At 45.3% G+C, this 115,343-nt stretch carries 84 protein-coding genes and 3 pseudogenes (1 of these 87 cut by a window edge); 18 read left to right on the forward strand and 69 right to left on the reverse strand.

What is annotated here, in order from left to right:
• Window positions 1–2,021 (reverse strand): collagen-like triple helix repeat-containing protein (locus tag BUA17_RS06870; RefSeq protein ID WP_211754043.1); only part of this gene is annotated, 2,021 nt, incomplete at its 3' end.
• A gap of 684 nt (window positions 2,022–2,705) precedes the next feature.
• Window positions 2,706–2,987 (reverse strand): stalk domain-containing protein, encoded by a 282-nt coding sequence (locus BUA17_RS06875; RefSeq protein ID WP_072733028.1) that lies wholly within the window; start codon window positions 2,985–2,987, stop codon window positions 2,706–2,708.
• A gap of 1,232 nt (window positions 2,988–4,219) precedes the next feature.
• Here BUA17_RS06875 and BUA17_RS06885 point away from each other — a divergent pair.
• A complete protein-coding gene (locus BUA17_RS06885) occupies window positions 4,220–5,488 on the forward strand; it encodes a glucuronoarabinoxylan endo-1,4-beta-xylanase XynC (RefSeq protein ID WP_072733029.1) in 1,269 nt (422 codons plus the stop codon).
• Between the two features lie 260 nt (window positions 5,489–5,748).
• Here BUA17_RS06885 and BUA17_RS06890 read toward each other — a convergent pair whose 3' ends face one another.
• The 12 genes and pseudogenes from BUA17_RS06890 to BUA17_RS06945 all read right to left on the reverse strand — a co-directional run bounded on the left by BUA17_RS06890 (window position 5,749) and on the right by BUA17_RS06945 (window position 22,579).
• The gene (locus BUA17_RS06890; RefSeq protein WP_348537062.1) at window positions 5,749–6,522 is read right to left on the reverse strand and encodes an alpha/beta hydrolase; all 774 of its coding nucleotides are present in this window, start codon (window positions 6,520–6,522) and stop codon (window positions 5,749–5,751) included.
• A gap of 52 nt (window positions 6,523–6,574) precedes the next feature.
• Window positions 6,575–7,861, reverse strand: coding sequence for a GDSL-type esterase/lipase family protein (locus tag BUA17_RS06895; protein WP_072733030.1), 1,287 nt, complete (start codon window positions 7,859–7,861; stop codon window positions 6,575–6,577).
• 136 nt (window positions 7,862–7,997) lie between these two features.
• On the reverse strand, window positions 7,998–9,698 hold the full coding sequence (locus BUA17_RS06900; RefSeq protein ID WP_244552086.1) for an RICIN domain-containing protein: 1,701 nt from the start codon (window positions 9,696–9,698) through the stop codon (window positions 7,998–8,000).
• Window positions 9,699–9,803: 105 nt separating this feature from the next.
• Complete coding sequence (locus BUA17_RS06905) at window positions 9,804–10,748, reverse strand: carbohydrate ABC transporter permease (protein ID WP_139295621.1); 945 nt, start codon at window positions 10,746–10,748, stop codon at window positions 9,804–9,806.
• A gap of 17 nt (window positions 10,749–10,765) precedes the next feature.
• Entirely contained in the window at window positions 10,766–11,668 is a 903-nt protein-coding gene (locus BUA17_RS06910; protein ID WP_072733032.1) for a carbohydrate ABC transporter permease, read from the reverse strand.
• Window positions 11,665–14,235, reverse strand: a complete 2,571-nt coding sequence (locus tag BUA17_RS06915) for a DUF5696 domain-containing protein (protein WP_072733033.1) — start codon at window positions 14,233–14,235, stop codon at window positions 11,665–11,667. Before BUA17_RS06915 ends, BUA17_RS06910 begins: the two co-directional genes overlap by 4 nt.
• A 15-nt stretch (window positions 14,236–14,250) precedes the next feature.
• Complete coding sequence (locus tag BUA17_RS06920; protein ID WP_072733035.1) at window positions 14,251–14,886, reverse strand: Yip1 family protein; 636 nt, start codon at window positions 14,884–14,886, stop codon at window positions 14,251–14,253.
• Window positions 14,870–16,333 carry an NHL repeat-containing protein gene (locus BUA17_RS06925; protein ID WP_083584603.1) on the reverse strand — a complete coding sequence of 488 codons (1,464 nt, stop codon included), beginning with the start codon at window positions 16,331–16,333 and terminating at the stop codon, window positions 14,870–14,872. Before BUA17_RS06925 ends, BUA17_RS06920 begins: the two co-directional genes overlap by 17 nt.
• A 15-nt stretch (window positions 16,334–16,348) precedes the next feature.
• Window positions 16,349–17,224, reverse strand: a pseudogene (locus tag BUA17_RS06930) (carbohydrate ABC transporter permease).
• Window position 17,225: 1 nt separating this feature from the next.
• Window positions 17,226–18,182 carry a carbohydrate ABC transporter permease gene (locus tag BUA17_RS06935; RefSeq protein ID WP_072733036.1) on the reverse strand — a complete coding sequence of 319 codons (957 nt, stop codon included), beginning with the start codon at window positions 18,180–18,182 and terminating at the stop codon, window positions 17,226–17,228.
• Window positions 18,183–18,201: 19 nt separating this feature from the next.
• Complete coding sequence (locus BUA17_RS06940) at window positions 18,202–21,093, reverse strand: extracellular solute-binding protein (protein ID WP_072733037.1); 2,892 nt, start codon at window positions 21,091–21,093, stop codon at window positions 18,202–18,204.
• Between the two features lie 103 nt (window positions 21,094–21,196).
• Window positions 21,197–22,579 carry an extracellular solute-binding protein gene (locus BUA17_RS06945; RefSeq protein WP_072733039.1) on the reverse strand — a complete coding sequence of 461 codons (1,383 nt, stop codon included), beginning with the start codon at window positions 22,577–22,579 and terminating at the stop codon, window positions 21,197–21,199.
• 303 nt (window positions 22,580–22,882) lie between these two features.
• On the opposite strand from BUA17_RS06945, the gene BUA17_RS06950 reads away from it, so the two are divergent.
• Window positions 22,883–23,650: a helix-turn-helix domain-containing protein gene (locus BUA17_RS06950; RefSeq protein WP_063567962.1), complete on the forward strand. Its 768-nt coding sequence runs from the start codon at window positions 22,883–22,885 to the stop codon at window positions 23,648–23,650.
• A gap of 100 nt (window positions 23,651–23,750) precedes the next feature.
• On the opposite strand, the gene BUA17_RS06955 is transcribed toward BUA17_RS06950, so the two are convergent.
• The 5 genes from BUA17_RS06955 to BUA17_RS06975 all read right to left on the reverse strand — a co-directional run bounded on the left by BUA17_RS06955 (window position 23,751) and on the right by BUA17_RS06975 (window position 32,144).
• Window positions 23,751–25,382 (reverse strand): response regulator, encoded by a 1,632-nt coding sequence (locus BUA17_RS06955; RefSeq protein WP_072733041.1) that lies wholly within the window; start codon window positions 25,380–25,382, stop codon window positions 23,751–23,753.
• The gene (locus BUA17_RS06960; RefSeq protein ID WP_139295622.1) at window positions 25,367–27,124 is read right to left on the reverse strand and encodes a sensor histidine kinase; all 1,758 of its coding nucleotides are present in this window, start codon (window positions 27,122–27,124) and stop codon (window positions 25,367–25,369) included. The genes BUA17_RS06955 and BUA17_RS06960 overlap by 16 nt, the downstream gene beginning before the upstream one ends.
• A gap of 75 nt (window positions 27,125–27,199) precedes the next feature.
• The gene (locus tag BUA17_RS06965) at window positions 27,200–28,879 is read right to left on the reverse strand and encodes an extracellular solute-binding protein (RefSeq protein WP_244552087.1); all 1,680 of its coding nucleotides are present in this window, start codon (window positions 28,877–28,879) and stop codon (window positions 27,200–27,202) included.
• Window positions 28,880–28,980: 101 nt separating this feature from the next.
• Entirely contained in the window at window positions 28,981–30,540 is a 1,560-nt protein-coding gene (locus tag BUA17_RS06970) for a glycoside hydrolase family 43 protein (protein WP_072733042.1), read from the reverse strand.
• Window positions 30,541–30,617: 77 nt separating this feature from the next.
• Complete coding sequence (locus BUA17_RS06975; RefSeq protein WP_063567959.1) at window positions 30,618–32,144, reverse strand: glycoside hydrolase family 43 protein; 1,527 nt, start codon at window positions 32,142–32,144, stop codon at window positions 30,618–30,620.
• Between the two features lie 197 nt (window positions 32,145–32,341).
• Here BUA17_RS06975 and BUA17_RS06980 point away from each other — a divergent pair, with 197 nt between their 5' ends.
• Window positions 32,342–33,250, forward strand: coding sequence for an AraC family transcriptional regulator (locus BUA17_RS06980; protein ID WP_072733043.1), 909 nt, complete (start codon window positions 32,342–32,344; stop codon window positions 33,248–33,250).
• Window positions 33,251–33,568: 318 nt separating this feature from the next.
• Here BUA17_RS06980 and BUA17_RS06985 read toward each other — a convergent pair whose 3' ends face one another.
• The 6 genes from BUA17_RS06985 to BUA17_RS07010 all read right to left on the reverse strand — a co-directional run bounded on the left by BUA17_RS06985 (window position 33,569) and on the right by BUA17_RS07010 (window position 41,224).
• Window positions 33,569–35,293 (reverse strand): ABC transporter ATP-binding protein, encoded by a 1,725-nt coding sequence (locus tag BUA17_RS06985; RefSeq protein ID WP_063567957.1) that lies wholly within the window; start codon window positions 35,291–35,293, stop codon window positions 33,569–33,571.
• Window positions 35,290–36,147, reverse strand: coding sequence for an ABC transporter ATP-binding protein (locus BUA17_RS06990; RefSeq protein WP_072733044.1), 858 nt, complete (start codon window positions 36,145–36,147; stop codon window positions 35,290–35,292). The genes BUA17_RS06985 and BUA17_RS06990 overlap by 4 nt, the downstream gene beginning before the upstream one ends.
• Before the next feature lie 9 nt (window positions 36,148–36,156).
• On the reverse strand, window positions 36,157–37,170 hold the full coding sequence (locus tag BUA17_RS06995; protein ID WP_072733045.1) for a FecCD family ABC transporter permease: 1,014 nt from the start codon (window positions 37,168–37,170) through the stop codon (window positions 36,157–36,159).
• Window positions 37,167–38,192: a FecCD family ABC transporter permease gene (locus BUA17_RS07000; RefSeq protein WP_063568420.1), complete on the reverse strand. Its 1,026-nt coding sequence runs from the start codon at window positions 38,190–38,192 to the stop codon at window positions 37,167–37,169. Before BUA17_RS07000 ends, BUA17_RS06995 begins: the two co-directional genes overlap by 4 nt.
• Before the next feature lie 74 nt (window positions 38,193–38,266).
• A complete protein-coding gene (locus tag BUA17_RS07005; RefSeq protein WP_072733047.1) occupies window positions 38,267–40,237 on the reverse strand; it encodes an AraC family transcriptional regulator in 1,971 nt (656 codons plus the stop codon).
• Between the two features lie 375 nt (window positions 40,238–40,612).
• Window positions 40,613–41,224, reverse strand: coding sequence for a TetR/AcrR family transcriptional regulator (locus tag BUA17_RS07010; RefSeq protein ID WP_072733048.1), 612 nt, complete (start codon window positions 41,222–41,224; stop codon window positions 40,613–40,615).
• Window positions 41,225–41,561: 337 nt separating this feature from the next.
• Between BUA17_RS07010 and BUA17_RS07015 the strand changes: the two genes are divergently transcribed.
• Window positions 41,562–42,494, forward strand: coding sequence for an alpha/beta hydrolase family protein (locus BUA17_RS07015; RefSeq protein WP_072733049.1), 933 nt, complete (start codon window positions 41,562–41,564; stop codon window positions 42,492–42,494).
• Window positions 42,495–43,473: 979 nt separating this feature from the next.
• On the opposite strand, the gene BUA17_RS07025 is transcribed toward BUA17_RS07015, so the two are convergent.
• Window positions 43,474–44,358 carry a LysR family transcriptional regulator gene (locus tag BUA17_RS07025; RefSeq protein ID WP_063563777.1) on the reverse strand — a complete coding sequence of 295 codons (885 nt, stop codon included), beginning with the start codon at window positions 44,356–44,358 and terminating at the stop codon, window positions 43,474–43,476.
• Window positions 44,359–44,522: 164 nt separating this feature from the next.
• On the opposite strand from BUA17_RS07025, the gene BUA17_RS07030 reads away from it, so the two are divergent.
• A complete protein-coding gene (locus tag BUA17_RS07030) occupies window positions 44,523–45,575 on the forward strand; it encodes an SDR family oxidoreductase (RefSeq protein ID WP_072733050.1) in 1,053 nt (350 codons plus the stop codon).
• A gap of 457 nt (window positions 45,576–46,032) precedes the next feature.
• On the opposite strand, the gene BUA17_RS07035 is transcribed toward BUA17_RS07030, so the two are convergent.
• The 3 genes from BUA17_RS07035 to BUA17_RS07045 are packed head-to-tail and all read right to left on the reverse strand — an operon-like array spanning window position 46,033 to window position 52,270.
• Window positions 46,033–50,475 (reverse strand): carbohydrate binding domain-containing protein, encoded by a 4,443-nt coding sequence (locus tag BUA17_RS07035; protein ID WP_072733051.1) that lies wholly within the window; start codon window positions 50,473–50,475, stop codon window positions 46,033–46,035.
• 40 nt (window positions 50,476–50,515) lie between these two features.
• The gene (locus tag BUA17_RS07040) at window positions 50,516–51,394 is read right to left on the reverse strand and encodes a carbohydrate ABC transporter permease (protein WP_063563774.1); all 879 of its coding nucleotides are present in this window, start codon (window positions 51,392–51,394) and stop codon (window positions 50,516–50,518) included.
• A gap of 15 nt (window positions 51,395–51,409) precedes the next feature.
• Window positions 51,410–52,270, reverse strand: coding sequence for an ABC transporter permease (locus BUA17_RS07045; RefSeq protein ID WP_063563969.1), 861 nt, complete (start codon window positions 52,268–52,270; stop codon window positions 51,410–51,412).
• Between the two features lie 236 nt (window positions 52,271–52,506).
• Between BUA17_RS07045 and BUA17_RS07050 the strand changes: the two genes are divergently transcribed.
• Window positions 52,507–54,216, forward strand: a complete 1,710-nt coding sequence (locus BUA17_RS07050; protein ID WP_072733052.1) for a sensor histidine kinase — start codon at window positions 52,507–52,509, stop codon at window positions 54,214–54,216.
• A 9-nt stretch (window positions 54,217–54,225) separates the two neighbouring features.
• On the forward strand, window positions 54,226–55,866 hold the full coding sequence (locus BUA17_RS07055) for a response regulator (protein ID WP_072733053.1): 1,641 nt from the start codon (window positions 54,226–54,228) through the stop codon (window positions 55,864–55,866).
• A gap of 141 nt (window positions 55,867–56,007) precedes the next feature.
• Here BUA17_RS07055 and BUA17_RS07060 read toward each other — a convergent pair whose 3' ends face one another.
• The 3 genes and pseudogenes from BUA17_RS07060 to BUA17_RS07070 form a co-directional block, all read right to left on the reverse strand.
• Window positions 56,008–57,696, reverse strand: coding sequence for an extracellular solute-binding protein (locus BUA17_RS07060; protein ID WP_083584605.1), 1,689 nt, complete (start codon window positions 57,694–57,696; stop codon window positions 56,008–56,010).
• A 200-nt stretch (window positions 57,697–57,896) separates the two neighbouring features.
• Window positions 57,897–58,610, reverse strand: a complete 714-nt coding sequence (locus BUA17_RS07065) for a beta-glucanase (RefSeq protein WP_063563771.1) — start codon at window positions 58,608–58,610, stop codon at window positions 57,897–57,899.
• Between the two features lie 268 nt (window positions 58,611–58,878).
• A pseudogene (locus BUA17_RS07070) lies at window positions 58,879–59,400 on the reverse strand (CocE/NonD family hydrolase C-terminal non-catalytic domain-containing protein); the annotation flags it as partial.
• Between the two features lie 263 nt (window positions 59,401–59,663).
• Here BUA17_RS07070 and BUA17_RS31565 point away from each other — a divergent pair.
• On the forward strand, window positions 59,664–59,945 hold the full coding sequence (locus BUA17_RS31565) for a TetR-like C-terminal domain-containing protein (RefSeq protein WP_244552088.1): 282 nt from the start codon (window positions 59,664–59,666) through the stop codon (window positions 59,943–59,945).
• Between the two features lie 354 nt (window positions 59,946–60,299).
• On the opposite strand, the gene BUA17_RS07080 is transcribed toward BUA17_RS31565, so the two are convergent.
• Window positions 60,300–61,133, reverse strand: a complete 834-nt coding sequence (locus BUA17_RS07080) for an alpha/beta fold hydrolase (RefSeq protein WP_072733055.1) — start codon at window positions 61,131–61,133, stop codon at window positions 60,300–60,302.
• A 108-nt stretch (window positions 61,134–61,241) separates the two neighbouring features.
• On the opposite strand from BUA17_RS07080, the gene BUA17_RS07085 reads away from it, so the two are divergent.
• A complete protein-coding gene (locus tag BUA17_RS07085) occupies window positions 61,242–61,799 on the forward strand; it encodes a TetR/AcrR family transcriptional regulator (protein ID WP_072733056.1) in 558 nt (185 codons plus the stop codon).
• Between the two features lie 313 nt (window positions 61,800–62,112).
• Here the strand turns inward: BUA17_RS07085 and BUA17_RS07090 are convergent, their stop codons facing one another.
• From BUA17_RS07090 to BUA17_RS07195, 22 genes are all read right to left on the reverse strand, one after another.
• Complete coding sequence (locus tag BUA17_RS07090; RefSeq protein ID WP_072733057.1) at window positions 62,113–63,852, reverse strand: ABC-F family ATP-binding cassette domain-containing protein; 1,740 nt, start codon at window positions 63,850–63,852, stop codon at window positions 62,113–62,115.
• A 291-nt stretch (window positions 63,853–64,143) separates the two neighbouring features.
• Window positions 64,144–64,353: a hypothetical protein gene (locus BUA17_RS07095; protein ID WP_063563765.1), complete on the reverse strand. Its 210-nt coding sequence runs from the start codon at window positions 64,351–64,353 to the stop codon at window positions 64,144–64,146.
• Between the two features lie 177 nt (window positions 64,354–64,530).
• Window positions 64,531–65,313 (reverse strand): SDR family NAD(P)-dependent oxidoreductase, encoded by a 783-nt coding sequence (locus tag BUA17_RS07100; protein ID WP_072733058.1) that lies wholly within the window; start codon window positions 65,311–65,313, stop codon window positions 64,531–64,533.
• Between the two features lie 93 nt (window positions 65,314–65,406).
• Window positions 65,407–65,982 carry a dihydrofolate reductase family protein gene (locus BUA17_RS07105; protein ID WP_072733059.1) on the reverse strand — a complete coding sequence of 192 codons (576 nt, stop codon included), beginning with the start codon at window positions 65,980–65,982 and terminating at the stop codon, window positions 65,407–65,409.
• A gap of 333 nt (window positions 65,983–66,315) precedes the next feature.
• Window positions 66,316–66,963 carry a hypothetical protein gene (locus BUA17_RS07110; RefSeq protein WP_072733060.1) on the reverse strand — a complete coding sequence of 216 codons (648 nt, stop codon included), beginning with the start codon at window positions 66,961–66,963 and terminating at the stop codon, window positions 66,316–66,318.
• Between the two features lie 473 nt (window positions 66,964–67,436).
• Window positions 67,437–68,717 (reverse strand): glycoside hydrolase family 125 protein, encoded by a 1,281-nt coding sequence (locus tag BUA17_RS07115; protein ID WP_090950513.1) that lies wholly within the window; start codon window positions 68,715–68,717, stop codon window positions 67,437–67,439.
• 152 nt (window positions 68,718–68,869) lie between these two features.
• Window positions 68,870–70,498, reverse strand: a complete 1,629-nt coding sequence (locus BUA17_RS07120) for an alpha-amylase family protein (protein WP_090806720.1) — start codon at window positions 70,496–70,498, stop codon at window positions 68,870–68,872.
• Window positions 70,499–70,506: 8 nt separating this feature from the next.
• Window positions 70,507–71,334 carry a carbohydrate ABC transporter permease gene (locus BUA17_RS07125; RefSeq protein WP_063563760.1) on the reverse strand — a complete coding sequence of 276 codons (828 nt, stop codon included), beginning with the start codon at window positions 71,332–71,334 and terminating at the stop codon, window positions 70,507–70,509.
• Window positions 71,334–72,221 carry a carbohydrate ABC transporter permease gene (locus tag BUA17_RS07130; protein ID WP_063563759.1) on the reverse strand — a complete coding sequence of 296 codons (888 nt, stop codon included), beginning with the start codon at window positions 72,219–72,221 and terminating at the stop codon, window positions 71,334–71,336. Before BUA17_RS07130 ends, BUA17_RS07125 begins: the two co-directional genes overlap by 1 nt.
• Before the next feature lie 105 nt (window positions 72,222–72,326).
• A complete protein-coding gene (locus BUA17_RS07135; protein WP_063563758.1) occupies window positions 72,327–73,619 on the reverse strand; it encodes an ABC transporter substrate-binding protein in 1,293 nt (430 codons plus the stop codon).
• Between the two features lie 123 nt (window positions 73,620–73,742).
• The gene (locus tag BUA17_RS07140; protein ID WP_072733063.1) at window positions 73,743–75,251 is read right to left on the reverse strand and encodes a response regulator transcription factor; all 1,509 of its coding nucleotides are present in this window, start codon (window positions 75,249–75,251) and stop codon (window positions 73,743–73,745) included.
• Window positions 75,232–77,004 carry a cache domain-containing sensor histidine kinase gene (locus BUA17_RS07145; protein ID WP_072733064.1) on the reverse strand — a complete coding sequence of 591 codons (1,773 nt, stop codon included), beginning with the start codon at window positions 77,002–77,004 and terminating at the stop codon, window positions 75,232–75,234. The genes BUA17_RS07140 and BUA17_RS07145 overlap by 20 nt, the downstream gene beginning before the upstream one ends.
• Before the next feature lie 246 nt (window positions 77,005–77,250).
• The gene (locus BUA17_RS07150) at window positions 77,251–79,371 is read right to left on the reverse strand and encodes a galactose-binding domain-containing protein (protein ID WP_244552089.1); all 2,121 of its coding nucleotides are present in this window, start codon (window positions 79,369–79,371) and stop codon (window positions 77,251–77,253) included.
• Window positions 79,372–79,626: 255 nt separating this feature from the next.
• Window positions 79,627–82,680: a glycosyl hydrolase gene (locus BUA17_RS07155; protein ID WP_072733065.1), complete on the reverse strand. Its 3,054-nt coding sequence runs from the start codon at window positions 82,678–82,680 to the stop codon at window positions 79,627–79,629.
• Window positions 82,681–82,697: 17 nt separating this feature from the next.
• Window positions 82,698–83,699 (reverse strand): glycoside hydrolase family 130 protein, encoded by a 1,002-nt coding sequence (locus BUA17_RS07160; protein WP_072733066.1) that lies wholly within the window; start codon window positions 83,697–83,699, stop codon window positions 82,698–82,700.
• Window positions 83,700–83,731: 32 nt separating this feature from the next.
• Window positions 83,732–84,559 (reverse strand): carbohydrate ABC transporter permease, encoded by an 828-nt coding sequence (locus BUA17_RS07165; protein WP_063563753.1) that lies wholly within the window; start codon window positions 84,557–84,559, stop codon window positions 83,732–83,734.
• A 13-nt stretch (window positions 84,560–84,572) separates the two neighbouring features.
• Window positions 84,573–85,475 carry a carbohydrate ABC transporter permease gene (locus BUA17_RS07170; RefSeq protein ID WP_063563752.1) on the reverse strand — a complete coding sequence of 301 codons (903 nt, stop codon included), beginning with the start codon at window positions 85,473–85,475 and terminating at the stop codon, window positions 84,573–84,575.
• A 79-nt stretch (window positions 85,476–85,554) separates the two neighbouring features.
• Window positions 85,555–86,919: an ABC transporter substrate-binding protein gene (locus BUA17_RS07175; protein WP_072733067.1), complete on the reverse strand. Its 1,365-nt coding sequence runs from the start codon at window positions 86,917–86,919 to the stop codon at window positions 85,555–85,557.
• A 171-nt stretch (window positions 86,920–87,090) separates the two neighbouring features.
• The gene (locus tag BUA17_RS07180; protein ID WP_072733069.1) at window positions 87,091–88,749 is read right to left on the reverse strand and encodes a response regulator; all 1,659 of its coding nucleotides are present in this window, start codon (window positions 88,747–88,749) and stop codon (window positions 87,091–87,093) included.
• Complete coding sequence (locus BUA17_RS07185) at window positions 88,746–90,269, reverse strand: sensor histidine kinase (protein ID WP_083584660.1); 1,524 nt, start codon at window positions 90,267–90,269, stop codon at window positions 88,746–88,748. Before BUA17_RS07185 ends, BUA17_RS07180 begins: the two co-directional genes overlap by 4 nt.
• 771 nt (window positions 90,270–91,040) lie before the next feature.
• Window positions 91,041–91,352 (reverse strand): hypothetical protein, encoded by a 312-nt coding sequence (locus tag BUA17_RS07190; RefSeq protein WP_063563748.1) that lies wholly within the window; start codon window positions 91,350–91,352, stop codon window positions 91,041–91,043.
• Between the two features lie 128 nt (window positions 91,353–91,480).
• Entirely contained in the window at window positions 91,481–92,983 is a 1,503-nt protein-coding gene (locus BUA17_RS07195) for an alpha/beta hydrolase family protein (RefSeq protein WP_072733072.1), read from the reverse strand.
• Between the two features lie 1,080 nt (window positions 92,984–94,063).
• On the opposite strand from BUA17_RS07195, the gene BUA17_RS07205 reads away from it, so the two are divergent.
• Window positions 94,064–95,362, forward strand: a complete 1,299-nt coding sequence (locus tag BUA17_RS07205) for a hypothetical protein (RefSeq protein ID WP_063563745.1) — start codon at window positions 94,064–94,066, stop codon at window positions 95,360–95,362.
• Between the two features lie 240 nt (window positions 95,363–95,602).
• Here the strand turns inward: BUA17_RS07205 and BUA17_RS07210 are convergent, their stop codons facing one another.
• On the reverse strand, window positions 95,603–96,076 hold the full coding sequence (locus tag BUA17_RS07210; RefSeq protein ID WP_072733517.1) for an HIT family protein: 474 nt from the start codon (window positions 96,074–96,076) through the stop codon (window positions 95,603–95,605).
• Between the two features lie 320 nt (window positions 96,077–96,396).
• On the opposite strand from BUA17_RS07210, the gene BUA17_RS07215 reads away from it, so the two are divergent.
• From BUA17_RS07215 to BUA17_RS07235, 5 genes are all read left to right on the forward strand, one after another.
• Entirely contained in the window at window positions 96,397–96,900 is a 504-nt protein-coding gene (locus tag BUA17_RS07215) for a DedA family protein (protein ID WP_063563743.1), read from the forward strand.
• A gap of 45 nt (window positions 96,901–96,945) precedes the next feature.
• Window positions 96,946–97,512 (forward strand): class I SAM-dependent methyltransferase, encoded by a 567-nt coding sequence (locus BUA17_RS07220; protein ID WP_072733075.1) that lies wholly within the window; start codon window positions 96,946–96,948, stop codon window positions 97,510–97,512.
• An 88-nt stretch (window positions 97,513–97,600) separates the two neighbouring features.
• Window positions 97,601–98,281 carry a response regulator transcription factor gene (locus BUA17_RS07225; protein ID WP_079693707.1) on the forward strand — a complete coding sequence of 227 codons (681 nt, stop codon included), beginning with the start codon at window positions 97,601–97,603 and terminating at the stop codon, window positions 98,279–98,281.
• Window positions 98,268–99,374 (forward strand): sensor histidine kinase, encoded by a 1,107-nt coding sequence (locus BUA17_RS07230; RefSeq protein WP_072733077.1) that lies wholly within the window; start codon window positions 98,268–98,270, stop codon window positions 99,372–99,374. Before BUA17_RS07225 ends, BUA17_RS07230 begins: the two co-directional genes overlap by 14 nt.
• Window positions 99,375–99,409: 35 nt before the next feature.
• The gene (locus BUA17_RS07235) at window positions 99,410–100,006 is read left to right on the forward strand and encodes a class I SAM-dependent methyltransferase (protein ID WP_072733079.1); all 597 of its coding nucleotides are present in this window, start codon (window positions 99,410–99,412) and stop codon (window positions 100,004–100,006) included.
• A gap of 218 nt (window positions 100,007–100,224) precedes the next feature.
• Here the strand turns inward: BUA17_RS07235 and BUA17_RS07240 are convergent, their stop codons facing one another.
• The 6 genes and pseudogenes from BUA17_RS07240 to BUA17_RS07265 form a co-directional block, all read right to left on the reverse strand.
• Window positions 100,225–101,256 (reverse strand): phosphotransferase, encoded by a 1,032-nt coding sequence (locus BUA17_RS07240; protein ID WP_072733081.1) that lies wholly within the window; start codon window positions 101,254–101,256, stop codon window positions 100,225–100,227.
• 104 nt (window positions 101,257–101,360) lie between these two features.
• Window positions 101,361–104,576 (reverse strand): MMPL family transporter, encoded by a 3,216-nt coding sequence (locus tag BUA17_RS07245; protein WP_072733082.1) that lies wholly within the window; start codon window positions 104,574–104,576, stop codon window positions 101,361–101,363.
• A gap of 70 nt (window positions 104,577–104,646) precedes the next feature.
• Complete coding sequence (locus tag BUA17_RS07250; RefSeq protein ID WP_083584608.1) at window positions 104,647–106,209, reverse strand: MFS transporter; 1,563 nt, start codon at window positions 106,207–106,209, stop codon at window positions 104,647–104,649.
• A 267-nt stretch (window positions 106,210–106,476) separates the two neighbouring features.
• The gene (locus BUA17_RS07255; RefSeq protein ID WP_064637734.1) at window positions 106,477–106,806 is read right to left on the reverse strand and encodes an ArsR/SmtB family transcription factor; all 330 of its coding nucleotides are present in this window, start codon (window positions 106,804–106,806) and stop codon (window positions 106,477–106,479) included.
• Window positions 106,807–106,971: 165 nt separating this feature from the next.
• Complete coding sequence (locus BUA17_RS07260; RefSeq protein WP_083584609.1) at window positions 106,972–107,436, reverse strand: GNAT family N-acetyltransferase; 465 nt, start codon at window positions 107,434–107,436, stop codon at window positions 106,972–106,974.
• A gap of 66 nt (window positions 107,437–107,502) precedes the next feature.
• Window positions 107,503–107,685: pseudogene (locus BUA17_RS07265) on the reverse strand (3-hydroxyacyl-[acyl-carrier-protein] dehydratase FabZ); the annotation flags it as partial.
• Between the two features lie 398 nt (window positions 107,686–108,083).
• On the opposite strand from BUA17_RS07265, the gene BUA17_RS07270 reads away from it, so the two are divergent.
• Window positions 108,084–108,359 carry a hypothetical protein gene (locus BUA17_RS07270; protein WP_063563735.1) on the forward strand — a complete coding sequence of 92 codons (276 nt, stop codon included), beginning with the start codon at window positions 108,084–108,086 and terminating at the stop codon, window positions 108,357–108,359.
• Window positions 108,360–108,804: 445 nt separating this feature from the next.
• Here BUA17_RS07270 and BUA17_RS07275 read toward each other — a convergent pair whose 3' ends face one another.
• Window positions 108,805–109,227 (reverse strand): MarR family winged helix-turn-helix transcriptional regulator, encoded by a 423-nt coding sequence (locus tag BUA17_RS07275; protein WP_063563734.1) that lies wholly within the window; start codon window positions 109,225–109,227, stop codon window positions 108,805–108,807.
• Window positions 109,228–109,370: 143 nt separating this feature from the next.
• Between BUA17_RS07275 and BUA17_RS07280 the strand changes: the two genes are divergently transcribed.
• Window positions 109,371–110,855 carry an MFS transporter gene (locus BUA17_RS07280; RefSeq protein ID WP_275078607.1) on the forward strand — a complete coding sequence of 495 codons (1,485 nt, stop codon included), beginning with the start codon at window positions 109,371–109,373 and terminating at the stop codon, window positions 110,853–110,855.
• Window positions 110,856–111,403: 548 nt separating this feature from the next.
• Here BUA17_RS07280 and BUA17_RS07285 read toward each other — a convergent pair.
• The 3 genes from BUA17_RS07285 to BUA17_RS30585 form a co-directional block, all read right to left on the reverse strand.
• Window positions 111,404–112,375: an aldo/keto reductase gene (locus tag BUA17_RS07285; protein WP_064637728.1), complete on the reverse strand. Its 972-nt coding sequence runs from the start codon at window positions 112,373–112,375 to the stop codon at window positions 111,404–111,406.
• A gap of 65 nt (window positions 112,376–112,440) precedes the next feature.
• Window positions 112,441–112,572: a hypothetical protein gene (locus BUA17_RS31820; protein WP_256336254.1), complete on the reverse strand. Its 132-nt coding sequence runs from the start codon at window positions 112,570–112,572 to the stop codon at window positions 112,441–112,443.
• Complete coding sequence (locus BUA17_RS30585) at window positions 112,560–112,880, reverse strand: SDR family NAD(P)-dependent oxidoreductase (RefSeq protein ID WP_348537067.1); 321 nt, start codon at window positions 112,878–112,880, stop codon at window positions 112,560–112,562. Before BUA17_RS30585 ends, BUA17_RS31820 begins: the two co-directional genes overlap by 13 nt.
• Window positions 112,881–113,093: 213 nt before the next feature.
• Here BUA17_RS30585 and BUA17_RS07300 point away from each other — a divergent pair, with 213 nt between their 5' ends.
• Complete coding sequence (locus tag BUA17_RS07300; protein WP_063563732.1) at window positions 113,094–113,564, forward strand: MarR family winged helix-turn-helix transcriptional regulator; 471 nt, start codon at window positions 113,094–113,096, stop codon at window positions 113,562–113,564.
• Between the two features lie 244 nt (window positions 113,565–113,808).
• On the opposite strand, the gene BUA17_RS07305 is transcribed toward BUA17_RS07300, so the two are convergent.
• The 3 genes from BUA17_RS07305 to BUA17_RS07315 all read right to left on the reverse strand — a co-directional run.
• Window positions 113,809–114,108 carry an immunity 53 family protein gene (locus BUA17_RS07305; protein ID WP_244552090.1) on the reverse strand — a complete coding sequence of 100 codons (300 nt, stop codon included), beginning with the start codon at window positions 114,106–114,108 and terminating at the stop codon, window positions 113,809–113,811.
• A 30-nt stretch (window positions 114,109–114,138) separates the two neighbouring features.
• Entirely contained in the window at window positions 114,139–115,224 is a 1,086-nt protein-coding gene (locus BUA17_RS07310) for a protein kinase (RefSeq protein ID WP_063563730.1), read from the reverse strand.
• 73 nt (window positions 115,225–115,297) lie between these two features.
• A protein-coding gene (locus tag BUA17_RS07315) for a hypothetical protein (protein ID WP_139295623.1) crosses the window boundary here: on the reverse strand, window positions 115,298–115,343 show its 3' end. The gene runs 467 nt beyond the window's last position; the window shows 46 of its 513 coding nt (coding positions 468–513); its start codon lies off the right edge, out of view; the stop codon is at window positions 115,298–115,300.

The raw sequence follows: 115,343 nt of genomic DNA on the forward strand, positions 1-115,343 counted from the left end.
CCAGTAGCTCCAGTCGTTCCTGTTCCCGTGGCACCAGTCACACCGGTTACACCTGTAGATCCTATTGCGCCCGTTATACCCGTGGTTCCGGTCGCACCCGTGCTGCCTACAGACCCTGTAGAACCTGTTACTCCTGTTGTTCCCGTTGTTCCCGTTATTCCAGGATCGCCCGTTGTACCCGTTAAACCCGTCGCGCCGGTGGCTCCTGTTACACCTGTTGATCCCGTAACTCCTGTAACTCCTGTTACCCCGGTGGCTCCTGTTGCGCCGGTTACACCTGTAGATCCTGTTGTTCCCGTTATTCCAGGATCGCCCGTCGTACCCGTTAAACCCGTCGCGCCGGTAGCTCCGATTCCCGTTGCGCCTGTCGCACCAGTTACACCTGTAGATCCTGTTGCTCCAGTCGTTCCTGTTCCCGTTGCACCTGTGACACCGGTTATTCCAGTAGAGCCCGTCGCTCCCGTTGCGCCTGTCGTTCCGGTTACACCCGTAGATCCTGTTGCACCAGTAGCTCCTGTTCCGCTGGCTCCGGTGGCTCCGATTCCCGTTGCGCCTGTCGCACCAGTTATACCTGTAGATCCTATTGCGCCCGTTGTACCTGTGGTTCCAGTCGCACCCGTGCTGCCTACAGACCCTGTAGCACCTGTTGCTCCGGTTCCACCGGTATCTCCTGTTGTTCCCGTTATTCCAGGATCGCCCGTCGTACCCGTTAAACCCGTCGCGCCGGTGGCTCCAGTCATCCCTGTTCCCGTTACGCCGGTGTCTCCTGTTACACCTGTTGATCCCGTAACTCCTGTAACTCCAGTGGCGCCTGTTGCGCCGGTTACCCCAGTTGAACCCATCGCGCCGGTGACTCCAGTTGTTCCTGTTCCGGTGTCTCCTGTCGCACCAGTTACACCTGTAGATCCTATTGCGCCCGTTATACCTGTCGCACCCGTGCTGCCTACAGACCCTGTAGCACCTGTTATTCCGGTTCCACCGGTATCTCCTGTTGTTCCCGTTATTCCAGGATCGCCCGTCGTACCCGTTAAACCTGTCGCACCGGTTACTCCAGTAATCCCCGTTACACCAGTGGCTCCAGTAGCCCCTGTTCCCGCTGATCCTGTGACACCGGTTACTCCACTAGAGCCCGTCGCTCCCGTGGATCCGGTTGCGCCTGTTGCGCCGGTTACCCCAGTTGTTCCTGTTCCGGTGGCTCCGGTGGCTCCGATTCCCATTGCGCCTGTCGCACCAGTTAGACCTATAGATCCTGTTGAGCCCGTTGTACCTGTGGTTCCGGTCGCACCCGTGCTGCCTACAGAACCTGTAGCACCTGTTACTCCGGTTCCACCGGTATCTCCTGTTGTTCCCGTTATTCCAGGATCCCCCGTTGTACCCGTCGCTCCGGTGACTCCAGTCGTTCCAGTTCCCGTTACGCCGGTGTCTCCTGTTACTCCTGCGCTTCCGATAGCTCCGGTGGCCCCTGTAATCCCAGTCACACCTGTGGTACCTGTAACTCCTGTTACCCCAGTTGCACCTGTCGGACCAGTTGCGCCAGTCGAACCCGTCGATCCAGTCGTTCCTATTCCTGTTGCACCTGATGCACCAGTGACTCCCGTTGAGCCTGTAGCCCCTGTCAATCCACTGACTCCTGTAGCTCCCGTTGTCCCGGTTGTTCCTATGATCCCATTGGCTCCTAACAACTCTGATGATACGATACGGTGAGGCGTTACAAGCTGTCCTGAAGAATTTTTTCCCCAAACTGAAATTTCTATCTGCTGTTCTGCTAAACCACTTGTTGTAAAGACAAATTCAAATACATCCAGATCCGCAAAATAATCTTTCCTTATTGCTTGATTTGGATTTACACTAATTAATTCGAGTACATATTCCGTTCTAGTCCCGTTTAGGTAATAACCCTGAATCAAGATAATTGCATTAGTGGCCACATTTCTATTATCAATATTGATGGTCAGCTGTTGTGTTGGTCTTACACCATTGACCGGATTATTCTCAATCGGTCCAGTTGATAAAATAGTCATTATTCCCTCCCCTTTGTACGTTTTTTAGAAACAGGAGAGATATCTACATTCCTTATATACTAATACTTCTCTGACTCCTATAGACCGACAATTTTAATTGCCTGGTCTTCCTTTTCCCTGTGCCACATATTTTTGTCCATACATGGTATACTTTTATTTTTCAAGAGTGTGAACAGTTGAAGACAGTTCCACTTATAAATTTTCTCCTGCGACATTCAAAATGCTCAATTTATTCATCCGACTCTTTGTTTATTTTTATAAACCACCAAGCGTCATTTGAAGATAACCAAAGTAGGGATGAACGCGATGGATATTAGATATTAAAGTAATCTGCCTGTTAGTTTAACTTCACCCTCGATTTGCGCATCTACTTTAATTTCTCATTCTATATATGGAATGGCAGGTAAAATAGTTAAAACCAGTGACATGTCATTGTTTGTTACGGAGCTACAATCCCCCATGACTCATAGTAATGATACGAAAAAGGAATCCATTTCTCTTTGGACTTTTTCATTTTAGCCTCAATAGTTCCAGTTCTATAGGAATAATCTCCGGTCTGCCATTCAACAGAATATTTAACTTTGAATTTATCGATCCCTTCCCAAGTTAGCGCTCCAGCAACTGCACCATGAGCTTTCTCAATTAGCTCAGTACGCTCTTTTTTATTACCAAAGAAATTATCGTTTAATTCACGAAGTTGAACATAAACTCTCTTCCGTCTAAAATCTTGACATAGGGACCAACTTTATCAACTAGCTGATCCCCGTATTGCTGAATGGAAGCTGTCTTTGTTTTTTGATTCCAACAGATCTTAGCTCCTAGCTGCTCGCCAGTTTTACGGGTGGGCAAGTATACTCTGTTATCAAGCATTTTGCCATCGAAAGTAACATTATTATTTGCATGAGCAGTGATTGGGATCAAGAATAGGGCAATTGATACAATCCCAGAAATAAATCTGTTTTTCATGTTGTTTCCTCCAAAAAAAGATACGATGAAAATAAATAATTCTTAAATTAGATACTATAAATGCCCAATTTGTTTCGATATTATTAAGTTATCATGCACATGAATAAAACCTCCTATTAGAACAATTTTCTAGTTTGCTTCTAATAGGAGGTTTAGACATATCTATAGAATACTCAGCACGTCAGTTGAATAAAAGCAGCCGATTACATTTGATCGGCTGCTTTCTTGGTTTTATTAAACTAACGTTACCCGTTAGTTTAATCATATACATGCAATCTCAACTACCTGTGTACGGATTATTATTTACATACCCGAAAAACGTCATCTTTCCATTCTCGTTTTCAGCAATACTGTATGGTTGCATTTGGTCACAATATCTGCGTACAAATAAGCCTTCGCCAACTGGATAAATCTCAATATGAAGATTTCCGACGAATCTCGTAAACTATAATTTTCCGTTCCTCATGTTTTGTTGGATATTCTACATTAATATGATAAATTAACCATCGGTTAATAGATCGAATTCAATTTTTAATATTCTATTGACTCTCCCCGTTCAAGACAGAACATTTCCAGCATATTCAGAGCATGAAGCTCAACGTCCACCAAATTTTTACGAGGCAAACATTTGGCCCCCCAAGTGCTTTCCTTTTTTTCTTAACGTTAGCAAAACATTCAGCCTGTGCTTGCTTAATGGAATTACTTTCCTCTTCCGTAAGCCAGCTAAGTATCTGTAGCACAAAATCCATAACAAGCTGCCCGATCCCCTCGAACTCCTGGTACTTCCACTGCCATCAAGCCAGAATGGATATGTTTAGCTGTAGCTTCACGATGAACACACCAGCTCAGCCAAATAGCCCCCGGCCTTATCCTTAAAAAATCGTCGTACAGATTACGCTTCGCATCACATAAGTTGCCCTTGACTCGACTGTATGGACGTAACTTCTTTTGTGAAATGAACAAAATTATGAATTCATCAGTTATCAGATAGCGACTCATGCTACGGCCGTGAGTCTCTTACATGCACAAAAAACTGGAATCTGTCCGGTTTAAATCCCTTATATATTCCCGTAGAATTAAATTCACAACAATACAAAAATATATAAATTATCCCATATATTTATATATTTTTGTATGAAAGAGGGTGATACAAGAAAATTATTTGCCCAAAATAAGATCTAGGCTTTCTTATTCAGGTTGATAAAATTTCGTTTTAGAGGAGAGTGTACGTTTTGTTATTCAAATTGAAGAAGTCAATTAGTGTTCTTTTGGCCCTCCTGACTGCCCTCCCGCTGATATTAACTCCAATTCAGGCTTCGGCTGCCAGCGATGTTACTGTAAACTTGTCTTCTCAAAAGCAGCTTATCAAGGGATTTGGGGGAATTAATCATCCGGCCTGGATAGGAGATTTGACACCATCGCAAAGAGATACAGCATTTGGTAATGGACAAAATCAGCTGGGTTTTTCAATTTTGCGTGTCTATATTGATGATAATAAAAACAATTGGTATAAAGAATTGCCTACCGCAAAACGAGCGATTGAACAAGGGGCAATCGTCTTTGCGTCACCATGGAATCCTCCAAGTGATATGGTGGAGACATTCAATCGTAATGGGGACACCACGGCCAAGCGACTTAAATACGATAAATATGCTGCGTATTCACAGCATCTTAATGAATTTGTTTCTTACATGAAATCCAACGGTGTTAATCTCTATGCAATCTCCGTACAAAATGAACCGGATTATGCGCATGATTGGACGTGGTGGACGCCTCAGGAGATGCTTCGATTCATGAAAGATTATGCAGGCTCCATTACAGGAGCGAAAGTAATGGCGCCAGAATCCTTCTCCTACCTAAAAGAAATGTCAGATCCCATACTGAATGATCCTCAAGCTTTAGCAAACATGGACATTTTGGGTGCACATACGTATGGTACACAGTTTAACAATTTCCCTTACCCACTTTTTAAACAAAAAGGTGCTGGAAAGGAACTTTGGATGTCGGAGGTATATTACCCTAATAGTAACGCGAACTCAGCAGATAATTGGCCAGAGGCGCTGGATGTCTCCTATCACATCCATAATGCCATGGTAGAGGCAGATTTCCAGGCTTATGTATGGTGGTATATTCGTAGACAGTACGGTCCCATGAAAGAAGATGGCACCATAAGCAAACGTGGATATAACATGGCGCATTTTTCCAAGTTTGTTCGACCAGGCTTTGTAAGAGTTGAGGCGACGAAAAATCCGGATACCCAGACGTTTATCTCTGCTTACAAAGGAGACAACAAGGTGGTTATCGTAGCAATTAACCGAGGTACTTCCGCCGTAAACCAAAAATTTGTATTGCAGAACGGGAACGCCTCAACCGTATCTTCCTGGATTACGGACAGCACTAGAAATCTGGCAACCGGCTCTTCGATAAACGTCACTGGCAATTCCTTTACTGCTCAACTTCCTGCCCAGAGTGTTACCACATTCACAGCTCCATTAAAATAGTAACATGTCCGATCGCCCCACACTTTTCCTTGCATAAATGTTGATGTCCTCATATTAAAATCGTACAGCAAATAAACGAAAAACCCTTGAGACAACTTCCAATGATATTCAATGGGAGTTGTCTTCATATGAATGGTCAAAACCAAAACAAAAAAACAAAAGCGCTCCCCTGTCTAAAACACAATAGGAGTGCTCTTGTCTTTTTGTTCTTGTCTATTTCTTGAACATGAGCTCGTTATAGGCTTTTCTTTAAAATCCTGTTAATATTGAAAAATTAATTTGGAATATTGATACAGATCGTTCTTCCATACAGGCCAATCATGTCCACCGCTTTCCTCATACCAAATATGAGGTACTTCGTGTTGTGTCAAATAACCGTGCAACTGTTCGCTGATTTGCTTGAGGTTATCTTGGTCACCGCAGGACAACCAGAGCAAACGGAGAAGCGATGACGCTTCTGATGGATTCGGGAGGAGCAGCTCCGGGGCTTTGGTGTTTGGAGCTGCGGAGAACGCACCGATCCAGGCAAAATGGTTCAGATTGTTCAATCCGATATTTAAAGACTGGCCTCCGCCCATGGACAAACCTGCAATTGCCCGGTTCTCCCTTTTCGTCCGTACATGGTAATTCGATTCAATAAAAGGAATTAAATCGTGAAGTAAATCGGATTCAAACGTCTCGAATGCTTTTATTTTCTCAGGATCAAACATATCTCCCTCAGCCCTGTCGTTTGGCATTGCGCGACCATTAGGAAACACGACAATCATCGGCTCAAGCTTTTTATCGTCGTACAGATTATCGAGAATCACTTGTGGATTGGCATGATTATGCCACTCGGCTTCGTCTCCACCGATCCCATGCAAAAGGTAGAGGACGTTATACGTATACTCAATGGAATATCCGGGTGGAGTATACACCATTGTTTTGCGCGAGTTCCCAACGGTTGCCGAGAAATATTCCACCATTTCCATGTTGCCGTGTAGTATGTTTTCCCTGTACTGGTCATACCCTTCTGGTGCTGTAGTTATCATCATATTCTCCCCTTCCAACATGCTTCTTTTGTTGCTGCTAAACAGGATGTTGTGACTAATCAACATAACCAAATCCCAGAATCGTAAATCGTTTGCCCTCGTGGCCTTCAGCCATCTCAATCTCCACCGTGTGCTCTCTGGAATGCTTTTCATCGTACAGGATTACGGCATGGCAGTGTGTCCAGTTCACTTGATGTGGATCGGCTGTCTTCATCAGTGTTCCGTCCACTCTAATATTCGCGGTTCCAAAATCCGCCCTTCCGGAATCCTTGAACACCAGAATAAGGCGCTTGCTCCGGAGGATCAGCTTAAAGCTGTCTTTACCCGCTACGTTCTGCCCCGTATGCATCCAGTTATTAGGAAATAGCGGTGTACCGTGTGCATGATCATCCATCTCTGTCAGTTGCAGATCGGTATCCGTCTCCCGAAACCCACCCTCCTCAATCCGGGCGATCCTGTCGCCATTCAGACGGTCAAGCAGCTTCGTGTCAACAAAGGCATTTCCGAGCAGCGGTGGCTTTTCATTCGCGTTATCTTCCTCGTCCGGGGCGGATCGATCCGTTACGTCGAACAACCAGCCCAGACAGTCGGCCATAATATGATGTCCGGCATTGGTCGGATGGTAGATGTCTTGGAAAAATTGCTTTTTGGTAATGACATTGCCCTGTTCCTTCGTCCACTGGAATTGCTCCACCACAGCATCTTTTACACTCACCATAGGCAGATCATAATGCCAGCCAACAGGAGTCAGGCGATCCTGAAGATTCCAGTCATTCTCAAACACACTGAACAGCAGAATGACGGCTGGTTTGTTGTTAGCGCCAAGTGCCTTGAGCACCAGGCTCTCGTAACAAATGCCTTGGGTCTCATCGTCTGCATCATTGACGGCAAACTCCACAATGACAATATCAGGCTGGACTGTCCCGTCCCGCAGCACATCCCGATCATAGCGGACAATGCCCAGCTGTGAGGGCGTGCCGCCTACGCCTGCCTTGATCAGACGAATCGGACTGTCATCCGATGGAGCGAACATATGCTTGAAAATTTCATGCGCGCGATAGGCGTAACAATTCAGATGAAGAGGAACGGCGCCTGCGCCGTGGGTAATCGACCCGCCAATGTAAGCGATGGTGACCGGCTCGCCGCGTTTTGCTTTTTCAATAGCAGCCTTCAATCTAGTGTTGTTTCCTTTGTTCAATAGAGATTTACCAATCATGTCACGATAAGCCTGTGACTCGGGATCAACCGGCGGCTCATTCCCAGCTTCAGCAACCCCAACAGGGTCACACGGTGCCGTCGGACCTTCCTTTTCATTTGCCGAATCCGCTGAATTGTTGAGCATGGACATCCGTCATCCTTTCCATCAACAAAGGTTTTAATTGGGTCACTGAAGCGTTTTATGAAGCACGCTAATAAACTTCAGGTATACTCCAAAAGCCTTGCTTAAATTTGCTAAGCCGGGCTTTTGGAGATACATCTTAATTGTTAACTGCGACAAATTTCCATTGCTGATTGGTTGCGTTTATAAAACCGTTTTGCTGTAATTTGGCACCGTCTGCCGTTGAGGAGCCTGCGACCTCTATGGCCTTATTGCTGTTGACGTTTATAATACTCCAATAGCCATTGCCCAGATCGTTGATTTTAAAATGCTGCGCGGTGGTATTCAAATTGTTCATGAGTTGTACTGCCTCTCCGTTGTTACTTGTCCCATTACGAATGTCGATGACCTTATCGGGCGAATTTACACTCGTCAAACTGTAAATTCCACTAGCAATCTGGGTCAGGACCCACTTTTGAGGGTTGCCGCCCAGATCAGACCATTGCTGAAGCTGCAAATTGTTCTCATTTACCCCACCCGGGACATCTATAACTTTGCCCGAATGTCTAGCCACGATCTTGTAGGTTGCCCCCGGCGTCAATCCCGTTGATGGAGTGCCACCGTTCGGGTAAGACTGTGCGCGTTCATAGAACCAATCGAACAGAAAACGTCCCATCGCGCTCCGTGAAGCATCACCGTCCCATTTCAGGCCTGCCGTCGGATCGGCAAAGGAGCTTCGTTCCCCGGCATCCAAAATGAAGCCGTTCATATGTGCTGCAATGCTGACATTGCCTGCCGCGTTGAAAATGGTCTTCGTATTGTTGCCAAAACCTTCATTACTGCCGTTGAACAGATTCCAGTATTCGGAATCGCCCGGCTTCGTTTTGAACCACGTGACTTCGGTGATGTTAATCGGATATTTATCAGCCGCAGCCTTCACATTCGTATTCCACTGATCTTGCAGAATCGACATGTTGTCATGCGCTCCGTACCCCGGATACCAGTGAACGGCATAACCGTAATTGTTCAAAGGGTCTGTTAAGGGATGGCTTGCTGTCAGACTATAGAATTGGTTGTACCCCAAACCAGCGGCCCAGATAACATTATCCGCGCCTTGGCTGCGGATGGTTGAGATGATGGAGTTCTGGAAATTGCGCAGATCATTCCAGTGATCCACAAAGTCGTTCTCGCCGTTGTAGCCGCCCCAATGACCGTTAGCATACGATTTAACCGGCTCATTGATTAGCTCAAAGTGTACGTTGTCTGCGCTTTTAATTTCCGGGCGAGAAGCGAGATAACCCCAGATTTGATTGAACTTTTGCAGATTGGCTGTGGTCGTAGCTTGATCATCCTTCAATGTGAAGTCAAGTCCGAGTGTAACATAAACACCCTTTGTTTTTGCATATTGGATATAAGGGATAATGACGTTCTGCGTTACAGTTTGTACACCAGCAAAATTATAAGTGCCTGCTGCTACGTCTCCCATGTCCTCGCGGTCAATGAACAGACGAATCTGATTCATATTCCAGCCGTGGCTGCTTCCGTATTTAGGACTTGTACTTGTAAATGTATCGGTAATTTCTTTCAGATAAGCCAATGTAGCGGCATGGCGGTTGTTGCCGTTTCGACTAAGATAATAATTGCTGTTCTGGTAGGTCCAGTAGGCTCCTGAGGGCTGATGCCAGCCACTCATTACGACGGGTTGGTTACTGCTGTTCACTAGATTTTTCCCACTGACGTGAAGCTTGCCCATGGGCATGCCAACCCACGCGTCCGCGCGACCCGATCCGAGTGGCGTGATGGACAGCAGCAAAGCCAGAATGAGCATAAATTTACAGTAATTCAACATCTTCTTCAACATAATCCCTCCTGAGCTTAAATGGTGAAACGTGAAAACAGACGGCATCACCTCCTTTTCAAGACTGTATTGGGTCTGGCCTTTAAAGCCCCTCCCGATTGAGAAGCATCATCCAACGATGCCCGTGCGTTCAACACTCTCCACGAAATAACGCTGTACAAACAGGTAGATGATGATCAAAGGCAAGATGGCCAGTAAAATCCCGGTATCCTGTATCATGCTTAGATAGAAAGGATCGGCTTTGGATGCACCATCGCTTACCTGCTGGGCCAGATTATACGGTAGGGAGGACAGCTGGGTGGACATCACTTTGCTGGACGTCAGATAGGTTGTCGTATAGAAGCTGTCATTCCATTGCCACACGAAGGAAAATAACAGCACCGTAACAATCGACGGTATCGCATTGGGCAGCATGATGCGTGTAAAAGTGCGGCTGATGCCAGCACCATCAACGTAAGCCGCTTCCTCTACTTCCTTGGGAATACCTCTGAAAAACTGGCGGAAGATAAAAATATACAGCCCTGCCTTGAGCGAATTGGCCGTTATGGCAGTCAGAATAAACGGCCAGTACGTATTCAGCAGATTTACGGGTTTGCCAGCGATCAGCGTCATCAGTCCCATCAGATCAAAGCTCTTCAAGTTCAGGTACACCGGAATAAGAATGGTGGTTGGCGGAACCAGAATAGTCAAGATGACTCCGGCAAACAACAGATTGCTTCCTTTGAATTTCAAGCGGGCAAACCCATATCCGGCGAGCGCGCAGGAAAGCGTCGTCAAAATGGTCGTTGTTGCAGACAGTGCAAACGTATTGAGCAGCGTGGCCCAATAATCTATGACACGAATGGCCTGCTTGAAATTGTCGATGGAGAAATTTTGCGGAATCCAGACCACGACGGCCGAATACAGGTCGCTCTTATCCTTGATGGACGTCGATATTTTCTGGAAGATCGGGAACAGGATCACGAAGGAGAGCCCGGTAATCAGCGTGAACCGCACAACGGACCACAGCCAGCTTTTCCACTGCTCAAGTGAAAACAGCCTTGATATCATCAATCTGAACAACCTCCTTTCTAATCTTGATAGAAGACACGTTTGGAGAAAATAAGCGATACGATGATCAGAATGACGGCAATCGCCACGAAGTAGACCCACGCCATAGCTGAGCTCAGTCCAAAATCAAATTTGACAAAGCCAGTATCACGAATGAGCGAAGTCATGGCATTGTTGGCAAAGGAATCGACAATGGTATAGATCACGTTAACGAAAATAAGCGGGCTGACCATGGGGAACGTAATTTTCCAAAAGGCTTCATACCCCGTAGCCCCTTCCATTTTGGATGCCTCGTACAGCTGGGGCGATATGGTTTGGATGCCTGCCAAAAAGATAAGAATCTGCACGCCTGATTGACTGACGATCTGATAAATGCGATCTACGGCGCTGCTCAGATACATGACAACCCACTCGCTCAGCCCCGCGTCCAGCATCAGGTTTTCGATCTCAAATGTGCCCAAGGCACTGCCACCCATACTGCTCTGGTTAACGGCCTCGATCAGACTGGTGCTTTCCAGCGCCATGATGACGCCTGATGCCAAAATCACCGGCAGGAAAAATATAGAACGCGCTATGGCCCGCCCCGGAAACTTCTGATTAAGAATGACGGCAAGGAACAGGCTGAATATGACGATGAGCGGCACATTGACGAATACTTCTGTTATGGATCCAATCAGCGCCCGGTTGAAGCTGGTATTGACCGTCAGCGCCTGAATATAGTTGGCGAGACCTGTGAACTGGATAGATATGCCCTTCGCGTTCGCCTGGATTGAACTCAGGCTGTAGCGCAGGGAAGCCAGCAGCGGAACAAAGAAGAACAGGACAAAGCCGATAAGCCAGGGAAGCACATAGATCACTCCCCAGGCCGCCTTCTGCTGAGCATAGGTTCGACGTCCCCACTTTCCTTTTAGTAGCGCTTTCAGAGCTGCTCACCACCTGTCACGTAACTTTTGGCTTCTACGGTTCGGCCTGCTGCCTGCACGGGAAAGTCGTTATAATTCACCAGAGCGAAGCCTCCGTTTTCGTATGTCGTTTGAAATACCCCTTCAGCCAGCTTCTCGTGTGCGACCATGTTCAGCCCGGCGAATGGACGATTGGCCTGATTGACCTCTTCATACATCTCGGCTGCCAGGTCCATCCACTGCTCGTAATGGGCGGCGTACAGATCGTCGTAATCCGTTTCCTTCACGACATGGTTCGGCGCGTTGAACCATGTGAAGTAGGGGCTTGCTCCATACTCAACAAGCTTCAGCACATATTGTCTCGCATCGGTATACGTTGACAGATTGTAGGCTGCTCCGGTGTAGCTGATGCCACCGTGAACAACCAGTTGGAAGAACGGAATCTCTTCATCCTCCAGCTTGAAGTGGCTGCTGGACATCGGCGCATCCGTCAACCCCGTCACATATGGCAGCGCATAAGCATTCCCACCCTCCGCCACAAGGGGCATCCCCTGCTGTGTAATTTGCTTCAATGCCTCCGTGACAGCAACTTGCGCTCCGGTTCGGTCCAGCAGTTTTTTCGGATTCATATCGCTATTCAGCTGCTCGGCCAGATCACGCATAGACAAGCCGCCTGTCTCATATGGCTGGAGTGATTTCAGCATGTCTTCGGTCACATCACCCAGCAGGTTTGGAGAAAGGATATATGCCGGTTGTCGATCCCGGTCACGCCGCTGTGTTGCCGGGTCCATCGGATATAGAACCGCTGGCTCCTGCGTAAGCGTTCGGGAAGCTTCCGAGGAAGGCTTAAACCCGCTCTTCGCATGCACATTTAAGACCGCTACATCAGGATAAAAGCCGATCCCGGCCTCACGGATATAGTCGCTAAATGCCTGCATGCCTTTACGCCCTCCCACCGCCCCGTCCACCTTGATGGAATCCGGCAGCCGATGAAGGAGTCCTCCGTTGAACCAGCCCGCGTAGCGCACCTGAATGTTGGATACGTGTTTTTCTTTGAGCTCGGACAAGATGTGCTGCGCCTCTTCAAACGTGGTCAACGCCTCATTCGATTCGTAAGGTATACCCAGCATGTGTTTTTGGGTGGTCATACTGCCGACAAGCTTCAGGTAAAATGGAATGCCTTTTTCTCCCTCAGCCGCTTGCTTCGCCGGAAGGCCGGCCGTCCGGGTTAAATAATCCCGGTACAGAGAGGCAAGACCGGAATAGGACGCATCCTCTGCTCCGGCAAAGGCGTAACGAACGACAAAATCGGATGCCGTCGGCTTCTTCTGGAACTTGGGCAGTGTCCGTACCATGTCGCTCGCCTGAAGCGTCACATCACTTTTGTTCACAACGTAAAAGCTTGGATACACATTGTTGTAGCTATTCAGCTTTCCGCTGATATCCGCATTAACAACGGCTGTAGCCGCACCTTCCTCGATGATGCCCAGGAACGCACCGCCCGTGCGAATCAGTCCGAAGACCGGCAGCCTGGCCTTTTCCTCAGTCGAGTCCACTTCACGAAGCTTCATCGTCAGGTCCGGTCCATACACGTCCTGCTGATAGGCGGGATATTGAACCTTGCCATTGTTGAAATGAATGAGTGCTCCCGAACCGTCGGGTACAAACAGGGAACCTTCTTCGTCCGCTGCACCAGCACCGAAATAATCCAGCACCGATATGCTATTGATCGGATATTGCTCGGGAAAATGAATGCCGGATGCCGGCACGCGTACGACCAGTGTTTCGTCATCCAGCTCGTATTCGATGGATAACATAAACATGCGTGGTCCGCTTTTTTCCTGCTCGATGCCATGCTCGACATTGTCCAGTTCAAGGTCCTCTGGTGTGTAACCGGCTGTCTCAAAAGCCTTGAGGGCACGCGTTAGCTGAAGTCCCTGCATCGCCTTGTCGATTCGGACGTAGACGCCTTCGCCCTTGTCCTCGGCATAGCCGACCTTTAAGGCACGCTGCCCGGCCTTATCGAGCGCGGCAAGCAGCTTCTGCTCGAAGCGCTCCTTGCTGATTTTCACAGGCAAATCCTCTATGGAGCTCTCATTACTGCCAAACTGGTAGTTCACCCGAACGCCATTTGGCAATACTTCGTAGCTTATCTGCTGGTGGGCTACACTATCCGTATAGGAGTTAACCGAGCTGCTCTGTCCCTGACTGTTATAAAAGCTGAGCTTGGCCTGCGAAGACAGCAGGTCCTTGTTGATGCCCGCCGCAAGCGTATCCAATTTGCGCTCTTCCGGATTGCTGCGCCAGATCTGCCCGCTCTGCTTGTGAATCACCGCAATCTCGGCTGTCTCTTCCTGGATGAACAGCTGCAGCGCTTCATTCTGGGCAAGCCCGATCATGCCCGGAAGACGTGTATCGTTGAAGGATGAGGCCAGCTTCTCTCCGGGCGGCAGCGCAGGCACTTCCGCTTGTTCACCCGAGCTCGCAGACATCCTGGGTTCAAGCATGGAAGCGGGCTGACACCCGCCAAGAAGCAGGCCGAATACGAGCAGGATCGCGATCATTTTTTTAGCCACGTACAAATTCATCTCCATTCTCCTTCCTTAGCCCCGGAGTACAAGTTCCTGATAGATGGTGGCTGCAAAGGACACAATCTGCTGCACCAGACTGAAGAACAGCAGGCAGAGAAATGCCATGAAGGCCATGGCAACCAACGTCAGAAGCATGGTCAGCACCGTTTTGGCGGGTGAGTATTGATGCACCGTCATATTGCCGACAAATAACAGGTATACCGTCCAGGCCGTGGCAGCCATGTTAAAGAAATAATAAAAGGCGGTTTCCTGCCCGGAAATGATCAGGCTGAGCCAAATCCAAGGAAACTGAATCAAAATCAGCGGAACCAGTGCAAAACACGTGGACATGAAAATTTCCGAGAATTTGCCCTCTCCGTCCATAAGCGTGGTGAGCGACCAGTTCGCTGTACACCAGAACAGCACCGGAACAATGACATAGACCATTTCCAGCAGGCTGTTCAATCGTTTCGGGTTATTGAAATTAACCAGGAAGCCGCTGTATTGGGCCTGAAGGATCGTTGTTATTGTCAACAAACCCAAAATGACCAATGCGATCATCAGCGTTGTTCTCTGATTTCGCTCGTATTTCAGCTCCCAATACCCGTCAAACGGATGAAATATGAGATGCAGCGGATATTGGATCAACTGTCTACTTGATACCTGCATTCGTTGTCCCCCTTCTCTGTCTGCGAACGATGGTCACGGTTACCAGCACGGCAACAATCAGAAACAGTCCCGACATGATCCATGAGAAATGCTCGCGGAGCAGCTCTTTGCGAAACAGGAGAAACGCTTTGGAATACCCTTCCCGCTCCATGCTTCGCTTAAAATATTGCGCAGATTCTGCATAATCCTTCTGACGCAGCAGCGCTTTTCCGATGCCTGCGTAGGCGTATTCAAGATTGGCATTCATATCTGCCGCTTTCGCAAAGCTTGCCGCAGATCCTTCCTCGTCTCCGTTGAAATAGCTTCGCACCGCTTCATGCAGTGTGCGTCCATATTCTGTCGTTTGAAATACGGTGATCTCGCCCAGTGCTTTGTCCAGCACAAGCATGCGGTCTCCTGCACGCTCCAGCGAAACAGGAGTGTTGAATTGTCCCAACCGGTTGCCGATGCCTCCGAACATGTGGAGCAAATATCCATCTCCGTTATAGGTAAACACTCGCCCCATCTTGGCATCAAGCACGGAATACATATCGCTGTCCCCCACGTCCACATCAACCAGCCGGGAAGGCCCTTTCTCATTGGTGTACAACAAATCCCCCTGCGGCGGATAGTAGCCTTCCCTTCTCAGGATGTCCGCGCCCTGCGCATTCAGTTTCTTAATCGGTAATCCCTTCTGGTCCCCGCTCGTTGCATAGATGAATCCTTCTTCGTCAATGTCCATATTGGTGAACTCGGTTGGTGTGAACATGACCATCTGGCTGCGCTGTTGACGGGTTGCGAATCGTTTCCAAAGATACTCCACCGGGTCGACCGATACCCTGTTGGCTCCGATAAACGAGGCAAAGGAACCGTCGGAATTAAACTCCATGAAGCCGTCAAAAACACCTTCAGCCATGACGTAAATCCGTTCGCCTTTATCCATAACAACCCGGAGCGGCTTGAATTGAAAGTCCGTTTTCAGCAGGTCGGATTGCGGCTGCTCCACAATTTTGATCAACTGCCCCTGCTCATCCAGATGAACCACCCGCTGATGATCCGAATCCGCAACGAGCAGCTGCCCATTGTCGGATACATACAATCCCTGCGGATTTTTGAAAAAATCCTTCTGTCCCTCATGATCAAATGAATCGATAACCCGTATCAGCTTCAATTCCCGATCCAGCTCGACGATTCGACTGTTGCCCGAATCCAGCACGTAAACCCGCTCATCGGCTGTGACATGCATGTCGTTCGGTTCTTTGAATGTGCCAATCTTCAGCTCCGTACCTGTCACTATTCGGGTTGCCTCATACGCGGCAGGAGAGCGAACCGCTTCTCCCCAGTAGGAGTAGTTGTACGCATCCGTCTGACCATCTGCAAAAGCCGTTGCCGCCGCATTTCCCAAGCACAGGAGGCAGGCAAGGCCCATCGTGAGCCATCCGCATTTTTTCCACATGTTTTTCAATATGTTGCTGCCCCCCTTCTACTCTTTCATACCGGAAGTTGCCATCGTCTGCATGACACTGCTCTGGGAGATGATGAACAGGACGATCGGTACGATCATGAGCAGAAGCGCTACCGCAGCGCCGACGCCTGCACGGGCAATTCCTCCCTGGATAATTTGACTGAGCGCATAGTGCAGTGTTTTCAGATTTTCACTGTAAATGAAGCTTCCGCCATCGGTCCCCCACAACGCCGGAAACTGTAAAATCATAAGCGTGAGCCAGGCTGGCTTCACGTTGGGCATGACGATACTCCAGAATATCCGGTATTCGTTGGCCCCGTCGATTTTTGCGGCCTCCAGCAGCGCATCCGGTATTTGCTCCATGAACTGCTTCATCAGGAAGAGTCCCAGGGAAAAAGCGAGTGAAGGCACAATAATGGACGCATGTGTGTTGATCCATCCTAGTCAGGACATCACCATGTAGTTTGGAATCGCCGTGACGTGTGGTGAGAACATCAGGGACAGGATGACGATGGTAAACAGCACCTTTGAACCGGGAAACCGGTACTTGGCCAGCGGGTACGCTGCTGCGGAAGCCAGCAGGATATGGCCTGCCGTTCCGAGCAGCGTAATAATCAGCGTATTCGCAATGTATCTGGATAAGGGAACCCAGGAGTTCCCCATCAGATTGATCAGGTCTGCAAAATTTTCTGTCGTCGGATTGTTCACCCAAAAGCGCGGCGGAAAAATAAACAGCTCATCCAGCGGTTTGAAGGCATTGTTAACCGTGTAGATCAGCGGCAATACCATGAATGAACCAAACAGAGCCAGCAGTGCAAACAACATCAGGCTGACGGTAAATGACCGATTCAGTTTTCTGGACATGCCGAAGACGGCGCGTACCTTGCTGGTCATGTCATTCACCTATCTTTCTCAGCATTTTTTGTGTCAGTATGTTCGTTCCGAGCATCATGGCGAACAAAACAGTCGCAATGGCGGACGCATAGCCCATCTCGAAACGGATGGTGCCGTAGTCCATCAGATGTGTTACGACGGTATGTGCCGCATAGTTGACGCTTGGAAAGCCAGCCAGCGCGATGGAGATTTCGGCGACGGCGAACGAGGCTGTAATTTGCATCACTGCGCCGAACATAAGCTGTGGTCTCATGGAAGGCAGTGTAATGTACCATAGCTCCTGCCAGCGGTTTTTGATGCCATCCACAGTGCCCGCTTCAACCAGCGATCGGTCGATGGTCTGGAGACCCGCAATAAAGGCGAGGAAGCTCGTGCCAAGGCTGAGCCACAGCTGTACGAGGATGACGATCGCCAGCACGTACTTCTCGTTTGCAAGCCACAGGATCGGCTCCAGAATAACGCCGAGGCGCATCAGAAAACCGTTCATATATCCATAGCTGTCTCCCGAAAAAATGATCAGCCAGATGAAAAAAACGTTGCCTGAAATGGAAGGTGCATAGAACACAAGCGTCATGATGGCCCGAATTTTGGGCGACAGCTCGTTGATGATCCACGCAAACAAAAAGCAGGCAATATAGCTGACTGGACCCGTAATAACGGCAAATAGCAGCGTATTTTTAAGGGCGATTAAAAAAACATCGTCGTTCAGGAACAGCCGCGAGTAATTTTGCCAGCCGACAAATCGGGGCAGCTCCAGCATATTGAAGTGAAAAAAACTGAGGCCCAGCGAGAGGCCGACCGGAATGACCGTAAACAAGAAAAAGATCAGCATAAACGGTGCCATCAGTACGTAATAGTGTCTGCTTAGGTACAAATCCCTTTTCAAAAGGGACCACCTGCTCGCTTGCCTGGCGTTGATGGCAGGCGCAGCGGGTGTCTTGGTGATTTCTGCCTGCAACCGTTACCCTCCCTTCCTTCTACTTCAGATTAAATTCCTTGCGCTTGAGCTCGATCTCATCGTCGATGTACAGAACATAATCGGACAAGGCTTCACGCGGATTCTCGTTTGCATTGACCACCTTACGGAACGCGTTGTCGAGATGTCGGCCCGTGAAATAGCCACCGGGAACCTGGGGAATGCCCTCTACCCACTCCCACTGCTGCTCCAGGTTTTGATAATCCTTGACCGGCCAGGGCAACTGCTCTAATGCCTCGATGTTGGCGGTCGGATAACGCGCCGCTGCTCCCATCAGTCCCTCCATTTCCCTGCCATATTCAATCTGGGTCTGCTTGTCGGTCCACCATTTCATGAACGACCATGCAGCCTCCTTGTTCTTCGCGTTTTCCAGCATCATGACTGCACTCGTCGTGCTTGCCACCTCATGCCTTACGGAACCATCCTCCAGCTGCGTGCCCGGAACGATGGTGAAGTCCCACAGATTGCGGATTTCGGGCGCCATAACGGTCAACATGTTATAGGTTGTGTAATCCGCGATACCAAGCGGCATCTCCCCAGTACGGAAGCGGTTTGGAAAATCAGCTTTAAGCGGGAATTTGTAATTTGTATAAAATTGGGTCCACCTCTTGAACGCATCCATGGAAATTTCTGAATTCAGCGCGCTCTCCTTTTGATCTTCCTTATAGAAGTCGCCATCGTTCTGGTATAGCAGCATGGCGAAGGTGGCGTTGGGTATCATGTTGGCATTGTTTGTTGTATCCTCGATTGGCAAATAGAACTCCATATTGTGCTTTTGCAGCACCGAGATGGCATTATAGACGTCCTGCCACGTTTTTGGCGGCTCCAAGCCAAGCTCGTTGAGGACATCCTTGCGATAGAACAGCATCGGAAAATGCTGCTGCTCTGGAAGAGCATATACCCCGTTGTTATAGCGGTAAGGCGTCAATCCGCTCTCGCGAAATCGACTTGAAACCTGCTCAAAGTCCGGGAATCCGCTCAGGTCGGCTGCCGCATTACGCATCGCGTAATTGACCGGAATATCCTCGCCCATCTGCATCGCCACATCCGGGCCTTCCCCGGCCAGCGTTGCAGGCAGCAGGATGTTGGGCGGAACAAGGCGCAGCTGCACCGAAATATCGGTTTCCGGTGTAAAGGATTCATCAATCAGAGCTTTCAGCACCTGTGCCTGATCACGTCCGGTTGTAATCCATACGGTGATGGAATCCTTTTTCTGCTCCATGTTGCCGATGCTGTCATAATCCTCCGTGTAGGAAGCGACGTAGGCACCCACTTCATGCTTCATCTGTTGCAGCACAGTTGCCTCAGCCTCGGGCAGCTTCTGATCCGGTGAGGATACCAGGAGGTAATCCAGTGCTATAGGCTGTTCACGAACCGATAGAATCCATGTTCCCAACCCGCCCACGTTGATCTTGAAGGTATCCAGACGTTTGGGCACCGTTTCCGGTCTTGCCGCCATATCCTCCAGCTGCACGACCATCGCATGCAATACGGCTACCTTGTCGCTCTGCTCACCTGTCGCCTTCTCCAAATAGTCGGCAACGGAACGGAGAATGTCGGCCTGTCGCTGGAATACCTCGGTCATCTCGGGAATGCGCTGTTCCAGCTGGTAATCCCTCAAAGGATCAGGATTGTTAGAGGTAATCATCAAAATTTTGCGGTACATCTCATTCAGATCCAGCACGCTGGATTCCACCGTGCGCAGCAGCGGAGCGATATCGCCCAGCGTAACCGTCATTCGCAAGCGATGTGTTCCTTTTGAGAGCTGGAACAGGTAAGGCTCGCTTTCACCAAGAACCCGTGTCTGCCATTCGGGGCTATAGTTAAAGCGAATGCGTTCCATTTCCTTGAATGGAACCTTCCCGTCGATCATCAGACTTCGTGTGGCATAGACGCCGCGAAGCTGATCCTGTTTCACCTTGAGTGCAATCTGGTACAGGCCATCCTCCGGCACGTCTACATCCCATTCGATCCATTCGCCGGGAAGCTTCCAGTTGATGCCTCCAATGGCGTTGATCCGAATTTTGGATACATCATAGGGCTCAAGTGAAGGACTCGACCGATCCGAAATGGGGGCAAGGGTTGGTGACGATTTACTCACCGCCTGTTCTCCCTGTACCTTGAGCATGACAGCTTCCGCTGGCTTCAATCCTGCCGATTCATAAGTGGCCTGCAGCTCTGCGTAAGATGGAATGTCCTCTTCCTGGTACAGCTCGATATAATCGATCGCCATGCTTTCGCGCAGCGAGGTAAGCGACAGCTTCTGGTTGCCCTTTTCAAAATAAAACTGGTACGGCTCTTCGAAGTAACCGGCGCTGTCCTTGAATGCAGCAAGCTGCCAAACGGGCTTCTCCACCTGCCGTGGTCTGAGATCATTGCCACGATCATCCCTTCGCACGCTGTTTTCGCGGTTCCCCCATACCCTGTCAAATAGCAGCACATCGGCTCCCCTGAACGGAACCTCTCCGTTCAGGGTCAGCTTCCGCTCAATGCCGGAGCTTTTGCCCGCGACGGGATAATAATGAACGCGGATCTGGTATAAACCGCTCGCCTGTACAGGGACCTCCCAGCTGATAGTGCCGACTTCCGGGGTGATGACCGCTTTCCCGTCCAGTCCGGCATATCCATTGACAACCTCGAACTCACCGTCCGCAGCCTGAATGAAAGATTCTCCTTCGATTCTTACGGTCTGCTCCGGCATGTCTGCGTTTGTATGCGTTGAGAGATAATGTTCATAGCTGCGTGGATCGTCTGTACCCGACACAGCTTCAAAATCCTCGCGCGCCTGAACGATGCCCGGACTGCGATCCCGCGCATGGAAAATGCTCCATATGGAGAAGATCAACGCAATGGCGAGCAGCAGGATCAGTCCTTTTTTCTTTCGTGACCGCATGTTCCAATATGTCCCCCTTCCTTCTGGCGTGGAGCATGGTTATGGTGTGTCACTCTCCGGGGACGGTGCGTAGGGCTTTGCAACCGTTCCGGAGAGAACAGCATCATTTCTTTTGCTTGTATACCTCATCGATGGCTGCCTGGAACGGCGCCTTGTATTTTTCAATGACGGTTGAAACGGAAACACCATCGACCAGCTCCCCGTTGAAATCCCAGAAAGGCAATGACGGGAACGTATTGTGGTCAAGCACCAGCATGCCATCAGCAACCGTTCTGGCATTTTCGATGTCAGCTTCGTCCGCCAAGTGAGTCTCCAGGGTCGATTGTCCGGGGTAATCGTAGATTGAATCGATCTCATTGATTTTTTCCCAGATATACATCAATTGCTCGGGATGCTCGACTGCTTTTGGAATCGTCAGCGCCTGATATTGCGACTCGCCAGAGTGGTACGCGCTTGCACTTGGCCCTTTCGGGAAAGGCAGGAAGCCGATATCATAGTCCTGCATATCTGTTTTGATGCCTTCGATCTCGTACATGGCGCCCGAATACATTAGCGTATTGCCCTGACGGAAGAACGTGGCCGGTTCAGTCCAATCCCCGCCTTCCGAGGCTCTGCCGACTTGCTCGGTAGCCATTTTGGAAACGAAGCTCAGTGCTTCTTTTGTTTTTGGATCATCCAAATTTTGCTTGTCACCATTGGTCAGTGAGGCTTCGTTGGAATACAGCACCGGTTCAAGCAGTCCCCTTTGGGCCAATCCCCAGGTATCGAGCTTGCCGTCGTTATTGCGGTCCTTGTTTGCCTTTTTGGCTACTTCAATGAACGTATCCCAGTTCCACTGATCTTCGTCCACATATTCCTGCAACGGCTTCATACCTAGCTCCTGCATGAGCGTGCGATTATAAAAAATGCCACTTATAAATGAAGATTGATCCTCGGTAAATCCGTAGCCCCTACCTTCGTACTGCATGTATTCGTTGGTCGTTTTCTGGTTGAACACCTTTTCGTTCTTGGTATACTCATCCACGGGCCATAACAAGTCTTGCTTGGTCAGTGCCGGAATAGCGTAGCTTTTGCCCAGCCGGACAATGTCGCCCAGCGGTTCTCCCGCCATCAGGGAAGCCACGACCTTCTCCTGGTATTCGCCAAAATCAATCGAAATGTATTCGATGTCAAAGTTGTGCTTTTTCTTCAGTGCTTCCAAGTTCTCGATTCGCTGAATGTTATCCGGGTTGCTATCGGTCATTTTCATGTCCCACCAGGCAACCACCTTGATTTTTCTTCCCCCCATGTCAAAATCCATCTCCGGCGTTGATGTCTCATTCTTAGGTTCTGTCTCATTCTTAGGTTCTGTTTCATTCGTAGTTTGCTCCGCCTGCGGCGCCTTCGTTTCCGGCTCTGTCTGTGCGCTGGAGCCAGTGCTGCACGCGGTAATCAACAGCATGATTACAAGGACCAGGCTCATCAGCATGTACGTTTTTTTTCTCATCGTTGTCCCCCCTGAATGTGTTTTACAGTTTTCTATCAAAGTGTAGCTCTTGAATGAAAGCGCAAACAACCCGTTAAAGTAAAGGGGCTTACCCTGTCAAACTATGGGTTTTGGCAATTTGAATCCAGGTTGAAGCATTTTCGGCTTGAATTGGTAAACAAATGGTCCCTCCGCAAAGAGATGCACATTGTATGCGCTTTCTTTTATTCCCATAATGAAATAAAGACATGAGTCATACTAAGGGCCGAGGGTTTTAGAGTGGTTCAGAGAGATTCAAATCAAGCGAAAGTGAGGTTTTGCTTCATGCATGACATCTTGCTTGTGGACTTCAGCGGCCACACGCACGGAGAATTGCAGAAGTTGCTGCGGCGCAGTAACTCCGATCACGTCATCGGAGACTGCGTAGTCTCTACGTGCGCCGCCTTGTCAGCTTTGGCCGATCGAGAATTTTCTGTCGTGCTCGTGAGCACCGGGGGATTTGCTGCTGCAGGTTTGTGGTTATGCCACTATATTCGAAAGAAAAGCCAGATTCCGATCCTTTTCATGGGGGGAGGGGATCATTTCAGGCTTGTACGCAAAGCGTTAGCATATCAGGTCAGCGATTATTTGCCAGGTCCGTTCCATGCCTCCGCCCTCCTGAACAGTCTGGATCGGCTCAAGTCCAGGCTTGATTCGGAGCCCGCGAAGAGACTTCCTTCTGCCTTCAGATCGCTGGTTCATTTGGAAGGCAAGCACGTGCATTCCAGCCAAGTGATCAAGATGGTAAAAGCTTATGTGCTCGATCACCTGAGCAGTGACATTACACTAAAGAGGATTTCCGACTTGCTTCATTTTAATTGTGCGTATCTTGGTCAAAAATTCAAAATGGAAGAGAACGTGTCCTTTAATCATTATTTAATGCAGCAGCGGATGGAAAAAGCCAAGCTGCTGTTGATATCCACCAATTTGCGGATTTACGAAATTGCCAGCGAGGTTGGATATACGGATACAGACTGGTTTTATAAAAAATTCAGAGCATATACCGGGGAGACCCCCAATGTCTATCGAAAGCAAAAAACGTTCACCGCATAGTTGTGGAGCTACCCCTTTAGGATTCATCAAACAAAAACAGAAACAAGACCTCAGGTTCATCTCACCTGAGGTCTTGCTTCTGTTCATATCTACTTCTATTTTAGCGGACCAAAAGGGATTCCCGGAATTCCTGGGGAGTCATGCCTGTCACCTTTTTGAAAAAACGAGTAAAGGAATGCGCTGCCTCATAACCAACCTGGAGTGCAACCTCCCGAACCATGAGATCGCTATTCCTGAGCAGTTCCTTTGCTCTTCTAACTCGCAGCTCGTCAATAAATTCGGAGAGGTTGATGCCCATCTCCTGTTTGAAGAAACGGGAGAGATAGGATGGATTGAAATGATGAAGCTCTGCCAGCCTCACTAGGGAAAGATCTTCTTCCAGGTGCTCCTTGACGTAAGTACACAGGGAATGAATGACCACATTCGCTCGCTCCTGCTCATCCGAGCCCTTGAAGCGTACGAGCTTGTCGGTTGCCTGATAAAGCACCTGCACCGCGTCCTTCATAGATGTGTACTCGCTCAGACGAAGCAATCTGCGCTGATCGGGAATATCCTGATGCAGTCCCCATCGATTGATAGTCGAATACAGATACAGCGCCAGATTATAATAGGTTTCCATCGCCCTCTCCATCGTCACATCCTGTTGAAGCAGTTCATTGGCCAGCTCTTCAAACACTTCGTAAAATTGCTGAATTCGTCCCGTTTCCAAATACCCTGACATGACCTCAATTCGGCTGCTGACCCGTGTGAGCTCCCTTTGGCCCTGATTCGGCAAAGCATCATCAAGATCGGTAAGCACCATGGAAATGCCATCACCAATCTTCATCCAATGCAGCTGCCTCAATCGCTCGTATTGCCGAGTAATGTCGAACCAGTTGCAGCTTTTCCCGCTTAACGCAAAAGCCACCGATATGCCAAGTGAAGCCATGCAGGCTTCCTGCACCAATTCGAGTATACCCTCCAGATATCGGATCAGTGAATGGCCTGGCTCTGCTTCTGGATGTTTGGGCTGAACCAGCCACACCACATCTCCATAATGGTCTGTTACGCTGGCGTGAAGGGTGTGCTCATCCATCAAGGAAGAACCGATCCTTCGCGCTGATGCCTGAACCTGTGCGCGCTCCAGGTGCAGAGGTTTATCCTTATAATCAAATCGACCCAGCACAATGTAAACAGGGGCCGAGAGATGAAGACTCATGTCTCGCCTTGCCCATTCATCCTGAATCTCACTGGAGCAACCTGCCACATATGGTGTGGAGTTCTGTAGCACGTTCCTCAAATACTCTTCCTGCTGAAGCACTTCCAGCTGACAGGTTGCCTCTTGGGACTGCTGCAGCAATTCGTGCATGCGGTGACTCTGCCGAATCTCTTGCATGACCTCCTCAACCACAGCCATGATCTTGTCATATCCTTCCGTTTTGAGTAAATAACGTACATTGGGCATTTGAAAAGCCTTGTAGGCATAATTAAAATCGCTGTAGCCGGTGAGAAAAATGACGCGGCAGTGCGACCAGTAAGCCTGGATCTGTTCTGTCAGTTCAAGACCGCTCATGCCAGGCATACGAATGTCTGTCAACACGATATCGATCCTTGAGCGTTCCATCCACGTTAATGCCTCCCTGGCTGAATAAGCTTTGCATACATCAAGCCGTTCCGGCATATGGCTTGCAAAGGTTTCGTAGATGCTGTCCGTAATAATTTCCTCATCATCCACAATCAAAAGTCGATACATCCGCTTTCCCTTCCTTCCCTTCGGATTCGAATCGTGACCTTCAATCCCTGCAGCTCGCTTCTGGCCAAAAACAGGCCGCTTCCTTCCCCGAATGTCAGCACCAGGCGCCGATGAATATTCATGAGTCCGGTCATTTCATCCGAGCTGCCATCTTCAAGCAGACGCTCCTGAAGCGCATGAATCTGCGGGTCCGTCAACTCATGCCCGTTGTCCTCTACACTGATTTCAGCGATATTCCCCTTCATGCTGAACCGGACCCTAAGCATGCCCTGATCCGTCATTTTTTCAAGACTGTGCTCGTAAGCATTCTCAATGATTGGCTGTATGATTAACCGGGGAACACGAATCTGCTTCATATCCAGTGGCAGCTCCCCGAAGTCGGCCTGTATTCGTCTGGAAAAACGCAGCTTCTGAATTTCCGTATACACACTCGAATGGGCAGCTTCCTCGTCCAGTCTTACATGATCTGTCCCGTTTCGGGTAATGAACCTGAAATATTCACCAAGCATGTTGGCAAATTGCTCAATGCGCGCTGTATCCCCCGTTCTTGCGAGCGAATTGATAATGAAAAAGCTGTTATACAAAAAATGAGGATTAATCTGCGACTGAAGCTGCTTCAATTCGGCGCGCTGCATCATCATCGTCTTTTTGAAATCCCGATCGATAAGCAGTTGAAGCTTCTCAAGCATCTGATTGAACCGGGAGTACAGAAAGCCAAATTCATCCTTGCGCTTGTGCACGATGGGGATGTCCAGTACACCTGTCTCCATTTTTTTGAATCTTTTGACGAGCAGCAGTAGCGGAATGTGAATCAGCCTGTAGCTGGAATAGAGATAAGCCGATATCGCGACGAAGGATGTCATTGCAAACAGCCAAGCCCAATGATAGAACTTGCTTAGCGGCCTCTTCACACTTTCCTCCGGCAAATACGTTGCTACCGATAAGCCCAATGGGCCCATATGGCTCTGGCTGACATAATAGCGTGTACCCTCGACCTTCACCTGAAAGCCGCCATGATCACTATCGGTGATGTGATCACGGTAGTAAGGGAGGATAAAGTCACGCTTGGAAACGTCTGTGATAATATGGCCCGTCTTTTCCTCAATGAGGAAGGAGCCACTGTCCGGGTACAGATTAAGCTGGGTCAGTGCATTTTGAAATTGCTCCGTATCCAGCTCGACCTGGACCGCAAACAGCGGTTCTTCTCCCTTCTTGCCAGTCAGGCGCACGGCACTCAGATTCATGGTGCCCTCCTTCACCGTAAAGCGAGTGCCTTTTCCCTGCTTGCCGGAGCTGAAGTATTCATAGGAAGCTTTGTCATAATCATCGATGCCATGGGTGGCCGAGATGCTCTTGCCAATCGTGCGGATATGCACATGAACGTTCTTGATGTAAGCACTGCTGTTCTTGAACGTAGCCAGCCGCTCGGACAAATAGTTCAATGTATCGCGGCGCTCTACCTGATCCATCATTCCCCACAGAATGGCGAGCCTGTTCAGCTTCCTGTCCTCAACGATGTCGAACTGCTGCAGCTCCAGCCATTCAATTTCCCGATTCAATTCATCCAGATACCGGGTAAGCCGTCTTTCTGTTGACGAGGATATTTCCTGGCTGGCATTGTCATAGCTCCAATTGTACAGATACAGGCCCAGGAGAATCAGTGGAAGAACAAAAATCAGATAGGTGATAACCAACCGGGCGAAAATGCTGCTGCGCCAGGATTGGGCAGGAAACTTAATCAACTCACTCCCCTCCATTGCTACAGGCTGGATTGTCTTTTTGCACATTTTGCATATGAAGGCACCATTGAGGAGCGGTCAGCGTTCCAGTGCTGTTTTGGTTTTGAGCCACGCATTAACCTCCGTTGTGATCTTTTCTCCGCCTAACTTGAGCCAACTCTCCACAAACTGGTCGAACTCTTCAATCGGTCTGCCGAGAATAATGTTCATGTATGCCTCAAGCTGAAGATCGTTCAGGATCATCTGACGGTCGACCATCGTTTCTGTAATCCCCCCCGTGAATTGGTCATATAAAAGCTGTCCGTTCCGCTCGTAACCATCAGCTATGCTAAATGCGCCTGTCGGTCCGTAGGTTTGATTCCAGCCCCAGCCGCTTTCGACACCTTCCGTCTCATAGGCCTCAACTCTTTTCTGAATAGCGGATGCTTCATCCTGAAGAACAGCAAGATTACCGGAACGCTGCGCCTCCCGAATTTGCCGGTAAGCATCCAGATTTTTGGTTCCCGGAAAGGGGGTCACCGGCGATAGCATCCACACTGCCTTGGAATCGTCATTGTAGTACGTTTCATACTGCGCCTGCTCACCCCAGTTGGTCTGCAAATGAAGATTCATAAGCTTCATCACCACTTCAGGATGAGCATAGTCCTTCCTGACGGCGAAATATTGCCAGGTGTTGGTGCGAAGTGGTACTTTAATCTGATTGCCGGATTTAGCTACTATGGGGTAAGACTGCCAGTCCGCTGCTGCATCGTTCTCTCGGCTCGACTGAATCATGAAGGGTGTCCATTGTTCTCCGTACAGCATACCGATTTTTCCGTTTTTGATCAGTCGTACGGCCTGTGTTCCCTTCTTATAGCTGAATTCAGGGTCAAGCTGCCCCTCCAGGTACATCGTTTGCAGAACCTGCAGCGCCTCCCGGACTTCAGGCTGAATGCCGCCATAAACGAGCTTGCCATGTGCATCTTTAATCCATATATTCGGGTATGCACCATACCCTGCCATCAGACCAGCAACCCCCATGACCGGGTCCCACAGATGATTCGTTAGTGCAAGGCCGTAGGTATCCTGTTGGCCGTTGCCGTCAGGGTCTTCTTGTGTAAACGCTTTCGAAATCTCAAGTACGTCCTCCATCGTCTCAGGCGGCTGAAGTTCCAGACGTTCAAGCCAATCGGTTCTGATCCACAAGTACTGGGCTGTCTCGATGGAGGAGGCCGTTTCAGGTATCGCCATCAGCTTGCCATCGATGGTTGCCGCGTCAAAAGGCCCGCTTCCTTCCGCCTCCAATATGCTCTTCGCAAGCGGCGAAGCATACGTTGTGTACACCTCGGACAGATCCTGGATCAGCCCCGCATTGCTCAGCTGCCTTAATTGGTATGGATTTACCTTCACAACGTCCGGAATTCGACCTGCAGCGAGGGAAACACCCAGCTTCTGACCGTACATATCTCCTTTGGCGATCCAGTCATAGCGAAGCTTAATCCCAAGCTCTTGCTCATATAACCGGGTCCAGCGATTGTCCAGCAGTGTCTCTCCCGGCATCTGGCTGATCATGCGCTCCAGATCATCCCCGGCCTCTCTGACAAAAGATACTTCTACAGGAGAACTGTATTTTCCGAAAATGGAATGATCCTCGGATGGCTGCCCATCCACCACGGGCATGCTTTGTCCTGAATATCCGCTCGTATGGTCTGTTGGTATACATGCACTGAGCAACAGAATGACAACCCACTTTATTTTGGTTAAAGCAGAAATACGCACATCATGCACCCCCATTCGTCTGTAATGGACAACGTTTTTTGGCAACATCAGGAATTTTAACCTTTCTGATATTATAAAAAAAGCCGCCGGCTCGGCGACTTCTATGCAAGTTTGTTCTCGTCCTCCGACACGATCACATCATATTTAAAATTCGAAAAATCAGCGCTGCCCCCGGTCACTCTCGTCGAATATAAAAACAACCCGATCCGGCAGCCCATAAAATGATCCAGCTTATAAATCATTTTGTGGGAAATGCCAAGCGGCTTCCACTCTGTCCCCTCCAGATAGGAGAACGTACAGTCGTCCTGATTATTCACGAAGTTGCCAAAAGCCTTGAGCGTAACTACGGATCCTGAAACAGGTATCCTGGCATACTCGGTGGCAGGCTCCGTATCAACCAGATTGCCAAATATCGATGAATCCTCGCTGTTTCTTGCCAGCATGACCAGGTAAAATTGCCCTTCAGTCTTCGTCAGCGCAATTAAACCGTATGTACCGATCAAAAAACACAAGCCTGCATAATCACCATCCTCCAGCCTGCTCCCATCCAGCGTAACGATTGCTTCACAGGCAGGACCCATTGCACGCTGCGTCAGCGTATTAACCGCAAAGGTCAGATTGGGGCTGAAGTGTGCGGTTTGAATCCGATACACCCCAGGCGGGTCGATCACCGACCAGAGCGCATCATTCGGAGTGTGATTCCATTGCCAGACATCCTTGAGCCGTACCTTTCCTTCTGCATTCGCTTCATAGTGAAAATCATCGCTGCCAATTAGAGGTTTGTAGACGTGATCCGGTCTCGTACTCGGCACAACGATCTCTTTTGGCGCTTCCGTGGGGAACACCGGGATATCGTTCTCAAAGTGAAGCGGAACCAGCACAGGGATGCGGCCAACCGCCCCGTGATCCTGAAACAGCATAGCGTACCAGTCGCCATCCGGTGTATCCACGATTCCGCCCTGGGCTACACCTGAATTAAAATAGCCCATATCGTCGTTAAACACTTCTCCGCCAACAAATTCGCCTTCCAGGGAATCCGCCATGTAACACGCCTGTGTTCTTCGGCCGGTAGCTTGTGAAATATGAATCAGAAACACATAGTATTTTCCATTAATTTTGTAAAAATGGGCCCCCTCGTAACCGAGGAAATAAGGCTCTTTTTCTTTTACGATCATGCGCAGCACTCCACCGGGCTTGGGGCCGGACAGATCAGAGCTTAACTCGGTCAAATGAATTTCGGCATTACCATGGACCAGGTAAATTCGGTCATCTTCGTCGAAAAACAGGGAGCAATCATGATAAAAGCCTTCCACATACTGCTTGGTCCAGGGACCCGAGATCGTATCGGCCGTGTACAAATATGTCTTATGGGTATCGTTTGCCACAAAAATGACATAAAACTTATGCTTGTGATATCGAATCGACGCTGCCCACATGCCTTTGCTGTAAATCTGCCTGCCTTGCTCCAGCCGCTGCGCGGGTGTATCGTCAAGTCTATCGTACACATGTGTAGCCACTTCCCAATGGATCAGGTCATAGGAACGCAGGATGACGCAGCCTGGCATCATATGCATGGTTGTGCTGACCATATAATACGTGTCTTCAACCCGAATCACATCTAGATCGGGATAATCGGCCCAAATAATTGGATTTGCATGCATGTTGGCCATTCTTCCTTTCTAGCTTTATTGGCCACACAATCTCAACAGATAAATTAGGCCCAAGTCTAGTTCCTTGCTTATTCAAAACTCCATTCCCTAATACTGATGCCTTGCTTGCCCACTGCTCCCCCAACCACCATATAGATGTCATGAACTCCCTGTGCATCTGTAATCCCGGTTGAATGCTCTTTCCATCGAGGTGATATGCCCGATTTAGGTGATCCACCCGATGCCGGAATCACAAGCTGCCCAATCAGCAGTCCGTCCGGGCGATCCAGATGAAGCTCCAGTACCGCCTCCGCGCCTTCATTGGAGATTGCAGCTGTAAAGCATGCCGCCCCTTCATTGCCAAAATCAACCTTCGATAACGCAATCCAGCTGCCTCTTTCCATCTCGGTAACAACAACCTCAGAATCGGCACCAGCCGTAGGCTTTGATGTACTTAATCGCTCCGTCTTCACCCCTGCGCTCCATCCCATTGTGGCAGCAGCTACCCTCTGATAAGGATTGAACAGCTTGATCTGTTCAACACCTTCATAATCTGCGGCCACCTCGTTCATACGACCATCTGCTTCGTTGAAGCTAATCTGGTTCAGATGTGTCGAACGATAACCATCAGGAACCTCCATCGCCTGTGATAACGTCTGGGCGTGATAAGCAATATACCAGTGATCCGCAAATTGAAATATGGCATGATGGTTGTTGCCGCCAACGCCAAAAAAGTGACCCGGATTTCGCAGGACCGTTCCTCTGTACGTCCATGGACCCATGGGCTGGCTGCTCGTCATGTAAGCAATCTCGCCGGGTGGCGGACTGCCCTCTGGACGAATACCCTCGTCAAAGTTAGAGCAGTAGGTAAAATAATAGATATTGTTAAATTTATGAATCCCCGCATCCTCAAACATGTACGGAGCAGGGATAACCCTCGCCCGGCCCACCACACTGGTCATATCTTCACCCAATGGCATAACTCTTGCGGTATCCGGCCTATCTGCTCTCCCTTCCGGTATGCCACCCCCAAAATAGATATAAGCTCTGTGATCATCATCTACCAGCACGGCCGGATCGAACAGCCACGTCACATCCTCAACACCCGGAGTCTCTCTGGTAATGAGCGCTTTTCCAATAGGATCTGTCCAGGGCCCGACCGGACTCGGGGCTGACAATACGCCGATGCTGCTGGCATTGTTGGAAAAATAAAGGAAGAATCGATCCTGCCCGTCAATGATCTGATGGGCAGCGGCTGGTGCCCAGGATTGATTGGCCCATGTGGCTGCGCCTTGGGGCCCTGCCACATGAATCTCCCCATGATCTGTCCAGTTAACCAAGTCGTCTGAAGAGATGACTGTTATGCGGTTGATCGAGTGGAAACTGTTTTTCTGCGGATTGCCCTCAGAATCATACTCCAGCTTATCACTCGTCATGTACAGATAGACACGCCCCTCGAACACCAGAGCATACGGATCGGCTCCAAATTTATGAGCAACCAAAGGGTTTTTATTTGGTGGAAGTTTCCCTATGGCCTTACTGATCTTCACAGCAGCTATAGATGGATGATTCTGTTCCGTTTGTTCCCTCGCATTTGAAGCAGAATTGTAGTTCATCAGTCGTTCCTCCATTTGAGTTTGATATACATCTCATCGCCGCTCTGCGATTTGCCAGATCCAGGCCTAAAATGCAGGGAAACGCTTGCAATAGCAGATGCAGCATGTTAGGTTGATTACAGTTTAAGGTAAAGCTGATTACATTTTCATTGCGTATTCCGCTCTATTTATTGCGCGAAAGGACAAGGAGGTGCTATATGAACGGATCCACTGAATATTTTTACGATCCCATCCAGTCCGAGCTTTTATATCTTCATCGCGTAACTACGTATCCATTGGAAACAATTTATCATCGACATGATGCATACGAGATCTACCTTTTTATTCGCGGCAATGTCAACTTTTATGTGGAGAACCGATGTTATCATCTGGAGCCGGGAGATTTGCTTATTATGTCTCCGGAGGAAATGCATCGCGCCTTTATTTTGGATGGAACCGAATATGAACGAATTACTATCAATCTAAAAAAAACATATCTTTGTCAGTTGTCGACTCTATCAACCAATCTATCCGCATGTTTTGATCATCGTCCAAAGGGACAACAGAACATCGTTCACTTAGATGATTACCATATGAAACAGATTTTGCATTTAACTAGCGAACTGGAGGAATTGCTTGATTCAAATGTATATGGAACGGATGTTAAAACCAATGCAGTCATTGCACAGTTGTTGGTTCTCATAAACAATTCGTTCCTCAATAAGTCCTCTATACCAATCGATATCATGCCAGAGATGGTACGTAAAACAATGGATTATATTGAAGCGCACATTTCCCAGGAGATTACGCTTCGCAAGCTTGCCGAGGCATTTTATATGAACAGCACGTATATCAGCCGCCAGTTTAAAAAGCATACCGGACTAACGATCCGCTCTTACATCATGAACCGTCGTATTGAATTGGCGAGATATTACCTATCAGGCGGGGTGAGCATTACGGATGCCTGCTTCCAATCGGGGTTTCGCGATTATGCCAATTTTATTCGAACCTTCACCAAAATTACCGGAGTCTCTCCGGGCAAATATAGCAGACAAGCACAAAATATTCCTGATCCATCCTTTGCACACTATGCAGCATTAAACCCGGCAAAGGACGGTCAAAAATAAACCCCTGCAATGAAGAGTATTCATCAACAACATTGAGCAATCCTACCCATTAGATTAACGAATTAAGAGGCGAAAATCGTTTAGATACATGCCTAATCGGTAATCGGAATATGTTCTTGTCCATTCAGGCAATCGGTACAAGTTCTTGTCCTTGGCTCGGGACACGAACTTGTACCAACCTTCATATCGTGCATTCCCCTATAAAATGCAGCATACATTCCTGCAGGACCGGACCGCCGCCCACAATCGTTAGAATTTATAATTCAGTCATCGTCGTCCTGTCCTTCTCCTGTTTAGTCTTGTTTGTATTGGTTACGTTCAAGAGGCTTGTGTCGCATACAATCGTGCATAAATACCTCCGCTATGCAGCAGTTCCTCATGCGTACCCATCTCGGCAATCTCTGTACCCTCCAGCACAACGATCTGGTCGGCATGACGGACCGTCGATAGCCGATGGGCAATCACCAGTGTTGTGCGATCCTTCGATATTTCATCCAGTGCCTGTTGGATCTCTTGCTCGGTCTTGGTATCAAGCGCCGATGTCGCTTCATCCAGAATGAGGATCGGTGCATTGCGCAGAATCGCCCGTGCTATCGAAAGGCGCTGTTTCTGCCCTCCAGACAAACGCACACCGCGTTCACCAATTACCGTATCGTAGCCTTGCTCCATCTGAGATATAAATCCATGTGCTTTAGCTGCTTTAGCTGCGGCAATCACATCTTTCCGGGTCGCGTCCTTCCATCCATAAGCAATATTGTCATACACCGAGCCATCAAACAGGAACGTATCCTGCAGCACCATTGAAATATTGTTACGCAGGCTGGAAAGCGTCACATCACGAATATCGATGCCATCCACTCGAATCGATCCCGCCTGCGGGTCGTAGAATCGGTTAACGAGACTGGCCAATGTCGACTTACCCACTCCTGTGGTGCCTACAAGAGCTACTGTTTTTCCATGATCAATGGTCAGGTTCAGCCCCTCTAGTACAGGCGAACCATCTTGATAAAGAAATGTGACATCTTGAAAGGAGATCTGTCCTTGTACACGCGGCAAATGGACTGCGTTTCGCTTCTCCTTTATGTCTTCCTCTTCTTCCAGCACATCATATACCCGTTTAAGGCCAGCAGAGGCTCGCCCTGCCATTTCCACCAAGCCGGAAAAAGACTTTATCGGTTGATAAAACATACCTAGGTAGGCGATGAATCCGATGATATCAGCAATGCTTACCTCGCCTGTTGCCATCAATCTGCCGCCCAGTATCACGACAAATACAGTCCCCAGTGTGGTCACAAATGCCAACAACGGCAAAGAGGTTTCATAGAACAAACTGGCGCGTAAATAGGTCTTCGAATATTTCATAGCCAGACGAGAAACGTTGATCCGCTCCTCCTCCTGTCGATTGAAAATTTGGATTTCTTTCATGCCCGACAAATTTTCCTGCACCTTTCCAGCGATATCTCCCCGAGCTTGGGAACTCTCTCCCCACAGCGGCGACAAGTGCTTGCTTTGCCATACCGTGATTACAAGCAGCAACGGAATCGTGATCAGACTGATCAGTGCCAGCTTCACATTGATCGTCAAGAGCAGGATGCCTACTCCGATAAAGGTTAGTCCGTTAACGATAAACTCAGGTATAGCATGGGCAATGAAAATTTCCGCTTCCATCGCATCATTCACAACGCGCCCGGTCAAGTCACCCGTCCGGCTTCGATGGAAATAGCGCAAACTCATCTGCTGATATTTGCTATACAATCTTGTTCGTAAATCCGCCACGTAATGAAGTGCGGCATAATGGTTCATATAGCCTGCCAGTGATGTTCCGATGGCTTGCAAACAGGTAGCTCCAAGTAGCAATAAACCAATCTTCAATGCTTCTGCGGCATACTGACTGCTACCTTCGGTCGCCAATTGTGTCAACGAACGGAGCGCCCAGGGCAAATAAAACCCGGCAATTGTTGCCAGCACGATACCGACTAATCCAATGCCTAACTGCAACCAGTATTTTCGTGCGCCCAGCAAGACACGCCATGCGATTTTCATGTGGCAATCTTCTCCTCCTGCTCCTTATCATTTAAGAATCCTTGATCCGCCCCTTGGCCTCTACGCTTATCACGCAATATCTCGTACGTCACATACACTGGTCGCCCCGTTCGTGGTTCCAGCATAATTTCGGCATCGATGGCAAACACCTCACGTAGCGTCCGTGCCGTCATTACGCGCTCTGGCGAGCCATGCTCCACCACCTGACCATCACGAATCGCCACCATATAGTCGGAGAAGCGTGCTGCCAGATTCAGGTCATGCAGCACCATCACAATCGTAACCTGCTGACTGCGATTCAGTTCATAGAGCAGCTCCAGCACTTCAAGCTGATGTGCCAGGTCCAGATAGGTGGTGGGTTCATCCAGCAGGATCAGATCGGTCTGCTGGGCGAGTGCCATCGCAATCCATACGCGCTGACGTTGACCGCCAGAGAGCGTATCGACCTCGCGATGCTCAAACGCTGTAAGCTGTGTAACTGATAGGGCCCAGGCAACTACTTGCTTATCCTCTTTGGAGAGCTTGCCGAAGCCCCGTTGATGAGGAAAACGCCCATAGGCCACTAATTGACCGACCGTCAAACCGCTCGGTGCAGTAGGCGTCTGCGGCAGAATTGCCATCTGCTTGGCCACTTCTTTGGTGGACAGTGTGCAAATATCAGCACCATTCAGATAAACCGTGCCATTTTTCGTCTTGAGCAGCCGACCGACTGCCTTTAGTACGGTTGATTTTCCGCAACCATTGGGGCCAATAATCGAGGTAATCTGTCCACGCGGAATCTGCAAATCCAGTTCTTTTACGATAAGCGTGTCATTATAGGCAATATCGATTTGTTGCGCTGTAATACTCTCCATGACGTCCTCCTAATTGGCCTTCGATAGTAAATAAAGAAAGTACGGAACACTGATGACCGTAATGACGATTCCCGTCGGCACATCTCCCCCCAGGCTAACCGTGCGCGTAATTGTGTCAGCCAGCACCACGACTAATCCACCGGTCAGGCTGGCAGCCGGAACGAGCAATTTGTGATCGGGCCCGACTAGTTTTCTTGCCATGTGCGGAGCGATCAAACCAACGAAGAAGAAGCTTCCGCCCACGGCCACACTGCCAGAGGATAAAGCAACAGCAGCGATCGACAACCCCAAAAACTGCCGCTTCACGGCAAGACCTAGTCCTTCTGCCGTCTGATTGCCCAGATGGAGGGTGTTGAGCATGCGAGACTTGTAGAAAATATAGCCGAGTAAAATGAAGACCCATGGTGCCAGTACGGAAATATAGCGCCAATCAGCGCCCCACAAGCTTCCCGCCAGCCAGTGCAGCATGAAATCCATCTGCGAATCATTCAGCTTGAGTGTCAGGAAGGTGGTCAGCGCTTCATACCCGCTTCCGAGCGCGACCCCGGTTAAGATCAAGCCGATTGACGAGATATCTCGCCCACGGCGATACGATAATAAGAAGATCAATCCCGCCGCCAACAATCCACCAACAAAGGCCAGTAGTGGCAGGGCAATAAAGGAGCCCTTTCCTGTCGATGCGATGAATACGACGAAGAACAATACAAACAAACCTGATCCCGAACTAATCCCCAGTGTCCCCGGACTAGCCATGTCATTGCGCAGCAAACTCTGCATCACGACCCCAGCCGCTCCCATTCCCAGACCTACCAAGATCGACAGTGCGATTCGTGGCAACCGAAAATCAAACACGATCAGATTTTGCTTGTCGGTGCCGTTTCCCACGAGAACATTCAACACTTCTAGCGGTGAAAGATTCATCTTGCCAGAATTCATGCTAATGATAGCAAACATAAGGATGAGCACCATAAGCACTACATTGATGATGATGCCCCGTTGCATCGTATAACGCTGCTTGATCATTCAGATTCCCTCCTTTGTCTGCGAGCCAGGAAGAGAAAGTACGGGACACCAATGATAGAAAATATAATGCCAATCGGCGTTTCGAACGGCTTATTGATCAAGCGTCCAGCCAGATCGGCTGACACGGTCAGCAACGCACCATATAACGCAGCCGCCGGAATAATGTAACGATAATCGACACCGACCATGTATCGCACAATATGTGGGGTAATCAGACCAACAAAACCGATCGGGCCAACCACGACAACAGCCAATCCAGTCAGGACGAGCACGATAATCGTCGATAATCCCTTGACCAGTCCGCTACGAATACCGAGTCCACTTGCCACATCATCCCCCAAACTGAGCAGTGTAACAGAAGGAGATAGCGCCAGCGCCAGCAGTACACCACCAACAAATAGCGGTGAGATAATCAGCAATTCACCCCACTTGACCCCCGCTGTACTGCCTGCCGTCCAGAATGTCAATGCTCGACCCAAGTTATAATTGATCGCTAAATACTGACTGAGTGCACCAAATAGCATGGAGATGGACAGTCCTGCCAGTACCAGCCGCTGAGGCGTCATCCCGCGCTTGCCCATTGATGCGATGAAGTAAGTGATCCCGGTCGCGAGCGCTGCTCCCAGACAAGCAAACAGCATCATCTGTCCATACGAATAACCCGGCAGAAAAGCCAGGCAAAGAGCAATCGCGAATGCTGCCCCAGAGCTGATCCCCATCAGCCCGGAGTCGGCCAGCGGATTGCGCGTCGTTCCCTGCATAATAGCCCCGCATACCGCAAGGCTGCACCCGACGATCAGATCGGCTACGGTACGCGGAAGACGTAGGGTTTGAATAATGTGATGCTCAGTGAGCGTTGGATCAAATCGGAAAATAGCCTCCCATGCAGTCGCTAACCTCATGTCGGCGGCGCCGAAGCTAATCGACGCCGCCGACATGAGAACCGTTAATCCAAGCCCTACCACCATGTACATGGTGAAGTTCACCGCCCCACGGCGTTTTTGTTCAGGCTTGTTTTTCATCACGTTTTCCTTTCCTTACCTACTGACAGTCATATTTGTAAATTGGAGTACTTCTTTATACCTCGTCAAAACTCTTATTTAGCCATTGTCAGCAATTGATTTACAATATGATCAATTAATGCACTGGAAGTCATTATATCCGTGGACCAAGATAGCGATGTACCCACTGTTACGATCCGATTATGTTGCACAGCAGGTAGCGATTTCCAGACCGTATTATCAGTAGGAACTTTCGTATCTCCTATAGCGATTAGATAATCCCCTATGTAAGCAGCCAAGACCTCCATAGAGATATCTCCCCAATATTTATCTGAGTCAATAATATCAGTTTGAACTTTCGACGGTGCCTTCATTTTAAGTTCATTATAAACAAGGTCGCCAACCGCATGCTTGGCTCCAGCGATGTAGTTACTTTTATCACTGAATTCTCCCATAGTAATCGTCACGTCTGAAAGACCTGCATTCTGAAGGGCTAGCTTGGCTTCTTCGATTTTTCCGGCATAAGCACTCAAAACAGCCTTAGCCTCTTCCTGCTTGTTCAAAACATCGCCTATAAAATGTATCCGTTCTTCTGTAGTCATATCACCATAAGGGACATAAATTGTCGGGGCAATTTTGGATAAATCTTCATAATTTTCATCGCCCCATGCTAAAATGATCAGATCAGGCTCAAGAGTCATGACATCTTCCGGCTCCATAGCTACTTTAATGGAGTCTGTAATCTGGTTAGCAAAAACAGCCTCTTTCCCGTCCCTTGCCGCTCTCGCCACACCTAGTGGAGTTACACCTAGAGCCACTACATCGCCAACCAAATAATCGACTACAACACGCTGAGGGTTGTTAGGCACCTTAACGTCACCCTTTACTGTGGATATCGTTCTCGTCTGCGAAACTGCTTCTGAAGCTTTCGTATCCGATACTTCCGATTGTGTTGTCTGTTGTGTCTGCGCAGGGATTGGATTCACCGTCCCCCCGTTATTCGATGGCGTTCCCGACGCACATGCCGACAATAAAAACATCAAACTCATCGCCGCCGCCAAGATCATTTCTTTACTTCTTACTTTTCCAAACATAGTTGATTCCCCTTCTCTATAAGACTGGACTAGACCCGCTAGTTCCCTCTCATAGTAAAGAAAATGAGAATCATTATCAATACCATCAACCTGCATGGATAGTGCGTTTATTTTCCGATAATCACTTGGTGTCATCTTGTAATACTTCTTAAACATCCGAAACAGATTTTTCTCATCTGTAAAACCAGTTCCTGTTGCAATCTCTTTAATGGTTGCTTCTGTATGCTTCAATTCCTGACAGGCAGCTTCAATCCTTTTCTGAATGAGGTACTCCTGTAAGCTCATCCCTTCCTTCTTTTTGAACAGCCGTGTCAATTGCCCACCACTGATCCCAAACATATCGGCAATTTCTTGAAACATAATCGGCTGCATGTAATGTTTATCGAGATATATCTTGGTAGAACAGGCTGGATCTGGCTGGAGATACCGAATCTCACCGCTCTCAAAATCTCTGTATACCCCATGAACCAATTGATATAGAAAACTTTTGGCCTGCAGCTGATCCATCGCCTTGCCGCGTTTCCAACCATTCATCAACTGTTGAAACCAATCAAGTAGCAAGATAGGATTACTTGGTGTATAACCAAACTGTTGAACGAATGGATTCACTTCCTCCAGTAATTGCTGCAGGTGCCTCTTGAAAAAAAGAGGTGATTCTGCTTTATAAAACACCATAAAGGTCTTCACAATCTCCCCTTTTGGCGAAATACTGAGCAGGCTCCCTTTCCCGCCGTGAACTAAACCGAAGCGTTCCATTCCAAATGTGGTTTCATTCAGTTGAATTTGCGCTTCTCCTCCATATGCATAGATAAACATGCTACTAGGCATTTTATACTGCTCCAAAGGGGTTTGGGACGCTACATTCTGAAAGCGTACATCTATTAATGTAATGATCGAACGTGTCCAAATACGGGCCATCGTATCGATCATCTCCGGTGTAAATACCTGGCTTGCTTCTGCTTCTTCTTGCATCTATCCGCGCTCCCTCATCACACTTTTTCTATATATCAACCATTGATTGATATTGATTATCAATATCATTATTCATGAGGTAAGTATATCATCATTAAGTGATATTGGGGGAGCAGGCAACGGAAACTAAAAAAACTGACGTCGGTAGAGTACCGATGCCAGTTTGCCGCCAAGGTTCTTTTTCAATGTAAACAAAATGGGAAAAGAACTTGATTCCTTATAATAAAAAAGCCACTAAAATAGCGGCTTTACAGGGCATTGCTCATGTCTCTCGACATATTGAGTTTATCAACATCCCCCTAAGTGCTTAGGTAATGGAGCTGGTACCATGCGTAATTTTTATTTTACTACATACCGAATCTCTCGATATCCCCTTCAGAGAGCACGGTAACGCAACCCATCTACAAGCAGAGAAACAATATTTTTTGCATGCTCTATATCATCGTTGTCTACTGCCGTACTTAGGCTTGCTACCGCCCACAACAATTCATCTGGTGTAATCTTGGCACGTACTTCATCTACAGCTGTTGCTGTTTCAATCAAAGTCTTTAGAGCTGGACTTAATTCCTCTACAAAGCAAATAGGTAAGGTTTCGTATGCCGGATCGCTAGAATGTAGAGCTGCAGCGAGTCCTCGTTTAGTTGCTATGAACTCCAAGTAACGCAACAGCCATCGCTCCAGTGCCTCAACAGGTTTATATTTATCAGCTAAGTCTACTGCAGCATCTGCACAAGCATCGATCTCCTGACGAAAAACAGCTTCAATTAAGTCTGAACGTTGTGGAAAATGACGGTAAACAGTTCCAACCCCTACGCCAGCCTTATCCGCAATCTCACGAACTGGAGCGTCTACCCCCGAGGTTGCGAACACTGTCATTGCTGACTGGAGCAAAGCATTAATGTTGCGTTGTGCATCGGCACGCACGCTTCGAACTGTCTGCTGACGAGGCTCCAATCCTTCACTGCGATCTTCCGTTTTGTCGTTCATATAAGTTATATCCCCCATAAGTTAATTCTACATTACGTCAATGGAATTTAGCTACTGTCCTATTCTTCATATTAACAAGACATAATCATAGCTTCAAACAAAAGAGTATTCCATATTCAAATTGGACATTGAAACAGGGCCTGTAGAATCCACTCATTACATCATCCAATGTAATCTAAAATACTGTGGATGATGTAATGAGTTTAATAAATATCTTGCAAATGGAACTTCGTTCCGCATATAATAGGAACAACGTTCCACTTACGTTCTGCTATAGCAGAACATAGGCGAACTCATAAATATTAATTGTTTAAAGAGAAAGGAAGGGATATTTAATATGAAAATCAATATGAGCGCTCCCTCTACCATCGTCTCTGTGAAGTCGATAGCACTAAAAGCCCCAGGTCGTGGTGAGGATTTGTTAGTGAAAATATCCGCCCCAACAACTGGAGGCAATTTGCCAATTATTCTTTTCGCACACGGTAACGGATCTTCGCTTGACGGCTATAGCCCTTTGACCGACTTCTGGGCTGCTCACGGTTTCGTGGTCATTCAACCTACGTTCCTCGATTCGAGAACTGTTGGCCTTACTCATGACGATCCCCGTAAACCACGGATTTGGCGTTACCGAGTCGAGGACATGAAGCGAATCCTCGATAATTTAGACCTTATTGAATCTGCCGTACCAGGCCTCAGTGGACGCACTGACCGAAGCCGAATAGCAGCAGCCGGACATTCCTTCGGCGGCCAAACGGCAGGCAATCTTTTGGGATTGCGAGTCCTCGACCCAGAAACTAAGAAGGACGTGGACCTGTCCGACTCACGCATCAAAGCGGGCGTGCTGTTCGCCACCGCTGGACAAGGTGGCGACAACCTGACACCGTTCGCGACCGAGAATATGCCGCACTTGAACGTGAGCTTCACGCACATGACCACACCCACGCTTGTGATCGTCGGGGACCAGGACTATACCCCGCAAAAGTATCAGTTGACCGTCCGCGGCCCGGAATGGATGTCCGACCCCTACTTCCTGAGCCCAGGAGCCGAGAGCCTGCTCACCTTATTCGGTGCAGAACACTCACTTGGCGGAATCCCAGGTTATGAGGTTACGGAAACAACAGATGAAAATCCAGAACATGTCGCCTTAATTCAGCTGGTCTCATGGGCTTATCTTTGTCATGCGCTGGATATTGAACATGACAGCTGGTCGGCAGTTCAAAAGACTTTGTCAGAAGATCCAAATCCAATCGGTCGAATTGAATCCAAGTAAACTTTCACAAGAGCTAGATACGCTCCTTTACCCACCTCTCACTGGGAATGGAGAGCTAGTTCCAGTGTCAATATTTCGCTTTTTAAATACCTAGCCATCCGTATTTATCTCTTATCGTGTTTGTTGTTCCACAACAATATGAACATTTTCATATGTTATGGTACTTAATAAAGGTTCTAACTGTATATCCTTCATTATTTATCGATCTAATCAGGAATCGGACCTGGTTCTTATCCGATGAATGGTCCACTAAATTATCAAATCTAAATTTAAACGACGGATTCCCAGGTAGAAATACTGGGAATCCGTCGTAAGCCTATTTTAGAATTAGCTTATTTAAAGGGATCCTTATGCCATGTATTATCCCCCATTATCCTATCAATAATATGTTGTGATTCCCAAACAGCTGCGATCTCTAATCCTTCGCATTCTTTTATGTCAGCAGGTTTAATCTCACCCTTGTAATAAATTGAATACTCACCTGTAAGTTGATCAATGACACATGCAGGAGGTGGCCAAGCCTCTTCTTCATTAACAAATGGTCGGTTTTCTACTACAGGCCAATCACCTCATTTTAGAACATCATCATAAACCCCAACAATAAATTGATAATTCTCTTGCTGCGCTTATCCTCAAAGGTGTTTCCCATATAGTTATAGATGGCTATACTTGCATCTTTAAATCTTCTTCCAAATGCAAATTTACCATTTGGCAGAGGTATGGCATATAGATCTCCCAATTTAATGCGCTTGCGTTTTGTATTTTTCAGGGTTTTCCAAACTCCTTCGTAGCAGCTTTAGAATATGCGTACTTTCCAACAGTTGTTCATCTATTTGTATGATAAGTATTTGGAGCTCTCTGCCAATCTATAAACCCGTCAGGTTCAAACCATCATACGTTTAGCTTTCTTTCCACCCAGAATTTGCACTTTCGTAACATCTAAGTCCTGATCCTAAGATTAATGAAAACATGTATGAGACTATTTCAAGGTATTCACTTGCTCACGGATCTTCTTTATAAAGTCATTTAAATCGTACTCATGTTTATGTTTCAATTTATAGCCCAAAAATATTTCATTCTTTACAATCATATCTCCGAAAACAACCTTAACCATGGAATTAGGCTGTTGTTGATTCAAAATATAAGTTGGAATAAGACTGATGCCCGCCCCATCTCCAATAACTCTTAATATCATATGAACATTTGGAATGATATGAACAGGTTTAATTAAGGGACGATTCCTGAAGTGTTCTCGCCAATATCTGCGTATAATAGGTAACTCCAATCCGTAACTGATCCATTGCTGTTTCAAAAGCCATTCTTCTCGAATTATTAACTCATTACTTACAGGTACATCCAAAGAATTCGGGGCAACTAAAACAAATTGTTCTTCTAAAAGCCTGGTGTATTCAATTCCTGGAGCCAGGAATTTCTTCGAGGTGATAATCACATCTACCCGGTCTTCTTTCAGAAGCTCTAAACATTGCTCTGCATCCCCAAAATAGGCTACAGTACTTACTTCATACTCGGATAGATTACGAAGAATGATTTCGCTATACATTTCTGGGGCAGACCCTATTTTCACAACGTTCATCGTCGGCAGTGAGGTTGATTTAAGTCCCATGGTTGCTTGTTCTAAGGCCTCAATAAGTGGGGCAACTTGTGAATACAATTCTTTTCCTCGTTCGGTTGGAATCATTTTCCGTGCAGTCCGCTTAAACAATGGTTCTCCAGTTTCAGCTTCCAGTGCAGCTAAATGTTGACTCATGGCTGGTTGAGTCATAATCCGTGCCTTCGCCGCTTCGGAGACAGAGCTATGTTTGTATATGGCAATAAAACTTCTGTACCACTCAAAATCGAGCATTAAAACATTCCTCCGATGTACTTAAGAGTCAATAATATGTTACCAACATACATCATACAAACATATTATTATAAAATTATTTATAATAATAATGAAATTTCATAATTTGATTTATGGAATTTGGTGACCTATGATAGCTTCATAACCATTAAGGAGGATTGAGAATGACTAAATACAAGGCTCTTGTCGTAGGTGCAACTGGTATTATTGGAAGCTATATTCTTGATCATTTAAGTATATTGGACGAATGGGATGCAATCGGTGTTGCAAGAAATATCCCCAAAAAGAACCCTGAACGTTATGTAAGTCTGGATTTATTAAATCCTGAATTGCTTAGGAATAAACTGGAACAAATCCGAGGCATCACTCATATCTTTTATGCTGCATATCAAGATTTCCCTGCACAATCTCAAGAACAGCTTGATGTGAATACAAGTATGCTGGCTAATGTCGTGAAAGCTGTTGAGGAGACCTCGAATTCATTGGACCGAGTTATTTTGATGCAGGGTGCAAAAGTATATGGGGTCCATCTCGGGAAATTTAAGACGCCTGCGAAAGAAAATGATCCAAGGCATCTTCCTCCAAACTTTTATTATAACCAGGAGGATTTTTTACGAACTCACCAAAAAGGAAAGAGTTGGACTTGGACGATTCTACGCCCTGATGTCGTTGCTGGTGTATCCATTGGTAATCCAATGAGTATTGCCATGGTTCTTGGCGTATATGCATCAATTTCCAAAGAGTTAGCCCTTCCACTTCGCTTCCCAGGTAAAGAAAATGCTTATAAAGCACTAGTCCAATTTACAGATGCTTCTCTTCTTGCGCGAGCTTCTGAATGGGCAGCCCTTCAAAAACATACTGCACTTGAAGTTTTCAATATCACAAACGGAGACCTTTTCCGCTGGGAAGACCTTTGGCCAAAATTAGCTCAGTACTTTAAAATAGACGCTGGCCCGATACAGACGATTTCTTTGACAGAGCTAATGCCTTTACAAAAAGAAACTTGGGCCAGTATGGTTAACAAATATGATTTGCTGCAAACTCCATATGAAAAAGTTGCTGCTTGGCCATTTGGTGATTTTGTATTTGGATGCGACTATGATGTTATTTCAGATACTACAAAAATTAAGCAATTCGGTTTTCATGAAGTGATGGATACAGAAAAAGAATTATTTGCTGTTATGGATGAACTAAAAAAACAAAAACTCATTCCCTAAACTTAGTATTTCATATTACAATACAAATTCGAGTGTTTTGAGGGCGACCAATTGCTGATTCCGGAAATTGTAGATGCCGATACCGCTTTTCAAATGATTTCATCGATTGATATTGCGGCATTTGCCGTCATTGCCTTTAACTAGCCGGAGAACTTTACACGAGAAGTGGTTGAAATTGTCGGAGGTTAAATTTCCCTCCCATCCTTTGAAGGCCTTCTAAGAAATGTTTATACATTGGTTTACTGTCTTTAGTTCTGAAGAATCTCCATTCAACACTCCTCCAGTCAAGTGGACTACTTTGATGGATATATTCCCTCACTCGATCCCGTCATCACGGGCTACGGCGTCCGCGCTTAGGCCGCAAAAAAAGAATCCAGGTGCACCCGGATTCTTTTTTTGCGAACAGATATATTCTTTGGGGAAAGCATCCAAGCATTAATCTATGGTAGGCATTGGGTTATTTGGCTGGCCCCAAGTTAATCAGGGTGACATCAGACAATGTAATTGTCGTATCACTGTCTTCCGTCCCGGAAATGTTGCCCATGTCAAGAACAATTCGAGTATTCGCATAGCTTGGTTCGGTAGCTTCGAACTTGTAGGAATACTCTTGTTCCTCTGTGGACAGGTCCACTCGCTCTCCAAAAAAACCGTGCCAAGCATATTTGGCGGGAACGTCGACCCAGCCGATGCCCAATCCCATTTTTCGCGCCTTATCCGCTTTGGCTTTGAAGGTAAGTTTGTAGATATAACCTTGCTGAACGCCAAACCCTTCATTAATGACCTGTCGATCCCATGGATTGCTCCCTACTTGGCCGATTCGAGCTAGCAACTGTTGATTCGCAACACTAATTGCTAGATTTGCAGGATTGCCGTCTACGTACGTGAACCAGCCTTCGCTTCCTTTCGCAAAGTCGCCGTTCGGAATCAGATTGACAGACACCGGCTGTCCGCCCTGATCAGCGCCTGGATTCACTTCAAATAATGCCACGTTTTGGATCAACACGTTATGCGGTTTAGACAACGGATATCCCAATCCAAAGGCCAGCACGGCCTCTGAATCGGAAGTGCCTCCCATCGTAAATGTATACGCATACTGCTGCTTCTCCTCAGTCAGTTCCACCGTTTCTTCCATATACTTGGCGAATTCTCCGCCGCTCTGCGAGATCACGGCCTGCATTGATTTTGGATCGGATACGGAAGCCTCGAAGCTCAGCCGGTATGTCTTTCCGGCATCCAGCGCAAGTTGGCCTTGCTGCAATAACGCATCCCACCAATTTCCGATTGTCACTGGCAAGGCAATGCGGATGCCAGTTTGACCTTCATACGAAGCCGTGAGGTCGGCAGGAGTCAGTTCCCAATGGGTACGATCTGCTGCCAGTTCGCCATTCTTTAACTTATTCTGTGAAATATCAAGCCAGTGTGTATTGTACTCATTGCCTTCAAAATTTACGTAATACTGGCTTCCCGCTTTCAGCGAAACCGGTGGTAAATACACAGTTTTGTAAGTTTGCCAGCCCCCCGTGTCTCCAAGAAGAAGATCGGCGCTTGCAATCGTCGTCCCTTGTTCATTCTTGACGCTGAAGCGAACTTTTGAATCACTCTTAGCACTGGCTAACCGCGTGGAGAAAGCGTAAACTCCCTCGTTCGTCACATCGATCTTGTATTGCAGCAAGTCTCCTTCATCCATGTAACTGACATGTTTGCCACCTTCATCGGAGTTTTCTATTTGTAACCCTTGCATCATCCAGGCATCTACTGCAGGAATGTGCGTATACCCATGAATCGTTACAGGTTTACCACGTTTCGTAAGGCGAACATTGTCTACATAGACCTTGCCCGTGGAACTGCCGAATAATAGACGAAGTTCGGACATTGCTGTAGCCGTACCCTCTCCGATCACAATCTCACCGGTGTAGTTCTTCATCTCTTGCCCAAGCCGGATCTGCTGTCCTTGATGAACTTGTACGGCATGACCATCGCTGCTGGTCATGTCGATGTCCATTGTGCGCGGCGCATCGGACTTGGCGTCGAACGAGAAACCATAGGTCGTGCCTGCTTCCAGTTTCATGTCCGGCTGAACCACAACTACTTGATCAGGCCGGCTATTGGTTTGCTCAACATCAACCACGAGTTGTCTTTCCATGATCGGGAATTTCAAGAAGTTGTTTACGGAGACCTGGGCTTCCGCACCCGACTGGATCTGAGTGGACCAGAATCCCAAACGGTTTTTGCCTTGATCAAACGTGCCGTTGAAGACGTAATTGCCATCCGGTAGCGCTTTTCGTTCTATCGGCAGTGGATCTGCTTCGCCAATTTCGATCAGTCTGACATTGGACACAGTCACGGAAGCGTCACTCAGTCCCAAATTGAATTCGAATCTGGCATTGTTATCCGTTCCATCCCGCATATTGAAGGTGTATTCGTACGGGTTCCAATCCGTAGTTAAGGAGAAAGATTTTTCACCGGAATAGTTCGTCCAGCTTTTTTCAAACTGAGTCACTTTGGATCGTATCACCCGGTTTGCAGATGCCTTGGCATCAAAATGCACCTTATATTTTTTATTTTTCTTCACGTAGATCGGCATTTGCGTTAGTTGCACGGAATAATTTTCGGTTCCTGCCTGCGTGATCGTAACTTTCGCAGCTTTACCTTTCTGTTCATCCTCAACGACCTCTACCTTACCAGCCCCGCTGGCATTCGTGATGAATTTCCATTGGCTCGGCACACCATCAGCACCCAAACCTTCGGCAAAGCGTTCATTATAGATCTGGTTGCCATCCGCTTGAGGTTCGCGTTGTCGTTCAGGCTCGATCGGATTCGATGTTACGTCCGGCCATTCGTTCAGGTTTTTGTACGAATACACCCGGACGAAATCCACATTCATCTTTTCTGAGACAAACTCGCTTTCTGGTGATCCCGGCCAGTCTCCGCCTACCGCCAAGTTCAGGATCAGATAGAACGGACGATCGAACGGTGCTGGGAAGGTGTAACTCTCCGGCTGGCCCGCAGCTGTCGTCTGCCAGTTATTCACCTGATGATGCAGTTTCCCGTCAACGTAGAAGCGAATCAAACCTGGTAGCCACTCTACCTGAAAATCATGATATTCGTCTGCAAAGGACTTGCCTTCGGGCAATGTAAACTTCCCTTGATCATGACCGTGTGAACCGTCAGCCTTCACGGAATCATAGTGGAGTGTGCTGTATACTTCGTGTTCGGCCTCTTTGCCGCCGATCAACTCCATGATGTCGATCTCTCCGGATGACGGCCATCCTCCGTAATGGGCTTCATCCGTAGGCATCATCCAGATTGCGGGCCACATGCCTTTCTGTACAGAAAGTTTGGCGCGCACAACCACTTTGCCATATGTCCAGTCGCCTTTCCCCATCGTCATCAATTTGCCCGAGGTATACTCTTTGCCGCTCTTCGACTCCCGTTTTGCCTCGATTTGCAACACGTTTCGTTCGCCATCCTTGACGACGCGTGTATTGTTCGGGCTGTAATACTGCAATTCGTTGTTGTAGACGAGCCCGGTATCCTCAACGATCCATTTGGAAGCATCCACGGAAGACCCACTGAATTCGTCGTTCCAAACCAGTTCCCATTGTTCATTCGGAATTGTCGTTGCAGGAATCGGCTTTTCACCTGCTGGATTTCCGGGAACGGATGGCGTCTGTCCGCTCGGTATCGACGATATCGGATCATTCGACCCATTGACGGGCGTTGATGGTTTGGATGGCACAGTCTGCTCAATTTCAGGCGTCATCATCGTGTGCTGCCCTGGAGTGATTTTTTTTCCGTTAACGAGTACGTCCGTTGCATCCACCTTCAGCAGCTTGATCTTGCCTTTTGTATTAATGCGGGTGTGCCGAGCTTTGTCCAAAATCGTAAGCGCATCGACGATGGTGTCGGAAGAAAGTTCAACCGTTGCTTTACGCAAGACAAGCATCTCTTCAACTTGACTGCCTCCTGCAATCTCCAGGTGTACTGGAACGGAAGCATTGTCGACCACGACGCGCTTCAGTTTGGAGTTGCGGATATGGATAGAGTGGCTTCCGCCGCCTTTCACGATTACGCTTCCGGTGACGGTCACACCATCCAGCGCCACGGTACCATCACCAATGCCTTCAGTTAGTAACAAGTTACCGTTTACGGTTGTGTTCTTTAACGTCGCGTCGGCAGACCGAACGATTAAATTACCCTCGACCTTGGATTCATACGTGCCCGGAGCGCTTATAACATCCCCAATCATAGAGGACAATAACATTGCTGCTTCTGCTCGCGTAATGTTCGACTGCGGAGTAAGTTTACCACTGTATCCGTTTACAATTTTCTCACTGATAAAATAACTGAGTGCTTTTCTGGCATACCCTGCTACATCTGTCTCATCTTTAAAACTTGACACTACTCGTTCATCTTCCTTGCCTGTCGATAGCTGAAACGCACGATCCGCCATGACAGCAGCGTCTTGCCGGGTGATCGGTCGTTGCGGTGACAGGTGCGCTGCATCCGTTCCCTGGATGATTCCCGAGCCATTTGCCCGCATTAATGCATCATAGTACCAGTCCTCTTCATAAACGTCCGAAAAAGATGCTGATCGTGGACCGCCTGCAAATCCGAATACTCGGTCCAGCATCACCACAAACTCGGCCCGGCTGATGATTTCATTAGGCTTAAATGTGCCGTCCGCATAACCACTGGTCAAAGCAAGATCTTGCATGCGCGCCACGGCAGTTTCTGCCCAGTGTCCCGTCAGATCCTTATAAGGAGCGGAATGCAGGCTAGTCGCCTGCACATGTTCCGCCTCCGCTTGCTGCTGTGCGCTTTCTGCCCCGACAATTGCCGGATAAATCAGTGAAACCATCATGCTTCCTGCTACGAGACATGCCAATCCCTTTTTCAATCGTATTCCCCCTTCATCGTATTGTCATTGCCAGTCAGTACTATTCTTTCACTGCCCCAATGACGATTCCTTTCACGAAAAAGCGTTGCAAAAATGGATAGACCAGCAAAATAGGCAATGCGCCGATAAAGATCTGTGCCGCGCGAACCGTACGCTGGGAGACGTTCTCCAGCATGGACGGGTCCACATTGATTTTACTGAGGTCTTGTTGCACGATAATCGTCTGAAGCAGCGAAGCTAGTGGATAATTTTTAACATCCGACATATAGATCATGCCGTCGAACCAGGAGTTCCATTGATACACCATGGTGAACAAGGACAGTGTGGCGATTGCCGGAAGGGACAGCGGGATGTAGACCAACACCAGGGTTTTGATATGACCCGCGCCATCCAGATAAGCCGCCTCCTCCAATTCTTTTGGCAACCCCCGAAAGAAGTTCATCATGAGTATGACATTCCACACGGACAATGCTCCCGGCAGAATAAGCGCCCAGATCGTATCCATCAAACCTAGTTTCTGGATCAGAATATAACTCGGTATAAGACCGCCGCTGAATAAAATCGTGAAAACAAAGAACCACGTGTACATCGAGCGACCCTTAAAACTAATATCTTCCTTTGATAACGGAAAGGCCGTAATCAGCATAATGACCATCCCGATAATGGTAGCAATTACAGTACGTTTGACCGAGACCATCAAGGAGTTGATAAAGTTCGAATTGCCAAACGTCTTCACATAGGCATCAGTCGTAAACCCGATGGGCCAGAAGCTGACCAGATTGGAAGAGGCCGGTGCCATGCTGCTGAACGAAACAGCCAAAATATGAATGATAGGTAATATGCAGAGCAGCGATAACACTCCGAGAAAAATATAATTGGCAACACTGAATATTCGATACCCTTTTGTTTTGTAATACAATCCCTTTTCTCCTCTCTAGAACACTCGGTAGTTAGCCATTTTATAAGCGAGTCGGTATGAGATAACAATCAAAATGGTTGCAACCACGGATTTGAACAACCCTACCGCTGTGGCAAAACTCATCTTGCCGTTCAGGATACCGAGTCGATATACGAAGGTATCGATAATGTCTCCTTTGTCATAAACAAGTGGATTGTACAGGTTGAACACCTGATCGAATCCCGCATTCAGAATGTTTCCGATGGAGAGTGTCATAAGTACTATGGTGATCGGCATCAGCGCAGGAATGGTAATATGCAGAGTCTGCTTGAACCGGTTGGCTCCATCCACTTCTGCTGCTTCATACAATGAAGGATTTATTCCTGCGAGAGAGGCCAAAAACACGATTGTTCCAAAGCCGAATTCTTTCCAAATATCACTAATTATAAGTGTTATGCGAAACCATGTCCCATCCCCCAGGAAAAATATCGGGTCCCCTCCCAGTGCAACAATAAGCCTGTTCACCATGCCTCCTTGCGGAGAAAGGATGTCAAGCAAAATCCCGCCCAAGATAACCCAAGAGAGGAAGTGAGGCAGATAAACGAGTGTTTGGCTTACTCTTTTAAAAGCGACCAAACGGACTTCGTTTAACAAGATTGCGAAAAGAAATGGTGCGACCAATCCTGCGACAATTTTGAAAAAAGCAATGATTAAGGTGTTCCAGATTACTTGGCCGACATCGGGATATAAAAACAAATATTTAAAATTGTCCCAACCCACCCATTTGGATTCTGAAAATCCAAGGTAGGGTTTGAAATCCTGGAAAGCGATAACAATCCCACCCATTGGTATGTACTGAAATACTACGGCCAGCAAAACCGCCGGAACGAGCATCATATGCAAGGACCAATTTCGTTGTATATTCCAGCGCTTTTTTACCTTGATGGCCCGCCGCTTGCTCGGCGTTTCTATCGTATGTTCCTTCACCCCAACATCCCCCATGTTCTAAAAATTTATATTTTACAAGTCCCCAGGAACTTGTATATTAAAATTATAGCAACGGTCATTAGCGATCTATATCCTAATATTGCAACAACGATAACAATATTTTAATAAGTTGAGGAGGTTGAACGTTGCTCACCCGTTTGAATGTCTTTACCAAAATTACGCTGCTGTTTGTGATACTGCTTATTCTGGTTCTGTTTCTCTACACATACTCCAACAGAGAAAGCGTGCGTGTTATCAAACACGAGATTCAGAACAACACCATGAATCACTTGTCAACCTTTGCCGATTCTGTAGAATCCAATATATACCAACTATCCCTCTACGGAATGTCTATCGGACAGGATTCCAGCATTCAGGAGTACCAGCGCCCGGATTACAAGGATGTCCCCTATGAACGTGTCAAAGTCGGAAGTGCCATTTTGGAAAAAATGAATCTCTACAACGCGGCCAGCAAATGGCATTCGACTATCACGTTGTATTTTCCGCGTCTGCATAAAGTGATTTCAACGGACTATTATGCATTCATCCCGTACAGGGAAGATGAATTTACAGAACCGCTCTCGAAGTCATGGACGTATACCCATAATCAGTTTGAGTGGTATACTACGGAGCCAACTACAGCGATTGGCAAGCCGGGCAAGGCCAGATTAATTACCAAAATCAGCTTCCCTGTGCGTCACTTAACTGCCATGCTGGATCAGAACAAATTAAACAACAAAGGTGATCCCTTCATGTTTCATCCTGAGTTCGGCTTAATCACCAACAGCAGCGGAAAGGACACCCTGAATGCTGTCCAGTTCAAGCTGCAAGAGGCGAATTTACAGGCAAAAGGAGGATTCACCACCAAGATGAATCAAACGGAATACTATGTCTCGTATATTCAATCCGACAGTCTGGGATGGTACTATGTAGACTATGTTCCTATGCAGCAGATCCTAAGACCGATTACGAGCAGCCGTAACCTTTTTTACGCATCAATTGCTGTTCTGATCGCCATGAGCGTTGTTGTGTTGTATGTGCTGTATCGGAGTGTGCAACTCCCACTTCTTCAATTGGTGAAAGGAACGAATCGATTGTCGACCGGAGACTTTTCCGTTCGCCTGCATCATTCCTCACGCAATGAATTCAGCCTGTTGTTTGCACGATTCAACATCATGGCACAACGAATCCAGGAGTTGATTGAGAATGTGTACGAAGAAAAATTGAGGAGTCGCGAAGCCACGCTGAAACAGCTTCAATCTCAGATTAACCCGCATTTTCTCTACAATTGCCTCTTCTACATCAAGAACATGGCCAGGATGAAAAATGAAAAAGCAGTCGTAGCAATGGCTCTGAATCTGGGCGAGTATTATCGATACATAACAAGGTCTGAGAATGATCAAGCAACGATCAAGGAAGAACTGACGATGGTCAAAAACTATCTGGAGATCCAATCGCTAAGGTTGGAACGAATGCATTTTACAATCGACGTGCCCCATGATATTTTAGATAGGACCGTGCCCAGGTTGACGCTCCAGCCCATTATTGAGAACGCTATCATTCACGGGATTGAGCCCCGAATAGAAAACGGCGAGATCAGCATTCATGCAATTTACAAGAACGAAATGTATACGATAACGGTCGAAGACAGTGGTCTTGGTATGACCGATGACCAACTCGATCAATTGAGGAGCAATCTTCACAAACCGCTCGACGGAAACATGGGTTGTGGCACCTGGAATGTCCATCAACGTTTGTATTTTCTGTACGGTGAAGGAGCAGGACTGAATTATGAGCATTCGACCATGGGCGGAGTGAAAGTCAGCATCACATGGCACGACAATACCAACGAGTAGGTGACACTCATGTTACAGATTTTATTAGTCGACGATGAACGTTCAGTCGTGGAAACATTAGCCGAAACCATTCCATGGGAAAGCTGCGGAATCAGTGTAGTCCACGAAGCGTTATCTGGTGATGTAGCGCTCGAGATTATGGAGAATCACGACATAGATATCGTAATTACGGACATACGTATGCCTGAGATGTCTGGTATCGCCCTTATTACGGCAATCCACGAACGGTGGCCGCATGTGCAGACCATCCTTTTGTCAGGATACGCCGATTTTGAATATGCGAAGCAGGCTATTGCTAAAGAAAGCTTTGATTATTTGCTGAAACCGGTGAGCGATGAAGACCTGATCGAAACCATGCAGCGTCTCGTGGACCGGATCAAGAAAAAGTGGGAAACCGCGGCGTCATACCAACGGGCATTAAATGCTTTTCAGGATAACCTGCCTTTATTGCAATCCACTATGCTTCATGAATTGCTGACGGGTAAAACCTATTCCTCGGCAGTGCTGGCAGACAAGCTCGAGCTGCTGGAACTACCCTACTCGATTGATGAAGATCTAGGTATGCTGGTCATACGTATGGAGGAACACTTGTCCGAAATGGCACACAGCGACCTCTCATTAATGGAATATGCCATATGCAATATCATTAGCGAAGTGACGCATAATCATTTTCATATCTGGCACACACGAGATGTTCATGATTATCTTGTCGTCCTGGTCAGCGTCAAACATTCCGGCGCCAAGAATTTTAACAAGGATGAGAAGCCGCAAACGCTGCTGGAGCATTATGCGGCCCAAATTCAAACGAACGTGCAGTTGTACTTGAAAGGCGCCATCTCCATCTCGGTTTCCCGTTGGGGCAAGTTTCCTTACGAAATTGGAGAAATATATGAGGGTGCCGTAAGGTCCATGCGAAAGCGGATGGGTCAAACACAAGGTTTGTTCGTGACGGCTTCGGATGAAACGGATGTCCATCCACTGCCAGCAATCCGTTCTCTCTACAAGCCGCCAACACTCATTAGTCTGTTGGAAGCCGGACGTTTCGACGATGTGGAACAGAAAATCGAGGTGATTTTTGAAGAGCTGCTGCATTCGGGAGAGCATCATGATATCGTGGAGACGACGATTGAAGTGTACCATGCCTTAGCCGGGGCCTTTGCTTATATAATCCACAAAAACGGGAAGCAGATCTCTACCCTCCTGCCCGCTGAAACATATCGGTATTTTCAAGCACCAAGTTATGGTACCGCACAGCAGTTGAAAGACTGGTCCATCCGGACACTCCATTACATAAGCGAAGATGCTGAACAAGAGCTGAAGGACAATCACAGCACCATCGTCCGCAGTGTCAAAAGCTTTGTGGACCTGCACCTGGCTTCAGACGTATCCTTGCCAGCGATTGCAGATCATGTTCACCTGCATCCTGTTTACTTATCCAAAGTCTATAAGGCAGAGACTGGAGAAGCTCTTACAGCATATGTATATCGATTACGAATGGAAAAAGCGGCCTATTATTTGCGGACGTCAGGCGCGAAGGTATTCGAAGTAGCCGATCTTGTCGGATATAACAATACTGCATATTTCATACGTGTTTTCAAAAAGTTCTATGACCTTACTCCGCAAGAATACAGGGAGAATCTACCCGTCTGAACCTAACATCGTCCCGTCCATTTGCTATCTTAGCCGCTTTTCATGACGTATCTCCAAAAAAGGCATTGCCGGAGATCTTCTCCAGCAATGCCTCTTCAAGTTGTTTAGCGCGTTTACAAAAATGCGGTGTTTTATTCGTTCTTATTTTCCGCTGGTTACAGACTGATACCACTCGTTCACTTCCTGCGTGATCTGATCCCCGCCAGAAGATTTCCACTTCTCAACAAAGGAGTCAAATGCGTCAATCGAAGTTTTGCCATAGATAATTTGAGCAAACATGTCCTTCTCCATCTTGGCTAATATATCATTGTTCATCTGCATGGTCATCGTAGGAGCGCCAGTGAACATCTGGCTGTAAACAATGTCCTTTTGATCCAAAACAATCTTGGCTGCCTCCAGCATCGGTGCCGGTACTCCAGAATTGATTTTTTTCTCGAAAGGCGTCGTGGCCTCTTCGCCGCCGGCAAGCTTCGCGAGCGTTGTCATGCTCAAATTCGGAATTCGTGCTCCGTCAAAGGTCAACGTGTATTTCTCAGGAGCATAACCGTCTGTAAGGCTTGCATCCGTAGAAGGTTTACCATCTACCATTACCCAATCATATCCTTCGGCGAAGCCATGTTCGAATTCATCGCCCTCCGGCGGATTGGCATAATGATCAAACAGATAATTTTGGTACGTGAAAAATGTTTCCGGGTTCTTCATATCCTTGTTAATCAGGATCACGCCGTTACCATTAGATGTACCATGTCTGCCTGCTTTGCCCTCAGGTCCGGCCGGAATCGGATACGCCTTGTATTCAGCTTCAGGATTATTTTTCTTCACGTCCTCCAGCGGCCATGACGGCATCCAGTGAGGCCCCACGACGATACCTGCTTTGCCTGCAGTAAACTCTTCAGCAGCCTTGGTCTCATCATATACGCCCGCTTCTTCAGGAATATACCCCTTGCTCATCCAATCTTGCAATGTAGCAAGAGCCTCTTTGGCGCCTGGCGTCACCGAGCCGTATTCGAGCTTTCCGTCTGCGGTCAGGTTCCACTGATTCGGCATCGTGCCATAAGCTCCAAAAATCCAGCCTGCATCAGACATCCAAGTATTTATCCAGTTCTTGAATCCGATCGTCAGTCCGAACGTATCCTTTTTTCCGTTTCCATCCGGGTCTTTATTTGTAAACGTTTCCATAATAACCTCAAGATCACTTAATGTTTCGGGTGCCTTCAGATTAAATTTCTTCATCCAGTCTTCCCGAACCCACATGACTGGGTCTCCGTTGTAAGCATAATCCAGAATGGGAATACCGATTCGTTTACCGTCCTGCATGTAAGGATACCACACGGAAGGATCTTCATTCACAGCTGATTTCCATGCATCGCTCGCATATTTATCAAATAATTCGCCGGCATCGACAAACTTGCCGGTTTCGATCAACTCACGCACCAGATTGAACTCGCCGCGATACGAAATAATGTCTGGCATTTCTGCATTGGAAGCAAGCGACAGACGCAGCTTCGTTTCAAAAGCGTTATTGGTGGACGGAGATACCCACTGATTTTTCAGTTCAATCCCCAGCTTGTCTTTTGCCCATCGGGTATGAACGTTGTTGTCCTGATCCTCTCCCGACTTGAACTTCACATCTGGTCCCCACGGCCGCAAATATGTGATGCTCACTGGCGGATCATATTTTCCATCCTTCAATTCCAATGCAGTACTTGGTGCACTTGGCTCAGCTTCTTTGCTCGGCCCGCTGCTACTGCATCCACTCAGGACGGCTGACAACGCGAACATCCCTGCCAGCGCCAAACTACCTATTCGTTTCTTTTTGCTAGTGTCCAACCTTTGTTTCCCCCTGTCTATGTAATGTTGTTTACAGAGTACATCATAATGAATAATCGATGTATAAGCCCATACTAATATTGCAACATTTATTGCATTAATTTAGGATATTGGAAAATGGATATGAATCTTGTATAAATGCAATCCTCTTGAGATACAAAAAAAAGCAGCCTGACGAACGGCTGCTTCTTCATGTGATTCTAGTTACTCGTATATTTCACCCAATCGTATTCAGCGTAGAGCGGATTAGCCCCGTTATATGGACCAAGCCAGTCGTCAACGCCAGTTCCGTTCCAGAGGTTCATCATGATTTTGCCGGGTGTAATGGGAATGTTGGACGTTGCAGTATGTTTCAGCACACCGTCCACATACCATTTGATATAACCTGGTTGCCAATCGAAAGCATACGTGTGGAAGCCTTGGGACGCATCAAAGCCAAGATTAATAATCTTCTCATGACCGCCGACTCCGTTCGTATAATAATTGAACTGGACTTTCGTAGTGTCTTTTCCCAGGAATTCAATATCAATCTCATCCCACTGCGTGCCATTTGCAGGCCCTGTATAGGTGAAGAAAGAAGAAACGATTCCCGTATTCTTCGCAGGCTTCATGCTCACCTCGTACAAACCATATCCATAATTGTTGGTTGATCGATATTCCCCGCAATCGAATTTGTTGTATGCAGAACTTGTTAAGCCGAGCCTGAGTTTACCGTCACTCGTAAAATTAACATTGTTAGCCCGCCAAGTACAATTGAACATTGAACCATTGGAGTAACCGTCTGCTTTTTGCCACGTACTCGGGTTGAAGTAACTTAATGGCTCCCAGAACACATACCCGGCGAAAGCGCTTACGGAAAAGAATAAAGAAACGAATCCTGACATAATTAATGTGTACCATGCCTTTCTTTTCATCATACACCTCCATCACTGATTCCAACCTTCAAGCAATCGTTATAAGTCAATTGGCATAAGTCATTCGTGAAAATCAACTACATTAACAGCCTTTCAACTTATAAAACGCTTTCATGGTTGGTGCTTCTATTTTATATGGATCAGGATAGGCGAACTATAACAAACTTTAAAGAATGAATATTCAATTTTCAAGATAATCATTTCTACATAGATTCTTTTCAAGAACTTCTGCCCAAAATAAATATGGGTTCATTAATCAGGGCTTTCACTACTCTTTCGAAGGAATCACCGGTACCAAAAGGAATGAATCATACTTTCCACCGACATGAATGGAATGAGTTCCTTTGTTCACTGTATCGGTGTGCCCATAACCCCTTGAACCTGTTGGGTTGTCATCGATAATGATATCACTACCTTTTATAACCAGCACCAGACTTTCCCCACTTTTGAGGAAGACGCTTGAAGGCAATATTTCAATTTCTACCGGCACGATCTCACCTTTAGTAAGCTTCAATAATCTCTTGTGCTTCAGTACAGGCTGATATGGCGTAGATTTCACAGGATCCAGCTCTCTATGGGAAACTCTTAACCATCCACTAGCCACCTGACCGTTTTCAATATGGTTGAAGTCAGGCAAGAATACTTCATTACCCCGTCTGTCGAATTTCTTAATGCCGACAAAAAGATCCATATCATCCGTGTCATCGGTGGAGACCCAGAGCTTGAGCTTCATATTTCCGGTGATCTCCATGTCCTCGTTGGCGGTAAATCTAAACCGTAAATCACTGTTTGCAGTCTGACCAAGCTCGGCATTAAAGGTCAGTGTGGATTCGTTCTGAACCTCTGCTGACGTATATTGTGACCTTATGCTCACTATCAAGACAAATTTGATTTAATGACAAAATGCGAAGAGGAAATTATGCTTGATTTGTCCAGACTTACGAAAGAAAGCTACCCAAGTGTTATTTCCGCACTTGAAACTGATTCAGAAACGTTAATGCCATTTACCTTTACTATTCATTTTTTGAGTATTTAAATATAAATAGCGGATTTATGAAAGCCGTGTTAGGTCTAAATGGAGATTTAACATTTCAAACCAGATTGAAAGAATTCATGTGGGAAACACTCTATGGAAACAATCCAAATGCTTTTTTAAAGGAAGAAGATTTCCTTGTTGCAGGACAATATTTAGCTGCTTATATGGGAAGTGCGATAATAGGGGTATTTCAACAAAGGTTGGAAAGTGGCACAAAAGAATCTCCTCTTGAAATGGCTCGTATCCTAACAACCATTTCGGTTAATGGTCCCTTCTTCGCAGCTGGTTTAAAAAAATAATTCACCCAGAGAATCTGATTTTGACATTAATCATGGGTCGTAAGGAATGTGAATACTAACCGATAGCGCGGGGAATCAGAACTATTGTCGAATTCTTGCGAAACTAAATAACCAGCCACCGGTAGGATTACGGCGACTGGTTACTTAAAAGAACAGTATTAATATGAAACTCTACACTTATATGCCAATGATCGGCACATAGTTGACGCTGTGTAGGGAAACTTTGAAGACAGCCAGCTTGCCTTAAACCACGATATTAAAGGGACGGATGATTGCTCATCAACCCCTTTTAACATATCCTTCTCAGTGCTCTACTCTCAAATTCACTTTGACAGCTTTTCACCGCTTCTTACATTAAACAAATAATTCTTCTAAAGTGTGAGCAAATTCCTGCGGCTTTTGAGCATAGCCTAAATGAGCGCCTGCGATGGAGTGAATCGGTAAACCAAGTTTCTCGGATAAGTCTTTGACTACATCTTGAGGAAAGGAGCCAACGGAATCTGTTCCATTAAATAAGACAATTTTAGCTTTTTGATCGGTCAGCTTGTTGATATCGATTTTACGGCTAGTATATTGGCGAATTTCATATTTGAACCAATCAACCATTCCTTTAACCACGGGATTATCAACTTTTTCAATCGAAACTGCTGGCTTAGCCATCATCTGGGTATCCATCGGAACGGTATGCATAACTTCAGCGAATAGTTTCATGGCTGCTGCCATTCCCTCTGTTTGAAAAGTTTCAACTATTTTATCATTCATTGCTGCCCATTCTGCGGAATCAGCCAAAAATGTGTTAATAGGCGGTTCATGGAATGCAATTTTTTTAACAATATCAGGATGGTCTTGCAAGGTTTCCATTGCGACAATTGCTCCTGAACTGCTGCCTAAAATATATATAGGTTCATCACTTAGATGTTTTGCCAAAGCAGCTACATCATTAGCGTCGGTTTCAAGACGGTACGTGCTATGTGGATTGTGAGCATCTTCTGGCAACGGTGATGTTAATTCACTCTGTCCGTAGCCGCGGCGGTCATATGTTACCACAGTATATCGGCTTTGTAGAAATTTTGCGGTGCCCGTATAAATATCCCCAGTGCCATTAGCTCCCGGAATAAAGAGGAGAACAGGACCTTGGCCCACTGTTTCATAATGTAAATTGGCACCATTAACTTGTAATCTGCTCATTGGAAATCGCTCCTTTAAAAGTATTTGAAAACTATTGCTAACTCATGACATGAACTATATACTCATGGTATGAGTTGGTCAAGTCAGCAAACAAAAAAGGATGGAATTATGACAAAGAGAATTAGTTTATCAAGAGAACTTGTCCTTGAACAAGGCTTAAAAATCAGCAGTGAACTGGGCTTTGATAAGCTGACCTACAACGGGTTGGCCCGTTCATTATCCATTCAGCCACAGTCGTTATATCGGTATGTAAGTAATTTGGAGGATTTAAAAAGTGGAGTTGTAGCTATCTACATAAAGGGCTTGGTCGACTTAATCTACCATGAATTATTAGCGTACTCTGGAAAAGACGCGTTACGTAAATTTGCATTATGCGTAATTTCATATTCACAATCTAAACTCACATTCCCAGAAATGGTTGGAGGACTGGCTGAATTCAGCTATACCGAAGCCGTTTCGCAACAAATGGAACATTTGCATAACATTTTAGTTGAACTTATTAAAGCCATTACAAAAGATCAATCAAAGATTGAACAAAATGAACAATTATTTCTGAGTTATGTACTTGGACATCTGCAACTCATGAATAATGGGATTGCTCCGAAAAAAGTAAATATTCAACAAAACTTTGAAGAGAACATTGAACGATTATTCTCGTTATTTTAACGGAGCGACTCTTATTATCCCTATCTGAATTACAATTATTCCTTAAAGTTACTCATGCGGATCAGAAAGTTGGACTCCATCCTCATAACAACAAACTATTAATGAGAAGAGTCAATAGTCCTTTATAGGAAGGAAGAATCATTATCTACTGTTCTAAAATAAAAGCACCCCAAGTGAACCACTGACTACGACAAGAGCTATCAAGAAATCAATGCAATAAAAAAGACACTGATATTTTATTCATCAGTGTCTTTTTTATGGATACTTTTCAACCAACATCATGTTTCATCGTTGAACTCAAGACTAATTCACTTTAAAGCAACTTAATTAGCTCTTCTAGCTCATCGACCAAACCTTTTGCAAGTTCAAAATTCGTATCTTTTAAAGCCAATTCTATTTTCATTTCAACAGACTTTTTCTTTTGTTCAATTTCTAGATAGTCTTCATTAAAATGACTCGCATAAATCATCTGTCTAAATTCTAGTATACTCATTTTACTAATCGTCTTGTCCTCAATAATTAAAACATAATCCATACCATTAACAACAGAATAGAAATCATGAGAAATCATGAGAATCGCACCTTTGTAGTCCTCAATAGCTTTCTCCAATGCGATTTGTGTATAGATATCTAAATGGCTTGTCGGTTCATCAAGAAGCAGTAAGTTTGCTTGACTGGCAGAAACTTTAGCCAACTGAAGCATATTTTTTTCTCCGCCAGATAACGATTCGATCTTTTGATCCAGGATTTCTCCTTCAAAGCCATAGTTTGAAAGATACGATCTAATCTCATCATAGGTTTGAAACCCGGCATCTATGAATTCATTTAGTATAGTATTCGAATCTTTTAGCATTTCGCCTTGAACCTGAGATAAATAAGCCACATTAACCTCAGCATTTATTTCAATGGAATCCTGATTATTTTTAAAGATTTCTCGGAGTAAAGTCGTTTTCCCGGTACCGTTCGGACCGATCAGGGCTACTTTATCTGTCGATTTGATCTCGAAGTTCACTTTTTCCAAAAGCAACTCGTCAAAGGAAACGCTATAATTATTAACGTTAACCACAACGGTGTCTTCCATTTCCTTATCGATACCAAAACTGATATTCGGCTGCTTGATATCGACAAATGGCTCTTTGATTCGACGTGCTTCCAATCTCTCTTGAAACTTGACTCTGGCTTTTAACGCTCTGCCTCTGGAGGCTTCCGAATTATACGTGGCAATCTCTCTAAGATTGTCGATGATGTGATCGTATCTCTCAATTTCTTCAGCTTCAGCAACCGCAATTTCTTGCAGCTCGATCTTAGTCTGAAGCAGCGAGAAGTTATAATCGATATACCGCCCATCAAACTCTTGGATCTCCGTGTTTTCAAGGTGTATAATTTTGTTGAAACAATGATTCAATAGATATCGGTTGTGCGTCACAACTAGCAGCATTCCCTTGTGGGAATTAATAAGTTTTTTAAGCGCATTTAGGTTTTCAAAGTCTAAAAATACATCGGGTTCGTCCATAATCATTAAGTCTGGACGACTGAGCATTTCCTTCATCACTTGAATAAGTTTGAATTCCCCACCACTTATGGCGGATATACTAAGATCTTTGAGCTTCATGAGGTTGGCAAGGTTTAACTGTTTATTGATGTTTTTTTCGAAATTATCCCCATCCATCGCCTCGAAGGCATCCAAAGCCAATTGAACCTTTTCCATCAGGGAATCCATATCCGATGTGGTGGCCATCTCCGCATAAATCGCTGTAATTTCATCTTGTATCTTGATGAATTCTTCTGCGATATATTCAAAAACGGTCATTTCTTTCGTTTTGTCTACTTGTAAAAACTGACTCACATACCCGATTCTGCAATCGGGGTCTATCTCTAACTTGCCCTCGAACAAATATCGTTCCGGATCCATCAGGATATCGATCAGTGTACTTTTCCCACTGCCACTTGTTCCGATAAAAGCACAATGTTGTGCCTCTTCAAACGTAAATGAAATGTTTTTATATAGTTCCTTTTGTGGAAATGAGAAGGATAAGTTTTCAACTTTTATCATAGTGTTACCTTTCTTTATAACTAAAATGGTGACTATTATTAAATATATTGTCGAACACAGACTTTTAGAGTAACACTGTTTACCCCCAAGTTCAATCTATTTGTAGCCCCTTACCCTCACTTCGAAATTCTAGTACTTTCTTTAAAATGGTGACTTGTTGGACGATTCTCAGAATTAATCATTGAACTTGTACCGTAAAAACAAAAAAAGCCGCTAATTGCGACTTTCAAAGGGATCTACCTTTCCCCCGACACATGTACGTACCGGTTCCAGTCATTTATAACACTCCCTTCACTCTTTCTTTTTTTTGAAGAAATCGAACTTGATCACATAATCAAAGAGAAAGGTGATTGCAACAGCTCCAAGTGGAATCATTGCATAGGCCCAAGGCGGATTATTCGGAGCTTCACCAGGGGGTGCGTCAATTAAAATCTCAAAAAGAACAACACAGTAAATTACGGCCAAAACAATACCTGTTACGTTCCTATCTTTTTTACGCATAGCTACTTTCACCTCCCTTACTTACGTTATTCTTCCCGTTAATCGACACCATGTTCTTATCGATTCCAGCATTCGGTACAAACTCTTATCCCTTGCCATTATTTTTCAGGAAAAAAAGCCCCAATTTGGGGCTTGTTATTGAGTCACACTATTAACATATACCCCTACATATCATTTTTATAATACAGAGGATGTACCACCATCTATGTTCACGGCAGTTCCTGTTACATAGGAGGCTGCACCCGACACAAGAAAAGCAATCACTTTTGCCGCCTCTTCTGTTTGACCTATTCTCTTGAGTGGGATACCGTGAATGGGGTTAGAAGCGAACTCCTCCCAACTCTGCTCTGGTGCTGAAGCCTTCCACATCCGCTCAATCTGATCGCTACGAATCAGACCGATGCACACGGCGTTAACACGAATATTGTCCTTGGCGAGGTCTTTGCTCATGGCCTTCGTTAGTGCAAGTCCTGCCGCCCGACTGACTGATGTTGGCAAAGATGATGCAGATGGTGTCTTCCCTACAGTCGCCGTCACATTAAGGATGGAACCGCCACCTCTTTGACGCATATGAGATACTGCTGCCTTAGAACTGTGGACTGCTCCTAACAATTTCAAATCCAGATCTGAATACCAGCTTTCGCTGCTAACCTCTTCAAACGGATTAGCCGCAGCCGTTCCAGCATTGTTAATCAAAATATCCAATCCACCGAAATGCTGCACAGTCTGCTCTACCACACCTCGTACCTCTTCTTCTACTGAAATATCTGCAGAGATGACCAGTGCATCTGTCCCTGTCGTTTGCTTAATACGTTTCGCCGCAGCTTGAAGCGCCTCTTCGTTGCGGGCAACGATTGCCACCTTTGCGCCTTCCGATGCTAGAACAACTGCTGTCTCTAGTCCAATTCCTTTGCTACCGCCTGTTATTAGTGCAATTTTATCCTTTAATCCTAAATCCATTTGTATTTCCTCCCTTATTGCCTCCACTAATTGAACTAGACTGGTTATATTCAACTATCATTCCCGTTAGCGTAATCATCTTAAGTGACAAGGTCATCTTACCGTCTGGTAAACGAGGCCTATCGCTCCAGAATCAAAGGTCTTGTTTTCGATTAGCTTAAGATTGACCATCTCCTTGAGACCTTGAAATAACGGCAATCCTTTACCGATCAGGACAGGAGAAACCGTAATCTTATACTCATCAATTAAATCAAGCTGCATAAGATGGTGTGCTAACCTAGGACTACCGAGGATGACCATATCCTTGCCTGGCTGCTGTTTGAGGTTATTGATCTCTTCCTCGACATTTTCTTTCACGAGTCTGGAATTATTCCATTCAACTTTCTCCAGCGTCGTGGAAAAAACGATTTTGGCTGTGTTTTCGATCCACTCGGCATGATTCCGTTCATGCTGCGAAGCTGATGGGTTTGAGGGTACAGATGGCCAGTAACTGTGCATCATCTGATAAGTCCCACGCCCCCAAATGACAGTGTCGGCAGTACTCAGAATTTCTTTCGCGTGTTTCTCCAAATCAGCATCGTAGGAAACCCAGCCAATGTCCATTTCACCATTCGGCCCTTCTACAAAACCGTCAAGCGATGCGTGCAGAAATAGAACGAGTTTTCTCATTTTCAGTTCTCCTTTGTTCAAGAGGGATATTTACATTTTACATTTACTACATTTTACCATAATTTAAGTTGGGTTGTTTCTTATGGATTGCTAATCTCTAACCTGTCCGTTAACAAAAAAAGCAGCCGAATTTGGTATTACCCCCTTTTAGTCGATAAGGGATCAAAGACATCTTTAAGATGGACTTATCTTGCACAACGAAGGGGATAACACCAATATTGCCACTTTCAAAGTTGATCAGTTTCATATCCATCGATATTTATTCCCGACCGTAAAGTAAATTACACCATCAGTCTATTAATAACTACAACGCCTTTCGCGAGTGTAGTTCATTTATTGTGCTTGTTGTTCATCTGCATAATACCTTTCATATTCTTTAGTCAACGTGTATCGCTGTACACCTTTGCACGCATTCATCGCTTCCTTAGTGTGTTGGATAGCCAGTTCGCGCCGACCCAATTTGCGTTCTATTTCAGCAAGAATCGCAGATCGCATCCATTGTCTTCTAATCGATTTCAGATGCTCCCTTGCTTGCTCACTCTTCTCTTCCTCCGAAAACAAAAACGTCTCGTAATATGTACGATAATCTGATCTGCGCATCTGGAGTACCGCTTGCCGAACGGCAGTGATGTCCTTGCGATAAGCACCGTAAGCTGCCTGATATATTGCTTGCCTCGATTTTATCGTCGTCTGTTTTCTTAGTTTTTCCATCGTGATCTCGACTTCATCATCCAGTCTGTTGGCAGTCACATAAAAAATATAAATATAAGGCGTATGATGATTTTTACGTAAAAAAGCTTCCACACGGTCCATCCGGGTTTCCCATGCCATTGGGTACAAAACGTGAATCGTAAACGCAATAAGTGTGGCCACCAGCACCGTTCCTACGATAAGAAAAACAGATTGTTCCTTCCACAACATCACCAGCACAAATACAAATACAACGGAATAAAACGTAACATTCCACCTACTCATTCTCATCTATCATTCCCTTCAGCATCTAAATCATGAAGTTTCTATTATATCAAAATTAAAACTATATATTGTATAAATTCAGGAGACAAAGATTGATATCACCAACAAAATAGAATTTCAACAGATATGGTGAAAACAAGTCTTCAACGTGCTTCCTGTACGCTGTGAGAACCATACGTATAGCTCGCTGTATGTAATGACAACAAAACAGGGCATCTTCAGTAGATGCCCTGTTTTGTTTCAAAAAATGGTCTTCCGTTCATCACACTTGTTAAACACCCAAATTTGTTTTGTATTCAGCATTTTGCAAATGTCCGAACTGCTGAAATATTCATCCCCGTCCCAGTTTCTAAATGAGCCACTGAAACAATACAGATTCCGCTTAAGGTCCGTATTAGGTTTAGGTTCTGGGTTGAGATTAGAGTTGAGATTAGAGTTGAGATTGGAATTGAGATTAGAGCCTGATCGAATCTCGATTCTTATTCTCCTTCATCGACATATTTCATTATCAGCTCACTGCAAATGGAGTTGGCCCAGGCGAACCAAGGTCTGGTGAATTTCCCGGGATCATTGACATCAAAACCTTCATGCATAAACCCGGTATCGGCATCTGTTGTCTCCAGCAGAACCAGCAACTGTTCCAGCTCTTCAGGGTCCTCGGTAGTCAGCCCTTGCATCGCCAAGGCAATATGCCAGATGTAATTATGCGGGGTATGCGGACTGCCAATCCCCTTTGCTTTTTCACCAGCAAAATAATAGGGATTATCCTTACTCAGAATAAACCGTCGGGTGTTCAAGTACACCGGATCATCGGCCTTGCAATATCCAAGATAAGGAAGGGACAACAGGCTGGGCACATTCGCGTCGTCCATCAGATTGTAGTTGCCCATTCCGTCCGTCTCATAAGCATAGATTCGTCCATATACGGGATGCTCCGTGATCGCATACGTCTGAATGCCTTCTTCGATCTCATCCAGCAGCAGCTGGGACCGGCGGCCGATATCCTGATGTCGTAGTACATCTTTATTAATCTCCACAATATAGCGCAGAGCCACGGCAGCGAACATATTCGCCGGAACCAGATACCCGTAAGTGCAAGCATCATCGCTTGGACGGAAGCCGCTCCAGGTCATCCCGGTATAAGCTACAGGCGTGCCGCGCCCACCATAACTCAGCGTATCCGTCTCCGGGCAGTTCAATCGCTCAAACGTGTACGGAGATTGCTCGTGGCGCTGTTCTTTTGTCCACAGATCGAGGATATTCAAAACTGCTTCCTGAAAAACATCGTCGAAAATCTCAATATCGCCGGTTGCCTTCCAAAACAGATACGCCAGCTGTATCGGGTAACATAGGGAGTCGATCTCGTATTTGCGTTCCCACACCCAAGGATTATGTTCGGTAATATCGTCCTTGTGGCCGTGATTATTGCCTTCACGGTTGAACGCATTGGCATACGGGTCCAGATTAATGTAAAACATTTGCTTGCGGATTACCCCTTTGATCATATCAGCTAGTTCGGAGTCCTTCACGGCATCGCCAATATAGTGCCGCACCTGGGCAGAGGAATCTCTCAGCCACATTGCCGGTATATCTCCCGTAATTACAAAAGCCGTTCCGTCTTCAAGTTGCTGAAAGGTGGTCTCCAGCGTGTTGGGATAACAGTTCTGGAACAGCTGCGCCAGTTTGGGGCGGTGGGAAAGCTTGCTTGTTACACGTTCAATCGTCTCCTTGATAGCGGTGATGTCAGATTTCATTTCCATAATCCTCCGTTGTTAATTATTATTCTATCTATATTTGGGCTGAGCCAAAATCAGCGGTTCACGTTGTGAATAAAGACGCTACATATTCAAAAGGTTCTTATGCTCTATTCGCACTTTATATCAACCTCTGATTCTTAAATTCAGCCTCTATATCAGTTCCAGCTAAAATAGCCCGAGCAGGCTTCGATACTCCCCTTATCCGTCCAGTCATAATCTGAAATTACCCCACCCGATTTCCAGCGGGAAGGTGCCATATTGGAGAGCCAGTCCAATGGCTCAGAGACTGCTGTAGCTATAGCTGCCCGTTCAAAGGCTTCGGTGACCGCCTTGCGCTGTTCACTGCCCATGGCTTTGGGATCGGCCGACACGAAGAGCGGGGTGCCGCTGCGCGACAGAACATCCAGCCACTGTCTGTTCATTTTCCAATCCACATTGTTAGTCAATCCCACACAATCAGCGTCCACGGCATAGAGCGTGTCATGCTGAGGCATTCGGAAGGCCAAGGTGTTGATCCCCATCCGGCGAGTGCGTTCCCATTGAAGACCACTGGTATCGTCGCCGGTACGCTGAATTTCAAAGATGCCTGCCGACAAGTGGGACAGTGTGTTGCAGCCGATAATGAGCGTATCTCCAGCATTACGTTTGATCGCCTTGTACAACGCAAGAATAATCTCTGCAGATGTCCTGGAACGGTCGGCGAAATGCCAGCCGTCATCGGTAATACCCATGCCAAAGCGGCTGCCCCAACGACCAAACAGATCATAGGTTGTAAAATCATGCTTCAGCAACTTGTAGCCCCAGCCTGTATAACGGGCTACATAGTCTGCGATGGACTCCAGCACCTCCGGAATGCTGGGATCCAGAATGTAACCTTCCGGCTGTTCCGCTTTTGCTAATGGATTGTTTAGCAGCCACTCCTTGGGCGAATCCATCGTTGTCAACAGCGGGCGGAACCACATGCCAGGACGCACGCCCGTCTCTGTCATTTGCCTGGCCAGCTGTTCCATATCCGGGAACAGCTGCTCGTCCGGCAGCCATGGCTGATGGCGGCTCGCGGCAAATTTGCCCCAGTTTTTCTGCCAACCGTCGTCTATGACCATGTATGGACGATTGACAGAAGAAGTGGCCAGCGAGGACATCAGCTTGCTGTCTTCAAGAATCTGTCCATGGGAGCTGTGCCCATAGGCATAATACCAGTTGTTTCCCCCGTAGACGGGGAATTTCGGCAGCACCGGTTGCTCGCACATTACACGGCAGAACGCCTGCGTTGCCTCAAATGGTGTCTCTCCAAGCTCTCCCTTACGGCTGACCACTTCAGCCGCCTCGAGCTGGCGACCACTCAGTAGCACGCCCGTACCCCCGCATCGCACATCAAGGACCAGCGTCACCCAGTGGGCGTCGACGAACCAACAGCATAGCGAGGCAGGCCCGGTCTTCACGCCGTAACCATGCGTGATGCCGTCTTGGAGGGCCATGAAATACCAGGGCATCTCCCGGTCTGGCATAATACCCGCCCATTGCAGATCACCATAAGATCTCTCCCAGTGGTCGCCGAGCAGTCTAACATGCTCGCCGATCTCCCGGTTCCATCTCAGCGCAATCCGGCTAACCGGAGTCTGATCGGCAGATAGACTCACGCCTAGGCTTCCGGTCTGCTTACGTACCTCTACCCGGATATCCTTATCCGTATATACGCCGCTTTGTGACTCCATGCGGCTCCAGCTTTTGTCCTCCTGGACCAATACGATTTCGGGAAGTTCAATAAGATCAAGATAAGCCATACCATTCCTCACCCTTTCACAGCACCCGATGAGATGCCTTTAATAAATTGTTTCTGGAAAATCAGAAATAACACAATCATAGGTGCCGCCGACATTAAACAACCCGCCGCCACCCAGTTCATCTGCGATTGGTACTGCCCAACGAATCTGGACAAAGCCACCGTAAGATTCTGCACATCCTTGTTCTGCAAAATATAGAGCGACATGCCGTACTCGTTCCAGATACCCACCCCTTGTAGAATTACCACTGACGCCGTAATCGGCTTCAGCAGCGGCAGAATCAGCTTGAAGAAAATACCGATTCGGCTCGCACCGTCAATATAACCGGCTTCATCCAGTTCTTTGGGGATCGAACTGATAAAGCCCGTATAAAGAAAGATGGACATCGGCAGTGAGAAGGCAGTCTGAACCAGAATCGCTCCCCATAGCGTGTTCAGCGCATGCATTTTGATCAAAATCATATACAGTGGCACAATCAGCGTCAGCGAAGGAATGATCATACAAGCGATAAAGGTGGTATAGATCGCTTTATTCAGTTTAGACTTGTTTCTCGACAGCGGGTATGAGGCCATGGAAGAGACCAAGATAACAAGTAGTAACGTAAAGACCGTAATAATAATATTGTTCATGAAAGCTGTGCCGAGACCCGCGCTTTTCCAAGCATCCACAAAGTTCGCAAATACAAACTCTTTCGGAATGCTGATCGTCGACTTGTAGTCGGTTACATCCTTCAGTGAGATGTTGATCATCATATAGAAAGGGATCAGCGGAATCAGGCATATGATTAGACTGACAACGGCAATGAAGATTTTCTTGACGGTATTATTCCGCTTCATCAATATTCGACCTCCCGTTTCCGCAGATTACCCAGCACAAGCAGACCGACGACACCGATAATGACGAACATAAAGTTTCCGACCGTTGTGGCATAGCCTGCATCCTGCTGCCCCGAGTAGACGGAGTACATGAATGTGGACAGGGACGAAGTTGTATATCCAGGTCCGCCATTCGTCAAAGCCATGATAATATCGAACAACTTGAGACCGCCGATAAGATTGTACACGACATTAATGGTGATGGCTGGCATAAGCAGCGGCAGGGTAATCGATCTGAACTTAGCAAAAGCAGAGGCACCATCCAGATCGGCCGCTTCATAGTAATCGGAAGATATCGACTGGAGTCCAGTCAGATAGATAATCATCGCCGGTCCAATGAACTGGAACGTATTCACAATAATGATGCTGGTTACAGAGCTGCTCCATTGATTAAGCCAGTTCTTCGGCTCTATGCCGAACCAGGAAATCACTTCATTCATCGTTCCGCCGTTATATTGGAAGAAATAGTACAAGATGTATCCCATAATGAGCGGTGAGACAATAACGGGCAAATACACGATCGTACGGACAACGCCCCGCAGACGGAATTTCATATCTACAAACAGTGCATACAGCAGCCCGAATAAGTTCTGGAAGACGGTACTCAGAATTCCATATAAAAAGGTATTGAAAATGACAAGCCCCATATCTTTATCCGCAAACAGGCGGGCGTAATTTTTCCACCCAATAAAATTCCGTGCTTCAGAGTAACCGTTCCAGTCAGTAAATGAGATCATAATGCCCTGAATGAACGGGTAGGCAATAAAAACAAAGAAAAAGATCAGTGCAGGAATGTACATTACGTTGATGCTTGACTGGGAATGTCTTATCTTTTTGAAGGTGTTCATTCGGCTTTACTCCTCCTATCTGTATTGCTTATCTTTGGCCTGAAATGAAGATACCTTCATCAGTCCCAAAGAGGGAACTTATGAAGGTACGTTATCCATCAAACCTTATTTATCGAGCAACCGGGTATAGCTATCGTTCATGTCCTTGGCAAATTGATCCACGGAGTACGACCCGGTGAACAGCATTTGACCGTATTTGGAGATAGCATCCCACATTCCACTTGGCAGGAAGGCCCGGTCAAAGTAAGGCACAATTCTCGCATTTTTGGAAGCTTCGTAATAAGGCGTCATCTCTCCCAAGTCCACATTGACATCGGTAAAGGCCGAGCGGATATTCGCTTCTTCACAGAGCTGCTTGTTGATCTCTGGCTTGGCAAAATACGCGATGTATTTCTTAGCAGCTTCCATATGCTTCGTGTTCTTCGAGATCCCCCAGGCATCAGTCTCTCCACCAACCAATACAGGCTCATCCTTATCGGAGAAGGTCGGAATTGGGAAGAATCCGATTTTCACATTGGGATTGTATTTCACTGCGGAATCCTTGATTCCAAATCCGGTGATAGCAATAAGCGCCTCATTGTTAGCAATGGCTTTGGCAGTATCGTCATTCTTGGCCGTAAGAATATCCACGTTGACATAACCCTTGGCTTTCATAGTCTGGAACAGCTCGCCAAGCGGCTTATAGTGATTCCAATCGAACGTGCCGTTCTTCAATTCTTCGCCGTAGTTATTGTTGCTGTCTGTCGTAAGCAGTGTGCTGGAGAAAAAATCTACAGCCTGGCCGATCGGCCAGCCGTCGCCACCGCCAATATGGATCGGAACTACTTTACCACCACTCTCGGTTTTAACCTTCTCACACAATGCCAGCAGCTCATCTACCGTCTTCGGCACTTGAAGATTGTATTTCTCAAACAGATCCACATTGTAAGCGATTGCAGAAGTGTCAGAATCAATCGTCATAGACAGCACCCGGCCATCCGCATCCGTTACCTGCTCTTTCAGGGAAGGAATTAAGCGGGGTACCCATTCCTCATTCGAGAGATCGGCCAGTTGGTCGCTGTACTTGCCAATGGCCCAGCCATGTGTTGACCAGATATCCGGCATCTCATCCGATGACATCTTGATCTTCAGGATGTTCTCATATTCCTTACCCGGGGCATTGAAATCAATTTTGATGCCCGGATTCTCGGCTTCGAATTGTCTCGATACTTTCTCCAGAGCGGCTGCACCTTCACCACTACGCTGGGTCCATACGGATAAAGTAATGGTATCTTCCTTACTGGAGCCTCCAGATTCCTTGCTGGAGTTGGAGCTGGAACAGCCGGTAAACAGTGCGGCAGCCATCGTCAGCATCATTGAAACCGCTAACATTCTTTTCAATCTTTTTCCTTTTGCCATCTGTCTGATTTCCCCTTCTGCATTTGTATTTGTAAGGCTTAATTCAATTCTAGGGCAGCCGCAACTGAATGTGCAGATAGCCAATCTACACTCCAGGTGCAAATTTCTATAATATCGGAGGGCTCACTTCGCTCGAAGCTCCGCCCTAAACTCCGAAGGGTAACTTCCACTATGCTCTTTGAACAGCTTGGCAAAATGTTTGGGACTGTTAAAGCCCACTGCTGCCGCTACCTCCTGCACCTGAAGGTCATGTCCAGCCAGCAGTTCTTTGGCCTTAGCAATACGCAGGTGGGTCACATATTTGACGAAGGTGCTGCCTGTTTTTTTATGGAAAAGTGAGCTGAGATAATTGGGCGTGATACTGAAAATCTCTGCTACCCCCGCCACGCCTATATCTTCGGCATAATTCCGCTCAATGTATTCGACGACACGATCAATCATATCCGTACTGCCTTCGGTATCACGGAGCAGTTCCTTCTCTCCACGTTCGAGCAGTTGTCTCCAAGCTGCAGCATCAGGTAGCGACTTTTCACGGGGGTCTGTGCCTGTAGACAACGCATTGTTGAGAAAAGATCCGGCATGATTTCTGGCCTGAATCGGCAGGCTGTCGTACCCTTTATCCAAGAAGCTCCCGATCCCTCGGCTAAGCATGACATACCGGTAGTAATCCTTTTTCCTATAAGTGTCAGCAAGCTCCACCAGCGCTCTAGACCATTCCCTCGCTTCCTTGGATAGCGTGCCCACCAGCCCGGATAGCTCCTTCCAGCGGATTAGATCATTGCGAGCCAGCAAAGCCTTTATCAGCAAAGCAGCTTCAATAATAGCGATATGGGCCTCCAGTTCTTGCAATCCGGCGCAAGGTTCGCCTGCCAAGGCATAGAATCCCAGACTACCACCACTCAAGCGTCCCAGCACCTTATTGATTTTGCCATAAGCGCTCTGCATCACCCACTGCTCCGTATGTTCATCTTCCCGGTCCCAGCCAAGCATGATTCCCACCGTACCTCCGGGTACAACGACCAGCGCAGCGCGCAGGCTCCGATTATTCAATTGCTGGACTGCGTTCTCCATCTCCGTATACCAGCCGGTAAGTTCCTCGGAATGTTGCCCCTTCTCCACATACCTGTCCAGTGCAAAAAGGATAGGCACATAGCTCAGTTGCTTCAGCTCATGTCCCTCCGGCAGCGTTCTGAGGCTCAGCGTGCGGTTAAATACAGCCGTCAAATTCTGCTTGAACGTGCTGCAGCGAACCTCGGTCTGTGCCAGCATTCGCTTCCTAATATCAGCCGTAATCAGCTCCAGTTGCTCCGGGGAGACGGGCTTGAGCAAATAATCTACCGCGCCAAGCTGTAGCGCTTTTCTGGCATATTCAAAATCAGCATAACCGCTGATCACAATCCATTGCGTCTCCGGAGACAGACCATAGGCCTGTTGAAATGCTTCAAGACCGCTCATCCGCGGCATCTTGATATCCAGGAACACCACATTCGGCTGAATCTCCCGAATCTTGTCCAGTACCTGGTGACCATTCTCCACCTCAATAATGGAGTACTCCTCCGTCAAAATTTCTTCCAGCATTTTTACCAGCCCGATCCGAACGTAGTACTCATCATCAGCTATGACGATCTTCATCGTTATCATCCTCCAGTGGAATGGTTATTGTAATTCGGGTGCCCACGTTCACCCTGCTCTGAATATTTAAATCGGCTTTCTTATAGGCATATTGAAGTCTGTTCTTCACATTGGTCAATCCCACACCCATCCATTTTGAACCTTCGGTCTGCTCCAGACCGGTGCCAGAATCCTCGATGACAATGACCACACAGCGCTGGAAATGCACAGTTTCTATACTCCCCAAGACCGTCAGTTGACCCGTTTCGCCAAGCGGCTCAATACCGTGCACAATCGCATTCTCCACCAATGGCTGAATCAGCAGTTTCGGGATTTTCATTGGTTCCGCTTCTGGGTCCAGTTGGATGGTGTATTCCAGCCGATTCTGGAATCTGAGCTTCTGTAGATAGCAGTATTGATTCAGCATCTGGAATTCTTCGTTCAGGGTTGTCCAATCGGCCTGCTCTGTCATATAACGCATCATACCAGTCAGTGACAGGATTGCTTGCTCCAGCACCTTGCTGTCGCCCAGACGGTTGATGCCAATCATTGTATTGAGCGTGTTGTATAGAAAATGAGGTTCAATCTGGGATTGCAGCGCCTTATACTCTGCGGATTGCTTGCTCAGAACTGCCCTATATTCACGATTCAACAGGTTGTTCACTTCGCTGAGCATCAAGTTGAAGGAGCTGCCAAGGATGGCTATCTCATCTCTTCCTCTCACTGGGACACGTACATTGAAATTGCCGGTCTCTACCTTGGCCATCACATTCACCATTTTTCGCAGGGGCTTCATCATACGTTGTGACAGAAGCGCCACCAGAAGTACAGAGAAAATCGAGACTAGAACATACACCCCTGTAACTGTGGCCTGCATAACATTAATTCTGTTGATATATTCCGTCTCAGAGACCATAGCCACCATGTTCCAATCCGTCTTCTCAATATGCTGGGTTGTTACACTGTACACCTCGCCGTGATCATCAATTTTGGAGGAATTGCTTTTGTTGCGGAGTTCTTTTAGCATCGTGTCCGATAACGGTTTGTTGGAATAGATCACATTGCCTTGCTCGTCGATAACGGACATAATCGAAGACACATTCAGTTTGATTTTATCCAGTATGACAGACAGCACCCGAGTATCCGCATCCGCCTTAACAACGGCGATTGGCTGTCTTGTATCCAGATCCTTGACCAACTTCACTATAGAAAAAACTTTATCTGCGGCCGGATCTGTCAGATAGTCCTGCTTATGCGAGCTGATGAATACCGTCTTGCCTTCGGCTGCTAACGCTTGTTTGTACCAGGTCTGTTCCGTAAAGGGATAGTCGCTGACCAGCCCACTATTGTTGGTGTACACGGCGAACACGGTCTTTGGAATGAAGCACACTAGCGTCCCTGTTATATCCTTACGCAAATTCTGTGTGTAATTGGGCAGGGTCGTGTTCATCGTTCTTGTGGCTTGCAGCTGCTCTAAGAGAGATACCGTCTTTCCGCTGTCAATCTTCCGAAAAGTGTTAAAAGCATCCATAATGGAATCATTCAGATAAGGCACCACGACGAGTCGCTCCAGATCCTCGATGTACGTGTTCAGGTTAATGAGCGCAGATGAAATCGTAGCCTGCGTGGCGAAATTTATATCATGGGTCATATTCTTGTTATAATAAGAGGGTACGAATAACACGAAGGCTAATGCTGGTATAAGTAGTCCAATTAGCGAGATACCGATCATTTTGAAGCGGACACCGAGGCGGGGTTTCAGGGTTGGTCTCATCGTTGCACCCTCTCCGGCTGGTGATTACTCAGTTGCAGATTTATCCAATTAGTCCTCATCTTGTTTTTCCTCCTTCATCCAGCTTGCCCACCAGGGACAGGGCTCTATTCCAGCATTATAGCAAAATAGTCATGATACTTAGGTCAGAATCTACTTCAGAAGAAACTAAACAACCGTCCCCCGGTAGACTCCGGGAGACGGCCAAAGCGTAGTAATGACATTCTAGTCCTATCCTACTCGAAGGAGTTATTGCGTCGGTCCGTATACCTCAAATTCCCAAATTGAATACCCATAGATCGTAGCTCGGACAGTCCCGTACATACGAACATAACGTGCTTCCACTTCGTTAAAAGTAATCCTCTCTAAACCACCTTTGCCGTTAGTGGTGCTATAAACGTCGCTCCAATTTGCCTCCTGGTTTGGAGCATCGGCTACCTGTATGCGATAACTTTTACCGTACGCGGCTTCCCAGTACAACCTGACTTCATTGATCTTTTTAGTTTCTCCGAGATCCACATAAATCCAGCCTGGGTCCACCCCGCGCTTTGAACCAAAGCGGGTTGTTAAGTTTCCATCGGTCACATACGGTGCGGTGTTCTCAATTCCATCATTGGATGAAGCTACCGCTGGGCGATGGAGCGCCAAATTAATTAAGGGAAGCGGCTCAGTATTCTGAACCGGCTTAATCGTAACTCCGCTGTAATGCTCTTTATTTAGGAAATTCATCTCTTGTAGCGTACGAGCAGGAGTGTTGCTACCAGGCATGTAGACGTTCTCAAACGTCAGATCAGTAATCATGGCTCCTTCCAATCCTTTAATCTTGGCAAAGCTTTCCCCTGCGTCACGGACCGTAATATCTTTTACTGTGACTCCTCGAATGGGTCCCACTCCATGGTTGCCACCATTAACCGTGAACAGGGTCATCCAGGCACTATTGTCTTCGTTACTTCCACTGATGTCCTCGACATCCATTGATTCAAACCTCACATCACTAACGATTCCGGTCCCATATTTATGATGAATAGCGAAGCCCACTGCGGCTTTGTAAACGACTCCGTTTCTGAATACAATATTAGATTGATCTTGCATAACTCCTTGACCAATCTTATAACCATAACATAACGTCCACGCTATCGTATCCTTGAATAACACGTTTTGAACCGGTTCTGGATTCCCCGGCCAAGGAACTTTACCTGAAGCGATGTCTGTGTCCGCTTTCCAGGCTTTCGTAGAAAATGGATCATCCAAGGAAATACCGATCGCATTTTGTACAACTACATCCTGGGATTCGCAAATATCAATGCCGTCATTCTCGCCCATTCCCAGACTATTGAACAATTTCAAATTTGTGAAGGTCAGATCGTTAGAGCGCACCGTAACAACGGCCCAGCCAGATGATTCCCGTATAAGGATACCATCCATGACAAAATTGGAAGTGGCAATGGGAACAACCAGATTATTGATCATTCCTTTACCATTGCTAGTCTTATCATCGTGCAAGGCTTGCCCGTTGCCATCAATCGTACCCCGTCCATATATCCGAATATTTTCGGATTGAAATGCAGTTGAGATCCACCAGGTAGCCGGCCTTCCCATGGAATCCTTAAACCAGTGCTCCGTATAATCCACTGTCTTTCCTGTACCGATGAACGTTGCTCCAGGCTCCATGTAGACAGCAGTATTACTTTTTAATACCAGATTACCAATATAATAAGTTCCGGCCGGTACATAGACAATGCCCTGTTTACCGCCTCCTTGAAGGGTTCCGTATTGGCTGGCATCATTAATTGCTTGCTGAATGGAAGCCGTTCTCGTGCTTACTCCGGTTGCTGGTGTGCCTGAGGACACCACATGATATGGAGCGGATGTAACATTAAAAATGCCTTCTCCGTTTGAGGCGGGAACATCCTTCTCCATCGGATCTGCAGCGATAACCATGCGTGTTTGGCGATTATTCATTGTCACGATCAGGTATTCGTCAGATTGTGTTGTGAAGGTTATCGTCCTTCCCTCTATCTTTTCAGCTTGTATACCGAGCTTCTTTGGACTTATAGAATATTCATGTACTTTATCGGTATTTAAAATCGTTAATTCATACGTAGCAGGCCCTTCCGACATGGAAAAATGAGCATAGTCGTAATCACTAAATCCTTTGACAACTGGCACAACGACCCCGTTTGCTTTTAGCGTATAATTAGCCGAGTTAGTATAGCGCACTGATGGTTGATAAGTGCGAATCGTTGCTGGTGCCAAGTGAGTTTCTTCCGCATTTTCTACTCCAGATTGGGCGTTCGAGGTAAGTGTAAAAATGGTAGCAACTAGCATCACCCCCAGAGTAGAGCATAAAAATTTTCTAAACATTGTCATCACATTTGCCTCCTTTAATTTTTTTGAAAGCCCTTTCAAATTAAGTTGGACTGAAATTACAATCCCGCCGGCATGCAATTTCTCCCAGCACAATCATTATAAACTGCATCTATAAATCGAATAATGAGGGTAACTCCACAAAAAGGGCAGATTTCACACATTAATTATGTGAGCATCTGCCCTGAAAGGGAATCATTAATTAACACCATATGTCCTTTTATAAAGATCAAACTGACCACGTATCTTCTTGCTCTTTCAAGTCATCATAACTATCCGTGGTAATGTACTTAGTCCAAAGCGAACAAAAGCATAATGAGATTGATACAAATTGATATCTGGGTCTAGGTCTCTATCCGTCCAACCGACTCTATTTTTAAAACTGTCTGGGCCAACCTTCATTGGTTCACCTTTCACATGATGATGAGGTCCAAGCAAGTTTCTACAACTGCTGGTCAGCTCCAGCTCAATCAGATTCTCTCCTTGTTGGAGATATTCTGAAATATCTGCTTCATAGGGTTCCCATAAAAAGGTACGAACTTCTTGTCCGTTAATTGATAATCTTGTGACAATCGCATTCGGATGTGAGCCGAATTGCCATACCCGTGAAACACTGTCTTCAAAATGTATTGCAACCTTCTGCACAAGTTGAATACTGCCTGCAAAGAACGGTAATCCCTGACAACCTAGATCAGTTATCAAGGAATATTGATGAGGGAGTTCTTCAAGTATAAATGGACCATCTGTATATATAACACCATGCTCGCCATTTTTATAAGGAGATTCCGATTTCACTGCAAAATGTCCAACTAGATACACGCTTTCAAGTTCCGTATCGAATTTCAGCTTATTCCCCTCAGACTCAAAACTTCGAGCACGTTCAATAGCTGCATACGTTTCAGCAGAATTCCAAAAATCCAATGTTAACCTGATGGTATTTCGACCATGCTGAAGGAACCCACTTAGATCAATTTTCTTGAAGGATACATCTCTCCACCAATCACAGCTATGAGATGCTATCTTACTGTCATTAATAAGAATTTGCGCTTTCTCTGGATTTTCCATCACCAGATGCATTTCCCGCACGAGCGCAGGATCAAAGGCGATCTGAAATTCGAATTCCAATTCGACTTGAACAGGATATCCTATCTGAAGCAGTTCTTGTTGAATAAAAATAATAGGCTTAGGTTCCGACCAATCACCATTCTCCAGCCTGTACCTGCAAGTGTCCATCGTCAAGCTATTGTGATCGATATGGTCAATTTCCCATAACTCACTTAGTTCCTGAATGAACCTAGCTGAATTGTCTGTTTGGAGTAGAGTTACCTCATCCGTTTCCAGTTGACCTTTCGTCGGAACTAGTTTGATAACATAGGATTGGGTAGGATACAGAGTCATGTTCAATTTGACGCCGTTACCTACCCTGGTATAGTTAAGTGGCCTGATATCACCACTCTCCAAATCAATTAGGGACAGTATACCCCTTCGAGGGAGAGTCACCTCTACATCTGGATAACACTTTTCTCCGGAATTCACCAGGTAATAGAGATAGGAATCTTCTGACTTAAGCGTCTGGATATTGACCATGTCCGATACGATAGGTAGTCCTTCCCTGTCAACGATAGCGATCGATGGAGAAACGGTTCTGGAAACAGATTCTACCAAGGCGTTGCGATTCCAATCGGGTTTTACTGCACCATTCACTAAACGACGGATTTCTTCACCCGGTTGTCCATTGATGAGGAACGGAACGGGTTCCAATACAACTAAGCTTCCTCCATGAAATACAAACTGATGGAGCAATTTCACCGTCATCTCGCTTAAGGTCACACTCGGTGGAACGACAACAACTCGGTAACCTATCTCTCCTACAACAAAAAGATTCCCCTCTACTCTGCCATGACGTTCAATAATTCCCTCGCTTCCATAATCATGCTCGATAAACGATTGGCACAACCAGCGAGAAAGCTGTGCAAATGATTCATGATATTGCTCAACCTGTGATGAGTTAGAACCCTCCAGTTCCACCCAAGCTGTTCGAATGGGATGAAGCAGTAATACCTCAGCTTGCCGTACTCCTTCAACAAGGAGCATGGACAAACGGGCAAAGTAATCATTAAAGTGATAATAGTACCTCCACCAAGGCTGCTGATAAAACAAAGATGGTGGATAATCCCGTTTACGAAGTCCCCTCAGCGTATAAGCTTGCAAGTGTTGACACATTAGATTCATTCCATGAACAAATTGCCATTCCCCGATCCGCTTTAAATCCTGAAAGCTGACATTCCAACCGGAACAGCCGTAACTCTCCGTGATGGCTTGCTTTTTGCCCAACTGGCGAACAACGGAGCTAACTTGCTTAGGAACAACCGGCTCTTCACTCACAGAACGTCCAAGCCAGTCACAACCGGGGATTTGCAAATATTCATAGAAGAGCAGTGGATCGCCCACTGAAGTCGCTTGACTCATAAGGGTTTGCTCGTCTACAACATGACCCGTAGCTAACCATCCCCTTTGCTCGCACCACTCTCCAATTTGCTTGGCGTAGGACTCAGTAAACAAGGTGGTGACACATGACCAATAATCATACCTGACCCTGCGGCAGTCCTTCGTTTCCAAGAACAGAGCTGGAAGTACCTTACGTAGCGAATACCCGTGCTGGTTCTGAAAGGCATCTTCGAGTTCTAACGACCACGGAAGATCTCCGCGTCCAAACTGCGGTTCATCCGTGAATATTCCTTTCAATACAGAGCCGAATTGTTCACCGAACTCCGCCCAGTAAGCATTATAGGTGGAATCAATGAACGCAGCTACAGCCTTTTTGCTTAACGTGTCGATATAATAAGGATTCAACTCGTAATATACTCGAAAGTCAGGTTTGCGTGTGTCGCCAGTAGTAAGCAGATGCAATTCTTCCTCAGACTGGACATAGGAGGCAATTGTCACTCTATTCCCCCGATTAAAAGGAGCCCATTCATAAGCTAACCGCTTCTGTTGATAAGCCACTCCAAGTGCAGGCACCTTTCCGTCAGCAAAACCACTAGGCCAGCCATTTTCATCATAGAGCCATGTTTCCATACCAAGTTCCTGACTTTTCTTGATGCAGATCTGTATAGCCTCCATCCACTCTTTGCCCATGTAAGGAACAGTAAGGCCTCCCCTGGCATGTATAAAAAAACCACCGATTCCCGCACTATGCATTTCTTCGATCTGCCGTACGAGTTCATTGTGATCTAGATCGTCATTCCAGGACCAAAATGGCACCGTACGATAATCAGCAGGAGGATGTTGTAGGAGATCCCATATGGTCATTGTCTTATTCCCTCCTGTTAACCCTTCAGACATAACTGGATCAAATCATCAATATGGGCTGTTGCGAGACATTCAATCGTGTCTGCTGCACCATAATAAATCTTAACCTCACCATCATCTTCGAGTACCATTCCGCCTGGGAAGATGACATTGTTACGGAATCCTCCTTCAATCTCATAGCTAGCTTCTGGAGTCAGCAGCGGATTCTGATACATGCCGATTATTTTTTTGGGATTCTCCAAATCAAGCAACATTAAGCCTGCTGTATACCGTTTCTGCCACGACGTTTCCCATCCGTTCTTGCCTCTTGTAGGGTCAATATCAACGGCATGAAATGTAGTAAGCCATCCCTGCTCTGTCTTGATGGGGGGAGCTGCAGGGCCGATCTTATCATTGGCAAATGGTACATCTTCAACAGCAAGCAGCAAGTCAGAATTTCCCCAGTACCTCAAATCCGGGGATTCTGAAATCCACATGTCAAATCGGTCGACTCCCCCGCGGCTGTAGACTGTGAAAGGCCGTTCAAGCCTCATAAATTTCCCGCCAATTTTCTCCGGAAATAGTACCATATTTCGCAAATCCGGTGTCGACAAGCTCAAAATATCAAACTCTTCAAAATCGTCGGTAACGGCCACACCACCGCGGATGCCATGCTGTGTGTCTACGGCAAAACACATATAGCAGCGTCCGTCAATTACGGTAAGCCTTGGGTCATAGGCACGGATAATTTCTTGGTCATGTAGCTTAAAACACGGCTTCGGTTGCACCTCCCAATGAATTCCGTCATCGCTGAAGGCAACACCAAGATCTGTTGTATGATGAGCCTCAATCGTCTGCTGCTCCAAAGACCCATAGTCGTTTCGAAAAACCATCACATATTTCCCATTGAATTTCGTTACGCCTGCATTGAACACAAGTGCAGTGGGATATGGGACGCGAGAAGCATCTAGAATCGGGTTATTCAGATAACGTTTAATTACAGAACTTGATGCGAGTTTTCCGATATAAGGTGAATTCATTTCCATTCCTCCTGATGATGTTAAGAATACCACTAGCCCTTTAAGGAGCCCGCAGTCATTTGCATAAAGGATTTGTTAGCAAAAATATAAGCAATAAGGATCGGGAGAATGGACAGACACGCCCCCGCCATCATGAAGTGTGTCTGTGAAGCAGCGGCGATTCCGTACTTCAAATTGGCTAGTCCGACGGTCAATGTCTGCAGTTCGGGTTTACTGAGCGTAAACACAAATGGAATCAGGTATTCGTTCCACGCTCCCCGGAAGGCAAACAAGGCACACACTCCTAGCCCAGGCGTAAGCAGCGGAATAATGATTCTCCAGAATGTTCTGCCCGGAGAGCACCCATCAATGCGTGCAGCCTCATCAAGCTCTTTAGGAATTCCGTTCATGAAGCTGAGCAGGATAAAGAATGCCGAAGCATGTGTGCTGATCAGAATCAGAATTACGCCCCACAGCGTATTATGCAGATGAAGTTTAATCATCAGCTCGAATTGAGGTCGAAGAACGACTGCTCCGATCGCTACAAACATAGTAAATGCCTGGATGCTGACGTATAGTTTTTTGCCAATAAAGTCCATTCTGTTCACGACATAGGCTGCCATGGACGAGACAATTAATGTTCCTATGGTTGACGCGACGGCAACAAATACACTATTTAGTGTGTATGTTGAAAAATTCGCCTGTTTCCACGCTTCGATATAGTTGGTGAACTGCCAAATAGCTGGCAGAAAAGTCGCTCCGGCAGTAAGTTCGGCATTCGTTTTAAAGGAACCGAGCAGAGTGATAATTATAGGAAACAGCGTTAGAAATGCTACTATTAACAGAAACGCCCACAGTACGGTATTCCATGCAATTCTCATGAACGTTCCTCCCTTATTCGTTATGACTCATCCGTTTTGATCCATAAAAGTAAAGTATCGTGATGATGCCAACAATAACAGCTGTGACAAAAGCGACAGCACTACCATAGCCAAATTCTTGAATTTGTGTAGATGCCGTGGAACCCGCAGGCGGGAAAAATAATTTATATACATATAAGAACATGACATTGGTTTTTCCAATTGGCCCGCCATCAGTCATCACCATAATACTCTCATAACCTTTTAGCGCATTAATGATGGCTAGCATAATGATCATTTGCATGACAGGGCCCAGCATTGGAATGGTAATGTAACGAAATTGTTGGAATTTGTTTGCCCCATCCAGAGCAGAACTCTCGTACACATCTTCGGGAATATTTTGGAGCCCTGCTAGAAACAAAAGCATATAATTGCCTACCGCCCCCCATACAGCAACGAGGATGATCGTCAGCATGGCATAATCAACGCCCAGCCAATCTATAGCACTGCCGATCAATTTATATTTCAGAAGGAACTGATTGAGGATGCCATTATACGAGTTGAAAATGGTGAAAAATACGACCGCCATAACCGCTGTACTAATGATCGTAGGCATAAATATAATAGCTCTCAGCAGATTTCTCCCTTTAATTTTCCAATTCAGGATAACGGCCAATATCAGAGCGAGCGGTATCGATAGCAGGAGCTTGCCTCCAGCATAAACGAACGTGTTGGATACTGAATCCCAAAACTGATGATCTGTCATTACGCGTTCTAGATTTGCCAGTCCTACAAATCGTGCAGTCCCAAACCCTTTGTAATCGTAGAACATATATCTCATGGCCCACATAATCGGGTAGATGCCCAGAACAATGGTAAGAATATAGCTTGGCAAAAGAAAGCTGTATGAAAAAGCTAGATTCTTTGCTTTATTCATATCCTCTCAACTCCTTGCAATCTCTGTAAGATTTAATGAAAGGATGGAGCGTGCCCCACCCTTTTTAAACACCTCTATTTTATTTTACGTATTTTCCTGCAAGTTCCGCTGGATCGAAATCTGCAATAGGCTCGGCCTTCGCTTCTCCACTCGCAATTGCTGTATCCAAAGCAGCGTTATAACGAGTATTCAAATCGTTGATAATGGTATCCAGATTACCTCCGCTTAGAATGTACTTGACGAAGGCATCGTCAGATTTCATACCGTGTACCGGCACTGTAGGGTAGACCGGCCAGACACCGTCGTATTTGTTCGGCAGGAAACCTTCTATGCCTTTAACTTCCGGTTTCGCTGCAACAGTACTTACTGAAGGGACCATGGATATGCCAAAGCCTTTCTCTTGATATTGTTGAAGAACAGATTCATTATACATATACTCCAGGAACTTCCAGGCTGCTTCCTTATTTTCGGTCTCTGAACTTATTGCCAACCATTGGCCCCCTAAGAACCCAGAAGCACCATTGAAATTTCCGTCAATGGATGGTGCAGGTGCTGCAGCCCAATCAATTTTAGCTGGAAATTGAGATTGGTAGACTCCCGCTTCAGCAGAAAAGGATAAGTACATCCCGATTTTCCCTTCAGCGAATTGGGCGCGCAATGGGTCGATATCAAGCGATTCGACACCGGGCAACATACTTCCGTCATCCTTGATTTGCTTAAATGCTTCCATGATGGGTTTAAAGCCACTATAGTCATATCGAGCTGTCTTAAAATCATAACCATATCCGCCGTAACCACTTACTTCTGCAATAACACGGGCAGATCGGCCCAAGGCACTGGAAGGATTTTTAAAATTCTGTGCGAAACCGTAGGCTCCGTTTGATTTACCCACTTGCGTAATTTTCTTGGCTGCCTCAACCAACTCATTCAGTGTAGTCGGAGGTTGTTCAATACCTGCTTTGGCGAAAAGCTCTTTGTTGTAAATCAGACGCATCGTTGTCCCATAGTTCGGCAAGCTATAGCGTTTTCCATCGAAGCTGTTCAGATCCTCCATGACAGGAAATGTATCTTTCATTTTATCTGTGAGAAACTCGTCAATTGGAGCTAGGAATCCTTTTTTATAGAAGGTCTGTATGGTGTTTTCTTTAACACGAATGACATCCGGTGGTTCCGAGGTCTGAAAAGACATATCCAGCGCTTGATCGAAATCATCTCCCTTGATAACCAGTTCCACTTCGATGTTATCCTTATTGGTTTCATTGAATTTATCGATCGTTTCTTTCACGAACTCAGAATCATGGCGGTCTCCAGTCCAGTAGGTGATCTTGGTTTTAGCAACTGCGCTTGCTCCTTTATCTGTGGACTTAGGGCTACTGCAAGCCGCTAGGCTTCCCGTGAGCACGATACACAGTGCAGACATAAGAAATTTCTTGTTTAATTTCATTCGTATTACCTCCCCTTTTTATCTGTTATTCTCTTTCTTCTTCATTATAGTTTCTTGTAATCGTTTACATAATGCGGTAAACCACACATCAAGGGCAGGTTTTCTTATGAATCTGTCATTAAAAAACTAGCCCTGCATCCGAAACTTTCGGAAACAAGGCTATCTTTCGAGTTATGATTGATCATAGGCCAGATCCACAGGCGGACTGATCTTCCCTGTACTATATAATTTGAATTCGGATGGTGTCATATTGGTATGCTTCTTGAAAATTTCGCTAAAATAACGTCGATGCTCATACCCCAATTCCCTAGCGATCTCCTGTACCTGATAATCATTGATTAGCATTTCTTTAGCTTTTTCCATTCTTTGATGGATTACGAATCGCTGAAATGAAATATTTAGCACTTTTTTGAACAGATTCGAAAAATATCCGGGACTTAAATTGAACTGCTTTGCACATAAATCAAGTGATAAATTTAAATGCAAGTTGGCACATATATAATCCTTCGCCTGATAGATCAACTTGGTCGTTTCATCCGAACGCTCGTGCTCAATCCACGAACACGCTTCAAGACAAATTTCTTTTACCGTATCCCGCATAATCTGAAATGTAACCACACCTGTGCGCTTTACATGGTTCCACTGCTTCTCAAGGTTCTTCACCCGATCAGGCGGAAATTGTTCTAACATGACTCGACATATCTTGGATGACAGCTCATAACAAAGGTTTTCGACTTGTTGCGGTTTGGGAAGAGGATCTCGCTGCAATAAATCATTAAAGATCTGCTCCAGAATAAGTCGGCATTTTTCTCGATTGCCCGAGCGCAAAGCCATTAAAAACTCCTGCTCCGTGGACGCAGTATAATGAAGCAAGGTTTTCTCATCATCGGATGTACTTGAATAACTGTTAACACCATTACCATCTGTATAAAAATGATAGGCCAGAGCACTTAAGGCTAGTTGATATGAATCCGGTAATTCATCGATAGATGTTACACAACTACCAATACCGATGGAGATGGTAGAGTTCGTGAATTGATAAATATTTAATCTGCATGCTTCAGAAATCTGCTCTGCGATTCTCATATCTTCACAATTGATCAGACAGATGAACCGATTTAACGCTTCACTAAAAACAACACCACTGCTAAAAGCTGCGATAGTTTCCTCCAAAATATTTCGAAGGCTGAATCTGATCAATTCCACTTCCCTTGAGGGTTGTGCTTTATATTTGTCCATAAAACGGTCTAGCTCCACAATAAAAAGATTGAAATTCTGAGGAGCAAGTTGAATGCCGAGTGTTTGCCATTTTTGAAAGGCTACGACAGCATTCGTCCTATGATGAACTAGCAAGGACAAATACTCCTGCTGCAATACAGGTAAGCTTTTTCTTACATGTTGCTTCAGTTCTATCGCCTTGCTCTGCTCCCGCCATTCTTCTTCGATTGCTGCCTTTGCTTTCAACACGACCTGAATGATTTCATCTATAGAGAATGGTTTCTTTACGAAATCAAATGCGCCTAATCGAATCGCTTGTCTCGTAAATGAGAAATCGGTATACGCGCTGAGAATGACAATTTTCGTAAAAGGAGCGTTTACGAGAATTTCTTGCGTCATGGCCAGCCCATCCTTTTTGGGCATCCGTATGTCTGTAAGAACAATATCCGGTTTGGTCTCTTGGATTAGGCGAATGCCTTCCTCCCCATCGAGTGCCGTACCAACCACTTCAATGTGATGATCTTCCCAGGGCGGCTTCTGAGAAATCATATCGACTACACTTCGAATATCATCAATGATGCATAATTTAATCCGTTGGAGTTCTTCTATCATGATTCAACTTCTCCTTCTCTAATCGGAATCCAAATGTCAGTTCTCGATCCCTTGCCAGGACTGCTGTGAAGTTCGATTCGTGCTTCTTCTCCATAAAATAGGTTGAGCCGATTCACGATATTGTTCAGAGCATAACCCTTCTTGGAGACAGGCGGTTTCAACATCGCTTGACTTACCATAGCCGCATCCATGCCTGCACCGTTATCCTCAATAATCAAATGAACCCAATTGTTTTGTCTGTCCACCTGTATATGAATCTGACCTCCGAAAGTAATGTCCTTAAAGCCGTGTTGAATGCTATTTTCCACAATTGGCTGCAAGAGAATCTTTGGCAAAAGGCTGTTCAGCACAGATTTATCAAGTACAGTAACTTCAAACACAAACAGTCCTTCATAGCATCTTTGTTGAATTAAACAATACTGCTGTGCGTGCAACAATTCATCCTGCAGCGTGTTCCAATCCTTCCCCCCACTCAAGCCAAGCTGAAACATCTGGGACAAGGAGAGAATCATCTCATTGACTTCCTCATTTTCCCCTAGAACGGATTTGCAGTAAATCGTATTAAGAGTGTTATACAAAAAGTGTGGTTCCATTTGCGCAGTTAAAGCTCTCATCTCGGCCTTACGTTTTCCGGATTCGCTCAACCTTACATCATCAATGAGTCTGTTGATTTCATCCAACATGCGATTGAATTGAAAACCGACCTGAGCTACTTCATCGGACGAACGGCTGGCAAAGCGAACATTCAGGCGGTTATTCTCTACCTCGCGCATAAGTCGTTGAAGCTTGTATAGAGGATTTAGCAACAGCGCCGTCAGTTTATTGGATAAAAGGCTAGTGAACAGCAGAAAGAAAAGCATTATATAAAGGGTTGTGCGCTTTACACCGTTCATTTGTTCAAGCAGTTTATCCTTCTGTTGAATACCGAATAAGCTCCAATCTTTGACAACTGTTGATCTTGTGTAATTGACTAGGTAATCCGTTTCATCAAAATTATGAAAGAAAGAGCCCATATTACTCTCAGATACATTGTACAAGAAAGGTTTATCTTTCATTAGATTATGGCTGGATGACCATGAAGTTCGGATGACTTCCTCGCCATTGGCATCGATTACAAAATAGTCGCTGTCATCATTCGAAGAATGTTTGTTAACCAGTCCTATTAGTCCACTCTCATTTACATTCACGACAATGTATACATTTGTATTGGGGACATTCTCTTGAGTTCCCTTTGTAACAAATGAAATAGCACGCTTATTACCAGAAAAAAACTTATCAGAATGCCCTTTTATCCACTTTCCTCCATAATTCTCAATCATATCGAAATACATACTGGATTCATAAAAGGATTGTGTCTGAGAACGTCTTTGTGAAATAGGATAAAAATCTCCAATGGGCGTGGCAATAAGTATACTTTCGATTAGAGGTTCGTTGAAATAAACCTGTGAAAACACATATTGGAGCTCTGACAAATGCACATAGTAATTGGAGATATCATTACTCTGTACATCCAGCATCATATCTTTGAAGGCATAGCTAAAAGTCAGTGAACGAATGGAGTTGGAGATCCCCGTTAATTTATCATCCAGTATCTGAGTGGTTTTGTTTACGGTTTCTTGACTAGTCTCAAATGCATTCTTCTGGAGCTCTTTGGATGCAATCCAGTAGGTTGTCAGGCCTACCGCCCCAATTGCAAGCGTTATCATAGTTATGATGGATAAGCGAATTCTCTGTTTGAATGAACTGCTGTATATCAAACGATTGAATTTTTCAGTGATGTGCTCTGCCCAAAGTCGTCTCATAAATTCGGTATCAACCTCTCTTGTAAATAAAAGAAGTCTTGCTGAAGTTAAACTTATCTATTTGCGAATCATTTTACATTAAAATATCAATTTAGCAATACATTCTTCATGTCAATACGGATTTATTACAAATATACTGTTCCATTCGGATCATCAATTAAACAATTCCACGCTCCGGTTTAATATGTTTCAATTCTTTTGCTGGCAAGAAGAAAAAATTTATATCAACTTAAATTTATTTGACTCGCCGATATAATCATTTTACTAAGGGGGGCTGAGGTTTTGCCGATCAGGGAGATTTTTTGTTTAGTTCGTTTCACGCACTCAATTGGCTTAAGCCATAACAAAAAGCCGCTATATAGCGACTTCCAATGGAATCATGTTCTTGTCTCTCGACACTTCCCTTAAATCATCGTCTGTCTAAATGATCCTTCTATTTTTGGTCAACGTTGTTAGCCTTATGAATACCACATCATACGTTGGTTTTAATCACTTTAATTGTTTTAAATATTGCTCCATTACTTGTAACCACACTCTTAATTGACTCAAATTTTCTACTGAATGAGAGCCATATGGAAACAATTCAAATTGATATAGCTCTGGACTTCCAAATACATGACTAAAATTAACTTCAATTTGGTCTTTCGTAAAATTTAAACATTCATAGTAGCTCGTAATTTCTGCTTCACTATATTCATCTGGGCAGATGTAGTCGATTGCCTGTATGATTTGCTCATAATTATAATCTTCGGCTTTTACTTCAAATATGACCCTATCTTCATGTGAAAACTCACGAAACATGGTTGCCACCTACCCTAATCATTTTCTGGTGAACGTTGCTGCCTTAATGGGGGTTATATCGCAAACTTTGGGTCATAGAAGAAGAGTTGTACGTAATAGCATATCAAAATCGGTAGCCTGTTTGTAATTTATAATAGCGAGGTTACGAACTTCACCTCCGGAAAACGGCTGTCCGGTCCTTTCATTAAGATTCCGCCTTGATTCTTCAAATACATATCGAAGAAATCCAGCATATAGGCATTGATAACGGAGTTCGCTCTTTCTGGCACAATCTTTCCTGTAATGCCCAGCATATTGAAAACCGGAGAAATGAACTGTACATCGGTAAAATTCAAATGCTCTGTATTTTCGATATAGAGGATTTGTCCTCCTTCGTCAACCGTTTCGCGCATCCGTTCAAGCTCCAACTTTTTATCTTCCGTTACTTGATCCATCCACTCTCTTGTTGATCCCATCCGGTTAAGCTCTGCATCAGTGTAGACCCGATTATTTATCACCCTGTTTAATTCTTCGAAATAGCTTTCAGAGTTGATGAACAAAAACGGCTTTCGCAGATCATCGCTGTCACGCAGTCGATACAGCCCTCCATCCAAGTCTATTCCGACCGTGATTCGTGGATCGTAAGAAGCGTCGTAGGCTGTCGCTCCGCCGATGGAATGACCGAACACCCCGACATGACCGAGATCAATCCTCCCTTTTAAAGGACTTGGAATCTGTCCCGATTGGATGAGCTCGAATTGGTCCAGCGTAAACGCCACATCGGCGGTTAACACTTTTCCCAACTTGTCGCGATTTTCTCTTCCCGTTCGGTAATCATCTTCGGGAGAGAATAAGTCGTTGGTTGTGCTGGTCGTGATTCGACCGTCCGGAAACTCGGTTGCAACTGTATTGTAGGTGTGATCGATCACTGCCACGATATATCCGTGACTCGCGAGATTCTCAGCTTGCGACGTATGGAGGAACCTGGACGAGCCAAAGCCGGGATTTGCAAGGATCAGCGGATATGAAGTCTGTGCCGAGGAGACTTCGGCCCCCGAATAAGCATGACTGGATACGTACTTCAAGTGCTGAAGAGTAAACTCAGGAAGGCCATAGTTCGCGGCCATATAACGTAAAATTGGAGTATCGGGAATAAAGGGAGCGTACTTGCTGGTGCCAACTTTAACCGGATACCATACCTGAACCATCAACTCTCTCTTACCCTCTCTGGCTTCGTCGAAAATCTCTTCCCTATTAGTATCCACGAGATGAAAAGTTTGCGTTCCTACCTTAAATTCGCCTGTAGGTTTAGGTAGATTAAATACTGGAAAAGCATACATGAGACCCGCTGTTACGACCAGCATTACCGCTATAGCGGTATAAGCTGAACCCAACATGAATCGCGGGATTTTTTTGGGGCCGTTTTTTCTAAAATAGCTATAACCTGAAATGGCTAAAAAAAAGATCGTTATGCAATATGAGAAAAATAGCTGAACTCTGTATCCTTCCACCGTCCAATGAATGACCAATAAAAGAGTGGCGATCCCGCTTGCAACGAATAGCAGAATTCTGGGCCGTCCTTTTTTTAATAACAATGTTAATGCAAACAAGCCGATGTTTGACAATAAAAGCAACAGTTCAAACAGCCTCATCTCGATTCTCCTTTTAAAAATTTTCTATTTTCGTTTGTTCCAATATTATCCTGCCAGGATGGCCTTAGCTATCGATTCCACTTACATTCACCTTACAATTTTGTAATTCTACCTTGTAACTGTGCTCATCTTTGGATAGGAACTTAGTTACTTAAATCAAAAAAAGCCGCTATAATTAGCGGCTTTGAATGTAATAATGCTCTTGTCCTGCGACAAGCATACACAGGATAGTCCATGCCTTTTTCTCTTCAATATACTTATACACAATTCGGAAATCATGCAATCAACCGCTCCATCCCATTAAAATGTATGAATTATTGCTACAAAATTGCTTTTTTGAGCCTGAATAGTGGAGGAGATCTATCAAAATCTATCCGAAGTATTGAAGAATTAACTGGTATATTGCTACGGAAAGTCCTAAAATACTCGCTTTCATTTTAGATGGATGATATCTTTTGCTGCGAAACAAGTACAGAAAGATCACTATAAATCCTAAGGGAATCCACAGCTGAAAGACACCTTCTGTTGTATAACGAGAAAAAATTGGAATAATGGAAGTACTGATCAAAAAGTAAAAGAAAACTGTAAAACATCTTGTTTCTAATTGCTTGCTCCACCTTACTAAAAAGAAAAAAATAATGATTCCGACAATTGTAATGTATAAAGGGGGGAGAAGAATAGAAACGTCCCCAAATTTGAATTCCATTTTGCATTGCCCTCCTCTTTTAAATCATCACCACTTTTTGTTTCGGATTGGGAAGCATGTACATTATATGTTATATGTTATAATTTAAAGGTTAATTTTACCAAAAGTAAGGAGGGATGTAAAAAAACATTGTAGGGTTTATAGTTTTCGCTTAAGATTTTAGCTGTATTATGGAACTATTCCAAACAGGTGGTTCCATGCAAAGAACCAGTAGATATTTAGATGTACTTAATAGATCGCGGAGCAGATATCCATGTCACTGATTTAAGAGGTAAATCTCCCATTGATGTGGCGAGAAGCTATAAACCAGACAAGATCATCCAATTTTCAGAAGAATATCAGCTATTACATCGTGACTAGGAGGACCTCATATCATGAAAAGGATCACCAAACGTACATTTCTAATCACTACTCTAACAGCGTTCCTTACTATTTCCTTAGCCCCTGTCCCCACTCTCGCTTCTGATTACAAGCAACTTCCAAAGCCAGAGTGGACCTATGACGTACCTACCGATACGACAACCCAAATACATAGTAAGAACTATTATTTCACAGGAAATATCGTCTACCCTATCGTGTCAGAACAGACTAACTCTCAAACTGCATATACATTCTTGTATCAGTCAGATCGCTCTACCGGCAAAACTAAATCCGTACACTCCTTATTAGCGATAGACGACAAAACTGGAAAACAGAAGTGGATTCATAAATCGCCTATGCTCTACAATTCGTTTGAAATAGATCAGAGCGGTGACGTCTACTACTTCGATGAGGTAAATTCCGGTAACAAGAAGGTATACCAGTTGATCTCTCTGGATTCAAATAACAAGCCACGCTGGGTCAAAACATTCAAAGAGCACTTTCAATTCAATGTCCTAGAAGATGGGCGCATAGCCGTGGTTACTTTCACAAAAGACACCAGTGTGATTACTCTTTATACAAAGGAAGGCAAGCCGCTTATCAAAAGGGAGTTTCCTGGCCACGTACGACATATTCAGGGGAACTACGTCGGATTGTTAAATTCTGATGCTCCGAGAAACACGACGACAATTGATATTTACTCCATTCCTACAGGAAAGAAGATTATTTCCGCTGTCCAACCGCAGGATCACGTCAATATTGTGCATGCTGACTTTGAAGTTCTAAGTGGCGGAACTGTGATTGTTCCCATTTACGATGCAAAGATGGAAGTGGAAACCTTGCACGGCTACAAGCCTAACGGGGAACAAAAATGGATCAGACCATTGCCTAAGCCAGCACAGGATGCCGTTTTCGGTACAACGTATGCGCATAATATGTACGATTCTTTTTACGTATCCTTAGGAAATAACTTTCTGATTCAAGAGAAAAATAAGCTTAGTCTGTACAATACTAACAATCAATTGATTGCGACCAAGACGTTTACTGATTTACCTGCACAAGGACTGTTACAACGACTAAATGATCAGAGCATTGTCTTCGGAGCCGTCGACAAAACACAAGCTTGGTATGATTCATCTAAACCGGAGCCTAAGAAAGCCGCCTACTATATTCTGGACTCTAATACACTAAAAATAAAAAACTCTTTTGTAATCGATGACGCACTTTTTCACCAAGCCGATGTTCGTTTTCACGATGCAAATACATTCTATATCCACATGAGTGAAACCATTGCCAAATACGTTCTAGAGTAGCATATGTAGGCTGGAGTAATCCCCCATTATAACGATTTATGCCTAGCCCCTCTCCAGGAGCGAAGTCATACATCGTTTCTTTTTTTATCAAATGAGCAGCCTGCAGAACTGCAGACTGCTCATTAGTTTTATTGAGATGTCGTTTCCTGTTAGCTTACTGAAACAACCTTATTTTTCTCTTGTAGGGCCCACGTAATCTTAGATTCATTTCCCACTAGAGTTATCATCCTATCCTAGATCTTAAATGTTTTTCTTTATCCAAGAACGCAACTTATCAGCATAGAAATCGCGTTCATCTGGATCGGATGGAGAACCCTTTGACAGATAAAGTTGATCATTCACATATCTAGGGTAAACATGGAGATGATAATGCCACACGTCTTGATTGCCAGCAGGCTCATTATGTTGGCGCGTAGAAATCCCTTTACATCCATATGTACTTTTCATTGCAAATGCTGTAAGCTGCGCCGCGCGGTGAATTTCAACAGCGTAATCCGCAGGGAGGTCAAAGATGTTCTCGAAATGTTGATTCGGAACAACAAGAACATGTCCTTTATTGTTTGGCCACCATTTGCTCGCTATAAAAGCCGTTACCTTTTCATTCTGATAGATGATATTCCTTTGTTTTGTCCCCTGGTTAGGTCGCTCGATACCCCAAACACGACAAAATGGACATTCGTAACCTTCGGGCTTATGTGAAAATAATGCTGTCATCTTTCTCATTCCACTCCTCTCATATTTTTCCAACTAGCTATTAGACGCAGGCAACTTTTGTTCGTTGCGTTATCCTCAACATTGATAATCAATCTGAGCTCGCTTTTATTCCGGTATGCCCGGCTCATTTGATCACCACTCCTGAATATATCCACCTTATCAAGTCTTGCCAGTAAGTTGGCAAGGCTTTTTTGTCTTGAACGTACCGTAGTTGTATCGCTTTGATTATGTAATCTTTAGATTTTCTTCAGAATTATGCTTATTAATTCCTTAGTTTTTTTCATTATGATTTCTATATCGACAAGAGAGGAGGCAAAACAATGATCAGTAATACGATCTTAGAGCTACTACATCAGTATGGATATCTGATTTTTTATTTTGCCTTCTCATTAGGGCCATTTGGCATTCCAATTCCGAATGAGATCACGATTATCAGTGGTGCTATTTTGAGTCACACGGGTGTTATCAGCTCATGTATCACATACTTCTGCATTTTAACAGGACTATTAACCGCCATTACCTTTGCTTATTTTGCAGGGAAGTTATTTGGGCCCAAGATAAAACACAAATTTCAACATAATAAACACTTCGTTAAGGCTGAACTGATTCTGAATAAGAGTGGCAATTGGGCGATGTGCATCGGTTTATTCATTCCAATCGTGCGATATGTTCTCCCTCTGGTCATTGGACTGAGCGGCGTTCAATATCGGAAATTTGCTCTCATTTCATATTCCAGTGCTTTGCTTTGGACCATAACGTATTTTACAGCGGGAATCTACTTCGGCGCTCCCATTCTATCAATGCTTCATTTATTAAAATTTTGATCGATTTTGATAAATTACCATCACATATACGGAGGAACCATAAACATGAATTCCAATGAACCTATTTTATTTCTGAAAAGCTTTCTTCAAAGCCCAAAACATGTTGGCAGCATCATACCCAGTTCCCGGTTTCTCGCTAACAAAATGGTGAACCAAGCGCCTTGGCTTGACGTAAAAGCAGTCGCCGAACTCGGATCGGGCACAGGTGCCATCACTCGTTATATTCATCAACAGGCACAAGATTCGACCCAAGTGTTATTGTTTGAGATGAACGAGACGATGAGGAATAATCTGAAGACTGAATACCCTTCATTCCCCTGTTATCCAGATGCCTCTCGATTAGTGGAATCCATGAAGCAAGAGGGCGTTGAGCAACTGGACTGTGTATTTAGCGGGTTGCCTTTCTTCAACTTTGAATCTGAATTAAGGAATACGTTGGTAGACCAGATCCATAAGGCGCTCAAACCCGAGGGGTTATTTATCGCCTTTCAATATTCACTTCAAATGAAAAAAACACTATCCGAAAAGTTTATCATCGAAAAGATAGAATTAGTGCCCTTGAATGTCCCTCCTGCCTTCGTTTATGTCTGTCGCAAAAAGGAAACAATTTAAACAACTCAGGCTATGGTTTACACTGATATTATCCTCTTTATAAGGATTTAAAATTTTATTTAAAACAGTCTAAAAGGAGTGTTGGATTGTGAGTACCGTTCTCATTGTTGATGATGAACCCGACATCCGTGATGTCATTCATGTCTATTTACGTAACGAAGGATATCAGGTCATTGAAGCCGCCAATGGTGAAGAAGCACTAAATATTATCAAAACTACATCGGTCCAGCTCGTTATACTGGATGTCATGATGCCCATTATGGACGGAATCAAAGCCTGCTTCAAAATAAGAGAAGTATCAACCTCTCCCATTATTATGCTATCCGCCAAAGAAGAGGACATAGATAAAATTACAGGCCTGACTACCGGGGCTGACGATTACATGGTCAAACCGTTTAATCCGTTAGAATTACTAGCTCGCGTTAAGGCTCAGCTACGACGCCAAACACTGATTGGCAAAGCAGAATTCAATTCACTTATCCTGATCAAGGACCTTGTCATTGATACAAGTAAACATTCCGTGAAGTTAAAGGAGAATGACATTCCACTAACTCCACTGGAGTTTTCCATTCTGGTGCTGCTTGCAAGCCATCCTGGACAAGTATTTAGCTCCGAAAAGATCTACGAAACTGTATGGAAAGAACCTTACGGGTATTCGGATAATACGGTTATGGTCCATATTCGCAATCTGCGAGAGAAACTGGAAGTGAATCCACGAGAACCTCAGTATATTAAAACGGTATGGGGAGTGGGTTATAAACTTGATTAGACGATTGCCACAGTTTAAAAAAAAGATACAGATTAACATCCTATATCGAATGTTGATCAGTTTATTAATTTCGTTTGTTGGCTCTGTGGGTGTAAATAATATGTTGATCATAGGAGCCGCAAAAATTAGTGAAAGATTTGAATGGCCATCACTTCTCTACATTTTTCCTTATGTTCTAACACCAATCTTCATCGTAATTTTCACGTTAATTTTTTTATTTTCCACACGAAAAATTGTACGAGATCTCATTACATTGGAGCAAGGATTGCAATTCATTTCAGAAGGAAATCTGGACTACCGGGTGCCCGTTAATCGACAAGATGAACTTGGGCGAGTCGCTTCCAACATTAATCACATGACTGAACAGTTGCAGCTGCAGATGGTTAAGGAGCGCGAGCTGGAGAAATCCAAGATGGACATGATCACGGGGATCTCACATGACCTGCGCACACCGCTTACCAGCATCATCGGCTACATTGAGCTTCTAAGAACAGAATCATTTCAAGACAAAGCAGAGTATGACCGCTTCATCCAGAACACCTATAACAAAGCAACGCATTTAAAGAAGCTGCTCGATGACTTATTTGAATACACACGTCTAACCTCAGTAGATACCCAATTGGATTTGAAAAAGGTTGACCTATATCAGCTATTGGACCAGTTGCTGTTTGAATTTGAACCTTTAGCTCAGGAGAATGGAATTCATATTGAGAAAGAGATTGGCGATTCCCCAATCATGGCCTGCGTGGATAGTGATAAGATTGCTCGGGCCATCGATAATCTTCTTATGAACGCCCTGAAGTATTCTGTGAAACCTGGTGCGATTCATATTCGAATGAGTATGCGTCATGAGTACATTATCATTAAAGTCGAAAATAAAGGTGAGCCGCTCACAATAGAGCAAAAAAGTAAGCTGTTTGATCGATTTTATAAGGTTGATTATTCAAGAAGCAGCGAAGGTATTCAAACGGGGTCTGGTTTGGGTCTTTCGATTGCAAGAAATATTGCGGAGTTACATCAGGGTACCTTAACGCTTCAACATACGCATAACGTATTTACGTTCCAGTTAAGCTTGCCTGCCAACATCAAGTGAAACATTATTGAATTCAACAATGGAGGATACCCGCATTGAAAACATCCGAACCGTTTCTTTTCCTGCAAGGATTCTTAAAGAACCCCAAACGAGTAGGAAGTGTCCTGCCCAGTTCCAAATTTCTAGCCCATAAAATCGTCCAGTCTGTACAATGGGAAGAAGTTAAAACCATTGCAGAACTGGGGCCAGGAACAGGTGTTATCACACGTCTTATGAGAGCCAAATTACCGAAATCTTCAATCGTGTTTTTATTTGAGAGAGACCCCAAAATGAGGAGTAATCTGAAGAAAACATATCCTGAATTCATGTTCCATTCGAATGCATCCTATCTTTTGAAAAGGATCAATCATGAACATGTGCATCAGTTGGATAGTATCATTTGCGGACTACCATTTTTTAATTTTTCCAGAGAAATGAAACAAAACATCCTTTCACAGATGCATACAGCGCTTCGACCTGGAGGGATGTTAGTGTTGTACCAGTACTCACTTCATATGAAGAAACGATTGGCTGATTTATTCGATATTGAGAGAATTAAATTTGTGCCCCTCAGCTTCCCTCCTGTTTTTGTCTATACTTGTCGCAAAAAGAAAGATGAAGGACACAGTGAAACGAGGGAATCAGTATACTAACCATAACCATACGAAGTGATGTGAAAAAAAATGAGAAGTCTCTCTCTCTTCAAGCTCGAAGACGATTCTGCGTTTCCGCCCGGCTCAAGCTCGATTTTGGTAAAAGCTTTTATTCACTTCTCCGGACGGGTCCAGTTTCATCTTGAATAGAGTGCCGTAGCTTCCCCGCTTGTTGGGACGCAAACGTACTGCTAAATCGCATCTCATGATGAGACAATTTAATTGAGCTTATGAAGTGTACCGTTCTTATGTTCATTGAGCAGCTTTGAGAAAAGCTTGCTAGAGTAATCAATCCTACGCTCTGGAAACTCGCCTGTAAGTATAATCTTCAACATATGAAGCAGACGTTTACCCGTTAGTTCAGTAGGCCCGAGAGACCATTGTCTAATACTGGGATATAAGTATATCAACCCAGAGTAACGAAATGCTGCCCTCAATCTTTCATAAAAATCATCATAGCTAAGTGATATACCGTTTGCAATTAATTCCTTGTAATAAATTTTGGCATCCTCAAGGTTAAAATAACTAGCCAGATCAATATAAAAGGGTGCATAATAACACCACCCGAAGTCAATAAAATAGGGTTTTCCATTGTAATAATGGATGTGGGAACCGTCTACGGATTGCAAATCTCCATGCGTAAGAGTTAGGCTTTCCTTCTCATCATACAAAGCCACCATATCACGTGCAAAAGCGTTTGCTTTTTCACGTAGTAATGGCAGATACGCGCCAAATTCCCTGTAAAATTCGGGGTTCTGCTCTATAAGCGTTTGAAAATGGTCCACAGACACTTGTGTAACTAAATAATTTTCCCAATAATGACGGTCAGCATGGGGGAGCCACAGCATCTCCGAACCTCTATGCATATTAAGGGCATGGATTCTGGCTAATGCCTCCGCAACTCTTGGCGACCACTCTACGCCAGGTGGAGGAGATTTAACACTACCCAAATCTTCTATCGCCATCCATCTAGGCTCATCTGTTTCTAGATCTAGTGAAAAAGTGGCGGGTGTGTTCTGATGGCCCTGGTCAGTTAACGTTTTCATTGCCATGCGTTCTTTTAGGGCAGCTTCTTTAAATATTACGCTCTCCTTTTGACCATTTTCATAAGTAACCTCTATACGACGTACATCCGCACCAGACCACCCACGTTCAGCATCCGTCATATACCCTTGCTCTAAATGACGGATCTTTCCACGTTGTAGTTCTTCGGCTAAACCTTGAGCAATTATGATCATATTATGTTCCAAATTAATCTACCTACCGATCTATTTAATTTAGGTTTACTCAATAGAGAATTTTTTTTGAAGTTCTAAGAATATCTCTAAGCAAACAGACAATCCTTTTCTATTATTTAGTGCATGGAATCATGGGAGACATGCTGCTCCTTCAGTTGATGCCCGTCGCGTGCACGAGTCTCTTGCTCCTCATTCGTCCTGCGGCCCATGAAAGGCCACCAGTTCGCTGGTCCGAACGTACGGACCATAACGGGAATGAATAGCGGCAGCATGAGCAAAGCGTATATAAACAGTCCACAAAGCACAATTGTTGCAATTTGCAGGAGTGACATTACGCCAGAAGGGAGCATAGCCGCAAACGTACCGCCCAGAATAACCGCTGCAGACATAATGACTGTTCCCATGTTTTTCATCGCTTCAAGAATAGCTTCCTGCGGCGAGAGATGGCGGTACTCCTTGAACCGATCCATCAGGAAGATACTATAATCGATGCCGAGTGCTACCAGCATGACGAAGCCGAAGAAAGGAACCGCCCAGCTGATGCCCGATTGGCCTAACAGCCGTACAAATATGACCTCAGCAATCGCCATCGAGGAATAAAAGGTAATCAGCAGTGAGGCTATCATATACAATGGCATGACGATCGATCGGAACAAAATGATTAAAATAATCGATATTCCGATCAACATCAAAATAACTGTACGCGAATAATCTTGTTTCGATATGTTGCTCAAATCGTTGTTCATGCTCGTTATACCGCCACTCGCCACCTGCGCGCCGCTATATGCAGAGCCTTGAATTGCGCGATTTACAGCCGCTTCAAGACCGTCGATTTGCGCCATTGTTTCTTGGGAGTAGGGGTTGCTGCCAAATACAACATCGAACTTAACTGTTTGACGATCCTCCGACATATACACATCAAGCGCCGTTTGGAATTCCTCGTTCGCAATGGCTTCTTCCGGGATGTACCAGCCCGTCATTTGTTTATTCGGCGATCCGGCAAGGCCATTCAGGTAGCCTCCTGCCGAAGCGAGCCCATCTTTTACCTCAGTCAAGCCATCTACACTCTGATCAAGGCCGGTTGTAAGCCCGCCAAGCTGAGTATTAAGTGAAGCAAAGCCCGCTTGCAACTCTTTCTGGCCATCGGTCAGCTCGTTAAATCCTTGTGTTACGCTTGGTAGCTGAGAGACGATTTGTCCTTGGCCTGTAGCGGCCTGCGCAATCCCTTTTTGCAGCTCGGACAGTCCAGCTGCCAGCTTGCCAAGACCCGCAGCCAGTGACGACTGTCCTTCTACTGCCTGTAAGAAGCCTACATTGGCCTGCGTCATGCCAGATGAAATGCCGGCAAGCTGCTCGTTCAGCTGTTTCAATTGGCCGCTAATGCTTGAAGCTCCCACTTGCAGTTGAGCCAGTGTGCTTAGTGCTTGTTTGTAATTTGCATCGTTTTGCAGCTCTGGGTAGCTCTCTTGAAGATCTGAAAGCCCTTGCTCGACCCCTGACAAACCACTCGCAAGCTTCGCTTGGTCCGATGCAATGGCAGTGTAAGCACCTGTCAATGTTCCAAGACCTCCGCCCAGCATATCATAGCTGGCCTGCAGCTGCTTGCTTGCGCCAGCCAACTGCTCGGCACTAGCCTGCGCTTGCTTCAGGCCCTTGCTAAGCTGGCCCGCACCAACCGTGCCGTCCTTCAAGCCTTGCTGGATCCGTTTCAAGCCATCACCAAGCTGCACAATGCCATCCTTCAGCTTATTGGTACCTACAACGAGCTGCCCGGCGCCATCTACTGCCTCATTTAATTTTGGTGCATTTTCATTCAAGGCGCTGCTTGCTTCTGACAGCCCATCCCCAATTTTACCTAAGCCTTCGCCGCTTTGGCCAAGACCATCCTCCAAAGACACCACTTGATCGGAGACAAGAAATTGCTCCATAACCTCGCCTGTGGGGCGAGTAGCGCTGCGCACGGCTTTTACGCCTTGCGTATTTGCCAGTTCTCGGCTTACTTGCTCCAACGTAGCAAGCCCCTCAGGTGTATCCAGCGGCTTATCGGTTTTGACAATTACAGTTGTTGGCAGTGAATCCCCAGGGCCGAAGCTGTCTGATATGATGTTAAAAGCTTTAACCGAATCGTATTTATCGCCAATCTCGTCTAACGAATTAAAAGAGATCGTGCCTTTATAAGCTGTTAAGAACGGGACAATAATGACAGCTAATATAATGAGCGCCCATAATGGACGTTTCAAGGAAAATTTGCCGACCGCTCCCCATAGCTTGCTTGGCTTATGCTCCAAAGAACCTTTTGCCGGCCAAAACAGCTTGCTTCCGAGCAGCGCCATAAAGAACGGTACAATCGTAAATAATGCGATGAGCAAAATAGCTACGCCGACCGCAACGGCAACCGCCGAACGATAAAGCATAAACGTAGAGAAGCCAATAGCCGAAAAACCGACCAATACAGCTAATCCGGAAAACAATACGGTTTTTCCTGCTGTACGGTACGTATTGACGATCGCTTCCGTCGTATCACCGCCATTATGGTTAAGCTCTTCCTTGAAGCGGCTGATGAGCAGAATGCAATAATCGGTTCCTATACCGAACAATACGGCGACCAAAAAGATCTGCGTAAAATTAGACAACGGGAAGTCGAAGTATTCGACCAGAAAAGCAATAATGGACTGCGAAATTAAATAAGTAAATCCTACCGCTACAAGCGGCACGAACGGTGCGATGGCCGAACGGAATACTACGAACAAAATAACTAGAATAAAACCAAGTGTAATGAATTCTGTTTTCTTAAGTCCATCTTGCGAGCTTTGGAGAACGTCCTCGGAAATCAGCCAGTTACCCGTATAATAATGCTCCACTTTTACGTCCGAGATCGCCTCGTATAGGCCATTGCGAAGCTCAGAGATCTCACGGTCGCCGGCCTCGACATTCACGAGGGCAATGATGGTGTTGCCATCCTTTGATACCATCTGCTCTGCCAGCCCTTTGGTATCAAAGTGGGTCGTGACCGACAACACGCCGATCGATTTCCCATCGCTCTTAAGCTTGTTGATACCGCCCTTCACCTCTGCAAGGTCTTCAGCTGACAACCCTCCATCCTTATGGAACACAAGCACAGTTGGCATTCCGCTGCTGGTGCCAGAGCTGTCGTTCTCTCCAATGGTTTTTTCTAATTCGCGGGCTACGGTCGAGGAGTACCCATCTGGAACATTAATCTGCCCCTTTGTTCGTACCAGATCCTGCATCCCCGGTGCGGTAACGATCAGTCCCACCGTTGCAATCAGCCAAACCGCAATTACCAGCCATCTAAACTTCAGTATTGTTCTCATTTCTAATCTCCCTCTTAATAAAGTAAAACTAAGGATTCATCATTTCCATTGCGAGTCTCGCGAAGGAAGATTAATTCCCGTTCTGTGTATTCTTTTTGTTTTTAATCAAAATTGCACTCGCGAATGTACCAATTATTAAGAAAATACCAATCAATAGTGTTACATTTTGCATACCTGAATTAAAAGCATTAAACACGAGTGACTTCATTTCATCAAAAGCTGGCATAGCTTTAAATGCTTCAGCTTGCTTGCTATCAAAAACTTGTGAACCCCCAAAAGCTCCAGCTTTATGGAAAACATCCAGCATTTGATTTCTAAACTCGGTAGGAATATTGGCTAAATTCATGATACTTGTGTTCAATGAAGCGTTATAACCTTCCGTTAATTTAATTCCAAGCATTACAACACCAAAGGAGATACCCACTTGTCTAAAAACATTTAAAATACCAGAAGCCATACCTACATACTCTTTATCAACTGAACTCATAGCAGCATTAGTAATAGGTGGATTAACTAGAGCATTGCTAATACCTAAAAGAATAAAACCAGGCATCAGATAGCTCCACTCAAACGGAGCTTTGATCATATAACGCATAACAAATATTCCGATTGCACCGATCAATAGTGCTCCACTAACTAACCAACGGTTACCAATTTTCCCCGAGATAATTCCTGCAATTGGACCAAGAACTATCGTAAAACCACTAATGAGTAACATTTTTGCACCTGTATCAAAAGCCGAGTAATCCATGTAATTTTGCATAAGAATGGTTAAATAGGTAAAGCCTCCGTATAGTCCAGCACCTAATACAAAAGCTGCGATATTAGCCCCATTAAATGTCCAATTTCTAAAAATAGATATTTCAATCATCGGCTGTTCTACTTTTTTTTCGGTAATGATAAAAGCTATAAGTAAAATAAGTGATAATCCAAGTAGACTTAAAATGTGCCAATCAGTCCATGCGTAATCTCCATTCACTGACTTTTGAATTAAGGCTAAAATCATCGTAAAAATCATCGCTGTGCTGAAAATCAGTCCCCAAATATCAATTCGTCCATTTTTGTTTGTTTCACTTTCTTTAATCACAAACATTCCTAATATAATTGCTACAATCGCAACTGGAATGTTAACAAGAAAAATAGATCTCCAACCAAAAGCATCGACTAATGCTCCACCGACCAAAGGACCACCGGCAATAGCAAGCCCAACGGCACTACTCCAAATACCTAGTGCAAGTCCTCTTTGATTTTCAGGAAATGAAGAAGTAACTATCGTTAATGATAATGACATCATAGCTGCGCCACCAATTCCTTGAAATCCACGGAAGATGTTTAACCAAATATCACTGTTTGCCAATCCACTGGCTAAAGAGCCAATCATAAAAATACCCAATCCTAATAAAAAGACTTTTTTACGTCCGATAATGTCGCCTAATTTTGAAACTGGCAACAACATTGCCGCATAAACTAAAGTATAGGCATTCAACACCCATTGGAGATTTGAAAAACTCGATGAAAAAGCTTGTTGTATATCTGGTAATGCAACATTGACAATTGTAATGTCTAACATGGCCATAAATACGGTTAAACTTACCGTGGCTAGAACCCACCATTTTCTTTTTGATTGTGTCAAAATTAAAACTCCTCTCATGTATACGTGCGTACAAATGCATATATATATTAAAATGAAGAGCACTACATTATTTCGAATCCATGAGTGCTTTCATATTGTTAGCCGTTATCTGAATATCAACAGAGGAAAAGTTATAAAAGTACCCTGCAAGTTCACTTCATATTCCGATAATCCAGATCATGCATCTTTGATTGAATTAAAATAAACCTCTTTATCGTGTATACGTGTGTACAAATGCATATATATATTAATATAAAAAGCACTGCATTATTGCAAATTCATGAGTGCTTTCATATTGTTAGCTGTTTGTTCAAATTTATCTACAATGAAATTGTTATTCGTTTTGTAATAAACTTCTCGCCCTTCTTTTCTCCTTTGAACGATACCAAAACGACTCATGAAGTCAAGGTGCCGAGAAATAACTGAACGATTCTGTGGAAAATATTCTGCAATACCACCGATTGTCATTTCACCATTTGCAGAAAGAAAAATTAACAACTCACTCCGCACTGGATCAAGTACCGCTCGAAAAAACTCAATATCAATATTGTCTTCTATCAGCTTTTTACATTTATTTGGATCAAGATTTAATCCCATTGCCATACCCCCTGAATTCATTATATGCATTCGTGTGCACATGTCAATGTTTTCGGGAAAATTCAATGAACGAAATTTTATATCCCATACTTACACCTCCATAAAATCAGTCAGGGAGTCTCTATATCTTTTGATCAGCTGTTATTCATTTTTCTTACCTACTGCTCAATCCCAGTGCTTTTCCATGGCTTCTTCACATCGAGAAAAACCATTTTTTGAATAAAACTTTACACTCTCACTACTTGGCCAAAGTATAAGAAACTCAACCTCATTTTCTTTTGACCATTTTTCCATAGCTTTATGAATTTCTGAGCCGATACCTAGATTCCTGAAAGCAGGGCGAGTATAAACATTCGTAACGTAACCGTAATAAGGATCTGGTGATTTCCCTGGCCTCGGAACTTTATGTATTAATTGCATATACATATGTGAGACAAGACTTCCACTAATCTCTGCAATCCAAATATACCAATCTCCACTTTTGATAGCTTTCACCAAGAACTCACTACAAACCTGGTTAAATTCCTCAAATGTGACCGCAGTATCCACACTTTCCTCTTCCGAGAAGTCCCAACGCATTTGAACAAGCTGAGGCACATCCTCCAACGTGGCCAAGCGAATTATCATCATACATCCCACCTTGCTTTTAAATATCTTTAAACTTCATTTTATTATATCTTTGCGCTAACCAGCCCGTTAGTTGAATGCCTCAATAGAATTAAATGCAAACATTATTTCTGCTTCACAAACCAATTCATTGTTTACCTTTGCGATGCCTATTCCTTTGACAATCTGTCCCTTGGCTCGGGTCACTTCGAATTCCAGATGGAGTTGATCCCCTGGTTTTACTTGCTTTTTGAACCGACAATTATCAATACCAGGGATATCTATGGGGAATAAGCTCTATAATTCGATTAATATCAAGCATGGATTTCCTCCTCTAATATTGGCTTATAACCATTCTAACGTCATTTGGAGAAATCAGCCATTTTTTTACTAACCTGCCCCCTGACCGTTCTCTTCTTTCACCAACCCTAATCTTCCCAGCCGCTACAAAAGTCGGACATGCTCGAGTACCCGGTAATAAAGAACAAGGAAAGTCAATAAGCGATTGGACTTCTGCATTGTGGCTATGAGTATGAGAAATAACGATGCTCCTATTCCTAACAATTGACAGCTAATATAAATACCGCTTTAACAGAACGTACGTTCCTGTTATGATGTAATTATAGTGTTTTTGTTCTGGATTATATTTCTACTTAGAAAGGATACATAATATGAATTTATATAAGTTTGAATTAACGGTTAACGGATTTCTTTTACGCGTTCATTTTAGTGCCTCTGAAGAAAGTGGGCTAAAATGGTGTAAACGAATTGCTTCTGAATTCCAGAGTCATGTTGCTAATTTGGAGATAAAAGTTGATATACATAAAAAGGAGAAGCAAAAGAATGCATGGGAATATCACGGAAAACCTTATTTATATGATCGAACACTGAGGAAAAAGCCGCTGACAAAGAAAAACAATGTAGCTGAATCAACTGCTGCTATGTAAAGGGAATTAAAGAGACGGAGAATTTAGCATACTTGAACATTTATTTGTTGTGTTTGAATTTCACGTTAAGTACGATACTGAAAATAAAATATTTTTATTGAAATCGAGGAATACTTTCAACATTAATATTAACTTCTCGCCATAAGCTCAGCTCAAGCATAGTTATTTTAGGATTTAGTGTGGGCGGATTTTGGGCTATCTCTATTGCAGTTAATATACCCACAAACCCAATCTGGGTATAACGGATCGAACCCAGCTTTTTTACAAACCCGTTCAATCAGGCCGGAAACATGCCGACAAGCAGTACGATCAGGCAAATCGTGGCTACGACTGACAGAGCCGGGATAATGATACCGATCACTCGGGCAATTCCCAGATACCCGGTCGTGGTTATGATCCATTCTTTTCCGGCAATATCCGCGTCAGTTGCTATGAACTTGATAATCTAGCCCTGTTTGCTGTCGTAAATTTTTTTCAGCAGGTCCGCAAACTGCTGTTTATCGCTTTCGGACAAACAATTCGTCATCTGAAGGCTGAACTCATCCAAAATCCGTTTCAGCACAGGTTCGAAATCTTTCGCTTTTTGCGTTGGATAAAGCAGGTATGAACGACGATCGCGAGCATCCACCGAACGGTAAACGTATCCAGCCTCCTCTAGCTGCTTGACGCAACGGGTCGTAGTCGCTTTATCGAACTTCACTTCATTTGTGAGCTGGTCCTGGTTGAGCCCGGGATTCGACAAGATCGCCTTAAGATAACTGTGGTGCCCGCCCCCGCCGATATCAAATGGTTTTAATATACCAGCCAATTCTTTTTGGTTAATACGATGAACGTAGGACAACATTTTGCCAATCGAAGGTTTCTTCAACCCAGTACCTCCTTAAAATCTTTTGTATCCAAAAATTCTACCTCATGCAAGTTGCGTACGCAACTAACTTAAAGTATAATCAAAACCAAATTAGTTGCTAATGCAACTAATTGTTTTTGACGATAGTAAGGAGTGATTATTTAGTGAAACTGAAACTGGAAGACGAGAATCGTTTCATTACTTATCAAGATGACCCAGTTATCCAGAAAAGGCGTTGGATCATCCTGATAGTCCTGAATTTATTTACATTTATGTCGACGCTCGACGGCAGCATCGTTAATATTGCTCTGCCCGTTATCGCGAAGCGGATGGATCTGACAGTCGCTGAAGCGGAATGGATAGTCACCGCTTACCTGATGACCATTTGTGCAGCGATCCTCTTTTTCGGTAAGCTTGGAGACATTGTTGGTAAAATTAAAGTGTTCAAATGGGGTATGATTATTTTCACGCTTGGTTCCCTTCTGTGTGGGTTCAGCTTCAGCCTGCCTCTTCTCCTGGGTTCACGACTACTCCAAGCCCTGGGCGCAGCGATGACGATGGCCAACAGCCAGGGCATCATTACAGACATCTTCCCAACAACAGAACGTGGAAAAGCATTGGGGTTGATCGGGACATTTGTCTCCCTTGGCAGTATAGCTGGACCGAGCCTGGGCGGTTTTATCGTATCCGGACTGGGTTGGGAGTATATATTTTTGGTGAATATACCGGTTGGGCTGATCGCGATTGCGATTGGGTGGAAGGTACTTCCTGCTGATCGTACCAAACTGAAGGTCCGTATCGATAAGGCCGGGGGGTTGCTATTCCCTCTATTTATCATAGCTTTATTTTCAGGTCTACTGCTCGGGCAGCAGGTCGGTTATGGAGATATGCGTATCGTCGCTGCATTAATCATCTCCGCCATTGTTTTTGTTATTTTCCTTTTCGTTGAGATTCGTAAACCAGAACCCATGCTAAAGCTAACTCTGTTTAAAAATCCGCTGTTCAGCTTAAGCATTTTATGCGGCTTTCTGGTATTTGTGGCCAACTTTTGTTTTAACATCATCGCACCGTTCTATACGCAAAGTATTTTGAATCTTACACCCTCCCATGCTGGGCTCCTGCTAATGCTGTTTCCGATTGTCATGGTAATCGTAGCTCCACTCAGTGGCGCACTATCGGACAAAATTGGTTCCGAGCTGCTCACTTTTGCAGGACTCATTGTGATGGTTATCGCTCAAGTCGGACTTGCACGACTTCATAGCGGCAGCTCTATCATTCTGGTTGGGAGTTGGATTGGTATGCTCGGTCTCGGCAGCGGTTTGTTTCAATCACCGAACAACTCGTTGGTAATGTCGAAAGTGCCCAAAACCCAGCTCGGAATTGCAGGGAGTATTAACTCACTTGTCCGCAATATGGGCATGGTCGTGGGAATTACGGTTGCTACTACCACCCTATTTGGTGTTATGAGTAACTTAGCTGGTCATAGGGTCACAGGACTTGTGCCGGGCCGCCCCGATCTTTTTCTATCGGGCATGCACGTGGTTTTCATGACCTCCGCTTCAATATGCTTAGTAGCTGCAGTACTTACGGGTTGGAGGCTGTGGTCGGCAAAACGGACTTTACGCCGCGAACATTTACGGTCTCGATAATAATATACTGGAACTGTAAATCAACTGAGGTGCTGTTCTAGTCAAAAAAATAAATTATGTGAAAAGTAAAAATGTTAATTAGTAAAATTATTTATGTACTCTTTTTTTTCGGGCATAAATTAGATTGATACCCAATCATAAATAAAGGCACTCAGTAATTGCGTGCCTTCTATGCCCGAGAGGTACAACCCTTTTCACTTCTTATCCTCCGCAAAATGGAAAAACCCTCTCTAATACAGCTGACCTCGTGTTAATTGTTAACCGTATTTTTTGCGCTAACGATCATTCAATCCATGTTCAATAGATTAGGGGTTATTCCAGAAAGTTCCCCGCCATTTTGCCTATAAGGTATGCCTGAAACCAGGTTTACCGTTTTTTTAATCGGCTCCCAAATGTCTTCAACTGCTTGTCACATCGAAAAAGCGAATAAACTCTTCAAGGATCGCATCCAAGAAGAGTTTATTACAAAAGTTTTAGCTTATAGAATCGATGTTGTTGGTGAGGATATCGATACAGAACGGTATCATAATAAAGGATATGTGTCCAATTTATACTAATGCATGTGGTATATAAAGTTCTTCTAAACGGGTAATTTCTTCAGACGTTAATTTAACCGATAACGCTGAAACCGCATCTTCAAGATGGCTGATTTTGGTCGAACCGATTATTGGTGCTGTGACCTCTTCCTTTTGCAGCAACCATGCAAGAGCAACTTGTGCGCGCGGAATCCCTCGGTTAGCGGCAACTTCTGCTACTCTTTCAGCAACTTTGCGATCAGCTTCTTCCGTTTTTATAAACAACGCTTTTGCTATTTGGTCGTTCTCGGATCGCGAGGTCTGCTCATTCCAGTCCCGGGTTAACCGGCCTGCCGCCAAAGGCAGGTAAGGAGTGATGCCAACGCCCTCATCTTTGCAAAGGGGGAGCATTTCTCTTTCTTCTTCCCGATAAAGCAAGTTGAGTCTATTTTCCATGGAAACAAAACGTGTCCAGCCATTGCGCTCCGCGACATGCTGCGCTTTCGCAAATTGCCATGCCAACATGGAGGATGCTCCGATATATCTAACCTTTCCCGCCTTAACTAAATCGTGAAGAGCCTCCATTGTCTCCTCGATTGGTGTATTAGGATCCCACCGATGGATCTGGTACAAATCGACGTAGTCCGTTCCAAGCCGTTTTAGACTGTTATCAATTTCGGTCATGATGGCTTTACGAGAAAGTCCCATTGCATTCGGACCTTTGCGCATCGGAACAAATACCTTTGTAGCAATGACGGTTTCATCACGACGGGCGAAATCCTTTAATGCACGTCCAAGAAATTCTTCACTTGTTCCATCCGAATACATATTAGCAGTACTAAAAAAATTAATGCCCATTTCGACTGCTTCTTTAATGATCGCTCTGCTGTCCTCTTCATCCAATGACCATGGGGTATTGCCGCGTTCAGGTACGCCGAAGCTCATGGTTCCAAGACTTAACTTCGAAACATCCAAACCGCTTTGTCCCAGTTTCACATATTCCATTTAATAACACACTCCTTATATTTGTAGGCGTTACGCCTTATATTATCTGTAGATCTTCTGTTGAGTCACAAAATTGTTAAGATCCGTTGGGATGAAGTCAACCAACTCGAGCCGCTTGACACGTTAACAATACGTTCCGCTGCTGCTTCAATCAGAAGTGGCAGGATCGCTTGCGTGACAGCAATTACATCGAACACATTCGTTTCGAAAACTGTGCGTATCTCGTCGAGAGACGCGATGCTTGGGGAGCGGACCTTCCAACTTCCTCCAGTGGCCTACCTGGCAGACCTGCGGATGATATACCCGCGTTGTTAACAAGCACGTCAAGAGAGCCGAGTTCGCTGCGAATACGTGCTGAAGCAGCTGAGATGAAATCCTGATTCGTGACGTCGAGCTGTAGAGCACGAGCATCTTCACCGATACTTTTCTCTGCTGCATCCCCTTTTTCGAGATTGCGCGAGCCGATGAGTACCGCAAAGCCTTGTGACGCGAGAACTTTCGCTATTTAAAGCCCGATTCCTTTGTTTGCCCCAGTGACCAAGGCGACAGGTTTATGCATTTTTCACTCCTTCCTTTACATCCTTTGCAGAACTTTATAATTTTCATAGGTTGACATATCAACCTAAAGACAAATTCAATTCCCTTGGTTGATATGTCAACTAACAAAACAAACTGTACCATCTTGTGGTTGACGTGTCAACAATGGTATTATATTGGCATGGATATTAATGAACTAAACGACGACGAAATGCGACTATGGAATACATGGAAAGGCTCCTTTAAACGAGTCTTTGGCCACGTTGTAAAAGAAATGTCTGAATATACAGGACTATCAGAAGGTGATTTTGGAGTATTAGATCGTTTAGTCCAATTTGGGGATGGAAAACTTCGCCAACAGGAATTAGCTGACTCGATGGACTGGGATAAGAGCCGACTATCTCATCATCTAACGCGTATGGAAAAACGAGGTCTAGTTCTGAGGAAACCACTGGACACAGATCGCGGTGTGCAAGTCATTATTACTCCCGTCGGAAAGTCAGCCTTGGATGAAGCCCTTCCCATAGTCTCAAAGGCAATACGCAAGTATTTTCTAGATCTATTAACTGATCAAGATATTAAGTCAATAACTGAACTGGCGGAACGAACCAAAAAAATTGACAGATCGCCTAGTAACGACTCTTCATCTTGATCGCTGTTTTGGATGGCATGCACAACATATAAGTACTGCAATTGACAAGTAACGGGCCTCTCTCGCTAAAAATAGCGGAGGGGTCAGTTTAATTTTTCCAGTTGAAGTCGTATAGGTGTAATGCAGTCGAAACTTTATTAAATAATCATCAAATCAGTAATGTTATTGTTTTTTTATTTGGCACTAGTGTCCTAAAACAAGATTAGGGCAGCGCGATAGAACACATCGATAACTTCCGTAATTATCATCTTTCTATGCTTGAAGCCCAATTTTTAAAGTGAATCAGTATCTCTTCTAGATTCGTTGCTCCGCCTGCACCATGAAATACTCCATCCCTCACAATACAGTAGAACCAATCTTCATCAGTTCTCTCTTCTTCTATCGAATCAAATGGCGTATCCTCTAAATAAGTTTCCGCCAAATTGATTTCAATAGACCAACCGGGATTATCCACTGTATCAATTTTCACACCATATGAATGTTCCCAATCTCCATTACAGTTTTCATAATACCCGTTCTGAAGCCATTTTAATGTATTCATCATCTCTACCTCTTCTTTGGAATTCCGTCTGGTCTAGTTAGTCTTACTACTACAGATCCGTTCAATCTCCTCAACTGGAAAAATCGTAGTTCTGCTCATCGAAACGAGATTAGTGTAGAAATCATTCATCACTACGGCTATTGGAGCGTACCGCATGATAATCTTTGCTGCTGAATCCATCATCTCTGGCAACTCGTCGCGCTCAGTACAACGGCGTATGTAGTCTATACGTTCAGTTCGGTTTACCGTGCCAACTAATGCCGTTACAAGCCAGTTCACTAACGTTGTTACCACATAACACCCATCATGAGTCTTGTTCACTTCAAGAAAATTCAATTCAGAATCGGACAGTTCAAACCGAGAAGACGTCGCAAGACCAAAGTCCGAAATATAAACACGGTTTCCGTCGGTTAAAACATTCTTAAAGTGGAGATCGAAATGATGTAACTTGTTTGCATTCATAAAGGAGACAGCGGATCGCAGATTCAAATCCACCATGGACAGTGCTGAAGCGGCTTTACTCTCACCAATAGCAATCTGTTCGGAAAGCCAGTCGTGCAGGTTGTAGGGAATGTACTCACAGAACAGTACAACACTGTACTCGGATTGTTCAAGTGCCTCAATACGGTCACCCATTTTTGAAGTATCCCAAAACTCAACCATACGGGAAACATCGCTCAGTTCATCAGAGATTGGAGTTCGTCGTTCTGGACTTTTTAACACCCGCCAGTGGTACATTAACGGAAAACTCGCACAGTGATTTGCCAGCACCCAGTTGGTGGTCATGGTATGGGCTGCAACCTCGCGCCACACACTAAAACCTGGAGAACCTATGCCATACTGGCAATATGGAGGAAGTTTGAAAACGTTTTTCGTGGACATGGCATTTTCAGTGAGCCTTTCTTTTTCCGTAAGTGGTATTATTTTCACGAAGATGGGCGTTTCCTCAATCTGCATCAAAACCGTTGCACCACCAATGCCAGTATCAAGACCCGTAGCATCTTCTACTCGTTCTCGAAGCTGTTCATCACTGAGCAATGTTACGGCAGTGGACACGATAGCATAGCGGGTAAGGCGAGTTTCATGAGACACATAAGACTCCTTCTGTGATGATGTCATAGGGGGTATTCTCCTTTTTTCCCAGATCGGATGGCGTGAAGTATGTACATTTTGTACATTGACATAAAGTTCCCTAACTTTCTCTGATCATAGCATATTTAACGACGTTCCATTGCCCT

This window comes from Paenibacillus sp. ov031, assembly GCF_900143165.1.
Taxonomy (GTDB): Bacteria; Bacillota; Bacilli; order Paenibacillales; family Paenibacillaceae; genus Paenibacillus; species Paenibacillus marchantiae.

Bases quoted from the DNA above. Each gene is read 5' to 3' on its own strand.
- BUA17_RS07215 (WP_063563743.1), top strand. From the start codon at position 96,397: ATGATCAGTAATACGATCTTAGAGCTACTACATCAGTATGGATATCTG.
- BUA17_RS07085 (WP_072733056.1), top strand. From the start codon at position 61,242: ATGACAAAGAGAATTAGTTTATCAAGAGAACTTGTCCTTGAACAAGGC.
- BUA17_RS07145 (WP_072733064.1), bottom strand. From the start codon at position 77,004: ATGAGACCAACCCTGAAACCCCGCCTCGGTGTCCGCTTCAAAATGATC.
- BUA17_RS06980 (WP_072733043.1), top strand. From the start codon at position 32,342: ATGAACGGATCCACTGAATATTTTTACGATCCCATCCAGTCCGAGCTT.
- BUA17_RS07170 (WP_063563752.1), bottom strand. From the start codon at position 85,475: ATGAATAAAGCAAAGAATCTAGCTTTTTCATACAGCTTTCTTTTGCCA.
- BUA17_RS07000 (WP_063568420.1), bottom strand. From the start codon at position 38,192: ATGAAAAACAAGCCTGAACAAAAACGCCGTGGGGCGGTGAACTTCACC.
- BUA17_RS07195 (WP_072733072.1), bottom strand. From the start codon at position 92,983: ATGAGGCTGTTTGAACTGTTGCTTTTATTGTCAAACATCGGCTTGTTT.
- BUA17_RS07090 (WP_072733057.1), bottom strand. From the start codon at position 63,852: ATGATAAAAGTTGAAAACTTATCCTTCTCATTTCCACAAAAGGAACTA.
- BUA17_RS07110 (WP_072733060.1), bottom strand. From the start codon at position 66,963: ATGAGAATGAGTAGGTGGAATGTTACGTTTTATTCCGTTGTATTTGTA.
- BUA17_RS07065 (WP_063563771.1), bottom strand. From the start codon at position 58,610: ATGAAAAGAAAGGCATGGTACACATTAATTATGTCAGGATTCGTTTCT.
- BUA17_RS07045 (WP_063563969.1), bottom strand. From the start codon at position 52,270: ATGATGCTCGTTCCGGCGGTTTTGCTGGCCGTAGTATTTCAGTACATA.
- BUA17_RS07095 (WP_063563765.1), bottom strand. From the start codon at position 64,353: ATGCGTAAAAAAGATAGGAACGTAACAGGTATTGTTTTGGCCGTAATT.
- BUA17_RS07270 (WP_063563735.1), top strand. From the start codon at position 108,084: ATGAATTTATATAAGTTTGAATTAACGGTTAACGGATTTCTTTTACGC.
- BUA17_RS07210 (WP_072733517.1), bottom strand. From the start codon at position 96,076: ATGACAGCATTATTTTCACATAAGCCCGAAGGTTACGAATGTCCATTT.
- BUA17_RS07255 (WP_064637734.1), bottom strand. From the start codon at position 106,806: ATGGGATTAAATCTTGATCCAAATAAATGTAAAAAGCTGATAGAAGAC.
- BUA17_RS07165 (WP_063563753.1), bottom strand. From the start codon at position 84,559: ATGAGAATTGCATGGAATACCGTACTGTGGGCGTTTCTGTTAATAGTA.
- BUA17_RS06985 (WP_063567957.1), bottom strand. From the start codon at position 35,293: ATGAAAATCGCATGGCGTGTCTTGCTGGGCGCACGAAAATACTGGTTG.
- BUA17_RS06940 (WP_072733037.1), bottom strand. From the start codon at position 21,093: ATGCGGTCACGAAAGAAAAAAGGACTGATCCTGCTGCTCGCCATTGCG.
- BUA17_RS07025 (WP_063563777.1), bottom strand. From the start codon at position 44,358: ATGCTCGATTTTGAGTGGTACAGAAGTTTTATTGCCATATACAAACAT.
- BUA17_RS07135 (WP_063563758.1), bottom strand. From the start codon at position 73,619: ATGGCAAAAGGAAAAAGATTGAAAAGAATGTTAGCGGTTTCAATGATG.
- BUA17_RS07005 (WP_072733047.1), bottom strand. From the start codon at position 40,237: ATGCAAGAAGAAGCAGAAGCAAGCCAGGTATTTACACCGGAGATGATC.
- BUA17_RS06995 (WP_072733045.1), bottom strand. From the start codon at position 37,170: ATGATCAAGCAGCGTTATACGATGCAACGGGGCATCATCATCAATGTA.
- BUA17_RS06950 (WP_063567962.1), top strand. From the start codon at position 22,883: ATGCATGACATCTTGCTTGTGGACTTCAGCGGCCACACGCACGGAGAA.
- BUA17_RS07080 (WP_072733055.1), bottom strand. From the start codon at position 61,133: ATGAGCAGATTACAAGTTAATGGTGCCAATTTACATTATGAAACAGTG.
- BUA17_RS07185 (WP_083584660.1), bottom strand. From the start codon at position 90,269: ATGATGCTGGATGTACAGAGTAATGATATCTCCAATTACTATGTGCAT.
- BUA17_RS07220 (WP_072733075.1), top strand. From the start codon at position 96,946: ATGAATTCCAATGAACCTATTTTATTTCTGAAAAGCTTTCTTCAAAGC.
- BUA17_RS06875 (WP_072733028.1), bottom strand. From the start codon at position 2,987: ATGAAAAACAGATTTATTTCTGGGATTGTATCAATTGCCCTATTCTTG.
- BUA17_RS07260 (WP_083584609.1), bottom strand. From the start codon at position 107,436: ATGATGATAATTCGCTTGGCCACGTTGGAGGATGTGCCTCAGCTTGTT.
- BUA17_RS06900 (WP_244552086.1), bottom strand. From the start codon at position 9,698: ATGTTGAAGAAGATGTTGAATTACTGTAAATTTATGCTCATTCTGGCT.
- BUA17_RS07305 (WP_244552090.1), bottom strand. From the start codon at position 114,108: ATGATGAATACATTAAAATGGCTTCAGAACGGGTATTATGAAAACTGT.
- BUA17_RS07150 (WP_244552089.1), bottom strand. From the start codon at position 79,371: ATGACAATGTTTAGAAAATTTTTATGCTCTACTCTGGGGGTGATGCTA.
- BUA17_RS07120 (WP_090806720.1), bottom strand. From the start codon at position 70,498: ATGGCTTATCTTGATCTTATTGAACTTCCCGAAATCGTATTGGTCCAG.
- BUA17_RS07105 (WP_072733059.1), bottom strand. From the start codon at position 65,982: ATGAGAAAACTCGTTCTATTTCTGCACGCATCGCTTGACGGTTTTGTA.
- BUA17_RS07125 (WP_063563760.1), bottom strand. From the start codon at position 71,334: ATGAAGCGGAATAATACCGTCAAGAAAATCTTCATTGCCGTTGTCAGT.
- BUA17_RS07055 (WP_072733053.1), top strand. From the start codon at position 54,226: ATGTTACAGATTTTATTAGTCGACGATGAACGTTCAGTCGTGGAAACA.
- BUA17_RS07115 (WP_090950513.1), bottom strand. From the start codon at position 68,717: ATGGAAATGAAATCTGACATCACCGCTATCAAGGAGACGATTGAACGT.
- BUA17_RS07300 (WP_063563732.1), top strand. From the start codon at position 113,094: ATGGATATTAATGAACTAAACGACGACGAAATGCGACTATGGAATACA.
- BUA17_RS06955 (WP_072733041.1), bottom strand. From the start codon at position 25,382: ATGTATCGACTTTTGATTGTGGATGATGAGGAAATTATTACGGACAGC.
- BUA17_RS06920 (WP_072733035.1), bottom strand. From the start codon at position 14,886: ATGCAGGTATCAAGTAGACAGTTGATCCAATATCCGCTGCATCTCATA.
- BUA17_RS07310 (WP_063563730.1), bottom strand. From the start codon at position 115,224: ATGACATCATCACAGAAGGAGTCTTATGTGTCTCATGAAACTCGCCTT.
- BUA17_RS07205 (WP_063563745.1), top strand. From the start codon at position 94,064: ATGAAAAGGATCACCAAACGTACATTTCTAATCACTACTCTAACAGCG.
- BUA17_RS07100 (WP_072733058.1), bottom strand. From the start codon at position 65,313: ATGGATTTAGGATTAAAGGATAAAATTGCACTAATAACAGGCGGTAGC.
- BUA17_RS07010 (WP_072733048.1), bottom strand. From the start codon at position 41,224: ATGAACGACAAAACGGAAGATCGCAGTGAAGGATTGGAGCCTCGTCAG.
- BUA17_RS06890 (WP_348537062.1), bottom strand. From the start codon at position 6,522: ATGATGATAACTACAGCACCAGAAGGGTATGACCAGTACAGGGAAAAC.
- BUA17_RS07160 (WP_072733066.1), bottom strand. From the start codon at position 83,699: ATGAATTCACCTTATATCGGAAAACTCGCATCAAGTTCTGTAATTAAA.
- BUA17_RS07245 (WP_072733082.1), bottom strand. From the start codon at position 104,576: ATGAGAACAATACTGAAGTTTAGATGGCTGGTAATTGCGGTTTGGCTG.
- BUA17_RS06970 (WP_072733042.1), bottom strand. From the start codon at position 30,540: ATGCATGCAAATCCAATTATTTGGGCCGATTATCCCGATCTAGATGTG.
- BUA17_RS31565 (WP_244552088.1), top strand. From the start codon at position 59,664: ATGAAAGCCGTGTTAGGTCTAAATGGAGATTTAACATTTCAAACCAGA.
- BUA17_RS06945 (WP_072733039.1), bottom strand. From the start codon at position 22,579: ATGAGAAAAAAAACGTACATGCTGATGAGCCTGGTCCTTGTAATCATG.
- BUA17_RS06915 (WP_072733033.1), bottom strand. From the start codon at position 14,235: ATGAATTTGTACGTGGCTAAAAAAATGATCGCGATCCTGCTCGTATTC.
- BUA17_RS07030 (WP_072733050.1), top strand. From the start codon at position 44,523: ATGACTAAATACAAGGCTCTTGTCGTAGGTGCAACTGGTATTATTGGA.
- BUA17_RS07140 (WP_072733063.1), bottom strand. From the start codon at position 75,251: ATGAAGATCGTCATAGCTGATGATGAGTACTACGTTCGGATCGGGCTG.
- BUA17_RS07155 (WP_072733065.1), bottom strand. From the start codon at position 82,680: ATGACCATATGGGATCTCCTACAACATCCTCCTGCTGATTATCGTACG.
- BUA17_RS07015 (WP_072733049.1), top strand. From the start codon at position 41,562: ATGAAAATCAATATGAGCGCTCCCTCTACCATCGTCTCTGTGAAGTCG.
- BUA17_RS07190 (WP_063563748.1), bottom strand. From the start codon at position 91,352: ATGTTTCGTGAGTTTTCACATGAAGATAGGGTCATATTTGAAGTAAAA.
- BUA17_RS06990 (WP_072733044.1), bottom strand. From the start codon at position 36,147: ATGGAGAGTATTACAGCGCAACAAATCGATATTGCCTATAATGACACG.
- BUA17_RS07180 (WP_072733069.1), bottom strand. From the start codon at position 88,749: ATGATAGAAGAACTCCAACGGATTAAATTATGCATCATTGATGATATT.
- BUA17_RS06895 (WP_072733030.1), bottom strand. From the start codon at position 7,861: ATGCTCAACAATTCAGCGGATTCGGCAAATGAAAAGGAAGGTCCGACG.
- BUA17_RS06975 (WP_063567959.1), bottom strand. From the start codon at position 32,144: ATGAACTACAATTCTGCTTCAAATGCGAGGGAACAAACGGAACAGAAT.
- BUA17_RS07175 (WP_072733067.1), bottom strand. From the start codon at position 86,919: ATGAAATTAAACAAGAAATTTCTTATGTCTGCACTGTGTATCGTGCTC.
- BUA17_RS07130 (WP_063563759.1), bottom strand. From the start codon at position 72,221: ATGAACACCTTCAAAAAGATAAGACATTCCCAGTCAAGCATCAACGTA.
- BUA17_RS07285 (WP_064637728.1), bottom strand. From the start codon at position 112,375: ATGGAATATGTGAAACTGGGACAAAGCGGTTTGGATGTTTCGAAGTTA.